Source organism: Reyranella sp., assembly GCF_004297265.1.
In the GTDB taxonomy this organism is placed as follows: Bacteria; Pseudomonadota; Alphaproteobacteria; order Reyranellales; family Reyranellaceae; genus Reyranella.
The window spans coordinates 1-109,346 of sequence record NZ_SCUT01000024.1; the positions used below are offsets into that span (position 1 = coordinate 1).

Genomic DNA, 109,346 nt, shown 5'->3' on the forward strand with positions numbered 1-109,346 from the left:
CCTGGTCACCGGCATCAAGGTCATCGACCTGCTCGCGCCCTACGCCAAGGGCGGCAAGATCGGCCTGTTCGGCGGCGCCGGCGTCGGCAAGACCGTGACGATCATGGAGCTGATCAACAACGTTGCGAAGGCGCACGGCGGCGTGTCGGTGTTCGCCGGCGTCGGCGAGCGTACCCGCGAGGGCAACGACCTCTATCACGAGATGATCGAGGGCGGCGTCATCAAGCTCGACGGTCCGGGCTCGAAGGTGGCGCTGGTGTACGGCCAGATGAACGAGCCGCCGGGCGCCCGCGCCCGCGTGGCCCTCTCGGGCCTCACCGTCGCCGAGTACTTCCGCGACGCCGAAGGCCAGGACGTGCTGTTCTTCGTCGACAACATCTTCCGCTTCACCCAGGCCGGCTCGGAAGTGTCGGCGCTGCTGGGCCGCATCCCCTCGGCGGTGGGTTATCAGCCGACCCTGTCGACCGACATGGGTGCGCTGCAGGAGCGCATCACCTCGACCAAGAAGGGTTCGATCACCTCGGTGCAGGCCATCTACGTGCCCGCCGACGACTTGACCGACCCGGCGCCGGCGACCTCGTTCGCCCATCTGGACGCCACCACCGTGCTCAGCCGCTCGATCGCCGAGCAGGCGATCTTCCCGGCGGTCGATCCGCTCGATTCGACTTCGCGCATGCTCGACCCGCGCGTCGTCGGCGAGGAGCACTACAACGTCGCCCGTTCGGTGCAGCGCGTGCTGCAGCAGTACAAGTCGCTGCAGGACATCATCGCCATTCTGGGCATGGACGAGCTGTCGGAAGAGGACAAGCTGGTCGTGAGCCGCGCCCGCAAGATCCAGCGCTTCCTCAGCCAGCCGTTCCACGTCGCCGAGGTGTTCACGGGCACCCCGGGCGTGTTCGTGAAGCTCGAGGACACGATCAAGGCCTTCAAGGCGATCGTGGCGGGCGAGTACGACGACCTTCCGGAGCCGGCCTTCTACATGGTCGGCACGATCGAGGAAGCTGTCACCAAGGCCAAGAAGCTCGCGGCCGAGGCGGCCTAAGCACATGGCCAAGGTCTCCTTCCGTCTGGTGATGCCCGAGCGCGAGCTGCTCGCGACCGAGGCCGACATGGTGGTCGTCCCGGGCAGCGAAGGCGACTTCGGCGTCCTGCCGGGCCACGCCCCGCTGGTCTCGACGGTTCGCCCCGGCGTCCTCGAGGTCTATCAGGGCAGCAAGGTCGAGCGGCGCTTCCTCGTGGCCGGCGGCTTCGCCGAGGTCACGCCGGAGCGCTGCACGGTGCTGGCCGACGAGGCGGTGCCCTTCGAACAGGTCACCGTTGCGGAGCTCGACGAGCGTGAGCGCTCGGCCCGCAACGACATTACAGACGCCGCAACGCCCGCCGAGAAGGCCGCCGCCGAGAAGAACCTGGGGATTGCCCAGGATCTGAAGCGCGCGCAGGCCTTCTACGCCAGCCGCTGATTTCAGCGCCACTGCGCATTTTTCTGTCGAGAAGTGCACCGGTCTGCCATTGAAAGGCGGACCGGAGGTGGCTTTATTACGCTGGCAAGACAACGCGCCGGGGCACGTTCATGGGTAACTGGACACTCGAGACGATCGCCTGGGATCGCTTCGATGCGTCGAAGGTGGATCCCGAGATCCTCCGCAACATCAAGGCAGCGGCTTTGGTGGAGCGGAACGGCGGCGACTATGGAATCTATCTCGGCCGCGTCTTCGCCGACGACCCCGGGTTCATGAACGCCGTCGAGAACTGGGTGACCGAGGAGGTACAGCACGGAATGGCGCTCGGCCGCTGGGCCCAGCTTGCCGATCCGTCGTGGGATTTCGATGCCGCCTTCGAGCGGTTCCGGACCGGCTACCAGGTGCCGCTCCATGTCAGCGAATCGGTGCGCGGCAGCCAGGCCGGCGAGATGATCGCCCGCTGCATCGTCGAGACCGGCACCAGCTCCTACTACAGCGCCCTCAAGGACGCGACCGAGGAGCCGGTGCTGAAGCAGGTCTGCCAGAAGATCGCGGCCGACGAATTCCGTCACTACAAGCTCTTCTACGAGCACCTCAATCGCTGCCTGGAGCGCGACCGGCTGAACCGCTGGTCCCGCCTGCGCATCGGCTGGGGACGCCTGGCCGAGAGCGAGGACGACGAACTGGCCTACGCCTACTTCGCCGCCAATGAGCCGCCCGACGCCGTCTACGACCGCAAGCGCAATATGCAGGCCTATGCCAGGCGCGCCTATCCGCTGTATCGCCAGACGCATGTGCAGCGCGCCATGGCGATGGTGCTGAAGGCCGTCGGCCTGGAGCCGCAGGGCCGCCTCAACACCCTGATGACCCGTGCGGGACTGTGGTTCCTCCGCCGCAACGCCGCCAAGCTGGCGTCGCAGGGGGCTTGAAGCGTCTCATTGGAGCGCGCCACTCCAGTGGAGCTCATACCTTTCTGACCGACGAAGCTTGAGCGCCACTGGAGTGGCGCGCTCCAATGATCGGTCCTGCACTCAGGAAATCAGGTCGGCAAATTCCTCGAACACCGCGTCGTAGACGGCCTTCTTGAAGGGCACGATGAGGCCCGACAGTTCGGCCGGCGCGATCCAGCGCCAGGCGGCGAATTCCTGGTCGTGCGCGGCGATATCGATGTCGGCATCCGTGCCGGTGAAGGCCAGGGCGAACCATTTCTGTGCCTGGCCGCGCCAGCGGCCCTTCCAGTAGGCGGGGCGCCGGTCTTCCGGCACCTCGTAGGAAATCCAGCCGGCGCTCTCGCGCAGCAGCAGCGCCTTGGTCGTACCGACCTCCTCGTGCAGTTCGCGGCAGGCGGCCTCGACCGGCGTCTCGCCCTTGTCGATGCCGCCCTGGGGCATCTGCCAGGCATCGGGCTGGTTGATGCGGCAGCCGACGAAGACACGGCGGTCCGGAGCGATCAGCATCATGCCGACGTTCCGTCGATATTCCTCGGGTGCGATGGCGGTGGTCATGGAACTCGTCAGGGGCGGAGCTGCGCCGGTTGGGCCCGCAAGCGGGTCATGCAGGCGTCGCGGCACTCGAAATGCCCGATGATCGGCACGAAGGACAAGGTCGTTTTTCCCTCTTGCCCCTTGTACCAGGCGGCAATGGCGGTGATCGCCTCGTCATCCGGCTGCATCACGCCGAAGGCGTGGCGCGGTGCGCGGCCGGGCGCGGTCTCGCTTACCCAGTCGCCGAGCCGGTCGAGATTGCCGGCAACGCCGTCGCCCGCGAGCTTGTAGTCCAGCACGTCGGTGCTGCGGGCATATCCCACGCCCAGCTCCTCGCTCAGGCGCTGGATCGGCGTCGTTCCCGGAGTCGGATTGACCTCGATCAGCGCGAGGCCGCGCTCGGCGATTTCCATGACCAGCGGCCGCATCACGGTCTCCGATTGAGCCGCGCGCCCGGGCGGCGAGATCACGAGGCCGACATAGCCTTCGCCGCGCGCCAGGGTGGCGCGCAGCCGGCGCAGGTTCTCCGGTCCGTCGGCGGTGGCTTCGATCGGCCGGACACCCCGTTCGGCGACGGCGAGATCGTCCATGGGCAGCATCAGGTAGCTCTCGTGGCCGAAGGCGCGGGCCTGCGCCAGCCAGCGCGGCAGGTCGGGCGTGCCGGGCAGGAACGCGAGGCTGGCCTCGGGCGGGAGGTCCTCGATGGCACGACGCATCGCGGCCTCGTTGAGGCCGACATTGATCACGAGCAGGCCGAGGCGTGCCGGCGGTCCGGCCGGATCGAAGCGCCTCGCATGGGCGATCCACGGCATCCAGCCCGAGGGCGTCACGCGCGGCAGGCGAAGCCCGTCGGCGGTCGTCTCGGTCATCGCGGCGAGATCCTCGGCGGGGAGGCTGCGGAATCCCGACGGCTTTGGCGGGCGCCGCGGCAGCGGCAGCGACGGTATTTCAGCCGCCGGCAATGCGGTGGCGACCGCCTCCTCGGCAGCGGGCGGTGGCACCGAGGCCGCCACGGCGCTGTCGACGATCTGCGGACTCCTTCCGTCGAAGTCGCCAAAGGCCACGCCGGCAGAGGCCGCGATCAGCCCGATGACGAGAAGATAGGCCGCGACCAGACCTCTTGGTTCTGGTCGTGTCTTTGCGATTATCGCGACGCGCCGGCCGGGACTGGCCATGGCGTCATCCTCGGAGGCCGGTCAGTTGGCCTTGCCGCTGTAGAGCGAGATGCCGCGGATCAGGTCGGCCGCACGCAAGAGCTGGTAGTCGGAGGCCTGCTCCTTCGGCGGCTCATCCGGGTCGCCGGACGGCGTAGTCTGGGGCGCCGCCTGCGGAGCGGTCTGGCCGGCCGCCTTGTCGTCGGTCTTGTCTGCCGGCTTGCCGGCTTCCGGCTTCGCGGCCGGCGGCGCCACCGGCTTGTCGTTCGGGTTGGTGATCGAGCGGCGCAGGTTCTCCTCGCGGAAGCTCGAGCGCTGCTGGATGTTCTCGATCTTCGCGGGTTCGACCTCGATGTCCGGCTTGATGCCTTCCTTCTGGATCGAACGGCCCGACGGCGTGAAGTAGAGCGCCGTGGTCAGTCGGATCGCGCCGCCGCCCGTGACCTGCATGATGGTCTGGACCGAGCCCTTGCCGAACGAGCGCGTGCCGAGAACGATCGCGCGGCGGTGATCCTGCAGTGCGCCGGCCACGATTTCGGAGGCCGAGGCCGAGCCGCCGTTCATCAGCACGACGATCGGCAGACCGTTGGCGACGTCGCCGGGCTTGGCGTTCCAGCGCTGGACGTCGTCGTTCTTGCGCGCCTTGACCGAGACGATCTCGCCCTTGTCGAGGAAGGCGTCCGACATCGCGATGGCCTGGTCGAGCAGGCCGCCCGGGTTGTTGCGCAGGTCGATGATGTAGCCCTTGAGCTTGTTGCCGGCCTCTTTCTTGAGCTTCTCGACGGCGTCGAGCACGCCGGGCGTGGTCTGCTCGGTGAAGGAGGTGACGCGGATATAGCCGATGTCGCCGCCCTCGAGGCGGAACTTGACCGGCTTCACCTTGATGGTCTCGCGGGTCAGCGAGACATCGAACGGGTCCTTGGTGCCGCGGCGGATCGAGACCTTGATCGGCGTGCCGACCTTGCCGCGCATCTTCTCGACGGCTTCCTGCAGGGTGAGGCCCTGCACCGGCTCGCCGTCCAGCGCGAAGATCAGGTCGCCCGGCTGAATGCCGGCCTTGGAGGCCGGCGTGTCGTCGATCGGGGACACGACCTTGATGACGCCATTGTCCATCGTGACCTCGATGCCGAGGCCGCCGAACTCACCCTTCGTCTGGACCTGCATGTCCTTGTAGGACTTGGGGTTCATGTAGCTCGAATGCGGATCGAGCGCGCTCAGCATGCCGTTGATGGCATTCTCGATGAGCTGCTTCTCCTCGACCGGCTCGACATAGTCGCGGCGGATACGCTCCAGCACGTCACCGAACAGGTTGAGCTGCTGGTAGAGCTCGCTCTTGTCGCCGCCGGCGGCCTTCGGGTCGGCCGCCTTGGTCTGCGCGAGGGCGGGAGCAGCCAGGAATGCCACGGCCGTGGCGAGGGAGGCGAAGCGCAGAAAGGTCATTTGGGTGCCTTCAGGAGGGAGTCGCCAGGGGCTTTGAGGGCCCGGCGATCCGGTGTTTCAGCGTGGGTTGGAAGATACAGGGGCGTCTTTGGCAGGATCAAGGCGCCGGGGGCCGGCGCCGCTTCACAAATCAGGCAGAGGCTGCGGCCGCTGGGCGCGGGGCCGCCAGGACGGTCGGTCGGGAGGCGGCCGAGAGCATCGACGTGCCGGTCATTTCCGCAGGCTGCGGAACGCCCATCAGCGCCAGCATCGTGGGCGCTACGTCGGCCAGCTTGCCGTCGGTCAGCGAATGGACCGAGGCGGGGGCATTGAACAACAGCGCGGGCACGCGGTTCAACGTGTGCTGGGTGTGCTTCTGATGCGACTGCTCATCGTACATCTGCTCGGCATTGCCGTGGTCGGCGGTGACGAACATGACGCCGCCGGCCGCCCGGATCGCCTGCATCAGCCGTCCGAGGCAGCCGTCGACGGCCTCGACCGCCTTGGTCGCCGCCGCGAGGTCGCCGGTATGGCCCACCATGTCGGTGTTGGCGTAGTTGACTACGATCAGGTCGAACTTGCCCGATCCGATCGCCTCGACGAGCTTGTCGGTCACTTCCGGTGCGCTCATCTCCGGCTTCAGATCGTAGGTCTTCACCTTGGGCGACGGCACGAGGATGCGCTCCTCGCCTTCGAACACGCGCTCCTCGCCGCCGTTGAAGAAGAACGTGACGTGCGCGTACTTCTCGGTCTCGGCGATGCGCAGCTGCTTCAGGCCGGCGCGCGATACCGTTTCGCCCAAGCCCATCTTGATGATCTCGGGCGGGAACAGCGTCTTCAGGAACGGGTTGAGCGCGGCGGAATATTCGACCATCCCGACCGTCGCGCCGAAGGTCACGACCCGGTTGCGGTTGAAACCGTCGAAGCGCGGATCGAGCAGCGCGGTCAGGATCTCGCGCGCGCGGTCGGAGCGGTAGTTGAACATCAGGAGGCCATCGCCGTCCGTCATGCCGGTGTAGCCGTCGATCACCGTCGGCAGGACGAACTCGTCGTCGAGGTTGGCGGCATAGGCTTTGTCGACGGCGTCCTTCGGTGTCGTCGCACGCTCGCCCCTGGCGTCGACCATCGCGTCATAGGCCAGCGTCACGCGCTCCCAGCGCTTGTCGCGGTCCATGGGGTAGAAGCGGCCGGCGACGGTGGCGAAGCGGATCGGCAGGCCAGGCTTCAGTCCCGCCTGGATATGGTCGAGGCATTCCAGCGCGCTGCGGGGCGGCATGTCCCGGCCGTCGAGGAACGCGTGGATCCAGACCGGCACGCCCTGGCCCGCGATCAGATTGGCCAGGAACACCAGATGGTCCTGGTGGGCATGCACGCCGCCCGGCGAGGCGAGCCCCATCAGGTGCAGCGAAGCGCCGCTCTGCTTCAGCCGGCCGATCGTCTCGGCGAGGATCGGGTTCTTCGCCAGCGAGCCGTCCTCGATGGCAGTGTCGATGCGCGGCAGGTCGGGCACGGCGACCCGGCCGGCGCCGAGGTTCATGTGGCCGACCTCGGAATTGCCCATCTGGCCCTTGGGAAGACCGACGAAGGTTTCGGAGGCGTCGATCAGCCCCTGCGGGCAGGTCGCGATCAGCCGGTCGTAGTTCGGCGTGCTTGCATCGAGGATCGCATTGTTCGACGGATCGGTGCGATGACCCCAGCCATCGAGGATGCAGAGCAGGACGGGGCGCGGTGCCTGGGCAGCCATCACGAGGCCTTCCGGATCTGGGGCCGGGCGCGCTCGACGGCGTTGAACTTGTTGGGGCAGCTCAGCTCGCGCGGGTCGGTGTTGGGATTCTGGTCCGGCACCTCGATGGCGCAGAACACGAACTCGCCGCGCGGCTCACCGTCGATGCTGACATCGTAGGTGTAGGTACCGGCCGGGTCGCCCGGAATGATGCACCAGGAGCGCTGCAGCACGCCGTCCTGCACTGTCTCGAGCATGCGGGTCGTGGCCTTGGTCTTGTCGGCGCTGACCTCGGTCTCGGGGCCGGCGATCACCTGCTCGGCCGGCTGCGAAGTCGTGAGGACCTCCTTCAGCGACACGACCCGGTTGGGACCGCCGAGATACATGCGCCAGCCGAAGCAGGCGCGATGGAACAGGAGCGGGATGGCATTGGTCTCGTAGTGGCGCTGCTTGCCGTCTTCGCCGGTGATCGAGACATAGGGGATGCTGCGGACGGGCTTTGCGGCCGGCTTCTGGACAGGCGTCGTCGGGTTCGTCGACTGGGCCATGGCGGCGCTCGAAGCGGCTGCCAGGAGGAGGGCGGACGAAGTGGCCAGGAGCCACCGGGGGAATGGGTGCATGGCGCCAATGTAGCCCCGGTTTTTCGTCAGAACAGAGGCAAAATCGCCTTTCAGGCCCTATGATAAGGATGGCCAGCGAGAAGTTGCTGGGCGCGATAGATCTGCTCGGCCAGCATCCCTCGGGCCAGCAGATGGGGCCAAGTCATGGCGCCAAATGACAGGATGAGCGTGGCTTTTTTCAGAATCGCCTCGGTGTGTCCGTCGGCGCCGCCGATCAGGAAGGCCACGTCGGACACGGAACTGTCCCGCCAGCCGCCCAGGCGGGCGGCGAAGGCCTCGCTGTCGAGCACCTTGCCGCGGCGGTCCAGCATCACCAGCGTCGCTCCTGCCGGCGCCGCCTCGAGCAGCAATTCGCCCTCGCGCTGCATCAGCTGCGGCGCGGGCAGCTTCCGCTTCTCCTCGAGCTCGCGCAGCGCGAGCGGCCAGCGGATGCGGCCGGCATAATGCTCGTAAAGGTCCCGCTCCGGCCCGCGCGAGGCGCGCCCGATGGCGGCGATGGTGATCTTCAAGCCGGAAGTTTTCCGCTTCGGGGCGGCCCTCTTCCCTCATCCTGAGGAGGCCGCGCAGCGGCCGTCTCGAAGGATGGGAGACAGGCGTGGTGCTCGTGCCCACCCTTCGAGACGCGGTCCTGCGGACCGCTCCTCAGGGTGAGGGCGTTTTCGGGAAGGCCGAAGTCGTTCGTTGCCGCTCGGAACGACTGCTGGCTCACGAGGCGCGCTTGCGTCGGGCCGCGGGCTTGGCGGCCGCCTTCTTCACGGCCGTCTTCCTGACGGCGGCTTTCTTGACCGGCTTGGCGGCGGCCTCGTCCTCGAGCGCCCACATCTTTTCGAGCCCGTAGAAGGCACGCGCTTCGGGGTGGAAAACGTGGACGATCACGTCACCGGCATCGACCAGCACCCAGTCGCCGGTCTGCTTGCCTTCGACGGGAACGTAGCCGTGGCCCGACTGCTTGAGCTTGTCGGCGAGGTTCTCGGCGATGGCCACCACCTGGCGGGTCGAGCGGCCGGAGGCGATCACCATGTAATCGGCGAAGGCCGACTTGCCCTTGAGGTCGATGACGACGATGTCCTCGGCCTTGTTGTCGTCCAGCGACTGGCGCACCAACTCGAGGAGCGCGTCGGAGACTTTGCTTCGATCGGGAAGCGTGCGGGTCTGGGCGGGGATGGTCTTTCCTTTCGATCTGGTCCGTCGGGGCCGCCCGGCGCGGATGGCCGTCGCGGAATGTTCATCCAACCTGCTCGGGATAAAGCACCAGGCCGGCGGCTCGCAAGTGGCCAGCCGCCGGGCCTCGTGGGCTCCTAGGCGGAATCGCCCGAAAGTCCGCGGCGCCGTCGAGGAGAGCGCGGCATGGCCCCAGCCGGGCCGCGCGAAGGCTGCAATGGGTATGGCCTCGAACAGGTTGCGCCAGCCTGCCCAGTCGACGAGCTGGGGCAGGATGTCGGCGCCCATCAGCCACACGAACTTCGCGTCGCGGTAGACGCGCTTCAGCGCCCGCACCGTGTCGAGCGTATAGCGCGTGCCGAGCACCAGCTCGGGCGCGCCGACGCGGATGCGGGGGTGGCGGGCGACCTGGCGGGCGCGGGCCACGCGGGTGGGCAGCGGCTCCATGCCGTCGCCGCTCTTCAACGGGTTCTGCGGCGAGACCAGCCACCAGACCTCGTCGAGGCCGAGACGCTTCAATGCCTCAAGGCTGATGTGCCGGTGGCCGGCATGCGCGGGATTGAACGAACCGCCCAGCAGGCCGATGCGCCGCGTCGTGGCGCGCGGCACGCCCGGCATCGGGTGCAGGTTCATCAGGCGACCCTCACGGGCGGAGCGTGCCCTTGCCGCGCACGATGTTCTTGTAGGTCGTGAGTTCGACCAGCCCGACCGGACCGCGCGCATGCATGCGGTTCGTCGATATGCCGATCTCGGCGCCCAGGCCGAACTCGCCGCCATCGGCGAACTGCGTGCTGGCATTGTGCATCACGATCGCGCTGTCGACCTCGCCCAGGAAGCGCTGTGCGGTCGCGTCGTTCTCCGTGACGATCGATTCGGTGTGCTGGCTGCCGTAGCGCGCGATGTGCTCGATCGCACCGTCGACGCCGTCGACCGTGGCGACCGAGATGATCGGCTCGAGATATTCCGTGCGCCAGTCCTTCTCGGTGGCGGCCAGCGCCTGAGGATCGCGCTTTCGCACCTCGGCGTCGCCGCGTACCTCGCAGCCCAGCTCGTGCAGCTTCGCGAGCACCGGCTTCAGGTGCGTGTCGAGCGCGGCGCGGTCGATCAGCAGGGTTTCGGCTGCACCGCAGACGCTGACCCGGCGCATCTTGGCGTTGGCCACGAGGTCGCGCGCCATGGCGATGTCGGCGTCGCGGTCGACATAGACGTGGCAGATCCCGTCATAGTGGCGCAGCACCGGCACGCGGCTCTCCTGGGTCACCCTGTCGATCAGCGAACGCCCGCCGCGCGGCACGATGAGGTCGAGCCAGTCCATGGCGCGCAGCATCTCGCCCACCGCGGCGCGATCCGTCGTCGGCACCAGCGCCACGCAATCCTCCGGCAGGCCGGCACCGGCCAGCGCGCGGCGCAGCAGCTCGACGATGGTGCGCGAGGAGTGGAAGCTGTCGGAGCCGCCGCGCAGCACCACGACGTTGCCCGACTTGATGCAGAGCGCACCGGCATCGGCGGTGACGTTGGGCCGCGCCTCGTAGATCACGCCGATGACGCCGATCGGCACGCGCACGCGGCTGAGCGCCAGCCCGTTGGGCCGCCGCCATTCCTCGATGACGGCGCCGACCGGATCGGGCAGGGCGGCGATGTCGTCAAGGCCGCGCGCCATCGCCTCGATGCGCGCGTCGTTCAGCAGCAGCCGGTCCTGCAGGGCGCTGGTCATGCCGGCGGCCTTCGCGGCCTCGATGTCGCGCGCGTTGGCGGCGAGGATGGCGGCCTTCTCGGCGCGGATGAGCCGCGCGGCCTCCAACAGCGCCGCGTTCTTGGCGGTGGTCGAGGCGGTGCGCAGCGAAGCGGCGGCGGCCTTGGCGCGGCGGCCGAGCTCGGCGACGAGGGCCACGACGTCTTCGGCGGGCTTGGTCTGGACGTTCATCGGACGCTCCGTCTGTTCACTCGACCACGAGGTCGTCGCGATGGACGATCTCGTCGCGGCCACGGAAGCCCAGCAGCCGCTCGATCTCGACGCTCTTGCGGCCGGCGATGCGCCGCGCATCCTCCGAAGCATAGGCGACCAGCCCGCGCGCCAGAACCCTGCCGCCGCGATCCTTCACGTCGACCACGTCGCCGCGGCGGAACTCGCCGGCCACCGCGGTGACGCCGGCCGGCAGCAGGCTCTTCCCGCAGGACAGCGCGCGCACCGCGCCGTCGTCCACGACCAGCGTGCCGGCGGTCTTGAGCGAGCCCTTGATCCACTTCTTGCGCGCCGACAGGGGCGAGCCCTCGGGCAGGAACCAGCTGCAGCGCGCGGTGCCGTCGATCAGCGCGCCCAGCGCGCCGACCCTGCGGCCGTCGGCAATGGCCATGCGGCAGCCCGCGGCCATGGCGATGCGGCCGGCCATCAGCTTGGTCACCATGCCGCCGTTGGACATCTCCGAGGCCGCGACGCCCGCCATCGCTTCGATCTCGGGCGTGATCTCGCGGATCTCCGGGATGAACGTTGCCGAGGCGTCGCTGCGCGGGTCGCCGGTATAGAGCCCGTCGATGTCGGACAACAACACGAGCGTATCGGCCGAGATCATCTCGGCGACGCGCGCGCCCAGGCGATCGTTGTCGCCGAAGCGGATCTCGTCGGTGGCGACGGTGTCGTTCTCGTTGATCACCGGGATGGCGCCCAAGCCGAGCAGGGTGGCCATGGTCTGGCGCGCGTTGAGGTAGCGGCGGCGTTCCTCGGAATCGTTCAGGGTCAGCAGGATCTGCGCCACGGTGATGCCATGCCGTGCCAGCGCCTCCTGGTAGGCCTGGGCGAGGCGGATCTGGCCGGTGGCGGCCGCCGCCTGGCTCTCCTCGAGACGCAGCGGCCCCGACGCCAGCTTGAGGTGCGTGCGGCCGAGGCGGATGGCGCCGGACGAGACCAGCACGACCTCGCAGCCGCCTTTGTGGAGGCGCGCCACATCGTTGGTCAGGGCTTCGAGCCAGTCGCGCCGGACCTCGCCCTTCGTCTCGTCCACCAGGATCGAGGAGCCGATCTTGACGACCAGCCGCCGGGCGCCGGCGAGGGGTGTCATGCCGCGTCCTTGGCGGGTGCGCGCTGCTTGTCGACCAGCTTCATCAGCTCGTGCAGCAGGGGCTGGACGCCCTGGCCGGAGACGGCCGAGATCACGTGCACGGTCTTGCGGCTCACCTTCGCGAGCTGCGCGCGCTTGGTTTCGATGTCCTCTTGCGTCATGGCGTCGGTCTTGTTGAGCGCCAGGATTTCCTTCTTGCGCGCGAGGTTGCCGCCATAGGCCTTCAGTTCGCGGCGCACCGTGCGATAGGCGTCGGCCACGTCGTCCTGCGTGCCGTCGACCAGGTGCAGCAGCGCGCGGCAGCGCTCGACATGGCCGAGGAAACGCGTGCCGAGGCCGGCGCCTTCGTGCGCGCCCTCGATGAGGCCCGGAATGTCGGCCATCACGAACTCGCGCTCGCCCACCTTCACCACACCGAGGCCGGGGTGCAGCGTCGTGAACGGGTAGTCGGCGATCTTGGGCTTGGCGTTGGTGTTGGACGACAGGAACGTCGACTTGCCGGCATTGGGCAGCCCGACCAGGCCGATGTCGGCGATCAGCTTGAGCCTGAGCCACAGCGCGCGCTCCTCGCCCGGCCAGCCCTTGTCGGCGCGGCGCGGCGCGCGGTTGGTCGAGGTCTTGTAGTGCAGGTTACCGTAGCCGCCGTCGCCGCCCTTGGCGATGACGACCCTCTGGCCGATCTCCGTCATGTCGGCCAGCAGCGTCTCGTTGTCCTCGGCGAAGACCTGCGTGCCGCGCGGCAGGCGCAGCACGATGTCCTTGCCCTTGGCGCCGGTGCGCTGGCTGCCCATGCCGTGATGACCGGTCTCGGCCTTGAAGTGCTGGGCGTAGCGGTAGTCGATCAGCGTGTTGAGACCGTCGACGCATTCGAGGATGACGTCGCCGCCGCGGCCGCCGTCGCCGCCGTCCGGACCGCCGAATTCGATGAACTTCTCACGGCGAAAGCCCGCGCATCCTGCGCCCCCGTTGCCGGAGCGGATGTAGATCTTGGCCTGGTCGAGGAACTTCATGGGGTAAGGTCCAGAAACGAAAAGGGGGAACGGCGAGCCGCTCCCCCTTCACAAATCCAATGGGATGAACGGCTCTATTCGGCAGCCAGGGCCGGCGCCGGGAGAACGTTCACCTCGACCTTGCCACCCGAGCGGGTGCGGAAGGACACGACGCCGTCCGCGACGGCGAAGAGAGTGTGGTCGCGGCCGATGCCGACATTCTCGCCGGCGCTCATCTTGGTGCCGCGCTGGCGCACCAGGATGTTGCCCGAGACGACCTTCTGGCCGCCGAAGCGCTTCACGCCCAGACGCTTGCCGTCGGAATCGCGGCCGTTACGCGAGGAGCCGCCTGCTTTCTTATGTGCCATCGTACTACTCCGGTCGCTCTGCTCAGGCGACGATCTGTTCGATCTTTACCACCGTCAGGTCCTGACGGTGACCGTTCTTGCGCCGCGAGTTCTGGCGACGGCGCTTCTTGAAGACGATCAGGTGCTCGCCGCGGGCCTGCTTCACGATCGAGCCCACGACCTTGGCGCCGGCAACGGTCGGCGCGCCGACCTTCTCGCCGACCATCAGCACGTCGGTGAATTCGACCTTGGCGCCGGCCTCGCCCTCGATCTTCTCGACCGTGAGCTGGTCGTCGGCGGCGACCGTGTATTGCTTCCCACCCGTGCGGATAACGGCGATCATGATGACACCCGGCTTGAGGTTCCCCGGCCCCAAATGGCCGAAAAACACGAAAGAACGCGGCGGACCCGCAGGGCCCGCCGAAGAAGCGCGGAATATACGCACGCCGGCCCTTGAGTCAATGTCGGAGACGGCGGGCGGAGACGGGCGGGCCGATCCGCCGCCGGCGGCGTCCCGGGAGGCCGAAATGCCAGTCGTTTCAAGGCGCTGGCCCCGGCCCGACCCGCCGCGGCATCGCCGAGGCCGCTTTTCGGGCCGTTTTTTCCGGCATCCCGCGCCGTTCCCCGCGGGAAGCTGTTGCTCCCCCAAAGACGCCCGCCTATAACCCCGCGCGCCCGGAGGGGTGCTAGAGTGGTCGATTAGGACAGTCTCGAAAACTGTTGTGCGTGCAAGCGTACCGTGGGTTCGAATCCCACCCCCTCCGCCATTGCCGCTGGTTGTTCCCGGTAATACTGAGTTCCCCATTCCGCAACAGATGCCCGCCTGCGGCCTGTAAGAACCTTGGTCGGAAGGTCGTGAGCGATCCTGATCGCGCATCCTCAAATGGCCGTAAGTCCTTGGGCCGTCCGTTGAGCGTCAGCAGAAAGAACCTTGCCCTAAAATTTGAGTCCACAAAAGTTGCGGCGCGAGGTGCTCGAGTCAGGAATTCTTGACAGGGAAACTGGATGGCATTCGGGTAGTTCTATCGTACATTTCGCCGATGATCGCTTCGAGGAAACACGGCTTCATTTTCATCAAGACAATGAAGACGGCCGGAACTTCGATTGAATTGGCGTTAAGTACCGTTTGCGGGCCTGATGACATCTTGACCCCAATCGGCGTGGAGCACGATAGGCTCCGGGCCGATGCCGGTATCGAACCTCGAAATTTTTCCGACACCCTGGAGGCGCGGTATCTCAAGGCGTTGCGGAAGCGCAACAATAAGCTGATGCGCCCAGTCCTTCGCGAGCTAGAGGCAAGTGGCCTTTGGGCGCACGCACTTCCCGATGCGATCAAGGCGCGAGTGGGAAGAAAGTTCTGGAAGTCGGCAGTCAAGGTAGCCAGTGAGCGACACCCTTACGAGAAGGCGTTGTCTCGAGCCTATCATTCGTATCGGAAAACGACGCCGTTTGCCGAGCATCTCGATCGGGTCGTGTTCGAGGAACGGTTTTATATTGGTCACCGTTATTACATTCAAGGCGGCAAGGTCATTGCAGGATTCTTCGTGCGCCATAACCTGCTAAACGAGGATTTTGCTAGGCTCTGCAACCGGCTCGCGCTGCCAAGCTTGAAACTCCCTATGGCCCGTTACAATGCGGAGCGTGATCGGACACCGGCCAGAGATGTATTGTCACCGTCACAACGCGATTTCATTTACGAACAATGCGCACCGGAGTTCGAGTTGTTCGGATGGGAGCGTTGAAGATCGTCCGGATTGCCGTCGGTGGTACAGTCGAAGCCATAACGGGATGGGCGTGAGGTGACCGAGGTGACCGTGCGTTTCACCGGTCAGCCACCGGTCACATCCGCCCTCATTTTCGAATGAGCGCCTGGAGATGTTGTTTCGGAAGCCACATCAGCGTGTCGATGATGGACAAATCCGGTTCGAATCGGAACGATCCCGTCTCGTATTTCAAGTCTATCGGCTCGTAGAATTCGAGGCTCACGCCGGCGGCGTTGAACTTCGCTGGGTCGTACAAGTGGCGCCCGCCCGCGGCGTTGATATAGGATTGTGCGCCCACGGCCTTGCAGATATGTAACGGCCACTCGCCGCGGGCAGCCTTGTGGGGCAGCGGCAGTCCCATCTTGCTGAGATCGTGGAATGCCGTCTCGATCCCGAGGTAACGACAAAAAAGCCTGATGCACGAGGAGTTCAACTCTCCGATGCTGGCGGCCTCGGTGGCGATCCCCTCCGCGACAATCCCTCGTATCTCTTCGTATTGGGGCGCCTCATGTTCATAGACGCGCAGCCTGTCCATCACCTGCTTGCGCCAATTTCCTTTCGCCAACCGAGCCTCCGAGATCGACCCGGCGGTCGCCCCCTTGGTCACAGGGACAGACAGCCATGTCCATCCCTTCTCCCGGTTGATTATTCGGTTCCGGCTGATCCACGCCTGTCGGCTGTACTTAACGGTATCGAATGCGATCCAGGCGTCACACTGGGCAATCATCCGGAACTGCTGAAAGTACGGGAAGAAATACGGCTGCATGACGCCGAGTTTCATCTCAAGAATGCCTCCAGCGGGGTGCCTGCGAGGTCTCGTTCAATCTCTGCCAGGATGTCTGCAGGAAAGTCTCGTTTCCATGCATCGCGGACGGTCGGCCTCTTGAATACGGCGTAGGGCCGTTCGTCGTGCAGCGACTGACTGTAACGCACGAACTCTTCAATCGCCGGCGACATCGGAACCTCGGCGAACTGGAACAGTTGCTCCGCTTCCCTCAGCGCCTGGCTGACGAAATTCTCGTATCGGACAATCAGATAGCGGTGGGGATGACGGCTTGCAAGCTCGCAGTAGAGTTGGGTCAGGGACTTCCAGTCATCGAAGCCCCAGTATTCACTAGGTCCTTCTCGCTTGCGGCATTCGCCGGTCCGCCACTCGCGTCGAAAGTCCGCTCCTTCAGGAAACTCCTTGCAGCTGCGCCAACTCCACAATGCCGCGGCCGGGTGGCGAACGATGTAGACGGTCCTGGCCGCCGGAAACACCGTCATGCCTTCGAGGTAGAGGTCGTGAAACCGTGTGTCCTTCAGTACGAGACGCTTCAGGTCGTGCACGGACTTGGACGGAAACAAAGGAAGTTCGCCGCTCTTCCGTCGCCAGTTCTGCGTCATGAACTCATCATGTGTGGCGACGGTCTCCTCGACCACGGCGGCCCAGTCCGCCGCCGTCGAGGAAGTCGTCAGTCTGTTCTTGAGGGCGTGAGAGTAGTTCGGCGAAAGACGAACGACGCAATGAGGCGAGCTCTCGAGGATCTGCGACAGCCATGTCGTGCCCGATCGTGGCATCCCGAGTAGAAACAGCGGTGCCGTTTGAAGATGATTCACGGCTGCCGCTCGATCAGGACGTCGAATCTGTAGTGGGAGGTGTAGAAGGTCTCAGGCGGTTCCACGAAGCGCATACGTCCACCTGCTTTGCCGACGATCTCCATCAGCTCATCGCGATGCCACCAGTGCCCAATCTGCTCCTGCCCCAAGTATAGATTGCGTTCGTAGAGCGCCCACCGCTCGGGAGAGTTGTAGAAGGATCGCAGTTTCGCCTGATCTGGAATGCCACACGCCAGGACAAGGCCGCCCGCGGGCAAGCCCGCCAGCAACTCTCGCAGCATTCCAAGTGCTTCATCGGAGGACAAGTGTTGGAGGACTTCACAACACCAAGCCTTGTTGAACTCCGTCAGGCTAAAATCTCGGCAACCAATATTGCGCAGATCAGCGACCTCGTACCGGATGGTTTTTCGTGGAAAGTGTCGTCTGGCAACCTCTATGAGGGGCACCGAATAGTCCAAGGCGAGGACGCTTCGCACGTAAGGCGCCAGAAGAGAGGTCAGGAGACCATTGCCGCACCCGAGATCAACCGCGTTGTCGCTCGGCTCAAGCGAAAGCGTGTCGGCAATATGGTCAGCAAGTATCTGGAGTTGCCCAGCCTCGATTGGGTTTCCGAGTACCGTCTTGCCGACCTGCCGCAGCGCTGCTGACGTATCGATGTCGGGATCGACAGTGCGTTGATTCCAGTAAGCATGCCAATCCCTGCCAGTCATGGGCTAGCTCGCCACAAGCGCGCCAAGCGTGGTCAGCAACACATTGGTCTCCACACACTTCATGTCTGGATGGGATGGGATATTGACAATCCGCTGGTAAACATCGGTCGCGGTGGGCAGCGGAGCCAGAGGCTTGTAATATTTACCAATTGTAAAAAAATCATTCTCCAACGCGGTGGTAGGGACTGGGCGCGGGAGAAGAAACGGCAAGCTCGTGGCGGCGGTCTGGCCGGGTATCGGCATTAGGGGCTTGAGACCGGCCCGGTGAGCAATGGCCTGAATACGCCTGCTTTGCATGAAGTAGAAGGGCGCCCATTCCGGGGACGACTCAAGCCGCTGAAGCAGCACGGCGCAGGAAAGCTCCGACAGCTTACCGTTGCCGACCCAGTAGGGCAGATCTTCCGCCTCGACAGGTGAGTATTCCATGAGAGCCAATAGTTTGTCGGCTTCCTCTGCCGGCACGACGGCGAGGCCACCTTCCCCAAACCCATAGGGCTTGGTGTGATGGAGGCTGAGAGCTTGGTAGGGAATGGCAGGCAGGAAGGGTCCGATGCCAGCTGCATTGTCGAGCATCAGAATCTTTCGATGTCTGCGAGCATGCTCGGCGTATTGGGTGAAGTCGCGTGCCAGGCCGAACACGTTTGTGACGATGATTCCATCATAGGAGTTCGGGTCCAGGTCCTGCAGCGCTTGAATGCGCAGAAGCCCTTCGTCGTCACAGTCGACAATCTGAGCGTCAAAGAAGGGCCCTCTGGTGGTATTGTAAAATCCGAAGGCTGACACCACCCATCGCAACCTCCGTTGTGCCTTGGACGCATGCAGAGCGGCCAGAGCCATCAAGGCCAACCCTCCGTTCGCGCAAGGGACTATCCGAAATTCTTTCGGTACTCTCAGATGCCGATGATATGCGTCGCCGAGAATGTGCCAAAGCGGCCCGCGGTTGGCCCATCTGTTTTGCAACTCGGCCGGTCTTAGAAAGGCTTCCAGTCGAGCGGTGTCGATGCTCTTGCGTTCAACGAATGCCACTTTGCGGGCGTTCTGTGTCTCTTGCAGAGCCCGTTGAACGCCTTCCCCGATCTCGCCGATGAGATTGCGCACCGGCAGAGATCTGCTACCCTGGAGCTGCCTGTAGGTCGAAAGGATTTCCTTGCGATAGACTTGGCCCCAATGCCGCTCAAGCAAGTCCTCTGGGCTGGCGATGCTGAATGCAAGTCCACCGTCTATCCAACGAGTCCGGGGATAGAGATCACGAAGCCGAAGGATCCAGTAAGGCGCGAGTGTTCCCGCTTGAAGCAGGACGCATGTCGCACGCTCGCACGGTTGATCAAGCAGAGATCTAAGCTGAGTCTCTGTATGCAAACGGGTCTTCCGCGCGTTCTTGGGATGTATGGGGAGGAACTCGAAGTGCTCCCACCCAGCTGCTTGTCCCAATGGCTCGATATACTGGGGGCCAACCAAGATCACTCGCATCGAGCGCAGCGTATCGAACAGTTTGAGAATCTCTCCATCCATGACGGCACGCTTCAGCAACAGACCGTCAACGTCGGCCGTATTCGCCGTCCTGAACTCTTTAACTACCGGATTAGATCGCTCCGGACGGACCGGCGTGCCGACCAAAGCTTCATCGCCGGGCCACGCGCTCAGCTCGAGGCCGATGAAGAGAGCGCGATCCGGCGACCGAACCGCCTTTCGCAGCAGTTGAAGCAGCTCATCAACGAATCCGCCTTCGAAAAAGAATGGGCGCCGAGCGACGCGGTCTGCGGCCACGTGATGCTTGGCTGCGATAGGCTCGCCATACGCGGCATAGGCGTCGGCTATGCCCTCCCAAAATCCGTGATTGATCTTGATGAACGAGAAATTTTCGCAGCGCGCGAAGCTGGCGAGAAATGTCGGCATGTCACGCATGGTTCGCGAAATCATTTCTCTCATCCAAACGGTTCGTGCATGGCTAGTCCACCCGATGAACATAATCTTATGGAGGGGCGGCAGCCAGCGTCGTGGCCTGCTTTGAGAGGGCGCCGGTGTAAGCGCAGCGAACCCTATATGGACGGCGCAGAAGCTGGCTGCCTCCATTTGTCTTTGGACCATTGAATGGTCCGTTGCGGCGACTCTGCCTGTCCATCACCGCTCTTTCTTGCGCCAGCAGAACGTCGGTTCCGCCTATACTCCCTGCAAGTCGGGATGCGGCGAGGTCCAGTATGGCACGAAAGGCAAAGACGAAGCGAAAGGGCGCCGGCCGCCGGGCCAAGGGCGCCGCCCGCGCTCTGCCGGTTTCGGAGTCCGACCTGGACGCGCTGCTGTCCTCGTTCTTGCGGATGCTGGAAGAGGACGATGAGGGCGACGAAGCCCTCGATCTCGCCCAGGAGAAGGCCTTCGAGGCCATGGAGGCGCCGCGGGCTGAAGAGCGGATCGCGCTGGCGCGGGAGGCGCTGGCGTTGTCCCCGCTCTGTTCGGACGCCTATCTCGTCCTGGCGCGGGAAACGGCCGATGCCAACGAGGCGCTCGAACTCTACCGGCGAGCCGTCGCCGTCGGCGCAGAAGCGTTGGGCGAGAACGCCTTCCAGGACGATGCCGGTTCGTTCTGGGGCTTGCTCCAGACCCGGCCCTACATGCGTGCGCGCCATGAGCTGGCCCTGGCCCTCTGGCGCCTCGGTCATCGTGACGAAGCCGTCGCACATTACTATGAGATGCTGCGCCTCAATCCCGATGACAACCAGGGCATCCGCTACCTGTTGATCGATGCCTTGCTCGAACTTGGCCGCGAGGCAGACGCCGACGCGCTCTTGGAGCGCTACGAGGACGATGCCTCGGCTCACTGGGCCTGGTCGGCAGCCCTTCTCGCGTTCCGACGCAGCGGAAACAGCGCAGCCGCCAACAAGGCGCTGGCCCGGGCCGTCGAGGCCAACCGTCACGTGGCGGCCTATCTGCTGGGCGCAAAGCCGCTTCCGCCGACATTGCCGGGATTCATCGGCATGGGCGACGAGAGCGAGGGCGTCTCCTATGCCCATTCTGCTGCCGGCGCGTGGGAAGCCGCGCCGGAGGCGAAGGCTTGGCTGGCCGGCGCTCCAGCGATTGCCCTCGGGAAGCAGGACGATCCCCAGGACGCCGAACACGACTACGAAACGGATCCCGATCGCGTCGACGAGGCCGTTCTCGCCCTGCTCGTGCAGGGACTGCATGACGGGAGCCGCGCCTGGAAGACTTTCGATTGGGACGCGCTCGACCGCCTGCATGCCAAGGGCCTCATCTCCAACCCGGCGAGCCGCGCGAAATCGGTCGTCTTCACCGAGGCCGGCCTCGAGGCGGCGCTGCGATCGCATCGCCTGCTTTTCGCAAAGAGGCGGCTATAATCGAAATGAACGAAATAAACGGAACAGTCGAAACGGAAAAAGCCCCCGGCGCGATGCCGGGGCGTCAACCCTTAGCGTCGTATGCGCAGCGAAACCCTATATAGAGGGCGTAGAAGCCGGCGGCCTTCCACTGTGCCCCGTCGGCGCGGGCCTGGGCCGGGCCGTACCACCAGGGCCCGCCGGCGGTGAGGGCCTCGTCCCCGCGCTGGGTGGTCGCGACCGCGACATGCGCCCGGCGGTTGTTGTTCATGCCGTCGGGGTCGTCGCCCACCGGATACTGGTAGGTCTGTCCCGGACATAGCCGTCGGCCGGCCGGTCGCTCTGGCTGAGCGTAGCCCTTGCGGCCGGACGCTGGAATGGGGGTGCACGGAGGCCGGAGCGGGGGATGCAGCCTCTGCCGTTCTCACTCGTTGACGCCGATGGACGAACCTCGCCCGCATCCCGAGCCGGAAGCCGCGAAGCCTACGCCGCACGAGCGGGTGCAGAAGCTGCGGCTGGGCGTGCGCATCGTGTGGTGGAACGCAGTGGCCCTCGCCATCGTCTTCGCGGCCCGCGCCCTGTGGCTGGGCTTCGTGAAGAACGACCTCTTCGGCTTGTTCTATCTCGCGCTGGCGGTCTGTTGCGCGGTCGCGGGCTACGGCACGCTCCTCGTCGTGCGGCGGCCTTCGGCCTCCTGAGCGAGGCTGGTGATCAGCAGATAGACGCTGATCAGAAAAGCCCAGAGCGGGAAGACGAGGAAGCTCCAGTTGACCCACGGGCTGGCGAACAGCAGGAACAGCCCCATCGCGAAGCCGGGCGCGGCCATCCAGCGTGCGATGAAGGCGGTGCGCAACGCGATCGTCGAGGTGATCAGCATGAACATGCCCGCCATGCGGATCGCATAGACGTTCACAAGCGTATAGGCGAAGGCGCGTGCCAAGGCGTAGGCGGACGAGTCGCGCAGCGCTTCCGGATGGGCGGCATGGACGAGGACGATGGCCCCGAACACCGCGGTTGCCACGAACATCATGGCCAGGAAGAGAAGCCCGCTGCCCAGGAAGACCGTCGCGAACAGGCGGTCCTCCGCCTCGGCCAGGCGGTCGCGCACCACGCCGATGAACCAGAGGAAGGCGACACCCGCGAACGGGATCAGGTTGATCGCCAGCACGATCCGGTCCAGCCCGGTGGTCAGCCACGCGCCGTGCTCCAGCGAGTCCCGCGGAACCGCCGACAGGAACAGCACGAACGCGAGAGCCAGCAGCCCGGAGAACAGGATGCCCGCAACGGCGGCCGCCCGTGGCGTGCGCAACCTGCCCCGCGTGAGGGATTCGGGTCGGGTCATGGCACGGCGGCGGGGAAGGCGTCGATCGTGGCGGCCTCGGTCACGGCGCCGTCGCGCCGGGCTTCAAAGCGTGACAGGGCCATCGAGGAAGTGAACCCGATAATGAGCGCCAGCAGGGAGTGGTTGTCGATGTCGAACGTCATCGCCGGCGCCCGCGCTTCTACCGGTCCTCTTCGAGATGGACCTTGATCCGGCCGGCGGCGACGGCCGCTTTCAGCAGGGCGTGGTCGCGCTCGGTCTGGTCGGCATAGGCCACCGCGAACGTCGCCATGGCCTCGTCGAACGCCTCGCTCCGGCCGAGATAGCCCGCGATCAGCCACGGATGGCTGGCCCTTCCGTGCGCCCGCGCCAGGGCCCAGCCACAGGCCTTGGCGAACAGCACCAGCATCTTCCGGTCGAAGGTCTCGACCAGCGGCTTGATCTTCGCGTCACGAAGCTGGCGAACGTAGAGGTCGTTGCCCCGTAGGCCGGTCGTCCAGCCCAGGAAGATGTCCGACGACGACTGCATCAGGCGCTGGCCCTGGACCACGCGTTGCCCGGCGTGGCCGTAGCCGCTCTTGCCGACATGGGGCTCCAGCACCGAGGGCACGGCCTCCTTGAACTGGAGGAACAGCGGCTGGTTCGAGGACGACATCAGCAGGCCGATCGAGCAGTAACGGCCGACGCTGCCGATGCCGACCACCTTCATGGCGACGTCGACCAGGCGATAGCGGTCGAGCAGCGCCTTGCGATCGTCGGACAGCGTGTCGCGGTAGCCGGCAAAGGCCTTGTCCACCGCCTCCCGGAAGCCTTCCGCGCGCGCGAACTCGGGGTGGAAGATCAGGGGAGGCTGGTCCTTGATCTGGACCTGGCCGCCGACCATTTCCGCCAGCTTGGGAAAATCGATGTCGGCGGAGTGCTCGTCCTTCGCCGCCTCGATCCGGCGCTGCACGCGCTTCCGGATCTGCGGGTCGTCCGTCAGGCTGAACAGTTCTTCCGGTCCGATTTTCGTGTACCAGGCCTCCAGCGGGCTCATCTCGGCGACTTCGCGCAGGCGCTCGCGGTAGCTCCCGGCTGCGGCCTGGGCCGCGTCGCGCCCCGCCGCTTCCGACAGGCCGTTCGACCGCGCCGCCAGCACGAACGAGGCGACCAGGCGCTTCAGGTCCCATTCCCAGGGCGCCGGCAGCGTCTCGTCGAAATCGTTGATGTCGAAGTTGATGCTGCGCTCGGGCGTGGCGAAGCCGCCGAAGTTCAGCAGGTGGCAGTCGCCGCAGGCCTGTACGTGAACGCCCGTCGCGGGCGTGCCCGCGAGGTCGGCGGCCATCACGGCGGCCGACCCCCGATAGAAAGTGAACGGCGACTGCAGCATGCGGCCGTAGCGGATCGGCAGGAGATCGATCTGACGGCCCTCGTCGGAGGCCTGGAGAATCTCCAGCGGATCGCGACGGTCCTTCGGGCGCTTCCATTCGCCCTGGCTGGCGCGCGGAACCGTGTCGCGCAGGCGCTTGCCGGCGGCGACGAGGTCGTCGGCCGGCACCGAGTGCACGGGACGGGCGAGTTCGGGAACGGCGGGCTTGGCGCGCAGCTTCGTTACGTTGGTCATCGAGGGCATCCTCCCACACGAGAAGAATAGGGATGCGCGGCGCCGCAGTACTTGAGTTAAGTCAAGCCTGCGGGGTCTCGTCTGCCTGCATCCGCGCCGGGGTGAGCGCGTTCAACGGGCCTGAACCCATCTGCCGAGGGAGAATCACATGGCCCGTACGCCCAGAAAGCCCGACCCGAACGAGGCTTCAGCCAGTTACAGCGGCACCGAACAGGCGAAGGACGCCCGCCGCGAGGAGCAGCGGGAGAAAGGCGTCTACGGCGCCGATGCGGAGGAGGGGCCGGGCTACGAACGCGAGGACGAGGAGAAGGGCGGCCGTTATGGCCTGGAGCCCACGGTGGAACGGCCGTACGACCAGGGCAGCTCGGAAGCCGTGGTGCCCCCCGCCGCCCGGAAAGGCGGTAAGGTGAGGGCCCGCAAGTGATGCCGGTTTCCGGCAGGAGAGTTCATGGGCCAGTCGATTTCCGAAGCCAAGAAGGCGATTTTCCTGCAGCGGGCCGAGGCCCGGCTGAACTTCGCCCGCAACCTGCCGGCGGAGGACCCCAACCGGGAGGCCAAGCTCCGGGAGGCGGAGAAGGCGCTGCAGACCGCGCTCGCCTCCAAGACCGGCCCCGTCAGGACGGGCACCGGGCGCAAGGCGGGCAAGGCGAGGAAGAAGCGTGCCCGATGAAAAGGCGAGTGCCTTCAAAACGGCGCGATTTCGACATCGAATATGGCTACTATTCACACAGTGATTGAGTGTTCGTTACCACCTTCCGGTGAGGGAATGTCGATGCTGAAAAAAGCTGCCGTGGCCGCGCTGGTCGCCCTTCTTCCTCTCGCGCCCGCCCTTGCCGAACCGGCCGTGTGGACCTGGACGGGCTATGGGCTGAACGTCCCTGGCAGCGGCAAGTGTCCGATCTACAAGATGACGATCAAGGTCACCGTCGTCGGCACGGATGTGGATGGCTGGTTCCAGCAGGAAGGCCGCCCCGAGCGCGGCTTCAAGGCGACGCTGGGTCCGGACATGAAGTTCAAGACGACCACCATCGTCGGCAACGGCAACAAGATGGACGTCGTCGGCTCGGTCAAGCCGGGTGACGCCAAGATCATGCTCGACGGCTACTGCCTGTTCGAGGGGCCGCTCAAGCCGCAGTGACGGCCCTCACGATCGCTCTGCCTTAACGGATCTGGATCGCTATCCGGCGATCCAGAACGTGTCGGGCTCGTAGAGGCCGATATATCCGCCCGGATCCCAGGCCCAGTAGCCCTTCTCCGGGACGTTGCGCACCTTCTTGCCGACCGTCACCGGCTGGCGCACCTCGTTGACCGTGCCGATCGAGAACACCTCCTCGGCATTGACCGCGAGGATCTCCTCCCAGGCCTTGCGCTTCTCCGCGGCGTCGACCGACTGCTCCCACTTCTGCAGCAGCCCGAGCAGCGTCTTGCCGACCTCCATGTCGCAGGGTTCACCCTGCTTGCCCTTCGATTCGACGTAGAGGCCCCACTTCGGCCACTGCAGCCCGCCCTGCATCACCGGCGTGAACTCGCGCGGGCTGGTGTCGACGGTCGGCGCCGCCGTGGTCACGCCGGCATAGGCCGTCATGATCGCCTCGCCGGAGGTGGTGCGCAGACGGAAGTTGTCCGTGGTCTGCGGCTTCAGCAGCGCCTTGATGCCGATTTTCTTCCATTGGTCGGTGACCAGGGTCATGGTGTCGACCTCGTCGGCTTTCTCGCTGGAATGCTCGATCACGAACATCGCCGGCTGGCCGTTGGGCAGCAGGCGGATGCCGTCGCCGCCCTTCTTGGTGAGCCCGATCTCGTCCAGCAGCTTGTTGGCCGCCTTGACGTCGTAGGTCGCCCATTTGGTGGCGTACTCTGGCTTGAACAGGGGCGAGCGCGGCATGATCGTGTTGGCGGAAGGCTTGGCTAGGCCGCTGTAGACGACGTCGCTCAGCTCCTCACGGTTGATCGCCAGCGACAGCGCACGGCGGAAGCGGACGTCGCGGTTGAGCTTGCGCCAGGTCTCGTCGTTGGCGTTCATGTTGGGATAGAAGGCGACCTCCGAGCCCGAGCCCTTCTCCCACAGGAGCGCCTTGATGCCAGAGGTCTTGGCGGCGTCGCGCAGGAAGGTGAAGTCGCGCAGGCCGAGATAGCGCGGCTGCAGGTCCGATTCGCCGAGTCCGGCCTTGGCGGGGATCAGGTTGGCCGCGACCACTGTCATGATCACGTCGTTGATGTAGGGCAGCTGCTGGCCCTTGCTGTCGATGCGGTGGAAGTAGGGGTTGCGCACGAACACGAAGCGCTGGGCCGGCGGCACCGTAGTGAGGACCCACGGGTTGAGCGTCGGCAGGTCGACGTTGCTGTTGCCGTACATCGCGTCCTGGCGCTTGAAGACGTTCGACCAGCGGCTGCCCTTGTAGCGCTTGAGGATCTCCTCCTCTTCAGCGTATTTGCCGTGCAGCGTCTTCAGATAATGGGCCGGGCGGAACAGGAAGAGCGGCGCGGCGCGCGCCTGGCTCTCGATGAAGTCCGGGTTGGGCTTGTGCCAAGTGTAACGGATCGTGACCTCGTCGAGGATTTCGACCTTGGGCGGCTTGCCTTCGACCAGCAACTCGACGGACGGCCCGTTGGGCGACAGGTCCTTGTTGTTGGCAATGTCCTCCCAGAAGAAGCGGAAGTCCTCGGTCGTGAAGGGATGGCCGTCGGACCATTTGTGGCCGGCGCGCAGCTTAAACGTGAACTCGCGCCCCTCCTTGACCTCGTAGCTCTCGAGGATGTCGGGATGCAGCTTGAACTTGTCATCGTAGACGATCAGCCGGGTGTAGCTGTAGACGGTCATCAGGCGGGTATCGCGCGTGGCCGCGACCAGCATGTTGAGCTGGCCGCCCTGCCGGCCTATGCCGTCGGCGCCCGAGAAACTCTCGATGACGCGGGGTTGCCGCGGCAGCCGCTTGTCGACTGGCGGCAGCGCCCCCGACTTCACCTTGTCCAGCAGGCCCGGCGTCTCCTGCAGAGCCGGCAGCGGATTCGCCGCGAAGGCCGGAAAACTTCGCGCCACCAGACCCATCAACAGCGCCTGCGTCAGAACTCGTCTCTTCATCGCCAGCCCCATTATTGCCCCAGTCCCCAAGTGTGCGGGAAGTATGATGCAGAACTAAGGCAGAAATCGTCGATTTTCGGAAGTCGGGGCCGGGAATAATGGACGCAGCGGCCCAGGGAACGGAGTCTCACGAATGCCGAAGAAGAGCTGGAAAACCGCGATGATCGAGCTGCAGGCGGCCCAGGAGGCCTTCATGGACGGCGACGCCGGTCCGCTGCAGGCACTCTTTTCCCATGCCGGCGACGTGACGGTGATGGGCGGCTTCGGCGGTGTCGAGCGCGGCTGGGCGGAGGTTGGCCCGCGGCTGGCCTGGGCGGCCTCGCATTTCCACGGTGGTGCTTACAGCCAGCAGGTCATCGGTGTGACCGTGGGGAAGGACGTGGCCTCCCTGATCAGCCTGGAACGATGGGCGCGGAAGGCGCCGGACGGCCAGCCCCTGCCTGTCCTGGACCTGCGGGTGACCCAGACGTTCCGATTGGAACGCGAGCGCTGGCGCCTGGTCCACCGGCACGCCGATGAGCTCGTGCAGAAGCAGGAGCCGCTGTCTTCACGAACGAAGTGAGGGACCTTCAGGTCACATATGGTAGCCCCGCTGGTCTGTTCAGTGGGACACTGGGAACCGGAGCCGATCGTGGCCGCCTCACGATGCAATCTGGAGACTTGGAAACCCCTGATGACGACCATCAAGAAAGGCCCCTGGACCATCCACTCCCAGACGGACGTGTACGAGAATCCGTGGATCCGGCTCACCCATCACGAGGTGCTGACGCCGGCTGGGACGCCGGGCATCTATGGGTTGGTGCACTACAAGAACCTGGCCATCGGGGTCGTGCCGGTGGATGCCGAATTCCATACCTACCTGGTCGGCCAATACCGCTTCCCGCTCGACGCCTACAGTTGGGAAATCCCCGAGGGCGGCGGGGCGCACGGCGTCGATCCCCTCCACTCGGCGGCCCGTGAGCTACGCGAGGAGACGGGGCTCACAGCGCGCCACTGGCGCAAGATTCTGGAGGCCGATCTTTCGAACTCCGTCTCGGACGAGCGCGCGGTCGCCTATCTGGCCTGGGGGCTGACACCGGGTGAGTCGGAGCCGGAAGCCACGGAGGAGCTGGCGGTAAGGCGCGTTCCGCTCGCCGAGGCGTTCCGGATGGTCGAGGCGGGGGAGATCCGGGATGCCCTGAGCGTGCTCTCGCTGCAGGCCGTCCGGATCCTCCGGATGGAGGGAAAGCTCGACCTGTCCGAGTAGCCTACCCGGACGCACTCAGCCGGGTTGCAGCCTTCGCTTCAGCTTCCTGGTTTCACGGCGCATCTGCCTGATCTTTGCGTTCCCCGCCTTGTGCCCCCTGAAGTTGTCACGGATGCCAAGGGCCATGAACCTTTCGCGGCGCAGCCAGGGGGCTTTCTGGATCAGTGTCTCCAGCCGCGCGGCGTTCGGCGGCGCGGAGTCGATCCGCGAGAGAAGCTGCTCGATATACGGCTCCATCCGGTAGCGCCGAAGGAGGCCGGGAGGCAAGCCGGCGAGGAAGCGGCAAGCCGCCGGGAATCCCTCGACGATTTCCTCCGCAATCTGTTGCGCATCGATCTTTCGAAAGCAGCAGCGTCCGGAGAAATTGGCGCTGGCGGCCCGCTCGAAGTTCTCGACGGTCAGATAGCCCGGTCCTCCCCACCGATCATAGACATAAGGGGGAATGCCTCTGGCGACGGCATACTGGACGCTCTTGCCGACGGAGACGACGGCGCCGTCGGCGCCGAGCATCTCGGGCGTGACCCTGACGTACGTGCCCGCCTGTCCGATGTGAGCTGTATCGATGCCGCGCTGGCTGCACAGAGCGAGAGCGTCGATGATTTCCGGTGGTGCGTGATTCGAGATCAGTTGCACCGTCGTCGGCGTTTGCGCCGGTTCCGCGGCCGGGTCGATGCGCCAGAATCCTGCGGGTGCCGGGTTGGGATACACGACGATGCCGTCGGGTGGAACGTCGAGTTGCGTCAGGTGCCGTTTGAGGTTCTCGGAGTTGGCGATGGTCACATCGGCCAGCAGCGGCTCGAAGACCAGACCGGGATTCTCGTGAAACGTCAGCCCCGACAGATGCGCGAACACGAAGAGCGTGCGCTCGCGCGATCCATCGACGGGTTCGTAGCGCAACAGCGGTGCTGTGTGATTCTGGAGCCAGACGAGATCGAAATCGAACGCATTCAAAGCCGGGATTTCGTCGGTTACGACAATGCCCTGCCGGGCCACCAGGGGCGCAAGCGGCTCGTCGACATGATTTGCCGCAATGGTGCAGTCATGTCCCATCCCGTGGAGATATTCCGCGACCTCAACCGGCACGAGGGAGCCGCCGACGAATTCGGAGAGCTGGTTGATGGCAAAGAGGATCTTCACGCGTCTCGCTTCCGGGGTGACGGCTTACTGTACACCGGCTTCGCCGGGCGCAGGACGAGCGAGTCGCCGCTCGGGGGAAAGCTCGACCTGCGGGATTGAGGGCGCGGTCCGGGCTGGTCCGCTCGCCGCAAATCGGAAAGACTGCGAGCGACGGCATCCCGGAGGTTCGCGCGCCATGCCCCAGCTTCTCTACGAAGAACTCCATCCCGAGCTCGGCGTCCGCATCCGCGGCGTCGACGTGAGCAAGCCGCTCGCGCCCGACCTCGTGGCGGAAATCAACGTGGCGGTCGATCGCTACTCGTTCGTCTGCTTCCCTGACCAGGCGATGGATGACGATCGCCAGCTCGCTCTCACGCGCCAGCTCGGCAATCCGGAGCCCAGCCATACCAGCGTCGGCAAGATCGAGTATTTCGGCACCATCGGGAACGTCCAGCAGGACGGCACGGCGCTGGGCAGCTCGCACAAGAAGACGATCTTCCTGACCGGCAACAACATGTGGCACTCCGATGCCTCCTTCAAACCGGTGCCGGCGTTCCTCTCGATCATGTGCGCCTACGAGACGCCGTCCGAGGGCGGCATCACGATGTTCGTCTCCCTGCGTGCCGCCTACGCTCGCCTCTCGCCGGAGCGCAAGGCCGAGTTCGATCCGCTGATCGCGATCCACGACTACGTCTATTCGCGATCGAAGGTCGCCCCTGATGCCGTGTCGCCCGAGCTGGCGGCCTCGCTGCCGCCGGTGCGCCAGCGGCTCGTGCGGACCAACCCGGCGACCGGCGCAAAGAACCTGTTCCTCGGCAGCCATGTCCGCGAGATCGAGGGCATGGATCCCGCCGCGGGCCGCGCGCTGATCGACGCGCTGATAGACGAGGCCATCCAGCCCGAGCACGTTTACCACCACGCCTGGCAGCCGGGCGAAGTCGTCCTCTGGGACAATCGCTGCCTGCTCCACGCCGGCAGCGGCTACGACGCCGACCGCCACCGCCGCTACATGCGCCAGACCCGCGTCAGCGGCGCCTGCTCATCGCTGCAAGAAGCGGCCTAGCCGCACGCCTCCGACCTGCGCTCTTCGAAGTCGAGGGCGCGATCGGGAACGGGCACTGCGAAACTGCAGCCATGACGGTGGCCTCGGGCCGACCGATACTCTGCCTCCGCCCGATATCAGTGGAGGAACAAGCATGGCGCCGAAGCTCGTCGACTACCTGTCCTATGAACCCGAGGACAACGGAATCCTCTGGATCAGGTTCAACCGTCCGGATCGGCTGAACGCGCTCGTCGGAACGGCGGAGGAGAACGGCACGGTCGCCAAGGTCGGCGAGTACATGCGTGCCGGAGACGACGATCCGAAGATCCGCGTGATCGTGCTCACCGGCGTCGGCCGCGTCTTCTGCGCCGGTGCCGACCTGCGTTCGAAGATGCCACCGGAGGTGACGGGCGAGGAGTTCCCCGGTAACCGAGGTTCACACGAGGGGCCCGACGCTGCGCGCCAGCACTTCTATCACGGCTTTACCAAGCTCCACCGCGACCTCTCGCTGATCCGCAAGCCGACCATCGCCATGATCAACGGACCCGCGGTCGGTTCGGGCATGGACATGGCGCTTCACTGCGACATCCGCATCGGCTGCGAGAAAACGCGCTTCATCGGCTACCACAATGCCGGCCAGATCATCGAGAACGGCGGCTCGTACTATCTGCCGAAGATGGTCGGCCTCGGCCGCGCGCTGGAATTCGCGTACACCGGCGAACTCGACGCCCAGCGCGCCTACGACTGGGGCATGCTCAACCACCTCGTCGCGTCGGACAAGCTCGAGGAGACGACGCGGGCTCTGTGCGACCGCATCATCAAGGTGCCGCCGCTCGTGCAGTGGGTCGGCAAGCGCATCATGCGCGCGGCCCTCGACAGCACCTTGGAGACCACTATGGTTCTCACCTCGAATGCCGGCGGCATCCTGAACGGCTCCGAAGACGCCAAGGAAGCGCGCCGCGCCTTCGCCGAAAGGCGTCCGCCGGTTTTCAAGGGCCAGTGATCGAGGTCGCTCCTGCGGATCGGAGGCGCTAGACTGCGGCATCATCCAGAATCGGAGGATGGCCATGACATCAAACACGATCAACCTGTCTCGCCGTGGCTTCGTTCAATCCGCCGTGGCTTTCAGTATCGCCGGCGGCGCGGCATCGCCCGTCCTTGCCGCCGACTCGGTCAAGCCGGGCGCCAACAGCGCTCTCATCGTCATCGACGTCCAGAACTGCTTCATTGACGGCGGCACCCTGCCCGTGAAGGGCGGCGCCGAGGTCGTGCCGATCATCAACAAACTTGCGGGCTCCTTCCAGAACATCGTCGTAACGCAGGACTGGCACACGCCGGGCCATGCCTCGTTCGCCAGCGCGCATACCGCCAAGAAGCCGTTCGAGACGATTGGCCTCTCCTACGGCACGCAGGTCCTGTGGCCCGACCATTGCGTGCAGGGCTCCGACGATGCGGCCCTTCACAAGGACCTCAAGCTGCCGACGGCGCAGCTCATCATCCGCAAGGGATTCAACAAGGGCGTGGACAGCTACTCCGCCTTCGAGGAGGCTGATCGCAAGACGGCGACCGGCCTCGCGGCCTATCTCAAGGCCCGCAGCATCGACACGGTCTTCCTGGTGGGGCTTGCCACCGATTTCTGCGTCGCCTGGTCGGCGCTGGATGCGCGCAAGCTCGGCTTCACGACCTACGTCGTCGAGGACGCGACGCGCGCCATCGACCTCAACGGCTCGCTGGCCGCGGCCTGGAAACAGATGGCGGAAGCCGGCGTGAAGCGCATCCAGGCGAGTGACATCTCCTGAGGAAGGACAGCATGACCACGACCAACGCCTCCGTCCGTTCGCTCGGCAGGAGCGGCATCGATGTCTTCCCGATCGGCCTCGGCTGCATGTCTCTGTCCGGCGCCTATGGAAAGAGCGACGATGCCGCCGCGATCCGGCTGATCCATCACGCGATCGAGCGCGGGGTCACCTTGCTCGACAGCTCCGACATGTATGGTTGGGGGCACAACGAGACGCTGCTCGGGCAGGCGCTGGCGGGTGGCCGACGCGACAAGGTCGTGCTGGCGACCAAGTTCGGCCAGATCCAGCGACCGGGCGGGTTGAACGGCGTCGACGGCAGTCCGTCCCATGTGAAGGCGGCCTGCGACGCCAGCCTGAAGCGGCTGGGGGTCGAGGTGATCGACCTCTACTACCAGCACAGGGTCGATCCCTCGGTGCCGATCGAGGACACGGTCGGTGCCATGGCCGAGCTGGTGAAAGCCGGCAAGGTGCGCGCGCTGGGCCTCAGCGAAGCCGGCCCCGCGACGATCCGGCGGGCGCACAAGGTGCACCCGATCGCCGCTGTGCAGAGCGAATACTCGCTGCTCTATCGCCGCGACGCCGAGGAGACGCTCGAGACGACGCGCGCGCTCGGCATCTCGTTTGTGGCCTACTCGCCGCTCGGCCGCAGCCTGCTGACCGGCGCGGTGCGCCAACCCTCCGACATTCCCGAAGGCGACAATCGCGGCCGCCATCCGCGCTTCGCGGCGGACAATCTCGCCCGCAATCTCGAGCTCGTGTCGGAGATCGAAGCGGTGGCCAGGGTGAAGAACTGCACGCCGGGCCAGGTGGCGCTGGCCTGGCTGCTGGCGCAGGGACCGGACATCGTGCCAATCCCCGGCACCAAGCAGGCCGCGCGCGTCGATGAGAATGTCGGTGCGGTGGCGGTAACCCTGTCGGTGGGAGAGGTGGCACGGCTTTCGTCGGCGCTGCCGCCCGGCGGTCCCGCCGGCACGCGCTATCCCGAAGCGCAGATGAAGGCGGTCTACGTCTAGCCGCTACTGCGGCCAGCCGAGTTCGATCTCGATGACGACCGGCTTGGTTTGTCGCACGGCGCTGTCGGTCGACAGGAATTCGACGTCGCCGTTCACCTTGTCGAGCGCATCGCCGGGCGCGTCGCTCGCCGGGTCGAAGCGCACCGAGAGATTGCAGCCGCCGACCGGCTTGTCGAGGCGGCCGCCGTCCCAGCCATTGGTGTAGCCGCCGAGATCCCATCCGAAGCCCGTCAGGGTGAAGGGTTTGCCGTTCATCGTCTCGACCTCGGCCAAGGTGGTACCGTTCACGATGGGCTTGTCGAGCCCCGTAACGGCGACCGGCCAGGCGGAGCCGTTGCGGATGATCACCACGTTGGGACGCGCATAGGCGTCGTGCCAGAGGATTTCGATCCGCTTTCCCGGGTCCTTTGCGAAGATGACGGTCCCGGGTTCGGTCATGCCTTCGCCGACGGGGATGTCGGCCCGCTCGACATTGGCCGCGCCAAAAATCCGGGCAACCGTGCGTTCGTCGGCGTCGCGGGCGAACGGGCCAGTGCAATCGAGAACCGTCGGGGCTTGCGCCTGCGCGAACGCGGGCGCCACAGTCGTGACGCAAAGTAGGGCTGCAAATCGCAGGGACAAGCGCATCTCGCTCTCGAACCGTTCTGGCGGTAGGTAACGCCCGCGCGCCATAGTGGGAGCCACCGCAGGGAACCTGCAGCATGACCGACGAAGCCGTCTTCTATCACAACTCGCGCTGACTAGAGACCGATGACGTCCCCCATTACCAACCGCAGGCTGGCGACCATCCTGTTCGCCGACGTTTCCGGCTACAGCCGCATGATGCGCGCTGACGAGGAACGTACCCTGGTCGACCTGCGCGCGCATCTGGCCGAGCTGGTCGCGCCGGTGATCGAACGGTTCGGTGGCCGCATCGTGAAGACGGTGGGCGACGGCGTGATGGTCGAGTTCGGCAGCGCGGTCGAGGCGGTAAGGTCCGCCGTCGACCTGCAGCGGGGCATGGCGGAGCGCAATGAGGGCGTGCCGGCGGAGCGGCGGCAGACCTTCCGCATCGGCGTCCATCTCGGCGACGTCATCGCGTCCGACGACGATGTGTTCGGCGACACGGTCAATGTCGCCGCGCGTCTGCAGGGCGTGGCCGAGCCGGGCGCCATCGTGCTGTCGGCCGCCGTTTACGAGCAGGTGCGCGACAAGCTCGCCTTGCCGTTCCGCGACCTCGGCAACCGCACGGTGAAGAACATCGACCGGCCGGTCCGCGTCTACTCGCTCGACCTGGCGGCGCTGGCCGGCGGCGCGGTCGCGCCGCCCCGGCCGCTGCGACGCAAGCCGATGGTGCAGCTCGCCGTCGTGTCCGTGGCGGCTGCCCTGCTGGCAGGCGCCGGCACCCTCGCGTATTTCTCCGGCCATTTCCGGCCTGCGGAGGAGGCGGTGGCCGCCGCACCGGCGCCGGTCGAGACCGGCCTGTCGGTGGCGGTGCTGATCTTCGCCAACCAGAGCGGCGATCCCGGCCAGGATTATTTCTCCGACGGGCTGACCGAGGACATCACCCGGGCGCTCGGGCGCTTCAAGCAGCTCACCGTGCTATCCTACGGCGCGGTGCTGCCGTTCCGCGGGAAGAACCTGCCGCCGCAGGAAATCGGGCGTGCGCTGCGGGCGCGTTACATCGTCGGTGGCACGGTGCGTCGCATGGGGCCCCGGGTACGCGTCACCGTGCAGCTGAGCGACGCGATGACCGGCACGCAGCTGTGGTCCGAGCATTACGACGACGACCTCGGCGACATCTTCGCGGTGCAGGACCGCATCGCCCGTCGGATCGCCGGCACACTGGCCACCAACCTGCAGCAACTCGCCGTGCAGCAGAGCCTGCGCAAGCCGACCGACAATCTCGACGCCTACGACATGCTGCTGCGCGGCCGCACCCGCGCGGCGGAGACGACGCCGTCGGGCAACCGGGCGGCACGCGAGATGCTGGAGAAAGCGATGGTGATGGCGCCGAACTATGCCGACGCCTATGCCGAACTGTCCGGCGTCCATTTCGAGCGCGCCACCTTCGGCTGGTCGGAGTTTCCGCAGCAGGACATCGACACCGCGATCCGCTACGCCCAGAAAGCGATCGATCTCGACGAGGAGAACGTGCTGGCGCATGGCGTCCTCGCGCGCGCCTACGCCGCGACCCACAAGTACGATCTGGCGATGGCGGAATCCGAACGTGCGCTCGAGATCAACCCGAGCGACGCGGAGGTACTGCGGGCCCGGGCCGCGGTGCTGCTGTGGACCGGGCGCATCGAGGAGGCGATCGCAACCGCCGAGATCGCGAACCGTCTCAACCCCAACATTGGTCCCGAGGCGGCGCTCAACCTCGGCATCGCCTATCTGCTGAGCGGCCGCTACGCCGATGCGGTGCGGCTGCTCGAAACGGTGCGGGCTCGCTTCCCGGCCTATCCGCTCCTGGACCTGCCGCTGGCCGGCGCCTATGCCGAAATGAACCGCGCGGCCGATGCGAAGGAGGCGATGGAGGAGGGGCGTCGCAAGAACCCTCATCTCGACGCCGCGAGCTTCGGCACCCGTTTCCAGGATCCGGCGCTGCAGCAGCGGCTTGCGGCGAGCCTGCGCAAGGCAGGCCTGAACTAAGGTCGCCGACTTACCGGTTCGTGCTGTTCTTCAGGTTCTGCCAGTTGCCGTTGGCGCGGGTCGCGTTCGCGCCCGCATCTTCGCGAAACCGCTCCGAGCCGGCGGCGCTGGCAAAGACGTAGAGACGACCGTTCGAGATGGTCCAGATCGTCGGGTCGGATTCGCGCAGGTTGCCGTTGGCCATGTTCATGGCGCACTGCCCACCGAACTGGGGTGCGTACTTGTCGGGATCGGCTCTGAACAGGTCGCGATGGCGGGCGCTGACAAAGCGATAGCGCACGCCATCCCAGACGAGTTCGTAATCGGTGCTGCCGGGAGTCGGCGCGCCCAGCGTGAAATAGGCGACCGGATCGTAACCCTTGAGCCCGAGGCGCACGGCGCCGGCGGGGTTCGGCTGCGCCTCCGCCGCACCGGCCACGCTGCCGACAAGGGCAGTAATTGTTATCCCCCAGAGGAACGCACGACGCGTAGACATTTCAGTCTCCAGTGTGCCGGCGAATGAGCCGGCTTCCTGCGAGGTGGGCCTCGATTGGGGCTAAAGGGGGGCATCCTGCGAACGACCGTTCGAGCCGGTCAGGCCGAGCGTGGGGACGTGTCGGCGCGGCCGCGCTCCAGCATGCGGTGGGCGATCTCCGTTTCCCCCAGGACGATGAGATTGGCGCCCAGCTTTTCGAAGTGTTCCACCGTCGCACTCGAATGGGCCCGCGCGAGGATGTCGAGCTTGGGATTTGTCCCGCGGGCCTGCTCGATGATCTGACCGGCCTCGAAGGCTTCGGGAATGGTGACGTAGAGCCGGCGGGCGCCGGCGAGGTTGATCGCGGCGATGATCGCGGGTTCTGCCGCGTTGCCCGCGAATACCTCCGCTCCGTCTCGCCGCGCCCGGTCGACGCCTGCGTCGCTGGCTTCGACGACGATCATCTTGCCGCCATCGCGCGTCAGTCCCGCGCCGACCAGCGAGCCGACGCGACCGTAGCCGATCACGATGTCATGGTCGGTCAGGGTCGTCGGGGTGAGGCCGGTCTCGGGTCCGGCGGCGGGCTTGTCCTTGGGGGCGGCCTCCTTGTCGGCGCCCATGCGTTCGAGCAGCGTGAAGACGAACGGATTCACCATGATCGACACGATGGCCCCGGCCAGGATGAGGTCGCGCGACTCCTTCGGCACCATGTTCAGGCCGATGCCGATACCGATCAGGATGAAGGAGAATTCGCCGATCTGCGCGAGACTTGCCGAGACCGTGAAGGCGGTCGACCGGCTGTGGCCGAAGGCGCGGACGATCAGGTAGGCGGCGGCCGACTTGCCGACGATGATGATCGCGATGGTGGCGATCACGGCCAGCGGCGCGTCCACGAACACGTTCGGATTGAGCAACATGCCGACCGAGACGAAGAACAGCACCGCGAAGGCGTCGCGCAGCGGGATGGCCTCTTCCGCCGCCCGCTGGCTGAGGTCGCTCTCTCCCAGCACCATACCGGCGAAGAAGGCGCCGAGGGCGAAGGAGACGTCGAAGAAGTAGTGCGCGCCGTAGGCGACGCCGAGCGCGATGGCGTAGACGGCGAGCCGGAACAACTCGCGCGAGCCGGTGTGCGCGGTGTGGTGCATCAGCCATGGAATGAGCCGGCGCCCGATGATCAGCATGATCGCCACGAAGATCGAGACCTTGGCCAATACGACGAGGAGGGAGAACAGGATGCGGGTAGCGGGCACGCCATTGTCCGCCGTTGCCAGGGCCAGCGCCGGCAGGAGGACGAGGGCCAGGACCATGGCGAGATCCTCGACCACCAGCCAGCCCACGGCGATGCGGCCGCGATGGGTCTCGAGGATGTGGCGGTCCTGCAGGGCGCGGATGAGGACGACGGTACTGGCCACTGAAAGGGCAAGGCCGAAGACGAAGCCGGCCAGCGGCGGCCAGCCGAGCGCCCAGGAGAGGCCGGCGCCCATGAGGGTCGCGACGGCGATCTGGCCGATCGCACCGGGGATCGCGATGCGCGCCACCGAGAGCAGATCCTTCAGCGAGAAGTGCAGGCCGACGCCGAACATCAGAAGGATGACGCCGATTTCGGCGAGTTCGGTGGCGAGGGCGGGATCGGCCGTGAAGCCCGGCGTATAGGGGCCGACCATGACGCCGGCCATGAGGTAGCCGACGAGGGGCTGAATCCGCAGCCTCTGGGCGATCAATCCGAAAACGAAAGCGAGCATCAGACCCGCAGCAATGGTGGCGATGAGCGGGGTGTGCTGCTCCGGCATCCGTAATTTCTCTCCGCGATTGAAAGGGGTCACTCCGATGTGGCGCGCGTTGTCGGAAATTGCAATCTGTCTGAGGGGATTGGGGAGGATCTTGAAAAATGATTTCGCGACGTAACATGCTGGGGACCGGCCTTGCCCTGACGGCAACGGCCGCCACGAACGCGCCGGCGTGGGCGCAGAATTTTCCCAGCAAGCCGATCCGCTGGATCGCGCCCTTCGCGGCCGGCGGCAACTATGACCTGACGTCCCGCCTCGTCGGCGAAGGCATGAGCCGCAGTCTCGGCCAGCAGGTCATCGTCGACAACCGGCCGGGCGCCGGTGGTCTCGTCGGGGCGGAGGCGGCGGCGAATGCGCCGGCCGACGGATATACCGTCGTCATGGGCAGCTTCAGCGTGCTGTTCGTCTCGCCCTATCTTGCCGGCAAGCCGTCGCTCGTCCCGATGTTCGCGCCGATCAGTCTGCTGTCGACCGTGCCGATGATCCTGGTCGGCAAGCCTGGCGGGCGCTTCGCCGACATCCGCGCCGTCCTCGCCGAAGCCAAGGCCCGACCCGGCACGGTCAGCATCGGGCACGCGGGCAACGGCACGACCAACCACATCGCCATCCTGCGTCTCGAAGTGAACGAGGGCGTGAAGTTCAACATCATTCCGTACAAGGGCTCGGGCCCCGGCCTCGCCGACCTGATGGCAGGGCAGATCGATCTCTACATGGACCAGCTCACGACATCGCTGCCGCACATCAAGTCGGGCAAGCTCATGGGCATGCTGGCGATGAGCCCCGGTCGCGTGGCGCAGCTTCCCGACGTGCCGTCGCTCACGGACATCGGCAGCAAGCCCTTCGACGGCGGCACGACGGCCGGCGTGCTGGCCCGGGTCGAGACGCCCCAGCCGATCCTCGCGACGTTGAACGGCGCCGTCGTCGCAGCGCTGAAAGATCCCGCCATCGCCGCGAAACTCGGCGAACTCGGGGCCGTGCCGCGGCCATCGACGATGGAGGAGTTCGCGGCCTACATGAAGGATCAGGAAGCGGGCGTTAGCGCACTTGTGAAGTCTGGTTTGTTGAAACCCGAATGAGCGGGTGCCATGTCAACGGCATGACATCTCTCATCAGAACGTTCATGCTGGTTCTGGCTGTCGCCATGGCCGGGGCCGTCGCGGGATGCAGCGGCATCCCACAGGACGATCGCTATCAGGACCACCGCAATCCCAGTTGGGTCGGCTTTCGCGCCTGACAAAGCATAGGGGAGGGGATCATGAATCTTGGCAGACGCGGCCTTCTAGGGGCCGGCGTCGCCGGCTTGGCAATGGCCGGCCCGATGAGCGGTCTCGGACGACAGGCTGCGGCGCAGTCCTTTCCCAACAAGCAGATCCGCTGGGTCATCCCCTTCGCTCCCGGCGGCAACTACGACGTCACGGCCCGCATCGTCTCGGATCCGATGGGCCGCCATCTCGGCCAGGGCATCCTGATCGACAACAAGCCGGGCGCCGGCGGTGTCGTCGGCCTCGAAGCGGCCCTAAACACGCCGGCAGACGGCTACACGATTTCGATGGCGAGCTTCACGGTGGCCTACGTGGCGCCGATCTTCGCAGGCAAGCAGCCGCTGCTGCCGCAGATGGCGCCGGTCAGCATCCTGACCACGGTGCCGACCGTCGTGGTCGCGCGGGCCGACAGCCGCTTCAAGGACATGAAGAGCGTGATGGCGGAGGCCAAGGCCAAGCCCGGCGCGATCTCGGTTGGCCACTCCGGCAACGGCACGACCAACCATGTCGGCATTCTGCGCCTGCAGCTGAACGAAGACATCAAGCTCAACATCATTCCCTATCGCGGCGCCGGTCCCGGCATCGCCGATCTTCTGGCGGGCAATCTCGACCTGTTCGTCGACCAGCTCACCAGCTCGATGCCGCATATCCAGTCCGGCAAGCTGCGTCCGCTCGCGACCTTCAGCCTTCAGAAGGTGCCGGACTTGCCCACCGTGCCGACGCTGGGCGACCTTGGCCTCAAGCCGTTCGACGGCAACACGACGGCCGGCGTATTCACCAATCCCGATACGCCCAAGCCCGTGATCGCCCGTCTGAACGAGGGCGTGGTCGCCGGCCTCAAGGACGAGGCCGCGAACAGGAAGTTGCGCGAACTTGGGGCCATCGTGCGCCCCTCGACGCCCGAGGAATTCACCGCAGCCCTCAAGGCCGACGAAGCCAATGTCGGGGAGCTGCTGAAGCTCGGCCTGCTGAAGCCTGAAGGCTGAGCGCAGCTCAGCCTGCGAAGCGGCAGGACATTGCCTCTGGCAATGTCCGGGAGCGCCGAAGGAAGAACGACCTAAGCAATCTCCTTCATCACCGACCACAGGTCGGCCTTGCGTTCGAAGCCGATGCCCGGCGCGTCGGGCATCGACACGCGGCCGTCGACGACGGCGCAGTCGTCTGCGAAGCCGCCGAACGGCGCGAAGACCTGCGGATAGGATTCGTTACCGCCGCACTGCAGGCCGACGGCGATGTTCAGCGCGAACTGGTGGCCGCCGTGCGGCACGCAGCGGCGCGGCGACCAGCCGTGCGACTTCAGCATCTCGATCGTGCGCAGGTACTCGACCAGACCGTAGGAGAGGGCCGGGTCGTACTGAAGGATGTCGCGGTCGGGCCGCAGCCCGCCGTGGCGGATCAGGTTCCGTGCGTCCTGCATCGAGAACAGGTTTTCACCGGTGGCGAGTGGCGGGGCGTACTCGGTGGCGAGCGCCGCATGCGCGAGATAATCGAGCGGGTCGAGCGGCTCCTCGTACCAGCGCAGGCCGAAGTCCTTGATGGCGCGGCCGAACTCGATCGCCGTCGTGAGGTCGAACTTGCCGTTGACGTCCACGGCCAGTCGCTCGCCGGCACCGACGATCTCGAGCACCGCCTCGATGCGCTCGAGGTCCTCGGCCAGCGGCACGCCGCCCACCTTCATCTTCACGCAGGAATAGCCCAAGCCGAGATAGTGCTTCATCTCGTCCTGCAGTCCTTCCAGCCCCTTGCCGGGATAATAGTAGCCGCCAGCGGCATAGACCCACGCCTTCTCGTCGGCCTGGCCGCCATTGTAGCGGTCGGCCAGCAGCTTCCAGAGCGGCACGCGCTGGGCCTTGGCGACGGCATCCCAGATCGCCATGTCGAGCACGCCGACGGCGACGGAGCGCTCGCCGTGCCCGCCGGGCTTCTCGTTGGCCATCATCGCCGCCCAGCATTTCGCGGGATCGATCAGCCCTCCGGCATCGAGGAGGGAGTCGGGCTTGGCCTGGCTGAGGCGCGGAATGAAGCGCTCGCTCAGCAGCCCGTGCTGCGCATAGCGGCCGTTCGAATTAAAGCCGAACCCGACCACCGGTTTGCCGTCGACCATCACGTCGGTCACCACGGCCACGACCGAAGCAGTCATCTGGCTGAAGTCGATATAGGCGTTGGCGATGTTGGAGCGGATGGGCGAGACAATGTCGCGAATGGCGACGATGCGCATGAGGGCGTCCGTATCTGGAGGGCCAAAGGCCGGATCCAGAGGTTCTACAGGTGCTGGCGAGCAGCGGCCAGTAGGCGGGGCGCCGCCACTGGTTTGCGCAGGAACGGCATCTCCGAAAGGTCGCGCGGGACCTTGGCAGGATCGCTCGCGGACACGAAAACAAAGGGCACGCCCCGCGCCCGCAGGAGCTTGGCCAGCGCGAACGTCATCCCGTCCGAGAGCTTGATGTCGAGGAAGCTGAAATCCACCCGTTCGGCGGCCAGGGTCATGGCTTCACCGGCGGTACCGGCGACGATGGGCACGCAACCCAACTGATCGCGGACCAGCGCCGCCAAGTGGTCGGCCACCAGCTCGTCGTCTTCCACGATGAGAACGTGCTTGCTCATGGCGAGGGCGACAACGCCCGTCAGACGACCAGGTTCCGCAAAAATATTGAAATCCGATCATCGAACATTCGGTCACCCTCTGCGTATTATCCAGCAGATGCGGCCAGCGCTTCATATCGCTGCGCCCGGACGAACTTCCGCCCGCCAGATGCTGCGTGCAGCGACAGCGGCTCTTCATGCAGAAGTCGACGCGCGCTTTTCCGGTCCCTTCGACACGGATAAGGATGCCTATGCGGCGTTCCTGACGGCACTTGCCCGCGTCGTGTGCCCTTTGGAAAGAGCCCTGGAGCGAGGGGGCGTGGAACGTGTGCTTCCGGATTGGCCGGCGCGTCGCCGCTCACGGGCTCTCGAGCGCGACCTCGACGTACTGGGAATCCCCGTACCGGCTCCGGTGCCTGTCACGGTGACCTCCGACAAGGCGCGACTTTTCGGTCGGCTGTATGTGCTGGAGGGCTCGCGCCTTGGTGGCAGGCTGCTGGCGAAGCGCGCGTTCGGGAATGCCAATCCGCAGGTCCGGGCGGCGACCAGCTACCTGGGACACGGTGCGGGAGCTGACTTCTGGCGCGCCTTCCTGCAGCGACTGGAGGAATCGGACGCCGTTGCCGCGGCGCCGGAACGGACGATGCTGGGCGCGCGGGAGGCATTCGGCCTTTTCCTGGCGGAGCCGGCGGATGTCTGAAGCGGACCCCACCGTTGTCGATCTCACGAATTGCGACCGCGAGCCGATCCATCTGCTCGGCGCCATCCAGCCGTTTGGGTTCCTCCTCGGCCTCGACAGCACGCAGTGGACGATCACCCGGGCGTCGGGCAATGCCGTGGAGTGGCTTGGCATCGGACCGGCCGAGCTGATCGGCCGTCCGATCGAGGATGTGTTCACGGCCGATTCGATCCACCTGATCCGCGGCCATCTCCAGACGGCGGCGTTCACAAATACCGTGGCGCGTGCCTTCTCCGTCGCGCTGTTTGCCGACGGCTCGCGGTTTGACCTCGCCGTACATGTGGTCGACGATTCGATCGTCATCGAGTCCGAGCCGTGCGTCGACGAGCAGGGCGTGAATTCCGGCGCGCTGGTCCGCGCCATGATTGCCCGGCTGCAGCAGACCTCCGAACTGCGAACTTTCTATAGGGTGGCGGCGCGCGAGATGCGCGGCCTCACCGGCTTCGATCGCGTGATGGTCTATCGCTTCGACCATGACGGGTCGGGCGAGGTGATCGCGGAATCGGCGCGCGGTGGGCTCGAAAGCTATCTCGGCCTGCACTACCCGGCCTCGGACATCCCCAAGCAGGCGCGCATCCTCTACGAGCGCAACTGGCTTCGCATCATTCCCGACATCTCGGCAAAGCCTGTAGCCATTGAGCCCGGACTCATCGCCGGACGGCCACTCGACCTGTCGATGAGCGTGTTGCGCAGCGTCTCTCCGATCCACATCGAGTATCTGCAGAACATGGGGGTCGGCGCCTCCATGTCGGTGTCGATCCTGCGCGACGGGAAACTGTGGGGCCTGTTCGCCTGCCATCATTACGGCCCACACGGAATCCCCTTCGAGAGGCGTACGGCGGCGGAACTGTTCGGCCAGATGTTCTCGCTGCTGATGGAGAGCCGGGAACGGGACAGCGAAGCGGCCTACGAGGCTCGTGCGCGCAAGCTGCACAATCAACTCGTGACCGTGATGGCATCGGAAGCGACCCGTTTCGACAGCATCGTCGCCCATCTCGACGAGATTGCCGATCTCCTGTCCTGTGACGGAATCGGCGTATGGACCGGCGGCAGCGCGACCCTGCAAGGCATGGCGCCGACGCAGGAGCAGTTTGCCCGCCTGATCGACAATCTGGCGCGCCGCGACCTGAGCGACGTGCTGGCGTGTCACGAGATCGCGGCGGAATACCCGCCGGGCCGCGACTTCGCCGACCGTGCGGCCGGCATGCTGGTTGTGCCGTTGTCACGTCCGGCACGAGATTTCCTCATCTTCTTCCGAAAGGAAGCGGCGCGTTCGGTGAACTGGGCCGGCGATCCCAGCAAGCCGGTCGTCGTTGGCCCGCTCGGCGCGCGCCTGACACCGCGCAAGAGCTTCGAGCTGTGGCGCGAGACGGTGAGCGGCCAGTCTGTTCCGTGGCAGGCTGTCGACGTCCGGATCGCCGAGAGCCTGCGGGTGAGTCTGCTCGAAGTCATCCTTCGTCTTTCCGACATCACCGAGGTTGAGCGCAGGCGGGCGCAGGAGCGGCAGGAGCTGCTTATCGCCGAGCTCAACCATCGGGTTCGCAACATTCTGGGCTTGATTCGCGGCGTCATCTCGCAGAGCCGCGATCCGTCGCTTTCGGTCGATGCCTTCACCGATGTGGTCGGTGGGCGCATCCAGGCGCTGGCGCGCGCCCACGACCAGATCACAGCCGACAACTGGGGACCGGCTTCGTTCCGCGGACTTGTCGCTGCGGAGGCGGGCGCCTACCTCGGCGGCAAGGCCACCCGCGTGCGCCTTTCCGGGCCGGAAATGCTGCTGGAGCCGCAGGGCTTCACCACCCTGGCGTTGGTCGTGCACGAGCTGATGACGAACTCTGCCAAGTACGGCGCGCTGAGCGACAGTACCGGCGGGATCGACATCGAGACCCGGCTCGATGCCCAGCGCAACCTGCTCATCGTCTGGATCGAGCATGGCGGGCCGCCGGTTGTGCCCCCAACCCGCCGCGGTTTCGGTTCAACGGTGATCGAGCGCTCGATTCCCTACGACCTCAAGGGAGAGGCCGCCATCGACTACGAAGCGACGGGCGTGCGTGCACGGTTCGTCGTGCCTGCCGCCTATGTTCGGCCGGCGCCGGGGGCTCTGGCGGAAGCGCCTGCCGAGGTTTCGCCCGATGTAGGTGCCCCCGACCTCCCGAAGGATATACTGGTCGTCGAGGACAACATGATCATCGCGCTCGACGCCGAGAGTTCTCTCCTGCGGGCGGGCATCGAGACGGTGCGCGTCGCCTCGAGCGTTGCGCAGGCAATGAGGGCGATCGCCACCCGTCCGCCGGATTTCGCCCTGCTCGACATCAATCTGGGCCGGGAGACGAGTTTTGCGGTCGCCGAGCATCTTGATTCACTCAGGATACCCTTTGTGTTCACGACCGGCTACGGCGAGGACATCGCCTTCCCGCCCAAGCTGCTCGGCGTGCCGCGCATCCGCAAACCCTATACCGGCGACGCGCTGCTGATGGCGATGCGGCGTTAACCCGCCGCGAAGACGTTGCGGCGGTTCTGGCGGAACAGCAGCCACCAGGCCACCGCTCCATTCAGCAGGTTCCAGGCGATGCCGTTGACGAAGGCCGCGCGATAGGAGCCGGTCATGTCGAACAGCACCCCGCCCATCCAGCCGCCCAGCGCCATGCCGACCAAGGTGGAGGAGATGGCGAGGCCGACCCGGAAGCCCGCTTCCCTGGGTGGGAAATATTCACGCACGATGATGGCGTAGGACGGCACGATGCCGCCCTGGAAAAGGCCGAACAGGGCCGAGGCGAGGTAGAGTGAGTTGACCGAGTCGTCGACGAGATAGAAGACCAGCGCCACGCACTGCAAGGTCGAGCCCAGCAGCAGGGTCTTCACGCCGCCGACCCGGTCGGCGATCCAGCCCGAGGCGATGCGGCTCACGATGCCGAAGCCCAGCATCAGAGACAGCATCTCCGCGCCGCGCGCCACGCCGTAGCCCAGATCGGCGCAGTAGGCGACGATATGGACCTGCGGCATCGACATGGCGACGCAGCAGCCGATGCCCGCGACGACCAGCACCGCCTGCAGCGCGTTCGGCGACAGGCCGAGCGAACGCGGCGAATGGGCAGCGGCACCGGGCGTTCCAGCGACGCCCGTCATCTGCTCCTGCGGCGGCTTGCGGCGGAGCGTCAGGGCCAGCGGGATCATCGCCACGAAGCACAGCGCACCGGCGACCCAGTAGGTGACCCGCCAACCATGATCGTGGATCAGCATCTGGATGATCGTCGGCCAGATCGCGCCCGCGAGATAGTTGCCCGAGGCGGCGATGGCGACGGCGATGCCGCGCCGCCGGTCGAACCAGTGCGAGATGTCCGCCACCAGGGGGGCGAAAGTCGCGGCAGAGCTGAAACCGATCAGCACCTGGACCGCCGCGAACAGGGGCAGGGCGGTCGCCAGCGGCGCCAGCGCGAAGCCCAGGGCGAGACCGGTTGCGCTGAGTACCGCCGTGAGGACGATGCCGCGCCTGTCGACCAGCTTGCCCCAGGTAACGCCGCCCGCGAAGAAGCCCAGCGTGTTCATCGTGTAGGCCAAGGAGATGTCGGCGCGGGTGATGCCGAGATCCTGCTGGATCGACGGCAGCGCCACGACAAGGCACCACATGCCGATGCCGCCGACCGTGCTCAGCGTCACGCTGGCAGCCAGGCGCCACCAGGCATAGGTCGACTCGACTCCAGACATGATCAGCCGCCGATCGCGCCTTGCGTGTTGACGTAGAGGGCGTAGAGCGAGTGGCTGGCCGCCATGAACAGGCGGTTGCGGTAGCGTCCGCCGAAGCAGACGTTGGCGCAGCGCTCCGGCAGGTCGATATGGCCGATCGGCTTGCCTGCGGGATTGAAGACGCGCACGCCGTCGAGATCGGCCGAGCCCATGCCCCAGCCGCACCACAGGTTGCCGTCGATGTCGACGCGGAACCCGTCGGGCGATCCGCCGGGACCGGCGTCGATCAGCACCGAGCCCTTGCCCAGCGACGTGCCGTCGGTCGACACCTCGTAGGACAGGATCGTGCGATGCGGTTCGGCGCGCGAGGCCACGACGTAGAGCTTCTTCTCGTCGGGCGAGAAGGCGAGGCCGTTGGGGCCCGGAATGTCGTCCGCCATCACCGTGAGCTTGCCGGTCGTCGGGTCGAGGCGATAGACGGCGGGCTCGTTCTGGCTCTCTTCTTTGTGGCCCTCGTAGTAGCCCAGGATGCCGAAGGTCGGATCGGTGAACCAGATCGAGCCGTCGGACTTCACCACCACGTCGTTGGGTGAGTTGAGCGGCTTGCCGTTGTAGGAATCGGCCAGCACGGTGATGGCGCCGTCATACTCGAAGCGCACGACGCGGCGGGCGTCGTGCTCGCAGGCGATCAGCCGGCCGCGGCGGTCGCGCGTGTGGCCGTTGGCGTTGTTCGAGGGCTTGCGGAAGATCGAGACGTTGCCGGTCTCCTCGTCCCAGCGCAGCACGCGGTTGTTGGGGATGTCGCTCCACAGGAGATAGCGCCCGTCGCCGAACCAGACGGGCCCCTCGGACCAGCGGCAGCCCGTGTAGAGGCGCTCGACCGAGGCCAGCATCAGCCGGTACTGGTTGAACGACGGGTCGAGCACGCGCACCGCCGGATCGGGGTAGCGCTCGTTAGGCTGCCACATCTTGGTTCCTCAATCTTTGCTTTGGCGCAAAGCTCGCACCGAATTTCGCGCGAGAATGCCCGCCCGGCGGTCGGGAGCCAAGGGCCGAACGTGATCCGAGAGAGTTCCGAAGGGCGGCTTTATCTATGCCAACCCCATTGAAGAAATCGTGGGATTGGCCAAGCGGGCCTGTGATATACCGCCAGACCCGCTCGCCCTCGAAGGCGGGCCAATGCTTGCAAGTCCTATGGGATGGTTGTGATGAAGCCGAAGTTTGTGACCATTGACCGGCACCCGGGCCGCTCGGCCCAGACCATCGGTGTGGCGCGCGCGCTCGGCACCGATCCGGACCTGATTCACGAGCCGTCGGTCGGCGTCGTCGGCACCAAGGGCGACAGCCAGTGCTACCTCGGCGTCATGTCCAAGGTCGAGGCGATCCACGCCGAGCTCAAGGCCCGCATCGGCACGGGGCCGAACCAGCTCAAGATGCGGCTGGTGCAGCCCGAGTACACGATCGCCACGTCGGACGGCATCCGCAACGGAACGCGCGAGATGCGCTACTCGCTGATCGGCCGCGAGGTGACGCAGGATGCGCTGTGCGAGCATCTAAGCGCCACCGGCCTCGCCGGCACGATCGCAGTCGTCGCCTGCGACAAGCCGCCGGTCGGGACGTTGTCCGCGCTGCTCGAGCACAATCTGCCGTCGATCATCATGTCTGATGGTGCGATCCATCCCGGCAAGGAGCCAAACACGGGCGAGCCGCTCGACATTGTGAGTGCCTACCAGGTCGCCGGCCATCCCGACGCCGACTACCGGCACCTCATCGCCTGCCACGCCTGTCCCGGCATCGGCAGCTGCGGCGGCATGTTCACCTACAACACCATGCAGACCTTCATCGGCGTGGTCGGCATGCAGCCGCTGCAGATGGTGGCGCCGCCGTCCGACGATCCGCGCCGCACCAACGAGTTCGCCGCCGAGCTGGTCGATCATCTGGCCAACCTGATGAAGAACGACCTGAAGCCGCGCGACATCGTCGTGCGCGATTCGATCCGCAATGCGGTGATCGTGGCGATGGCGGTCGGCGGCTCGACCAACGTCGTGCTGCACGCGCCGGAGATCGCCCGTGCCGCCGGCTACGGCGACTTCTGGAAGGACGTGATGACGCCGGAGGAGTTCAACTACCTCTCGCAGAACATCGTCCCGGTCCTGACCGACGCGCGGCCCTACGGCAAGTATTCGATGGTCGACATAGACAAGGTGGGCGGCGTGCAGGTGATCGTGCGCGAGCTGCTGGAGGCCGGTCTGCTGAACGGCGACGTGCTGACCTGCACCGGCGAGACGCTCGCCAGGCAGGTCGAGCGTCTGGGCGCCCGCAAGGCGGATGGCAAGGTCGTCTATCCGGTCGAGAAGCCCTACAAGCCGACTGGCGGCCTGCGCATGCTGGGCGGCAATCTGTCGCCGGACTTCTCGGCCATCCTCAAGCTTGCGGGCGTCGAGGGCGGCCTCGAGGACAATCTGTTCCGTGGTCGCGCCCGTGTGTTCGAGGGCGAGGCGGGACTGCTCAAGGCGCTCGACGAGACGCCGGAGACCTTCCAGAACCACGACATGATCATCGTGCGCTACGAGGGACCGAGCGGAGCGCCCGGCATGCCGGAGATGCTGGATCCGACCTCGCGCATCACGACGCTGTGCCGCGAGCGCAACATCGTCGTGGCCCTGATGACCGACGCGCGCTTCTCGGGCGGCTCGGTCGGCCTCGTGATCGGCCATGTCGGACCCGAAGCGGCCATCGGCGGCCCGATCGGGCTGGTCGAGGAGGGCGACGAGATTGTGGCCGACCTCAACATCAACGAGCTGAACTGCACCCAGCTCGCCGACCCCGCCATCTACGCGAAGCGCAAGGCGGCGTGGGACAAGATTGTCGCCGACAATGGCGGCATCCATCCCAATTGCGGCATCGCTGATACGCGCCTGCTCCATCGCGCGCGGACCAGCGCGGTTCCGGCGACGCGTGGCGGCGGCCTGCATCCCAATCGCGAGGTCTGGGTCCGCGCGCCGCGCAAGGCCGAGCGCCAGAACTTCAAGCTGCGCAACAAGCACCGCCCGGAGTTCGACAAGAGCTTCTGACGTCATTGGAGCGCGCCACTCCAGTGGCGCTCGGAAAAGGAAGAGCGCCACTGGAGTGGCGCGCTCCAATGATATGACTTGCTCGGTTAATCGCCCTCGACGCCGTAGCTGGCCTTCGCGGCCTCCTTGCTGACCAAGCCGAGCCGCACATCGCGTTTCACGGCCGCGGGATCGCGCTCCGCAGGCGCGCCGTATCCGCCGCCGCCGGGCATCTCGACCACCAGGCGCTCGCCGGCCGGGATGGTCTGGAAGCCCTTGGCCTTCAGCTCCTGGCCGGAGGCCAGCGACAGGCGGCCGTTGGCGCCGGGCTTGCCGCCGTCCCGGCCGCGCGCCGGATACCTGACCCGTTCGAAGGTCGCGAAGATGCCGAACGGCGCACCTTCGCGATGCTCGACTTCCATCACCTGGCCGAGGCCGCCGCGCTGCGCGCCGGCTCCGCCCGAATCCTGGCGATACTCCTTCTTCCAGACGACGACGGGCGCGATGGTCTCGGTGATCTCGACCGGCACGTTGCGCACGCCGGACGGGAAGGGCGTCGCCGACAACCCGTCGAGTGTCGGGCGCGCGCCCGCGCCGCCGGAGTGGAAGGTCGTCACCATGAAGGGACGGCTGTTGCCGATCGTTCCGGTCATGCCGTGTCCGGCGCCGAGCTTCAGGTTCCAGAGGTTGGACGTGCCTTCGGCGGGAACCTGTCCCGGGATCACCTGATGCAGCGCGTCGAAGCAGACGTCGGGCAGCATGTGGCCGATCGTGCTGCGTGCATTCACGGCCGCCGGGTAAAGCGCGTTGACGATGGTGTTCTCGGGCGCCGTGACGAGGATCGAGTCGAGCGTGCCGGCATTGTTCGGGATGGTCGGCGCCACGACGCACTTGATGCCGAAGGCGGTGTACGCCTCGGTGTAGCACATCGGCGAATTGATGCCGTAGATCGACGAGCCCGAGGTCCCGGCATAATCAACCGAGATGTGGTCGGCATGGATCGTGACGGCGGCATGCAGGTCGATCGGCGCGTCATAGCCGTCGATCCGCATATGGCCCTTCCAGGTGCCGCGCGGCAGCTTGGCAATCGCGGCGATCATGCCGGCGCGGCTCTTGTCGATGATGTGCGCGCCCAGCTCGTCGAGAGAGTCGATTCCGTGTTCGGCCATCATGTCGGACAGCCGCTTCTCGCCGATACCGTTGCAGCCGATCAGGGCGTGGATGTCGCCCTCGACCTGCACCGGCTCGCGCACGTTGGCGCGCACGATGCGCATCACGCTCTCGTCGATCACGCCCTCGCGCATCAGCGGCAGCAGCGGCAGGAACAGGCCCTCATGGAAGACCTGCCGCCCGTCGGGCGACTGGCCGAGACCGCCGATGTCGACCACATGTGTGGTGCAGGAGAACAGCGCCACCAGCTTGCCGTTGTGGAAGGCGGGCGAGGTGACGACGATGTCGTAGAGATGGCCGGTGCCCTTCCACGGATCGTTGGTCACGTAGGCGTCGCCCGGCTTCATCGTCTCGACGGGAAACTCGCGGATGAAGTGGATGACGCTGCGCGCCATCGAATTCACATGGCCCGGCGTGCCGGTGACGGCCTGCGCGAGCATGCGGCCTTCGAGATCGAACACGCCGGCCGAGATGTCGCCGGCCTCGCGCGCGCTGGTCGAAAAGGCGGTCCGCACCAGCGCCCGCGCCTGCTCCTCGACGACCGAGAGAAGGCGGTTCCACATGACCTGTAGACGGATGTCGTTGATCGGCGACCTGGGCGCCGACGGGGCGGTCGTGCTCATGCGCGGTCCTCCAGGACGATCTGGCCCACCTCGTTGATATGGGCGATGAAGCCGTTGGGAACGACGGTGGTGGTGCCGTCTTCGACGATGAGCGCCGGACCGTCGAACGCCATGCCGGATTCCAGCAGCCTGCGTTCATGAAGGGCCGCGCGCTCCAGCAGGCCGCTTGCGGGATCGAACACGTCGCGATGGCTTGTCGGTGTGGGGGCGGCCCGCTTGGTGACCGGCTTTGCCGGCGATGGCAGCGGCCGGTCGGTGCCGATCGATAGGGTCCAGGTCAGCGCCTCGACCTCGAGCTTGGGAATGGCACGGCCGAACACCTGCTCGTAGGTCGCCTCGAAGCGGCGGCGCAAGTCGCCCGCGGCGTCCGCGCTGAACGGCTGGTTGGGCAGCGGCACGGCGATCTCATGGCCCTGGCCGCGATAGCGCATGAACGCCTGGCGCGATTCCACCAGCGTCTCGCCCGGCGCCGCAGGCCGCACCACGGCCTCGGCCTCCGCCCGCATGGCGGCGAACAGTTCGTTCAGCATCTTCGCGTCGAACATGTCGAGCCTGACATGGCGCGTCCTCACCACCTCGTAGGCGATCGAGGCGCGCAGGAAGCCGAAGGCCGAGCCGACGCCGGCGCCCACCGGCACGATGACCCGCTTCATGCCGAGCTTGCGGGCGAGTCGTGCGGCATGCAGCGGCGCCGCACCGCCGAAGGCGATCAGCGTGCGGTCGGCGGTGTCCTTGCCGTTCTCGACAGCATGGACGCGCGCCGCGCTCGCCATGGTTTCGTCGACGATCTCGGCCACGCCGGCGGCCGCGCCCTGGGCGTCCGTCCCGAGCGGACCGGCCAGCGACTGCAGGGCGGCTTCGGCCTTGTCGCGGTGAAGCGGAATGGCGCCGCCGGCGAAGCGGGTCGGGTCGAGGCGCCCCAGCGCCGTATCGGCGTCGGTCACGGTAGGTTCGGTACCGCCACGGCCGTAGCACGCGGGACCAGGGACGCTGCCGGCGGAATCGGGGCCGACCTGGATTCGGCCCAGGGTGTCGAGACGGGCGATCGAGCCGCCGCCGGCGCCGATCTCGACCAGTTCGATGACGGGAATGCGCACCGGCAGGCCGGAGCCCTGTACGAAGCGATAGGCGCGCGCGACCTCGAACTGGCGCGAGCGCTGCAGATCGAGATCGTCGAGCAAGGTGAGCTTGGCGGTGGTGCCGCCCATGTCGAAGGCGACGGCCTTACGCGCGTCGTTCTCGGCCGCCACCGCGCGCGCCAGGATGGCCCCGCCCGCCGGCCCGGATTCGACCAGACGCACGGGGTAGCGGCGTGCCGTGTCGACTGTGGTGATGCCGCCCGACGACATCATCAGCAACAGCGGCGCCGCGATACCTTCCGCCCTGAGGTCGGTCTCGAGCTGGCCAAGATATCCCTCCATGCGCGGCAGGACATAGGCGTTGGCGATGGTCGTCGACGTGCGCTCGTATTCGCGGATCTCTGGGCAGACCTCACAGGAGAGCGACACGGCCACGCCCGGCAGTTCCTCGGCCAGGATCGCGCCGGCACGTCGCTCATGGGCCTCGTTGGTGAAACTGTGCAGGAAGCAGACGGCAACCGCCTCGATCTTCTCCGCCTTCAGTTGTGCCGCGACGCGGCGCACGGCGGCCTCGTCGAGCGCCAGCAACACCGTCCCATCGGACGCCACGCGCTCCGGGATCCCGAAGCGCAGGTCGCGCGACACCAGCGGCTGCGGCCGCTCCATGTAGATGTCGTATTGCTCGAAGCGGTGCTCCCACGCCATCTCGACGGAATCGCGGAAGCCTTCCGTCGTGATCAGCGCGGTGCGGGCGCCCTTGCGCTCGATCAGCGCATTGGTGGCCAGCGTCGTGCCGTGAACGACGAGCGACACGTCCTGCGGCCGGCATTTCGCCTCGGCGAGGATGGAGCGCACGCCCTCCAGCACGGCGCGCTCGGGCGCGTCGGGCGTGGTCAGGACCTTGATGGCATGGGATTTCGTGCCGGTTTCGAGCACGACGTCGGTGAACGTGCCGCCGATGTCGACGGCCAGACGGGAGGACATTACTACTCGTCGATCTTGATGTTGCCCTTGCGTACCACGTCGCCCCAGGTAACTGAATCGCGCTTGAGGAAGGCCACGTATTCCGCCGGCGGCAGGAGGGCAGGCGTAAGACCGCTTTCGTCGTACTTCTTCTTCACGTCCGGTTCGGCGAGGACCTTGGAGATGGCCGCGTACAGCCGGTCGACGATCGGCTTCGGCGTGCCGGCAGGGGCGGCGAGTCCGTACCAGTTTTCCGCTTCGTACCCCTTCACCGCTTCGGCGAGCGCGGGCGTGTCCGGCAGGACGGACCAGCGCTCCGGCGACGTGACGGCCATGGCGCGCGCCTTTCCGCTGCGGATCAGGCCGAGCGTCGCGGGATCGCCGAAATAGGCGTCGACGATGCCTGCCGCCAGATCGTTCAGGGCCGGGCCGGTGCCGCGATAGGGAACGTGGATCATCTTCAGGCCGGACATCTGGGTGAAGAGCTCGCCGGCGAGATGCTGGCTGGTGCCGATGCCGCCCGAAGCCCAGCGCAACTCCTGCTTCTTCGCCAGCTCCATGAACTCCGGCAGGGTCTTCGCCGGCAGGTCGTTGCGCACCGCGAGGATGAAGGGCATGCGGACCAGCCGCGTGACCTGCGTCAGCGCCATCGGATCGTACGGCATCTTGCTGCGCAGATGCGGACCGGCGGTCAGCGTGCCGGCACCGGTGAGCGACAGCGTGTAGCCATCGGGCGCGGCATGCGACATCGCTTCGACGCCGATGATTCCTCCAGCGCCACCCTTGTTCTCGATGATGATGGTCTGGCCAAGCTCCTTGGATAGCGGCTCCATCATAAGTCGCGCCGTCAGGTCGACACCGCCTCCCGGCGGGAAGGGTACGATCATCTTGACCGGCCGCTCGGGATACTTGCCCTGCGCCGAGGCAGCGCGGGAGATGAACGGTGAGGCGAGTGCCGTGACGAGAAGCTGCCTCAGGATGTGTCGACGAGTGTTACGCAAGTGCCGGTCCCTCTGTTACGCGTGCCGGCAACATTTCGTCGGGCCAGCGCCGCTCATCCGAATGCAATCACGATGCCATCGACGATCCGTGCTGCGCGAATACGCAGCGCGAGGCGATCCTACAGCGCGACCTTCCTGAACACTTCGACGAAGCGATCGACGTCCTGCTCGTCGTTGTAGACGTGCGGGCTGATGCGCAGCCGGCCGAGACGCGGCGCGGCATAGACGTTCTCGGCGGCGAGCTTCTGCGGCAGGTCGTCCTGCATGCCCTTGGGGAACTGCAGGCAGAGGAGGTGCGGCGCGCGCAGCTTGCGATCGATCACGCGAACGCCGGAGTTCGCGAGCCCGTCGGCCAGCCGGTCCGTGAGCATGGAAAGCCGCGCGACGATGGGATCGTTGCCCCAGCCCGCCATCATCTCCATGCCGACGGCGGCCATCTCGAGCGTGATGAAATGGTCACGCTCGCCCATGTCGTAACGGCGGGCGCCGTCGACATAGGAGAGATCGCGAAAATAGATCTTCTGTTCCGCGGCCACGCCCTTGCGCGCCGGCGCGGTCTGCTCCAGCGGAATGCCGTCCTGACGACGCTTGGCGACATACATGAACGCGCGGCCATAGGGACCCAGCACCCACTTGTAGGTCGGGAAGATCAGGAAGTCGGGATCGAGCGTCTTCACATCGATGCGGCGGACGCCGGCATCGTGCGTTGCATCGACCAGGAACGCCGCGCCCGCCTGGCGCGCCGCATCGGCGATGCGCGGCAGGTCGATGGCGCCGCCATCCGACCAATGCACGGACGAGATCGAGACCAGCGACAGGGGCGCCGCGCCCGTGCGCGTCATCGCTTCCAGAACCGCCGAGGTCCAGTCACCGTCGCTTGGCTGTCTCACCTGCTCGACCGCAAAGCCGCCCTCTTCGGCGCGGCTCATCCACTCGAGCACCGGCGAGGTATGGTCGTCCTGCAGCACAAGCACACGGCTGCCGCGCGGCAGGTTCATCACCTTGCCGGCGGTCGAGACGCCGTAGCCCACGGACGGGATCAAGGCGATGTCGGCCGGATCGGCGCCGATCAACGCCGCCGCCGCACGACGCGCGCGCTCGTACTGCTTCGGCATGAAGTCGGCTTCGAGCTTCCAGGGCTGCCCTTTTCGCGCCACGCCGATGCGGCCCGCTTCCTGGACGGCAAGGGGGAGAGGGCTCCAGGCGGCGGCATTGAGGAAGCACACGTCGCGCGGGATGTCGAAGAGTTCACGTTGGGAAGGAAGCATAGGGACCGCCATCGAACAGATGCTGGTACCCTAGGCCAAACGCCGAGCAAGAAAAAGGACGCCCGTCTTTCGACGAGCGTCCTGCGGTTTGCCGGGCAGGGATCGCGGCGTCAGCCGTCGATCGCCTTCTTCAGCGCGTCCTTCGTCTTGCCGACAGCCTGCTGAGCCTCGCCCTTGGCTTCCTGCAGCGCGCCTTCGACCCGTAGCTTGTCGCTGTCGACGGCCTTGCCGATGCCCTGCTTGGCGTTACCGATCGCCTCGTTGGTGACGCCCTTGATCTTGTCGGTGGTGCTGCTCATGACGGTCTCCTCTGTTGATTGGCTTCACGACTTCCCAACGTCCTCGCCGGGAAGACGTTGCTGCGTTCCGACATGCCTCATTGTCGCCATGACACTGCGTCTTTTTGACGAAACCATCGCTGCCCTGCAGCGTTACACGTGCACGCGCCAGGCGCGGCCGCTTCACTCGGGACGGCCCCCGAATCGCGGCGTGTTGTGGTCGACGGCCCCTTCGCGCCCCAGGCAACCGAGGCGCAGAGGGGACGAGATGGCAGCAACGGATTTCGACTACGGCTCGGCACTCTTTCTCGATCTCGACGGCACGTTGCTGGAGATTGCGGCGACTCCGGAACTCGTGGTCGTGCCTCCGGCATTGCCCGATCTTCTTGCCCACCTGCATGCGATCCTTGGAGGCGCGTTGGCGATTGTGAGCGGGCGCTCGCTCAAGACGATAGACCAGCTCCTCAAGCCGTTCACCTCCGCCGCGGCCGGCGAGCATGGCGTTACCCTGCGGTTCAGTGACGGAACGGTCGAGGAAATGCCGGCGGGTCTTGCGGTCACTCAGGCGTGGCGGGACTCGCTGGTGGCGGCGACCGAGCGATGGCCGGGCGTCCTTATCGAACCCAAACCGCATGGCTGTGCCATTCACTATCGCCTGGCGCCGGAACGCCATGACGACGTGTGGCGGATTGCGCGCGCTCTCGTGCCCGACGATCACCCCTGGTTCCGTCTGATCCCGGCGCGTGAAGCGGTGGAGATCGGCCCGCGCTCCACGTCCAAAGGCCATGCCGTCGAGCGCTTCATGAAGGACAGTGCCTTCAAGGGCCGCCGTCCGATTTTCGTCGGCGACGATTTCACCGACGAGGCCGGCATGAGCGCCGCGCGTCGCCATGGTGGCAAGGGGCTGCGCGTCCAGGAGGTCTTCGAAGGCGATCCGGCGCAGGTACGCGCCTGGCTCTCGCGCAATGCCGAACGGCTGGCGGGGCCGCCGGCAGCGCAACCGGCGGCGACGGGAGCTTCGGCATGAGCAACCTCGATCTCGGCGTCATCGGCAACTGTTCCATCGCGAGCCTGATTGATCGCAACGGCCGCCATGTGTGGCACGGTCTGGGTCGCCTGGATGGCGATCCGGTCTTCAATGCCCTGCTGGGCGGCAACGATCCGCAGTCGGGTTTCATGGATGTCGTCGTCGACGACATGAAGGACAGCCGCCAGCGCTATGTTCCCAATACGGCTATTCTCGAAACGACCATCGACGGCGCGGGAGGCACGGCACGCATCTGGGATTTCGCACCGCGTTTCCGCCGCTTCGGGCGCATGTTCCGTCCTCCCATGCTGATGCGCCGGCTCGAGCCCGTGGCCGGCCGGCCGCGCATCACCCTGCGACTGCGTCCTACCTTCGATTACGGCGCTCGCAAGTCGCAGGTCACGGTAGGCAGCAATCACATACGCTATTACGGCGATGCCTCGGTGCTGCGGCTCACCACGGATGCCTCGCTGAACTACGTGCTCCACGAGACCGCGTTCTCGCTCGACCGGCCGCTCACCCTGATCGTGGGTGCTGACGAGAGCGTCACCGACAATGTCGATCAGCTGTCCCGCTCCTTCCTCAGCGAGACCGAGATCTACTGGCAGGGTTGGGTGCGCGATCTCAACATTCCGTTCGATTGGCAAGTCGCCGTCATTCGCGCCGCCATCACGCTCAAGCTTTGCAGCTACGAGGACACCGGCGCGGTGCTGGCCGCGCTCACGACATCGGTCCCCGAGGCGGCGGGCACGGTTCGCAACTGGGATTACCGCTTCACCTGGCTGCGTGACGCCTTCTTCACCGTGACGGCGCTCAACCGGCTGTCGGCGACGCGCACGATGGAAAGCTACGTGCGCTTCATCATCGACGTGGTCGAAGCCGGCAGCGCGCGCGGCGAGGTCCATAACGTGGCCCCGCTGTTCCCGATCGCGCCAGGCGCCGATACGGTGGAGCGCCTGATCGATACCCTGCCGGGCTATCGCGGCTACGGGCCGGTACGCATCGGCAATGCGGCGGTCGGTCAGCGCCAGAACGACGTGTACGGCTCGATGGTGCTGACGGCCGCACAGATGTTCTGGGACGAGCGGCTGCCCCGCCAGGGCGACATCGAGCTCTATCGCCAGCTCTGCGCCGTCGGCAACGAGGCGCATCGAGCCGCCCTCACGCCCGATGCCGGCCTCTGGGAATATCGTGAGCGCGAGGAGGTCCATACCTTCTCCGCCGCCATGTGCTGGGCCGCCCAACACCGGCTCGGCCTGATCGCGCGTCGGGTCGGCCTCGCGGGTGAATCGCGCGAATGGCTCGCCAAGGCGGGCGTGCTGCGCCAGGAAATCCTCCAGCGAGGGACCACAGCGGAAGGATGGTTGTCGGGCGTGCTCGACCGCGAAATGGCCGATGCCTCGAGCCTGGTGTTTCCCGAGATCGGCCTGCTGCGCTCCGACGACCCGCGCTTCCACGCCACGCTCGACATGGTCTCACGCAAGCTCATGAAGAACGGATTCATCATGCGTTACATCGAGGCCGACGATTTTGGCGCGCCCTCCAACGCCTTCCTGCTCTGCACCTTCTGGTACATCGACGCGCTTGCCAGCGTCGGCCGCCGCGAGGAGGCACTCGAACTGTTCAACAACGTGCTGGCGCGGCGCAACCATGTCGGCCTGCTCTCGGAGGACCTCGATCCGCGCACCGGCGAGCTGTGGGGCAACTTCCCCCAGACCTACAGCCAGGTCGGTCTCATCCTGTCGGCCATGCGGCTCTCGCGGAGTTGGGAGGAGGGTCTGTGGCACGCCTCGTGATCGTCTCCAACCGTGTGCCGGTGCCGAAGGCGCGGGGCGCATCCGCTGGCGGCCTCGCCGTGGCGCTGCGCGACCTGATGACTCCCGGAGCGATGTGGTTCGGCTGGAGCGGCCGGCTCACCTCCGAGCCGTCGACGCAACCCGCCCTCGTCGAGGCCCGTGGCGTCACCTACGCGACGGTCGATCTCACGCCCGAGGCCTATCGCGGCTTCTACGTCGGCTTCGCAAATGGTGCGTTGTGGCCGCTGCTGCACTTCCGGCTGGGCCTGATGCATTTTCGCCGCGAGGATTACGAGGGCTACCTCTCGGTCAACCGCTCCTTCGCCTCGGCCTTGACCCCGCTGCTGCAGGGTGACGACACGGTGTGGGCGCACGACTATCACCTGATCCCGTTCGCCCGCCTGCTGCGCAAGCAGGGCTTCGAGGGGCGACTGGGCTTCTTCCTGCACGTGCCTTTCGTGCCGCCGTCCATGCTCGAGGCCATGCCGGTGGCGCGCGAGCTGGTCGCCGATCTCTGTGCCTACGATCTGGTGGGTTTCCAGACGGAGGAGCATGCCCGGGATTTCCGCGACTGCGCGCAGCGCATGCTGGGCGCAACGGTCGATGGCGAGTGGATACGCATCGCCGGCCGCCGGATGCGGGCCTTTGCAGATCCGATCGGAATCGACGCCGAGGGCTTCGCGGCAGAGGCCGAGCGGGCAGAGGCCGACAAGCTCGTGCAAAGGGTTGCCGGCAGCCTGCTGAATCGCGCGCTCGCCATCGGCGTCGACCGCCTGGATTACTCCAAGGGCCTGCCGCACCGCTTCGAAGCGTTCGGCCGCCTGCTCGAGAAGCATCCCGAGCACAAGAGGCGGATCCACTTCCTGCAGATCTGTCCACGCTCGCGTGAGGAGGTCGACGAGTATCGCAAGCTCCGCACCGAGCTCGACCGGCTGGCAGGACGCATCAACGGCCGCTTCTCGGAGTTCGACTGGACGCCACTCAGGTATTCCACCCGGGCTGCGCCGCGCTCGACGCTGGCGGGACTTTACCGGCTCGGTCGGATCGGCGTGGTGACGCCGCTGCGCGACGGCATGAACCTGGTTGCCAAGGAGTTCGTGGCGGCCCAGTCGGACGAGGATCCCGGCGTGCTGGTCCTGTCGCAGTTCGCGGGCGCTGCGCAGGATCTCACCGAGGCGCTGATCGTGAATCCGTTCGATCCCGATGCTATCGCCGATGCGATGCATGTGGCGCTCACCATGCCCTTGTCGGAGCGGCGGGAACGTCACAGCGTTCTGAAGGAGAAGGTCCTGCGCACGACGGCGGAAGCCTATTGCCGGCGCTTCATCGACGCCCTCGAAGCGCCTTCGGATGCGCGCGCCGCGGCCTAGGAAACCAGGCCGAAGGCCGCCGGATAGACGATCAGCCCGTCGTCTCCGTCGAGTGCGCCCGGCACGAGTTCCAGCGCCATGAATGAATCGCCTTCGAAGGGGGCGTCGAGGCCGCTCGCCAGCTCGGCCGAGAAGCCGAAGCGCGGATAGTAGTCGGGATGGCCGAGCACCACGACGGCCTGCCATTCGCGGCGGCGCGCCAGGTCGAGCCCGGTTTCGACGAGGGCGGTGCCGATTCCCGATCTCTGTCGCCCCGGATGGACGCACATCGGTGCCAGCGACAGGGTCGGCACGGCGTCGTCGTCGACCATCGTCGTCAGCGCGCTGAACAGGATATGGCCGACGATGGCGCCGTCCTCGACCGCCACCAGCTCGACCGCATCGATGAAGGCCTCGCGCAGCTCCTCGATCAGCTTGCCCTCGAACGGGCCGCCGAAGGCCTGATCATTCAGGCGGCGGATCGCCTCGTCGTCCGCCGGTTCGCGCTCGCGGATCACCACATCGTGGCCGCTGCCCGGCCCGGCCATTCACGGTCGTAGGTTTCGCCGCCGACCCGTTCGTTGCTCAATGCGGCCAGGATCTGGCCGGCGCTGGGCAAAGACTTCGGATCGACATGTCGGGTGGGGTTCCAGAGTTCCGAACGCACGAGCGCGCGGGCGCACTGGAAGTAGACCGCATCGACCTCGATCACGGCCACGGAGCGCGGCGCCTTTTCCTCGACGGCGAAGGATTCCAGAAGATCGGCGGCGATGCTGAGATGGGCGCGGCCGTTCACGCGCAGCGTGTTGCCGACGCCCGGGATCATGAACAGCAACGCCACCCGCGGGTCGCGCACGATGTTGCGCAGCGAATCGATGCGGTTGTTGCCGCGGCGGTCGGGCAACATCAGCGTCTTCTCGTCGTGCACCCGCACGAAGCCCGCCCGGTCTCCGCGCGGCGAGCAGTCGAGGCCTTCCGGACCGGACGTCGCCAGCGCCGCATAGGGCGACGCCTCGATGTAGGCGCGATAGTGCGGCGTGATCCAGTTCACTTCCTTGACCGTCGCCGCCTCGACCGGCCGTCCATAGATCGCCTCGAGCTCGGCTTCCGTTCTCAGGATGTCGGACATGCTGTCTCCGCTACTTCAGCGAGGCTTGAAACGTCAGGGGTTCGAGCTGCAATACTGCGTCGAGTGGCGGCGTCAAAGTAAAGAGTCCAGGCTGCCGAGAAAAGTCATGCAGCCGATACAATCGGAATGCGTCGGGCCGCTCTTTGGCAACTTCATTTTCGTTGCGGGTCATATAGAAGGGCGTCGTGCTGCCGCCCCGGGTCGTTTTGACCTCGATCCATCGTTCGGAGCCCGATGGATCGTAGGAGCGGATATCGTACCCTGCACCGTCGCCGTCCTCCTTCGAAAGCCACCGTACCTTTCTCGCGAGGTCTCTGCGGTCTGCCAATACGAGCAATTCGCGCTCGCGCTCGTAGATCAGCTCTTCGCCTGCCTCTCCGAGGGCGCGGTTCATTTGATCGCGCAACGCCGGGTCGAATTTCCGTGCCACGCGCTCGAACGCCTTCCTCGCCCTGGCGCCGATAGGAGGTCTTGTCGGCGGCGGCCCGACAAAAAGGGATGGCATGTCGGAGAGGCCGGTCGAATGCTTGATTGCCAATGGTACCGGATCGGGCTGTACGTCCAGGTAGCGGCCGATGGCGGCTGCGATTGCGCCCTGAAAGTTCCAGGCAGGGACGTAGCCACGGATTCGCGGAAGGCCGAGTTGTGTCAGAACTGCCGAAATATTCTGGTGCTTGAACTCGATCGAACCGTCAGTCCGGTGGATGTGCGCTTTCAAGGCGCGGCGATGCTCCGTTTTGCGGATGGTGAGACCAGCTTGTTCCTCTTTCAGCATGGCGAAGTAGTCGGCAACGATGAGGTCGAGTTCGGTACTCGACCAGTCGTTTCCAGCTACTTCGGAGTCGGCCATGCTCGGTTCAACTTATGCCCACTGTGCGGGCGAAGTGCCGAGAGGTTCGGCGGGCCTTGCATAATAGGCCGGCGTCTCACCGAGCTGCACCACCGGCTTCAGGTGGCGCAGCCGGCCGAGCGGGCCGACGCTTTCGGTGAGGAGCGGCAGCAGCTCGGCCTCGGGCAGTTCGGCGGCGCCCTTGCTGGCGTCGACGGTGCCAAGGCTGGCGAGCCAGTGCGCGACCTGGACCAGCGAGACACGAACCTGCCAGGAGCCGCCCTGTTCGACCCGGCGGGCCAGCGCCACCAGGGCGCCCAGCGCGCCGAGATAGCCCGCGATATAGTCGAGCGCCTGTACCGGTAGGTTGCGTGGCTTCTCAAGCGAGCCCTGCGTCGCGGCAAGGCCTGTCACGTTCTGGACGATCGAGTCGAAGCCGCGGCGCGACGACCAGGGACCTTCATGGCAGTAGGCGCAGAGGCTGACGCAGACGATGCCGGGCCGCAGCGCCGCCACCTGTTCGGGCGAGAAGCCGCGCGTCGCCAGCGTGCCGGGGCGATAGCCCTGGGTGAAGATGTCGGCCTCCTTCAGGAGCGACTTCATGGTCTCGACGCCGGAAGGCTCGCGCAGGTCGATCCAGGCACAGCGCTTGCCGTGGCCGGTGTCCATCAGCAGCTCGGCCTGGTAGGGCAGGTGAGGGGCGGCGACATGCAGCACGTCGGCGCCGTTCTCTGCCAGCACGCGGCCGCTCGTCGGACCGGCCAGTACGCGGGTGAGATCGAAGGCCCGCACGCCGGACAGCGGGCGGTCTCCCTTTGGCAGCGGCTCGGCCAGAGCCTCGCCGATCTTCACGATGTCGATCAGCGGCAGCTTCGCCACCGCGACGCCGTGCGGGTGGGCATTCCATTCGTCGCGGCTGCGTGTCAGGCCGCCGACGCAGCCACCGTCGGCGATCGCCTGCTCGATCGCGTGCCCGTCCCACCTGGCGACGGCGGCGGCCAGCGCCTCGCGCGTGTCGCCCTCGGCGCCGGCAATGCGCAGCGCGCCCGCGCGATGATGCGGATGGTTGGTGTGGATGAACATGTGCCGGCCGTCGCGCGTCGGATAGTGGCCGGACAGGGGATCCCACGACACCGGGCGCTCGCCGTTGCGCAGGACGTAGGTGTTCGAACGCAGCGACGCGGTCGCAGCCGCGACGTCGACCGAGACCGGCTGGGGCCGGCCGGTCTTCAGCCGCCACAGGTCGGAAACGGCGAGGCCGACGGCCCCCAGCGCGGCGGCGCCGGCCGTGCCGACGCGCCATGGGGTCTGGAATACCGGATCGTCGCCCCCGGTGATTGTAAGCCGGTCGTCGGCGCGGGGGCTGCGTCCGAGTTGGCCCAGGATCGAATAGGCCAGGTCGGTGTTCACTTGCTGCCCGCCATGATCTTGGTCAGGAGCGCCATGAACTCGTTCGGGCAGGTGATGTGCGGGTTGTGGCTGGTGTCGAGTTCGTGGCAGGTCCAGCCGGCTTCGCCGCGCGCCCGGTCGGCGAACTGGCGGAACGGGTCGCCGGGGCCGTTGCGGGTCGCATAAATGTAATCGCGGGGCGGCAGAGGTTCTTTGGATTCGAGCTTGATCTTCTGCTCGAAGGTCTTGATCGGCTGCGGCCGGCGGCGCGGGCTGGCCCAGGTCACGTCCTCCGGGGAGGTATCGGGCGGCATCGGGTTGACCGGCATCTTCCAGCCGTCGCCGTCCCGCTCCGCGCCCTTGCGCATGTTGCCCTCGGCTTTCGGTCCGACCAGGTCGAACAGGCTCTGTCCGTCCCTGGGCGCAAAGGCGTCGATGTACACGATGCGTGCAAGACGATGGGGGATCCTGTCGGCAACGCCGGTGGCGACCATGCCGCCATAGGAATGTCCCAGCAGGACGACGTCGTTCAGGTCCTCGAACTCGATCTCGGACACGATGTCCTGGATGTGGGTCGAGAGGTCGATGTCGGGCGTGGCGAGGTGGGCGCGGGCGCCGAGGCCGGTATAGGTCGGGGCATAGAACTGGTGACCGGCCGCCTGCAGCAGCGGACGCATCTTCTTCCACGCCCAGGCCGCCGACCAGGCGCCGTGCGCCAGAACGATATTCGCCATTTCATTACCTCCCGCTGGCACGCCAACTTTATCGATGCTACTACGACTTACTCTCAATGAGCAGCGAACCAACAATAGCACTTGGCGTCGCCCCCGTGGGGTTTCGTGGGCGCATACAGGCCATCGCCGCGGGGCGTGTCGCCGCAGGCATGCCCGCGCCCGAACTCGAGCGCCGCCTGATCGAACTGGGCTTCGTCGAGGGCGCCGACGTCGAAATCCTGCACCAGGGCCTGTTCGGCCGCGATCCCATCGCGGTGCGCGTTGCCCACACCACCATCGGCCTGCGCCGTCGCGAGGCCATGGCCATCCTCGTGAGCGTCGGAGCCGAGCCGTGAGCGTCACCGCACCCACCGCCGCTCCGGTCGTCGCCCTGGTCGGCAATCCCAATTGCGGCAAGACGGCCCTGTTCAATGCGCTGACCGGCAGCCGGCAGAAGGTCGCCAACTATCCCGGCGTCACCGTCGAGAAGAAGGTCGGTCCGCTGACGACGCCCGCCGGCCGCACCGTGCGCATCGTCGACCTGCCCGGCACCTATTCGCTGCGCGCGCGCTCGCCCGACGAGGAGGTGACGCGCGACATCGTGCTGGGCCGGACCCAGACCGACGTGATTCCGGACCTGATCGTCTGTGTGGCCGACGCCTCCAATCTTCGGTTGGCGCTGCGCCTCGTGCTCGAATTGAAGCAGGTCGGCCGGCCGGTGATGCTGTCGCTCAACATGATGGACATCGCGCGCAAGCGCGGCATCGAGATCGATACCGAGAAGCTCGGCCGGGAACTGGGACTGCCGGTCGTGAGTTCGGTCGCTGTGCGCCGCGGCGGCACGGACGCACTGCTGGCCGAGATCGACCGGCGGCTGGCAGCCGCGCAGGGCGCGACCGGAACCGTCTGGATGACGCCGGATGCCTCGGCTCTGCGACGCGCCCAGAAGGAGGCGGACCGCATCCTCGCCTCGGTGGTGAAGGGACAGGGCAGGCCTGACAGCCTGACGACGCGTCTCGACGCGGTGCTGCTGCATCCGGTGGCGGGCCTGGTCGTGCTGCTGGCCATCCTGTTCGTGATGTTCCAGGCGGTCTTCGCCTGGGCCGAACCCGGCATGGATGCGATCGAGGCCGGTTTCCACTTCCTCGGCGACCTCGTCGCCGGACTGCCGCTGCCCGACCTGCTGAAGAGTTTCCTGAAGGACGGGCTGATCGGCGGGGTCGGCAGCGTGATCGTGTTCCTGCCGCAGATCGTGATCCTGTTCTTCTTCATCCTCGTCCTCGAGGATCTGGGGTACATGGCGCGCGCGGCCTTCCTGATGGACCGCATCATGGGCGGCGCCGGCCTGCACGGGCGCGCCTTCATCCCGCTCCTGTCGTCCTTTGCCTGCGCCATTCCCGGCATCATGTCGACGCGCGTGATCGACGACCGGCGCGACCGCCTCACCACCATCCTGGTGGCGCCGCTGATGACCTGCTCGGCGCGCATCCCGGTCTATACGCTGATCATCGGGGCGTTCATTCCCGACCGCGAGGTCTGGGGCTTCGTCGGCCTGCAAGGGCTGGTGATGTTCGGCCTCTACACGGTGGGCATCGCGAGCGCGCTCGCCGTGTCGTTCGTGGTCAAGCGGCTGATCTGGCGCGGCAAGCCCGGTGAGCCGTTTATGCTCGAACTGCCGGACTACAAGGTGCCGCAGGCCAGGAGCGTCGCCATCGGCCTGTGGACCCGCGCCACGATCTTCCTGAAGCGTGCAGGCACCACGATCCTGTCGATGATGATCCTGATCTGGGTGCTGGCCTCGTTCCCGCAGCCGCCCGAGGGCGCCACCGAACCCGCCATCAACTACAGCCTGGCCGCCCGGATCGGTACGGCGATCCAGCCGCTGACCGAGCCGCTGGGCTTCAACTGGCAGATCAACGTCGCGCTGATCCCGGGCATGGCCGCGCGCGAAGTCGCGGTCGGGTCGCTCGGCACCATCTATGCGATCAGCGGCGGCGAGGAGGCCACCGACAAGATCGCCTCCGCGCTCAGCTCGCAATGGAGCCTGGCCACGGCGCTGGCCTTCCTCGCCTGGTATGTATTCGCGCCGCAATGCGCCTCGACGCTGGCGGTCATCCGGCGCGAGACCGGCGGCTGGCGTTGGCTGTGGGTGACGTTCTTCTACATGCTGGCGCTGGCGTACGTGGCGGCCTTCCTCACGTATCGCATCGCCGTCGCATTGGGCGGAGGGTGACGATGGCGCAGGGGCCGAAGCCGCGGCGGCGCACGTTTCGCTACTGGCTGCAGCAGATCCATCTTTGGATCGGGCTCATCCTGCTGCTGCCGCTGGTGATGATGGGTATCACCGGCGCGGTGCTGGTCTATGCTCACGATATCGAGCACCTGCTGGGCCAGGGCGAGCCCGAAGTGAAGACGGCGGGCGAATGGCAGTCGGCGGGGCGGCTGATCGAAGCCGCCAGGGCCGCGAACAGCGAACCCGGCCGCATACCCATCGCGGTGCGCTGGCCCGTCGAGGTCGGCGAGCCCGCGGCGGTACGCCTGTCGCGACCTGGCATGGCGGGTGAGCGGCCGCAGTTCCGGGGCGGGCAACAAGGGGCAGGCCAGCAATCGGGCCACCAGGCGCAGGGCCGCGTGCCGACGCAGAGCCCGTTTGCCGGCAGCCTGCAGATCATGATCGATCCGGTGTCCCTGCAGGTCCTCGAGACGCAGCAGGCCATGACCGGGTGGGTACGCTTCTTCCACGACCTGCACGGCCATATATTCATCCCCGGCGGGCTCGGCCGCGAGATCGTGGGCTGGCTCGGCGTGGCGATGCTCGTGCTGGGTTGTTCCGGCCTCTATCTGTGGTGGCCCAAGCCCGGGCAGTGGAAGGCGGCCTTCATGGTCCGCCGCAAGGCCAAGGGCCTGCGGCTGAACCGCGAGCTGCATGGCGCGGTCGGTATCTGGTCGCTGGTGCTCTTCATGCTGGTGAACTTCACCGGCGTCTATCTCGCCTTCCCGCAGCAGATCTCGGCGGCGATCAATCTCGTGTCGCCGGGCCGCGACATGCGCGCGGCCATGTTCCAGGCCCGGGTCGAGCCGATGCGCGGCACACCGGCGATGGGCGTCGACGAGGCGGTCGAACTCGCGAAGGCGCGCGTGCCCGGCACACGCTTCCTCAACGCCTTCCTGCCGACCCGGCCCGACCAGGCGCTGCGCGTCGGCCTGGTGCGGCCCGATCATCGGGAGGGCGCCCCCATCGTCACGGTGATCGTCGATCCCTACCGCAAGACCGTGGTCGATGTGTTCGATCCGCAGGCCATGTCGACCGGCGAGAAGATCGTCGCCTGGCAGCGGGCGCTGCACTACGGCATCGGACTGGGCGGCGTCTACAAGTTCTTGGTGTTCGTGTCGGGCGTCATCATCCCCATCTTCGCCGTCACCGGCTTCCTGATGTGGTGGATCAAGCGCCGCAATCGCCGCGCCGGCGAAAAAGCCCGGCAGGCCATACTGCGGGCCGCCGGCCAGGCGGCAGAATAGGCGAGCGGCCCTCCCTCACCAGGACGGCAGCGGCCCCTTGAAGATGAAGAAGGCGCCGCCGCAGATCAGGGCGAAGCCCACCAAGTGGTTGGAGGTGATTCGTTCGCCGAGATAGAGGACAGAGAAGGCGGCGAACACGGTGAGGGTGATCACCTCCTGCATCGTCTTGAGTTCGGCCGCCGAGTAGACCTCGTGGCCGTACCGGTTGGCCGGAACGGCGAAGCAGTATTCGACGAAGGCGATGCCCCAGCTTGCCACCACCACCAGCCACAGCGGCTTGTCGGTGAACTTGAGGTGCCCGTACCAGGCGAACGTCATGAAGACGTTGGACACCAGCAACAGGACGATGGGCGTGATGGTGGCGGGCAAGAAGGACATCGAGCTGACTACTCCGGTTTGATCTGAAGCTTCTTGATGAGCGGCACGACCATCTTGTCCTCAGCGTCGAACATCGCCGCGGTCTCCTGCGGCGTGGTCGGATAGGCCTCGGCCGTGAGGTCGGCGAAACGCTGGACGACGGCGGGATCCTTCAGGACCTTGACCATTGCCTCGTTGATCTTCGCCACTACTTCCGGCGGCATCTTTGCCGGTCCGAACAGGCCGGTGAAGGTCGCGAAGGTGAAGTTCTCGAGGCCCTTCACGCCGCTTTCCTTCATGGTCGGCACGTCGGGAAGCTGCGGCACGCGCTTGTCGGAAGATACTGCGATGGCGCGCAGCTTTCCCGACTTGATGTTGCGGATGGCGGCGTTGAGCTGATCGACCTGGGCCGGCACCTGGCCCGCCATCACGTCGATCATGGCAGCGCCCGATCCCTTGTAGTGGACCAGCGTGTACTTGGTGCCGGTGGCCTCGCCGATCAGCTCGATGGCGAGGTGGTTGGTGGTGCCGACGCCGGAATCGGCCACCGCGAACTTGCCGTCCTTGCCCAGGGCAATGAAGTCGGCCAGCGTCTTGATCGGCGAGCTGGGCGGCACGACGAGCACGGCCGGCACGCGTTGGATGTGAGTGATCGGCGTGAAGGCGGTGCGCCAGTCATAGGGCGCGTTGCCGTAGATGGCGGGCACGGCAACCAGCGAATTGGCGGAGACGAGCAGGCTGGTCCCGTCCGGCGCTGAGCGGGCGACGATGTCGCTGCCGATCATGCCGCTGGCGCCGGCCTTGTTCTCGACGATGACGGTGGTCCCCGTCACCTCGCGCAGCTTGTCGGCGATGATGCGCGCGGTGACGTCGATGTTCCCGCCCGGCGCATAGGGCGCCATGATCTTGATGGGCTTGTCGAAAGTCTGCGCCAAGGCCGTTCCCGACCCCAGCGCGAGCCCGGCAAGGGCTCCTGCGATGGCAACCAGACGCATTGATTCCTCCTGTTCATGTTTGGGAGGAGCCTAGAAGAACGTCCGGGGCCGCGCAAAGCTCCCAGCCCGCGCTGCGGAGGCTCAGAGCGCCGGCGGCCGGTGCTGCGCCCAGGGCCTTGCGGCTTCGAGCAGGGCGCCCATCCGCAGCACGTCGGTCTCGGCGCCCCACTTGCCCACGACCTGGACGGAGGTCGGCAGGCCGTCGGTGCCGAAGCCCGACGGATAGGCGCAGGCGGGATGGCCGGTCAGGTTGAACGGGTATTGGTAGGAGGTCCAGCCCTGTCGGGTGATGCCGCACTTCACGCCGTCGATCACGACCTCGTCGTTGGCGGCGTCGTGCGTCACGTCGAGGGCGGTGCGCGCATTGGTCGGCATGACCAGGAAGTCGTAGCGCTCGAACAGCGTTTGGATCTTGCGGAACAGCGCGGTGCGCGCGAACTGCGCGTTGCGGAAGTCCGCCAGGGTGAACTTGGCGCCGCGCTCCATGAAGGCGAGCGTCACCGGATCCATCTGGTTCTGCCACTTCGGCAGGTACTGCGCGCAAAAGACGGCGAAGTTCGCCTGGTACAGCACCCGGCCTTCGTATTCGATCCAGTCGATCTTGTCGGTGACCTCCTCGACCTCGGCGCCCATCGCTTCCCAGGCGGCGAGCGCGGCAAGGGTATTGGTGCGCACGTCGGCGGCCACGCGGGGATTGGCGGTGCGCTCGATGTAGCCGATGCGCACGGCGGCGAGGTCGTTGCCCGAGAGTTTCGGCGACAGCGGCTTCTGCGCGCTACCGGACAGGGTCCACGGATCCTTGTCGCTGGGGCCGACCAGCACGGAATGCATGATTGCGGCATCGGTGACGGAGCGCGCCAGCGGCCCGGCATAGACGTTGTTGCCGTAGGCATCGCGCGTCGTGTCGTAGGGCACGGCGCCCAGGGTGGGCTTGAGGCCGACCAGTCCCGAGCACGAGGCGGGACCGCGCACGGAGCCCGCGCCATCGGTGCCGAGCGACAGCGGGCCGAGGCCGGCCGCCACTGCCGCCGCGCCGCCGCCGCTCGAGCCGCCCGGCGTGCGTTCGAGATTCCACGGATTGCGGGTGACGCCGAACGGGCCGTCGGTCAGGCCCTTCACGCCGAACTCGGGCGTCGTTGCCTTGGCGAAGATGACGGCGCCGGCCTTGCGCAGGCGCTGCACCAGCAGATCGTCTGCAGCCGCCGGGCCGTTGCCCTCGAAGATCGCCGAGCCGTGCCGAGTCGGCACGCCCTCGACATCGACCAGATCCTTAACGCTGATCGGCACACCGTGCAGCGGTCCCAGCGCTTCACCGCGGGTGACGGCTTCCTCGGCTTTTTTCGCCTCGCGCTTCGCTTGGTCGACCATGACCTCGCGGAAGCAGTTGATCCTGGGGTTGGCCCGCTCGGCGGCCTTCAGCACCGTGTCGAGATACTCGACAGGCGAAAGCTTCTTCGCGCGGATGAGGGCGGCTGCCTGCACGGCAGGGGTGAAGAGAAGATCTGTGTCGGTCATGGCACGCACACTAGCTCATCCTCGACACGGTCTGCACGCTGCGCTACGCCCGCTGCCGATGTTTTCGCTTCCCGTAATGGCGGCGCTCGCGGTCGTGGCCGTCGTGACGTCGTTCGTCTCCGGCATCTTCGGCATGGCGGGCGGGATGCTGCTGATCGGCTTCCTGCTGCTGTTGCTGCCGGTGCCGGTCGCCATGGTGTTCCACGGCGTCATCCAGATCGCGGCCAACGGGTGGCGCGCCTGGCTGTGGCGACGTCACGTGAACTGGAACGTCGTGCTGCAGTTCGGCGCCGGCGCCGCCTCCTCGCTGGTGGTCTTCTCCTTCTTCGACTTCGTGCCGGACAAGGCGCTGGTGCTGATGGCCGTCGGGCTGACGCCGTTCATCGCCCTCGCGGTGCCGCAGCGCATCGCGCCCAACATCGAGCGCGGCGGGCAGGCCTTCCTGGCGGGCGCGATCGGCGGCGCCATCCAGCTCGTCTCGGGCGTGACCGGCCCGCTGCTCGACATCTTCTATGTCCGCACGGGCATGACGCGGCAGGTCAACGTGGCGACCAAGGCGGCGGCGCAGGTGCTGGGGCACCTGACCAAGGTGCTCTACTTCGCGATGGTGATCGAGGGCCCGGCCGGGCGCGACCTCGAACAGTGGCTGGTCATGGGCTACGCCGCGGTCTTCGCTGTGGTCGGGACGACCCTGTCGCGCAGCTTCCTCGACCGCATGTCCGACAAGCAATTCTATCACTGGACGCGCCGCGTGATCCTGGCGCTCGGCGCGGTGTACATAGGGCAGGGACTCTGGCTGATGGTGACGCGATGAGCGACGTGAAGGATCAGGTTCGGGCGCTGCTCGACCGGCTGCCGGACGACTGCACCTTTGCCGACGTGCAGCGCGGCATTGCGGTCATGATGTGGCCCAAGCGCGCGGATGGCAGCCTGGAGCCGCCCAAGCGCGTGGATCCGGAGGAAGTGAAGCGCCGCCTGCGCGACTGGATGAAATCGGAGGGAGAGAAATGAAGGACCGCGTCTCGATCGACTTCAAGGACGGCGTCGCCGACGTCCGCTTGATCCGCGCCGACAAGATGAACGCGCTCGATCCGGCGATGTTCGAGGGCATCATCGAGGCGGGCGCCAGGCTCGCCACCATGCCGGGCCTGCGCTGCGTCGTCCTGTCGGGCGAGGGCAAGGCCTTCTGCGCCGGCCTCGACATGGGCAGCTTCGCCGCGATGAAGGCGGCCGAAGACCAGGGGGGCGACGCGGTTCCGGGCGTGCGCGACCTCACCAAGCGCACCCATGGCATCGCCAACCGGCCCCAGCAATGCGCCTGGCTGTGGCGCGAGCTGCCGGTGCCGGTGATCGCCGCCGTCCACGGCGTGGCGTTCGGCGGCGGGTTCCAGATCGCGCTGGGCCCGGACATCCGCTACGCTACTGCAGATGCCCGCTTCTCGGTGATGGAGATCAAGTGGGGCCTCGTGCCCGACCTCGCCGGCACGCAGCTCATGCGCCATCTGGCGCGCGAGGACGTCGTGCGCGAGCTCACCTATACCGGCCGCATCTTCAACGGCGTCGAGGCCCGCGAGATGGGCTTCGTGACCCGCGTGGTCGAGGACCCGCGCGCGGCGGCGCTGGAGACGGCGCGCGAGATCGCCTCCAAGAGCCCCGACGCGATCCGCGCCAACAAGCGGCTGCTCAACGCCGCAGTGGCGACCGATGCGGCTTCGGGCCTGATGATGGAGTCGGTGGAACAGCAGAAACTGATCGGCTCGCCCAACCAGCTCGAAGCCATCATGTCCAACCTGCAGAAGCGCGCCGCGAACTACAGGGATTGAGTTCCTCATTGGAGCGCGCCACTCCAGTGGCGCTCATGCCTTCATCGACGAAGAGCGCCACTGGAGTGGCGCGCTCCAATGAGAGTCTCTTCAGCGCCCCGTAAACACCGGCTTGCGCTTCTCGACGAAGGACGCCACCGCCTCCTTGTGGTCGGCGGTGCGCGAGGACTGGACCAGGCGCTCGGCCTCGCGATAGTGCGCGTCCGAGTAATTGATGTGCAGGGCCTCGTCGAGATTGTCCTTCATGTGACGCAGCGCGACCCTCGGCCCTTCGGCCAGCGACTTGGCGAAGGCGAAGGCCTCGTCCTGCAACTTGGCGTCGTCGACGACGCGATTGACGAGCCCGATCTGCTCGCAGCGCTCGGCACCGACCTTCTCGGAGGTGAACATCAGCTCGCGCGCCCGCATTGGGCCAACGGTGCGCGTCAGCAGCCAGGAGATGCCGTAATCGCCGGACAGGCCGATCTTGGCGTAGCCGGTGGTGCAAAAGGCGGACTTCGCGGCGATGCGGATGTCGCAGGCGAGCGCAATGGCGAGGCCCGCGCCGGCCGCGGCGCCGGGCAGCGCGGCAATGGTCGGCTTGCGCACGGCGACCAGCGCACCCGTCAAATGCGTCTGGCGCCAGCGCAGGTCGGCGAGCCGTTCCTCGTAGCTCATCTGGCCGCGCGGGCCGCGGCCGCCCATGCCCTTCACGTCGCCGCCGCTGCAGAAGGCGGTGCCGGCGCCGGTGATCAGCAACGCACCCACCGCATCGTCGTCGCCACGCGCCCTGATCTGGTTGCGCAGCGCCTCCGTGAGGCCGGGCGACATCGCGTTGCGCGCCTCGGGGCGGTTCAGCGTGATCAGCGCGACGCCGTCGCGGACGCTGCACAAGAGTTCGGTTGTGCCGGTATCGATTTCCATGTGACCTTCTCCTTGCCATGACATTCCCGGTCACCGAACACACCGTCAAGACCGCCCGCCATACGACGGGCTATCTCGCCTGCGGAGCGAAAGACGCCCCGCTGCTGATCTTCGTCCACGGCTGGCCCGAACTGTCGCTGTCATGGCGGCACCAGCTTCCGGCGTTTGCAGCCTTGGGGTTCCGCTGCATCGCGCCGGACATGCGCGGCTACGGCCGTTCGAGCACCTATGCGCGGCACGAGGATTTCGCTCAGGAAGAGATCGTGGCCGACATGGTCGAGCTTCTCGCGGCACTCGGCCGCGACAGAGCGGTGTGGATCGGCCACGACTGGGGCAGCCCGGTCGTCTGGAACATGGCGGCGCATCATCCAGAGAAGACAGTGGGCGTGGCGAGCCTGTGCGTGCCCTATCTGCCGACTGGCTTCACGCTCGACACCGTCGTGCCGCTGGTCGACCGCGCGCTCTATCCCGAAGCGCAGTTCCCGGCCGGACAATGGGACTATCAGTTCTTCTACGAGGAGAGTTTCGACAAGGCCTGTGCAGGATTCGATGCGAACCCGCTCAACGTGGTGAAGGCGCTGTTCCGCAAGGGTGACCCGACGCGGGTCGGCAAGCCGGCGCCGACCTCGATGGTGCGCCGCGCCGGCGGCTGGTTCGGCGGCAGCGCCTGCCCCGACATACCGCGCGATCCCGACGTACTGACCGAGCAGGACATGGAGGCTTATGCGGCCGCGCTGACCAGGAACGGCTTCTTCGGACCTGACTCCTGGTACATGAACCACAAGGCCAATCGCGCCTACGCGAAGCGCGCGCCGAATGGCGGCCGGCTGGACATGCCGGTGCTGTTCCTGCACGGCGCCTATGACACGACCTGCGAGACGATGACCTCGAAGCTTCCCGAACCCATGCGGCAAAGCTGCGCCGACCTCACGGAGGTCGTCGTGCCATCAGGCCACTGGATGGCGCAGGAGAAACCTGTCGCGGTGAACGCGGCCCTTGCGAAGTGGCTGGCGACGAAGCTGCTCGACTACTGGGCCTAGGTCAGAGCGCGCTCTTCGCCCTCAATGTCGCAAGCCTTTCGAGGCTCTCTTTCGGCCAGAGTTCGTTGCGGTCGTAGTACTCGTCCACGGCCGGCACGCCGGCGGGAAGCGCCACCCAGGGCTGCTTGCTCATGGTGAAGATGTGGACATCGGGCGGCAGCCGGTCGGGCTCGTCGAGCGTGCCGACTCGAACGAAATGGACGGTCGGTCCGGCGCCGGCATAGTTGCTCCACACCGCGATGCGGCATCTCGGGCAGCGCGCGATCCTCTGGCCCTTGCCGCTCAAGGTCGGTGTGTCGATTACTTCGATCTCGCCGGCCAGCCGCTCGACCCGGTCCGCCTCGATCATCGCGTTCATCGCAAACGCTGTCCCCGAATCGCGCTGGCACCAGCGGCAGTGGCAGCAATGCACGAACAGCGGCTTCGAGGTGAGCCGGTAGCGCACGTGGCGGCAGGTGCAGCCGCCGTCCAACGTCTCCGTCTTGCTGGTCATCGCCTTCGTCTCCCGGCTAAGGTCCGCGCCTGAAATCATCTGGGTGGAGAGTAGACATGGCCGGGCGGCTGCAGGGCAAGGTGGCGGTGGTGACAGGCGCGGCGCCGCGGGGCGAGGGTGTCGGCAACGGCATGGCGACGGCGCTTCTCTTTGCGAAGGAAGGCGCCAAGGTTGTGCTGGTCAACCGCAGTGCCGAGCGCGCGGAGGCGTTGGCCCGGCAGATCAAGGGTGAGGGCGGCGAGGCATCGGTGTTCGCCGGCGACGTGGCACAACTCGACGTGGCCGAGGCGATGGCCGACTTCGCGATGGAGACGTATGGCCGGCTCGACATCCTGCACAACAACGTCGGCATCGGCGGGCCGGGCACGCCCGAGACGGTGACCCTCGAGACCTGGAACAAGGTGCTCGAGGCCAACCTGACGACGACCATGCTCTGCACCAAATCGTGCCTGCCGCGCATGAAGGAAGGCGGCGGCGGGTCGATCATCATGGTCTCGTCGATCGCCGGCGCGGTCGGCCTGATGGGCAGCGCCGGCGCGGTGGCCTATGCGACGGCCAAGGCGGGCCTGCACGGCTTCACCATGTCCGTCGCGGCCGACTATGCGACGCAGAACATCCGGGCGAACTGCATCATCGTGGGGTCGGTGCACACGCCGATGGTGGCGCATCTCGGCGCCGAGGCGCGCGACCGGCGCAAGAAGATGGTGCCGATGCAGGTCGAGGGCACGGCGTGGGACATCGCGCACGGCGCGGTCTATCTCGCCTCCGACGAATCGCGCTGGGTGACGGGCGTGATGCTGCCGATCGACGGCGGCCTGGTGGCGTTGCGGGCGTGGCCACGATGATCCGGGGGCTGATCGCGCTGCTCTTGGTGGTCGTTGCCATGCCGGCCGCCGGCGTCGCGCAAAGCCAGATGGAACTCAATCAGCAAGCGGGTGCGGCCTTGAAGGAAGCCGACCGGCAGTTTAATGCCGTCTACACGAAGCTGCGGGCGCGTCTCGGGCCTGAAAGCCGCGCGCGTCTCCAAACAGCCGAAGAGGCATGGCTCCGCTTCCGCGACAAGGAATGCGAGTTCATCGGCGGTCCGACGACCGGCGGTTCGATCAACGGCATGATCATCGCCTATTGCCAGGAACGCCTCACCCTCGTGCGCGTGAAGGACCTCGAAACCCAGCTCAATTGCCAGGAAGGCAATCTGTCCTGCGTCAGGAACTAGAGGCCGCCCGCCGCTCGTGGTGCCAAGTGTAGAGACCAGAGGCCACGATCACGGCGGCGCCCGCAAGGGTCCAGTGGTCGGGGATGTCGCCGAACACGATGGCCCCCAGGATCGTGACGAAGACGAGCAGCGTGTAGCTGTAGGGCTGGACCGAGCCCGCCTCGGCATAATCCAGCGCCTTGATCAGCGCGTAGTGCGCCAGCGCCCCCAGCGAGGCAATGGCGAGCAGCAGCGCCCAGCCCTTCGCGTCGGGCCAGATCCATTGCCACGGGCCGACCAGGGTCGTGGCGCCGAAGGCCACGAAGGCCGACCAGACGAGGGTCGTGTCCGGCGTATCCGTGCGCGAGCAGAGGCGGATCAGGATCTGGTAGGCGCCCCACAGGATGGCGCCGGCGAGGGGAATCAGAAGTGTCCAGTCGAGTTCGCGGAAGCCGGGGCGCACGATCAGCAGCACGCCGACAAAGCCTGCGCCGACGGCCGCCCAGCGCGCAGGCCCGGCCTTCTCGCCGAGGGACAGCACGCCGAGCGCGATCACGATCAGCGGGGAGGTCGCGGCGATCGCATGGGTGTCGGCGAGCGGCAGGTAGCGGAAGGCCAGCACGAATACTGCGCTCTCGATCACCGCCAGCAGGGCGCGGCCGAGTTGCAGCCACGGCCGGTTCGAGCGTGCGGCCGTGCGCAGGCCGCGGCGGCGCACGACAGCCCAAGCGAAAACGCAGAAGACGGCGTAGCGCACCCACATCATCTGGCCGATCGGGTAATCGGCCACCATCCACTTGGTGATCGTGTCCATGCTGGCGAAGCCCAGCATGGCGAGCATGGTGAAGATCGCGCCGCGTGACGTGTTGCTGCGGCCGATGGGAGCCGCCTGCGGCGTCATTCCGCGGCGGCGACGCGCTGCGCCGGGGGCCGGAAGGCGGGGATCACGCGCTCCGCGAAGAGCTTCAGGCTCTTCATCGTTTTCTCGCGCCCGTAGTAGGGCGGATAGTGCAGCAGCAGCGAGGTCATGCCGGTGCGCGCCTGCATTTCCCGCAGCTTCGCGATGACGGTTTCGGCGGAGCCGTGCAGCAGCGTGGTGTTCAGCAGGTCGTCGTAGCTCAGCTGGTTGCCTTTCTCCGAGACCGATCCGAGATAGCCCGCGGTGCCGGTGCCACCGAAATGCGCGATGTGGCGGACGATCGCCTCCTCGGTCTCGGCGCGCGCCTGCGCATCCGTGTCGGCGATGTAGACCCAGCGCGCGATGTCGATCTGGCCGGCGCCGGGATTTTTGGCGCGCTCGGCCGAGGCGGTCGCGAGCTCGCGCTTGTAGAGCGCGGTCTGCGCCGCCAGCGTCTCGATGCCGGGCAGGGTCGACAGCATCAGGCCGAAGCCGTTGCGGCCGCAATAGCCGATCGAGCGGTCGGTGCCGCCGGCCATGAAGAGGGGCGGATGCGGCATCTGCACGGACTGCGGCAGCATCTCGTAGGGCTCCGCGACGGTGCCACTGAAATACCTGCCCTTGTGGTCGTAGCGATGACGATGGAAGGCATCGAACATCAGGCCGACAGCTTCCTCGACCATGTCGCGGCGGCTCTCGAAATCCTTGCCAAGGCCGACGAACTCATAGGGTCGGTAGCCCGAGCCGATGCCCAGCATGACCCGGCCGTTCGACAGGATGTCGACGAAGTTGGCGTTCTCGACGACGCGGATCGGATCGTAGAGCGGCAGGGTGATCACACCGGACGCCAGCTTGATGCGGCTGGTCTTGGCGGCGAGGTAGGCCATGTAGGCGAAGCAGTCCGGCATGATACCGTAGCCCGTCGAGAAATGATGTTCGGCGATCCAGGCGGTGTCGTAGCCCAGCCGCTCCGCCTCGATGATCTCGTCCGTCGTGCGCGCATGCACGGCACGATGCGGATAGGGCTCTTCCTTCGGATTGGGATGCGAGGTGAAGAGGATGCCGAATTCCATGCCGTTTCCTCCAGATTCATTCGTGTTTGTGGCAGCATTCTTCACCACTTGAGTGCCGTTTTCGACCGTGTGCGCACGCCCTGTATCGCTCTGCACGGTCTTGTCGGGAACCGGAGCCGCGCGCGGCCTCCGGGAGGCGCATCAATCGGCTTGACTTCGCTGCGCTGCAGCATCATATACGCGCCAGCCCGCCGGTATGCGGGCCTACAAAGATTTCTCGCGATCGCGCGACGCGCCCCATTTCCTTTGTGACGGCGCCTCATCCCGAGACAATCCCCCAGGACAAGAGCCGTCCCAGCCGCGCGCGGGAACGGGCCTAACGCCGCCACAGATGCGCGTGCCCGGGATGGCATGCCAGGCGGCAAGTAAGGATTTTCAGTGAGTGAAGTTACGTTTGCGGACCTCGGTCTGGCCGAGCCGCTGCTGCGTGCATTGAACGCGGCGAATTACACGGTGCCGACGCCCATCCAGGCGCGCACGATTCCGGCCCTGCTGCAGGGTCGTGACGTGCTGGGCATCGCCCAGACCGGCACCGGCAAGACGGCGGCGTTCGCGCTGCCCGTGCTGCAGCATCTTTCCGAGTCGAAGGAGCGTGCGCAGCCCAAGAGCCCGCGCGCCCTCGTGCTGGCGCCGACCCGCGAGCTCGCGGTCCAGATCGCCCGCAGCTTCGACACCTACGGCCGCGGCCTCGGCCTGCGCCTCTGCACGGTCGTGGGTGGCCTGGGCTATGGCCGCCAGATCGAGACCCTGTCGCGCGGCGTCGACATCCTGATCGCCACGCCGGGCCGCCTGCTCGACCTGGTCGAGCGTGGCAACGTGAAGCTCGGGCAGGTGACCTTCTTCGTCCTCGACGAAGCCGATCGCATGTTCGACATGGGCTTCGTCCGCGACGTGCGCCGCATCGCGGCGTCGGTTTCCAAGAATCGGCAGACCCTGCTGTTCTCGGCGACCATGCCGAACGACATCGCCAAGCTCGCCTCGGAGATCCTGAAGAACCCCGAGAAGGTCGAGATCGCGCCGCAGGGCCGCACGGTCGAGCGCATCGACCAGCGCGTCTATTTCGTGAACGCCGCCAACAAGCGCACCCTGCTCAGCCATCTCCTGTCCGACGAGAGCCTCGAGCGGGTCATCGTCTTCACGCGCACCAAGCGCGGCGCCAACCGCGTCGCCGAAGCGCTGGAAGATCGCGGTGTGCGCTCGGAGGCGATCCACGGCAACAAGTCCCAGAACGCCCGGCAGAAGGCGCTCGACAACTTCGCCCGCGGCAAGGCGCGCGTGCTGGTCGCGACCGATCTCGCCTCGCGCGGCATCGACGTGCAGGGCGTGACCCACGTCATCAATTTCGAGCTGCCGGCCGACGCCGAGAGCTACGTCCACCGCATCGGCCGCACCGCGCGCGCCGGCACGTCGGGCATCGCGATCTCCTTCTGTGACGGCAGCGAGCGCGGCCAGCTCAAGGGCATCGAGCGTCTGACCAACCAGCGCATTCCGGTCGTGCCGACGCCGGCCAACGAGGACATGCCGCAGTTGCCGCCGCCCAAGGCACGCGCCGAGGGTGACGATCGCGACGACCGTCGTGACGAGCGTCCGCGCGAGGGCCGTGGTGGCCCGCGCGGCGGCGGCCGGAATGGTGGCGGCGGTCGTCCCGGCGGGCATCGCTCGTTCGGCGACCGCCCGAACTACGACCAGTCGCGTGGTGATCGTGCGCCGGCGCAGGCCGACCCGCAGTTCCGCGGCGGCGACTATCGCGATGCCCCGCAAGGCGGGCGTCCGCAGGGTGAGCGTTCTTACGGCGATCGTCCCCACGGCGATCGCCCCCAGCGCGACCGGCCTCATGGCGACCGTCCCTACGGCGACCGCCCGCGCGGCGAGCGTCCTCAGGGTGACCGTCCTCACGGCGACCGCCCCCATGGCGACCGGCCGCACCATGGCCGCCCGCAGGGTGAGCGCTCCTTCGGCGACCGTCCGCGCGGCGACCGCTTCGACCAAGCCCAGCGCGACCGCTCGCACGGCGATCGTCCGCACGGCGACCGCCCACAGGGTGACCGCCCCTATGGCGACCGTCCTCAAGGTGAGCGTCCCTACGGCGATCGTCCGCAGGGCCCGCGTCCCCAGTGGAAGGGCCGTCGCTTTGGCGGCGGAGGCGGTGGTGGCCGCGGCCGGGGCCGCGCCGCCTAGCTGAGAATTCCTTCCTCGCGGAAGATTTCCAGGCACTTCGAAAGAGCGCGCTCGTACCGGGCGCGCTCTTTTGCCATTGAGGCCTCGTCCCAGTCGAAGAACCCGCCCTTCGTCTTGAAGCCGATCCGCCCCTGGTCGACGTTGCGCTGAAGTACGGGTGGCGGTCCGTCGGCGTTGCTGAGATCGGGCCAGATGATCTTGGCGACGGCGCAGGTCGTGTCCCAACCCGAATGCTCCTTCTGCGTGATCGGACCGGCGGCGGCATAGCGAAAGCCGAAGGAGAGACGCACGGTCGCGTCGATATCCTCGGGCGAGGCGACGCCCTCTTCGATCAGCCACAGCGCCTCGCGCATCAGCGCGCCCTGGATGCGGTTGCCCAGGAAGCCGATCACGTCCTTCTTCACCTGGACGGGGCGCTTGCCCAGCGCGCTCATGATAGCGCCGACCTTCTCGGCCAATGCGACGTCCGTGTGCACCGAACGCACGACCTCGACCAGCGGGATGAGGTGGGCCGGCATGAAGAAGTGGAGCCCCATCATGCGGTCCTGGCTCGCCAGGCCCTTGCCGATCTCGCTGATCGGGAAGCTCGACGAGTTGGAGGTGAGCGGCACACCGGGGCGCGACAGCCGCTCCAGGTCGGCGAAGATCTGCCGCTTCAGCGCGAGATCCTCGGTTACCGTTTCGACGACGATGTCGATCTTCGACCAGGGCGGCTCCTCGAGCGTCGCGTAAGCCGCGAGGCCCGAGACATCGTCCGGTTTCCCCATGGCCTTGAGCGCGCGGGATGTCGCCGCAGGCAGGCCGTCGCGGGTCGAGGCGGAGCGCGACACGACGTCCACCTTCCAGCCACCGCCCAGGAACATGGCGATGATTCCGACGCCCATGGTGCCTCCTCCCAGCACCAGCGCGTGTCGTTCGCTTTGCGGCATACCTTTTTCTCCCATATCGACGCGTGACCCCTGCCGGGGCAGTATCCCGGCCAAGTTAGCCGGATTTTCAACGCGGGAGAAAACAGATGAGCGCCACCTTCAAGGACATCGGGATCAGCACCGACGGCGCGGTCGGGATCGTCGAGATTCAGCGGCCGCCGCACAACTTCTTCGACAACTCGCTGATCAACCAGATCGCCGATGCCTTCGAGGCGTTCGACCGCGACGACAAGATCCGCGCCTACGTGCTGTGCGCGCAGGGCAAGTCGTTCTGCGCTGGCGCCGATTTCGCCAACCGCCCGCAGACCGGCGCGGCCGAGAGCGGCAAGCATCTCTACAAGGAAGCGACCCGCCTTTTCCGTTCGAAGAAGCCCAGCGTCGCCGCGGTGCAGGGCCCGGCGATCGGCGGCGGCCTCGGCCTCGCCCTGATGCCGGATTTCCGCGTCGCCTGCGCCGAGGCGCGCTTTGCCGCCAACTTCACGCGTCTGGGCTTCCACCCGGGCTTCTCGCTCACCTTCACGCTGCCGCGCCTGATCGGCCAGCAGAAGGCGAACCTGATGTTCTACACGGGCCGCCGCATCGGCGGTGAGCAGGCCTACGAATGGGGCATGGCCGACGTGCTTGTGCCGCTCGCCGACGTGCGCAAGGAAGCGATCAAGCTCGCGCAGGAGATCGCCGAGTCGGCGCCGCTCGCGGTGATGTCGACCCGCGAGACGATGCGCCGTGGCTTCGCCGATGCGGCGGAGATCGCCACCGAACGCGAGCTCACCGAGCAGGACTGGACGCGCAAGACCGAGGACTTCAAGGAGGGCGTCAAGTCCTACGCCGAGAAGCGCCCCGGCAACTGGAAGAACCGCTAAGGGAGCGTTCCATGGCTCAGGTCTCGGGCAAGGTCGCCATCGTCACGGGCGGTGCTTCCGGCATCGGCGAGGCCTGTGCCGAAACGCTGGCGCGCGAAGGCGCGTCGGTACTCATCACCGACATCGACGACACCCTGGGCAAGGGTGTCGTCGAGCGCATCACCAAGGCGGGCGGCAAGGCCCACTACATGCGCCACGACGTGCGAGACGAAGGCGCGTGGCCGGGCATCGTCGCCGACGCCGAGAAGCGCTACGGCCGCCTCGACATCATGGTGGCCAATGCCGGCATCGGCATCATGTCGCCCATCGCGACCATGACGCTGGCGGACTGGCAGCGTCAGCAGGCCATCAACCTCGACGGCGTGTTCCTCTCGATCAAGCATTCGATCCCGGCGATGAAGCGCGCGGGCGGCGGCTCGATCGTGCTGATGTCGTCGGTGGCGGGCCTGCGCGGCGCGCCGGGCCTCGCGGCCTATTCGGCGACCAAGGGCGGCGTGCGCCTGCTGGCCAAGTCGGTGGCGCTCGAGCACGCGGCCGACAGCATCCGCTGCAATTCGGTGCATCCCGGCATCATCGCCACGCCGATCTGGGAGAAGATCCCGACCGGCGCCGAAGGCAATCGCCGCAATGCGCCGATCGATCCGCGCGAGCGTGCCGCCGCGACGGTGCCGCTGCCGCGGGTCGGCGAGGCGCAGGACATCGCCAACGGCGTGCTGTTCCTGTGCACCGACGCCGCCAACTACATCACCGGCCAGGAGCTGGTGATCGACGGCGGCATGACCGCCGGCGGGCGACCGACCCGGCCGCTGCAATAGTCCTATGGGCGCCGCCGCGCGGTTCTGGATCGTCGTCGCCGCGCTGAGCGGCGCGATCTCGGTCATCATCGGCGCCTTCGCGGCGCACGGCCTCGACCTGCGCACGGAAGCCGGGCTGAAGGCCCGCGACTGGCTGCAGACCGGCAGCCACTATCAGATGGTCCATGCGCTGGCGATGCTGGGCGTCTGCGCCTTGGCCGGTGCCGAGCTCCTGAACGTGCGCCTGGCCGTCGTCGCCCTGTGGCTGTTCCTCGTCGGCAGCGTCCTGTTCCCCGGCGCGCTCTATTCCCTGTCGTTCGGCGGGCCGCGATGGTTCGGCGCCGTCGCGCCGATCGGCGGTCTCGCCTTCATCGCGGGCTGGGTGTTCCTGGCGATCGCCGCTTTCAAGGGGCGTGGTGTCTGACGAGCATCAAGGGAGCGCGCAACTCCAGTTGCGCTCATATCTTGGCTACTGACGAAGCCTGAGCGCCACTGGAGTGGCGCGCTCCAAGGAGACAATTAGGCCTCTCGATCAGGAAAGCTGCTCGTCCAGCAGCTTGAGGGCTTCGGCGGCGAAGGCGCGCATGTTGGCGACGCGGTCGTCGGAGCCGGTGCGCAGGGTGCGCGCCACGCTGCCGTGGGGACCGACGACTGCGACGCAGGTATGGCCGGCGGGATCGCCGTAGGAATTGCCGGTCGGACCGGAGGCGCCTGTCTCGGACAGGCCCCAGGTCGTCTTTAGGCGCTCACGGACATGCTCGGCGGCGAGCAGCGCCCAGGGCTCGGAGGAGGAGCGGACGCCGGCGCGCTTCTCGCGCGGCACCGCGAGGAAGGCGTCGCCAGCCGGTCGCGTGTAGACCACCGCACCACCCATGAAGTAGGCCGAGGCGCCCGGCACGGCGAGCAGCGCAGCGGAGACCAGTCCGCCGGCGGACGATTCGGAGATGCCGACCGTTTCCTTGCGGGCCTTCAGTTTTTCGCCGACTCGCTTGGCGAGCGGGAGCAGGGTGTCCATCGGGTCAATCCTTCTTCGTGAAGATGTCGAGGACCAGCGGCACCTGCTGGCCCATCCAGATCGCGCGGTCGCGATGATCCTCCAGATCGTGCCCGGTGTTGGGATGAATGAACACCGTAAGTTCGCCGCGGTTGAGGGTCAGCCACGACAGGAAGGGCTGGAACTGCTCGTTCTTCAATCCGACCTGGTAGCTGAACCGCGGATGCGGTCCGACCGGCCTCTCGTGAAAGCGGCCCATCTCGATGGGGAAAGTCTTTTCGATGCGTTCACGCAGCGCCCACGCCGCATCGCGCGACGCTTCGTCGAAATAGACGTGGGCATGCCAGTCCTTGATTTGGTCAGCATTCATGACGTTCACCATATCGTTGCACAACCCGCCTGACGGAACCCAGAGCCGTTCCCCGAGCCGAGCTTGCTTGCTAGGGTCGGGCATCATGAACTTCGATTTCTCCGACGACCAGAAGCTGCTCAAGGAGCAGGTTCGCAAATTCCTCGCCGACAAGTGCCCCACCAAAGTGGTGCGGCGCGTGCTCGACGGCAATGAAACCCACGCGGAAGATGTCTGGAAAGGCCTCGTCGATCTCGGCGTGCCGGCCCTCGGCATTCCCGAGGAGTATGGCGGGATGGGCCTGTCGCCGCTCGAAGTCTGCGTCGCCGCCGAGGAGATCGGCCGCGCCGCGGCGCCGGTGCCGTTCGACAGCTCGGTCGTGCTGGCGACCGAAGCGCTGAAGCTCGCGGGCTCCGACGCGCAGAAGAAGAAGTGGCTGCCCGAACTCGCATCGGGCAAGGCGATCGGCACGATGGCCATCGCCGAGGGCGCGCAGCCGCCGAAGCCGCGGAACATCCGCACCACGTTCGGCGGTGGTCGCCTCAATGGCAGGAAACTGCCGGTGACCGACGGCGAAGCCGCAACCTTCGCGATCGTGCTCGCCAACACCGGCGGCTCGGGCGATCGCGCCGTGTCGCTGGTCCTCGTCGACCTCACGCAGAAGGCCGTCGCGAAGAAGCGCATCGAGACGATCGATCCGGCACGCAAGCACGCCGAACTTACCTTCAGCGATGCCTCGGCCGAGTTGCTGGGCGGCGAGGGCGAGGGCTGGCGCCTGCTCGAGCGACTCTACGATGCGGCGGCGGTGTACTTCGCCTTCGCGCAGGTCGGCGGTGCGGAGGCCGCGATGTGGATGGCGCGCGACTATGCGCTGCAGCGCCAGGCGTTCGGCCGGGCCATCGGCTCCTACCAGGCGATCAAGCACAAGCTCGCGGACTGCTACGTGAAGCTCGAGCTGGCGCGTTCCAACGCCTATTACGGCGCGATGATGCTGACCGAAGACGGTGCCGACCTGCCGCTGGCGGCCGCGGCGGCGCGCATCGCGGCGACCGACGCCTACGACTTCGCGGCCAAGGAAAACATCCAGACCCATGGCGGCATCGGCTTCACCTGGGAAGCCGATACGCAGTTCCATTACCGCCGTTCGCGCCTGATGGCGCTGTCGCTCGGCGGACCGATGGCGTGGAAGGACAAGCTGGTGACCCGTCTCGAACAGAAGAACGCGGCCTAGGAGGGAACGATGGATTTCAACGACACTCCCGAAGAAGCCGCCTTCCGTAAGGAAGTGCGCACCTGGCTCGATGCCAACGCCACGCGCAAGAGCGACGACAAGCAGAGCTTCCGCGCGCGCAACGACGATCCGGAACTGCTGAAGAAAGCCAAGGAATGGCAGGACAAGAAGGCGACGGCCGGCTATGCGCGCCTCACCTGGCCGAAGGAATTCGGCGGTCGCGGCGCCTCTCCCATCCTGCAGGTGATCTACCAGCAGGAAGAAGCGAACTATCTGGTGCCGCTGGGATTCTTCGACATCGGCCTTGGCATGTGCATCCCGACCATGATGGCCTATGCCACGCCCGAGCAGCTCAAGCGCTACGTGAAGCCGGCGCTGCACGGAAAGGAAGTCTGGTGCCAGCTCTTCTCCGAGCCGGCGGCCGGTTCCGACGTGGCGGGCATCCGCACCAAGGCCGAGCGTGACGGCGACGACTGGATCATCAACGGCCAGAAGGTCTGGACCTCAGGCGCGCACTATTGCGACTTCGGCATCGTGATCACGCGCACCGATCCGAACGTGCCGAAGCATGCCGGCCTCACCATGTTCTTCCTCGACATGAAGAGCCCTGGAGTCGAGGTCCGTCCGATCAAGCAGATGTCGGGCGGCGCCAACTTCAACGAGGTGTTCTTCACCGACGTCCGCATCCCCGACAGCCAGCGGCTGGGCAAGGTGGGCGAGGGCTGGAAGGCCGCGCTCACGACGCTGATGAACGAGCGTCTCGCCGTCGGTCTGCCGTCGGGCGGCCTCGACATCGACGAGCTGATGGAGCTGGCGCGCGAGACCGAGCTGGATGACGGCGCGGCGATCCGCAACCAGCAGGTTCGCTCGAAGATCGCCGACTGGTACGTCCAGCAGCAGGGGTTGAAACTCACGCGCTACCGCACGTTGACGGCGCTCTCCAAGGGCCAGACGCCGGGGCCCGAATCCTCGATCATCAAGATCGTGGCGGCGCCCAAGATGCAGGATATGGGCGCCTTCGCCATGGAGCTGATGGGCCATGCCGGCATCATGAAGGAGGACGTGCCCTTCGCGGCCGGCTTCCAGGCGCAATGGATCGGCGGCGCCGGCTTCCGCATCGCCGGCGGTACCGACGAGATCCTGCGGAATATCGTGGCCGAGCGCGTGCTGGGATTGCCGGCCGACATCCGGGTCGACAAGGATATACCGTTCAACAAGCTGACGCGCTCATAGCGCGTCTGCTTGTTGAACGGGGCGAGCGTCAGCGCTTGTAATCAAGCGCGGGTGCTCGCGCGGTGCAGAATAGATAAGGACGATGATCCATATTCATTCTGCGCCGTGTGGGCTCTCGCGCCTATGAAGGCGCTGCCGCCCACCACTCTCAAACAACGTTAACGTTGTTTGAGAGCCCATTCCGTATACTTCTTCGCCTGTGCCTGCGTGTCGGCGTAGTACTTCGCATATTCCGCGCCGACCATCGGCTTCAACGCAAGCCCGACCGCGTCCATCTTCTGCAGCATCTCGGGCGACTTGATCGCCTTCAGGAAGGCGGTCTCGATCACCTTCACGACGTCGGCCGACGTGCCCTTGGGCGCGCCGACGCCGCGCGTCGAGGAGGAGATGACCGTGGGCATGCCCAGCTCCTTGGTGCAGGGCACGTTGGGCAGGAACTTCGAGCGCTCGACGTCGGTGACCGCGAGGCCGCGCACCTCGCCGGACTGGACCCGCTTGAAGACGCCGCCGACATTGTCGAAGGCGCAGTCGACATGGCCGCCGAGCACGCCGGTGATCTGCTGCGCCCCGCCGTCGAAATGGACGATGCGGAACTCGCACTTGGCGGCCTCCTGGACCATCAGGATGGCGAGGTGATCGTCGCTGAGAATGCCGGTGGTGCAGGCGCTGATCTTGCCGGGCGCCTTGCGGGCAGCCTCCGTCAGGTCGGCCAGCGTCTTGTAGGGGCTGTCGCCTTTCACCCAGATCAGGCCGGGATCGAGAACCTGATTGATGATCGGAATGAAGCTGTCGACGTTGAATGCGGCCTTGCGCTCGGGATCGAGCATGATGGTGTTGACCCCCGGCAGGTTGAGGAAACCGAGCGTGTAGCCGTCGGGGCGGGCACGGGCGACCTCCGTGAAGCCGATCTGGCCGCCGGCGCCGGCCTTGTTGACCACGGTGATCGTCTGGCCGAGGTCCTTTTCGGCGGCCGCCGCGAGGATGCGGGCGCCGACATCGGTACTGCCGCCCGCGGGAAAGGCGACGATCAGCTGGACGGCGCGGCGCGGATAGTTCTGTGCGAGGGCGGGGCCGGCCACCGCGGTGGCGGCCGTGGCGGCGAGCAGGGTGCGGCGACGAATGAGCATTTTGTCCTCCCTTTGTTTGACGACTGGAACGGGCGTTACTCGATGTCGCTCTCCCTGAGGGGCGCCAGCGAGCGCGGCTTGAACAGCAGGAAGGCGATCACGATCACCGGAATGGCGAGCAGGGCGAGGGCGACCGGACGGTCGAGGAAGATGGCGAAGCTGCCGCCCGAGATCTCGAGCGTCGTTCGCAGCGACTTCTCCATCATCGGGCCCAGGATCAGCGCCAGGATCGCCGGTGCGATCGGGAAGTCGAGCTTGCGCAGCAGGTAGCCCAGGATGCCGAAGCCCAGCATGACCCAGACGTCGAACAGGCTTTGCTTGAGACCGTAGGCGCCGATCACGCAGAAGATCAGCACGCCCGCGCACATGTAGCTGAACGGGATCTTCAGCAGCTTGGCCCACAGGCCGACCAGCGGCAGGTTGAGGATCAGCAGCAGCGCGTTGCCGACGAAGAAGCTGGCAATCACCGTCCACACCAGCGCCGGCTGCTCCTTGAACAGGAAGGGCCCCGGCGTGATGCCGTTCACGATGAAGGCGCCCATCAGCACCGCGATGGTGGGCGAGCTGGGAATGCCGAGCGCCAGCAGCGGCACCATGGAGGCGTTGGCATAGGCATTGTTGGCGGTCTCCGCCGAGGCCACGCCCTCGATCGCGCCCTTGCCAAAGCGCTCGGGCGTCTTGGAGACCCGCTTCTCCAGGACATAGGCCATGAAGGTCGGCACGATCGCGCCGACGCCGGGGATGAGGCCCAGCACGAAACCCACGACCGTGCCGCGGCCGATCGCGCCCACCGACTGGCGGCACTCCGCTCCTGTTGGCATCCAGCTCTTGAGTTCGGCCTCGACCATGTGGGTCTGGCGTTTCTCGGCGGCCAGCAGCAGCTCGGCGACGCCGAACAGGCCCATGACGACCGGCACGAAGCCGATGCCGTCGTAGAGTTCCTCGACGCCGAAGGTGAAGCGCGGGGCGCCGCGCACCGGATCGACGCCGATCATCGCGAACAGGAGCCCGATCACCGTCATGAGAAGGGCGGCCAGCATGTTGTTGCCGGCCAGGCCGACGACCAGGCAGAGCCCGGCCACCATGAGCGCGAAGAACTCCGCCGGCCCGAACTTCAGCGCCAGCGAGGCGAGCGGCATGGCGACGGCGACCAGCGCCACGGTGGCCAGGGTGCCGCCGACGAAGGAGCCGATCGCGGCGATGCCGAGCGCGGAGCCGGCACGGCCCTGCTTCGCCATCTGGTGGCCGTCGATACAGGTCACGACCGAGGCGGCCTCGCCCGGCACGTTGATCAGCACGGAGGTGATGGTGCCGCCGTACATGGCGCCATAGTAGATGGCGCACAGCATGATGATGGCGCCGGTGGCGTCGAGGCTGAAGGTGAGCGGAATCAGGATCGCCGTGCCCGCCGCCGGCCCTAGGCCGGGCAGCACGCCGATCAAGGTGCCCAGCATGCAGCCGACGAAGGCGTAGAGGAGATAGCCCGGTGTCAGCGCCGCCGCGAAGCCCTGGAGCAGGTGGCCGAGGGCTTCCATGCATCTATACCCCGAACTGGCCGGTCGGCAGGAGAACGTCCAGCCACGTGGTGAAGACGTAATAGACGCCGAAGCTGCCGAGCGCGGCGAAGAGGGCGATGAGCCACCAGCGGCGCTCGCCCAGCGCGATCACCAGGGCGGCGTTGAAGACCAGCATGGCGAGGCGAAAGCCCGCGAGTTCCATGGCGATCGTGACGGCTGCCAGCAATCCTATGATCGCAAAGCAGCGTAATGCGCCCCAGCCATGGGGAAGGATGCGGACCTCTTCGGTCGATGAATCGGTGGCCGGTCGCGGCTCGCGCCAGATCGACACGAGCAGGGCAAGCGAAAGGACGATGCCGATCAGCGCCAGCCAGAACGGAAAGAAGCCCGGGCCGGGGCCCAGGCGATCGGTCAGCGACAGCAACAATGATTGCCAGAGCGCGAACAGGCAAAAGGCCAGCATCGCACCCGTCGCGACAAGCCGTCCCTGGCGCATGCCTGGCGGCCCTCCCTAGTAGTTTTCTTTCCTTGTTCTGACAGGCAGCATAGCTGCAAACAGCACGGGCGCAACACGCGACCCATGAGGAGGAAACGAATGAACAGGCTTGACGGCAAGGTGGCATTTCTCTCCGGCGCCGCGCGCGGCATTGGCGGAGAGGCGGCAAAGTTGATGGCGAGCGTCGGGGCCAAGGTGGCGATCGGCGACGTGCTCGAGGAACGCGGGCGGCAGACGGCGAAGGAGATCGAGGCCGCGGGCGGCCGGGCGCTGTTCGTGCCGCTCGACGTGACGCAGGAGGCGAGCTGGGCCGCCGCCCTCGACGCGACGGTGAAGAAGTTCGGCGGCCTCGACATCCTGGTGAACAACGCCGGCATCTTCGTCGGCAAGGGCGTCGAGGAAGCCTCGATGGACGAATGGCACAAGCTCGTCGCCGTCAATCTGACCGGCGTGGTGCTGGGGACGAAGATTGCGCTCCCGCACCTCAAGGAACGCGGCGCTGCGAGCGCGCACGGATCGGCGATCGTCAACCTTGCTTCCGTCGCTGGACTCGTCGGCTCTCAACTCGATCCGCTCTATTCGCTGACCAAGGGAGGCGTGACGCTCTTCACCAAGTCCACGGCGCTGGAGTTCGGCCGCAAGGGCTATCGCATCCGCGTCAACTCGATCCATCCCGGGGTCATCGACACCGACATGGGCCAGCAGACCTTCGCGATGCGGGCCCGGGCGCTCGGCTCCAACGACACCGAGGCCACGCGCAAGACCTCGCTCGGCATGCATCCGATCGGCCGGCTGGGCGTCGCCGAGGACATCGCCAAGGGCATCGTGTTCCTGGCGTCGGACGATGCGGGCTTCATGACCGGCTCCGGCCTCGTCGTCGACGGCGGCTACACGGCGCAGTGATTCGGTGCCAGTAGGTCAGAAGATTCCGGCGGCCAGGCCGGCCGCCATGGCGGCACCCAGCTCCTCGCACTGGTCGACGAAGGCGGGTTGCCAGGGGCCCTTGCAAATCAGGGGCTCCTGGACGGCCCGCCAGCGCAGGCCGGTCAGGATCGTCTCGACGCCACGGCGCGTGCCGGTGCCGTCGCTGCCGGCCCGGATGTAAAGGGCGCAGGGCATCCCCTGGGTCTTCTCCAGGCAGGCATTGTAGCTGCGGTCGAAGAAATCCTTCAGGGCGCCGCTCATGTAACCCAGATTCTCGGTGGTGCCGAGGATCACGGCCTGGGCGGCCAGCACGTCGTCCGGGCCGGCCTGTAGCGGCGCGATCACCCGGACGTCGATCCCCGTTTCGCTGCGCGCGCCGCGTTCCACGGCCTCGCGCAGGGAGAGAGTGTTCTCCGACGGGGCGTGCGCCACAATGAGCAGCCTTTTCGACATGGAGGGGGTTCTACCCCACGCTGACATGCTCAAGAAACTCCTGATCGCCAACCGCGGCGAGATCGCCATCCGCATCGCCCAAGCCGCCGCCGAACTCGGCATCGCAACCGTGGGCGTCCATTCGGAGGACGACGCGACGTCGCTGCATGTCCGCCGCGTCGACGAAGTGCGATCGCTCAAGGGGCGCGGCGCTGCCGCCTATCTCGACATCGACGGCGTGATCGCGGCTGCCAGGGACGCGGGCTGCGACGCCGTGCATCCGGGCTACGGCTTTCTCTCCGAGAACGCGGCCTTCGCGAAAGCCTGTAGCGAAGCCGGGCTGGTCTTCGTCGGCCCGACGCCCGAGCAGCTCGACCTGTTCGGCGACAAGGCGCGTGCCCGCGCCCAGGCGATCAAGTGCACCGTGCCGGTCCTGCCGGGGACCGACGGTGCGGTCGACGTGGCGGGCGTGAAGGCCTTCTTCGACGAGCATCGCGGCAGCGGTATCGTCATCAAGGCGATCGCGGGCGGTGGCGGGCGCGGCATGCGCATCGTGACGCAGGAAAGCGAAATCGACGAAGCTTTCGCGCGCGCGTCGGCAGAAGCGAAGGCCGCATTCGGCAATGGCGCGCTCTATGCGGAGCGGCTGATCGCCCGGGCGCGACACATCGAGGTCCAGATCGTCGGCGACGGCAACGGAGGCATCGCCTCGCTCGGCGAACGCGAATGCACGATCCAGCGCCGCAGCCAGAAGATCGTGGAACTGGCGCCCAGCCCCAATCTGCCGGAGGCGATGCGCCGCAAGATCGTCGACGCGGCGGTGACGATGGCCCGCGACGTGGCCTATCGCAGCCTCGGTACTTTCGAGTTCCTGGTCGACGATGCGTCGCCGGACTTCTTCTGCTTCATCGAGGCCAATCCGCGCCTTCAGGTCGAGCATACCGTCACCGAGGAAGTGTGGGGCGTCGATCTGGTGAAGACGCAGCTGCGTCTGGCGGGCGGAACATCACTCGACGACACGGGCATCAAGAAGGCCTCGCCGCGGGGCTATGCCATCCAGCTCCGCGTGAACATGGAAACCATGACAGCCGACGGCTCGGCCAGGCCGGGCGGCGGCACGCTCTCATCCTTTGAGCCGCCGTCAGGGCCGGGCATTCGTGTCGATACCTATGGCTATGCGGGCTATCGCACCAATCCGAACTTCGATTCGCTGCTGGCCAAGGTGATCGTGCAGTCGGCCGATTTCGCCGGCGCGTTGCAACGGGCCGAGCGGGCGCTGGCGGCGTTCCGGCTGGAGGGCGCTCCGTCGAACATCGCGTTCCTGCGCGCCCTGATCGCGCATCCGGAATTCCGCGCCGACAAGGTCCATACGCGTTTCGTCGACGAGCAGGCCGCCTCGTTGATCGAGGCGGCAGGCAAGCTGAAAACCGGTCTCTATTTCGAGGCGGCGGCGGCTCCGGCTGGCTCCTCGGCACGGCAGGCCGGTGCGCGGGTCGACAGCGTCGATCCGCTTGCGGTCCTGGCCTTCGGCAAGGCGAAGTCCGAGACGGCTTCACCCGGCATGACGACCGACGCGCCGGAAGGGACGGCGGCCGTACCGGCGCCGATGCAGGGCACCATCGTGAGCCTGTCGGTGACGGAAGGCGAAGCGGTGGCAGCAGGCCAGGCGCTGCTGGTCATGGACGCGATGAAGATGCAGCACGAGATCCGCAGTCCCGTGCGCGGCTATGTGCGGCGCATCGCGGTCGAGGCCGGCGAGACAGTCTATGAGGGCCATTCGCTGCTGTTCGTCGAAGAGGCCGATGTCGAAGTGAAGGGAACGGCGGTCGAGGAGGCGATCGACCTCGACCATATCCGGCCCGATCTCGCGGAGTATTTCGAACGCCGCGCCCTGACGCTCGACGAGAAACGGCCTGAATCCGTGGCGCGGCGGCGCAGGACCAACCAGCGGACGGCCCGCGAGAATCTCGAAGATCTCGTCGATCCCAACAGCTTCGTCGAGTATGGCGCCTTCGCGATCGCCAGCCAGCGCACGCGCCGCACGGTCGAGGACCTGATCGAGAAGACGCCGGCCGACGGGCTGATCACCGGCATCGGCCGGGTCAACGGTTCGCTGTTCGGACCGGAGCGCAGCCGGGTCGCGGTCGCGCATTACGACTACACGGTGCTGGCCGGCACCCAGGGCAAGAACAATCACCACAAGAAGGATCGGCTTTTCGAGATCGTGGAGAAGCAGCGCATACCGCTCGTCTTCTTCACCGAGGGTGGCGGCGGCCGGCCGGGCGACATCGACGTGCAGTCGGTGGCCGGCCTCAACACCATGGCCTTCCATATCTTCGGACGTCTGAGCGGCGTGGCGCCGCTGATTGGCATCAACTCCGGCCGCTGTTTTGCCGGCAATGCCGCGATCCTGGGCTGCTGCGACGTCGTGATCGCGACGAAGAACTCGTCGATCGGCATGGGCGGGCCAGCGATGATCGAAGGCGGCAATCTCGGCGTCTTCTCGCCCGAGGAAGTCGGGCCGATGAACGTGCAGGTGCCCAACGGCGTGGTCGACATCGCGGTCGAGGACGAAGCGGAAGCGGTCACCGTCGCCAAGAAATATCTCTCCTACTTCCAGGGCGCGCTGCCGGAGTGGCGCGCGGCCGACCAGCGCCTGCTGCGGCGGGCTATCCCGGAGAATCGGCTGCGCGTCTACGACGTGCGCGACGTGATCGCCACGCTCTGTGACGAGGATTCCGTGCTGGAAGTTCGTCGCGCCTTCGGGCCGGGCATGGTGACGGCGTTCGGCCGCATCGAGGGCAAGTCGCTCGGTATCGTTGCGAACAATCCGGTCCATCTGGCGGGCGCCATCGACAGCGACGGCTCGGACAAGGCCGCGCGCTTCCTGCAGCTCTGCGACGCCTTCGACATCCCGATCCTGTTCCTGTGCGACACGCCGGGCATGATGGTCGGGCCGGAGATCGAGAAGACCGCGCTGGTGCGCCATTGCTCGCGGCTGTTCGTGACCGGTGCCAACCTCACCGTGCCGTTCGGCACCATCGTGCTGCGCAAGGCCTATGGGCTGGGGGCGCAGGCGATGGCGGGCGGTTCCTTCCACGCACCGGTCTTCGCGCTCTCCTGGCCGACCGGCGAGTTCGGCGGCATGGGTCTCGAAGGCGCCGTGAAGCTCGGTTTCCGCAAGGAGCTCGAGGCGGTGAGCGATCCGAACGAACGCCGCGCGCTGTTCGACAAGATGGTCTCGGCCGCCTACGCGCGCGGCAAGGCACTGAGCACCGCCACCTACTTCGAGGTAGATGAGGTGATCGATCCCGCAGATTCGCGGCGCTGGATCGCGACGGCTCTGCTGGAAGCCAGACCGCGGCCACCGCACAGCCACAAGAAGCGGCCGAACATCGATACGTGGTAGCAAGATTAAGGCCCCTCCGAAGAGGGGCCTTTCGTTTCGGGAATGATCGCTACTGCGCGATCCAGAAGGTGTCCGGCTGGTAGAGGCCGATATAACCGCCCGGATCCCAGGCGTAGTAGCCTTCCTTCGGGACGTTGCGGACCTTCGGGCCGACCACGATCGGCTGGCGGACGCCGTTGACCGTGCCAATGGAAAAGACCTCGTCGGCATTGGTGGCGAGAATCTTGTCCCAGGCCTTGCGGCGGTCCTCCTCGGTCACGCCCGTCTCCCATTCCTTCACGTAGTCGAGCAGCTTGCAGGCAGATTCCAGGTCGCACTTCTCGCCCTGCTTGCCCTTGGACTCGACGAACATGCCCCAGCGGGCCCATTGAAGGCCGCCCAGCATGGTCGGCGCGAACTCCTTGGGGCTGGTATTGGGTGTCGGAACCGCCGTCACCGCGCCCGCGAAAGCCGTCATGATGGCTTCACCCGACGAGGTGCGGAGCCGGAAGTTGTCGCGGGTCTGCGGCTTGGTCAGCATCTTGATGCCGATCTTCTTCCAGTTGTCCGCGATCAGCGCGAGCGCGTCGTTGTCCTCGGTCTCCTCGCTCGCATGCTCGACGACGATCGTTGCTGGACGGCCGTCGGGCAGCAGGCGGATGCCTTGGCTGTCCTTCTTCGTGAGGCCGATTTCGTCCAGCAGCTTGTTGGCGAGCTTGGGATCGTACTGTGCCCACTTGGTTGCGTACTCGGGCTTGAACAGCTCCGAGCGCTCCATGATCGTGTTGTTCGACGGCTTGGCCAGCCCGATATAGACGACCTGGTTCAGTTCCTCGCGGTCGATCGCCAGCGAGAGCGCCCGACGGAAGCGCACGTCGCGCATGAGTTTGCGCCATTCCGCGTCGTTGGCGTTGAGGTTGGGATAGAGAGCGAGCTGCGAGCCCGAGCCCGCCTCCCACAAGCGCACGTTCATGCCCGAGGTCTGCGCGCTCTTCTGCAGGAAGGTGTAGTCGCGCATGTTGAGATAGCGCGGCTGCAGGTCGGCCTCGCCGAGGCCAGCCTTGGCCGGCACCAGGTTGGCGGCCGCCACCGTGAAGATCACCCTGTCGACGTAAGGGAGTTGCTGCCCCTTCTCGTCGATGCGGTGATAGTAGGGATTGCGCAGGTAGACGAAGCGCTGGGCCGGTGACGCGGTCGTGCCGACCCAAGGGTTCAGCGTCGGCAGGTCGATGTTGTCGTTGGCATACATCACGTCCAGGCGGCGATAGATCGACACCCAGCTCTGCTGACCGCCCCGGGCGGATTTCAGGATCTCGGCTTCCGGCGTGTACTTGGCGTGGAATTTCTTCAGGTAGTGCGCGGGCCGGAAGAGGAAGAGGGGGGCGGCGCGCGCCTGGCTCTCGATGAAGTAAGGGTTGGGCTTGTCCCAGGTGTATTTGATGGTGAGCGGGTCGATGATCTCGACCTTGGGCAGCTGTCCGTCGACCAGCAGCTCGACATTCGGGCCGCCTGAGGAGAGATCCTTGTTGTTGGCGACGTCTTCCCAGAAGAAGCGGAAATCCTCGGTCGTGAAGGGATGGCCGTCGGACCATTTGTGTCCGGCGCGCAGCTTGAACGTGAACTCGCGGCCCTCCTTCTCCTCGTAGCTCTCGAGGATGTCGGGGTGCAGCTTGAACTTGTCGTCGTAGACGATGAGGCGGGTGTAGCTGAAGATCGTCATCAGGCGCGTATCGCGCGCACTGGCCACCAGCATGTTGAGCTGGCCGCCCTGCTGGCCGGGACCGTCGCCGCCGGCGAAATGCTTCACGACCCAGGGCTGCTCGGGCACGCGCTTGCCTACGGGCGGCAGGGTGCCGGACTTCACCTGGTCGCCGAACATCGGCGTTTCCTTGAGGGCGGGCACGGGGTCGGCGGCGAAGGCGGGCCCCGCTATCCATCCCAAGACCAGTGCAGCCGTCAGAACGCGTCTCTTCATCTCAAGTCCTTCACCGATTGCCGACGGAAAATAAGTCGTTCCTGCAGGTTCCGCCGGGCGAATGCCCGATGGCGATAAAATCGTCCAGAAGTGCCACCGTCAATGCTGGCTGCTCCCTGTGACGCCACGTTGACGTGACGCAGGAGACGCGCAAGAAAACCATCGAAATTGAACGATTCGAGGGAACGATGACGAGCGGCCTTGAGAGCGACTTCGTAACGCTACACGAGATCGTAAAAGCGGCGAAAATCAGGCTCAATCCGAATATCTGGGATTATTTGATCGGCGGCACCGAGACTGAAACCACGCTGCGCCGCAACAGGCTGGCGCTCGACATGATCGCCTTCAAGCCTCGCGTGCTGCGTGATGTGTCGAAGATCGATCCGTCCTCCGAAATCCTAGGCCGCAAGATCCGCCTGCCGGTGATGCTGGCACCCGTGGGATCGCTGGAATCCTTCGAGCCCGGCGGCGGCATCACCGTCGCGCAGGGTGCGGGCGCGGGTAACGTGGCGATGCTGATCAGTTCGGTGACCACGCTCAAGCTCGAGGACATCGTGAAGGGCGGCGCGGGCCCGAAGATCTACCAGCTCTATGTGCGTGGCGACGATGCCTGGGTCGCGGATCGGGTGAAGCAGGCGATGGATGCGGGCTACGATGCCTTCTGCATCACCGTCGATACCCAGGTGTACAGCCGGCGCGAACGCGACATCGCCAAGCGCTTCGTGAAGTCGTGGCGGTCATCGGCGACCGGACAGGACCATCAGGCGGCTTTCTCCTGGAAGAACTTCATCGCCGTGCGCGAGAAGTTCCCCAACGTGAAGTTCATGCTGAAGGGAATCGGCACCGGCGAGGATGCCGAGCTGGCCTGCCAGAACGGAGTCTGGGCGGTCTACTGCTCCAACCATGGCGGCCGTCAGCTCGACCATGGGCGCGGCTCGGCCGAGGTGCTGCCGGAGATCGTCGAGGCGGTTGCCGGTCGCGCCAAGGTGGCCGTCGACGGCAGCTTCAGCCGCGGCAGCGACATCGTGAAGGCGATCTGCATGGGCGCCGACTGGGTCGGCCTCGGCCGTCTCTATTGCTACGGCCTCGCCGCTGCCGGCGCGGCCGGCATCGAGCGCGTGATCGAGTTGCTCGAGGAAGAGATGAAGGAGGTGATGGGCCTCCTGGGCGTGACCTCGCTGTCGCAGCTGGACAAGAGCTACATCGCGAAGAGCATGCCGACCAACCTGACCGGCGTGCACAGCGCCTTCCCGCTGCTCAACCTCCAGGACGAAGGGTACTGAGGCTAGCGCGCGGACGCGCTAACCTCTCCCCACAAACGGCATCTTCGTCGCCATCACGGTCATGAACTGCACGTTGGCGTCGAGCGGCAGGCTGTCCATGTAGAGGATGGCGTTGGCCACGGCCGATACGTCCATGCGCGGCTCGGCCATGGTCGTGCCGTTGGGCTGCAGTACGCCCTTGGTCATGCGGTCGGTCATCGGCGACACGGCGTTGCCGATGTCGATCTGGCCGCAGGCGATGTCATAGGCGCGGCCGTCGAGCGACGTCGACTTGGTGAGGCCGGTGATCGCGTGCTTGGTCGAGGTGTAGGCCACCGAGAAGGGCCGCGGCGCGTGCGCCGAGATCGAGCCATTGTTGATGATGCGGCCGCCGCGCGGCGTCTGGTCCTTCATGATCTTGATGGCTTCCTGCGTGCACAGGAACGGACCGGTCAGGTTCGCCGCCACGACGTTCAGCCAGGTCTCGTAGGGCAGTTCCTCCAGCGGCACGGGCGGGGCCCCGCCGCCGGCATTGTTGAACACCAGGTCGAGCCGGCCCCAGGTCGCCTTCACCTTGGCGAACAGCGCGACGATGTCGTCGCGCTTCGTGACGTCGGTCGGCACGGCCAGCGCATTCGGCGCATTGTTGCCGGCCATCGAAGCCGTTTCGTCCAGCGCGGCCTTGCGGCGGCCCGCCAGCGCGACCTTGTAGCCGTTTTTCAGCAGGGCCAGCGCCGAGGCGCGGCCGATGCCGCTGCCAGCGCCGGTGACGACGGCGATCTTTCCACTCATGGGTTCGTTTCCTCCTCGAAGGAGCGGACCCTAGCAGACCGACGCCCCGCAGTTGAAGGGCCGCAGGCTAGGACAGGGTCTTCAGATAGGCCCGCCAGCCGCCCAGCGCAGTGATGTCCTTCGCGCCCTCGGCGGCATGTGCCTCGCAAAGGAAGCCCGGTACCGAAGCTCCATTCGCCAGGCTCACACTGCCGAGGCCGAGCGGCGCGGGAATCTGGCGCAGCAGGGCGCCGATCTTCTCGGCGGGCAGACTCCACACTTCCAGCTCGATCGCGCCGCCGCCCTCGGCCACACGCACGATGCCCGGCCGGTGAGGCGGGCCGCCGGGCAGGGCGTAGAAGCGGTAGGCCGGCGCGGTCTTTCCGGTGCTCTCCAGCCGGCCTCCCAGTTCGACGAGCTGGCCGTTCAGTGGAAGGCCGCTCATATGTGCGCCGACCACGGCGACGGAGATACGATCCTCCACCACGACGGGATCGCATTCCGGTTGCGGCAGCCGGCTCATCGTCTTGCCCAGCGGCAAAGGCACTGCGCGTTGCCAGCGCGCGCCGAAGGCCAACAGGACGCGCTCGGCGTTGGCGCGGCCGATCAGGGTGATGCCGAACGGCATGCCGTCGGGCCGGAAGCTGGCCGGTACGGCAAGCGCCGAAAGGCCGAAGAAGTTCACGAAGTTCGTGTAGTGACCCAGGTGCGAGTTGTAGAGCACCGGCTCGCGCTCGAGATCGGCCAGCCTGTAGATCGTGCCGGCGGTCGGCACGGCCAGAAAATCGAGACCCTTCATTTCGGCGAAGGCACGGGCCTTCAGTTCGGCGAGCCGATACTGGCCCTCGAAGGCATCGACAGCGCTGTATTCGAGGCCGCTCAGGACGATCTGCCGAGTGGTCGGCCAGACGCCCGCCGTGTCGTCGGCGCCCTCCATGAAGGCGCCGACCGCCGCGGTGCGCTCGGCGACCCAGGGACCGTTGTAGAGAAGCTGCGCGGCGTCGCGGAACGGCGCGTAGTCGATCTCGACTGGCGTGCCGCCCAATCCCTTCAGCCGCTCGATCGACTGCGCATAGAGCGTGGCATAGGCCGTATCGCCGAAGAACTCGGCATCCTTCGCGCCCACGATGCCGAACCGGAAGGTCCTGCCGATAGAAGGCGTGGCGTGCGGCGTGGCGACGACGGCGAGGATCGCGTCGGCATCGGCGCAGGAGAGGGTAAACACCGACGTGCAGTCGAGCGAGCGGCAGGCGGGTACCATGCCTTCGTTGCTGAGCAGGCCGGGCGTCGGCTTGAGGCCGACGATGTTGTTGAAGCCGGCCGGCACGCGGCCCGATCCCGCCGTGTCGGTGCCCAGCGAGAAGCTGACGAGCCCCGACGAGACCGCCACCGCCGATCCCGAGCTCGACCCGCCGGGAACGTACGACGCATCGAACGGATTGCGCGGCACGCCGTAGGGTGACCGCACGCCCACGAGACCGGTGGCGAACTGGTCGAGATTCGTCTTGCCGACCATGATCGCGCCGGCATCGATGAGCCGCTGCACGACTTCGGCGGACGATTTGGCCTCGTAGGCGAAGCCCGGGCAGGCCGCGGTCGTCACCAGGCCGGCGACGTCGAGATTGTCCTTCACCGCGAAGGGCACGCCGTAAAGCGGCAGCCGGTCGATCTCATTGCGCCGCGCATCGAGCGCGGCCGCTTGCGCGCGAAGGTCCGCGTCGGACGCGCGCGAGATCCAGACCTTGTCGTCCCCTGCAAGGCCGATGCGTTTCAGCACCTCGTCGATCGTCTGCCGCACGTCGAGCGTGCCGGCGCGATAGGCGCGGTGCAACGCATGAACACCGAGGTCGAGAAAGGCTGTCATGTGCTGGTTGTAGACAAGCGCCACACCGATTGCAGCTCCCAGATGCGCGCAGTGATTGGCACGGTCCTTGCCTTCTCGGCCGAACGGGGAAGCAGGAAGCGAGGATGTGCCATGAAGCGTCGCGCGCACGAAACGGCGGCCGGGCTGGCAATCCTGCGACTTCTTCGGCAGCTTGGACGAGAACTGGGCGCGAGCTACCGGCTCGTATGCCGCGATCTCCATAGTGTCTGAAGACCGCCACCTCGATGGAATGAAAGAAGGAAGCGCATGGCCGAAGAGAAGCGTGACGTGGCGCGCATGGTCGAGGAGGGCGCGAAGACCGCGGGCCTCGCGATCGCGCCCGAATATCTCCCCAACGTGATCCTGAACGTCGAGCGTTCGCTCCTGATCGCGCGACCTTTGCTCGAACTCGAACTCGAGGAAGATCTGATGTCCGCCCCGGTGTTCCGGCCATGAGCGATCCCACCTCGAAGGAAGCGACCGCGACGGAAATCGCGGGCGCGGTGATGAGCGGCAAGGTGAAGGCAGCCGCCGTGATCGACGCCACCCTCAAGCGAATCGAAGCGGCCGAGCCGACGGTGAACGCGTTCACCGATATCGTGGCCGAACGTGCCCGCAAGCGCGCGGCGGAAGTCGATGCGGGCCTGCATCGCGGGCCGCTGCTGGGCGTGCCCTTCGCGGTGAAGAACCTGTTCGACATCGCCGGCCTGCCCACGCGCGCGGGCTCGAAGATCAACGTCGACGGACCCAGGGCCGAGCGCGACGGCGCGCTGGTGCGCAAGCTCGAGGCGGCCGGCGCCATCCTGGTCGGCGGCCTCAACATGGGCGAATACGCCTACGACTTCACGGGCGAGAACGCCCATTACGGGCCGTCGCGCAATCCGCACGATCCCACGCGCATGTCGGGCGGCTCCTCCGGCGGCTCGGGTGCCGCGGTGGCGGCGGGGGAGGTGCCCCTGGCGCTGGGCTCCGACACCAACGGCTCGATCCGCGTGCCGTCCTCGCTCTGCGGCCTGTTCGGCCTGAAGCCGACCTATGGACGGCTGAGCCGCGCAGGCTCGTTCCCCTTCGTGGATTCCTTCGACCATCTCGGCCCGATCGCCCGTTCGGTGGAAGACCTTGCGCTCTCCTTTGATGCCATGCAGGGCTGGGATTCCGACGACCCGGTCTGCACCGACCGGCCGGTCGATCCGACGCTGCCGCGGCTGGTCGAAGGCGTCGACGGGCTGCGCATCGCCATTGCCGGCGACTATTTCGCCAGGGGCGGCGAGCCCGAGGCCTTCGAGGCCGTGGCGACCGTGGCCAAGGCGCTGGGGGCCACGAAGACCGTCGTGCTGCCGCAGGCGGCTGCGGCGCGAGCGGCCGCCTATGTCATCACCGCGATCGAGGGCGCGCAGCTCCACCTGCCGCGGCTGCGCACGCGGCCGCAGGATTTCGATCCCGACACGCGCGAGCGCTTCATGGCGGGCGCCCTGCTACCCGGCGCCTGGTACGTGAAGGCGCAGCGTTTCCGCCGTCAGTATCGCGCCCACGTGCTGAAGCTGTTCGAGGAGGTCGACGTGATCCTGGCGCCGGCCACGCCCTGCTCCGCGCCGAAGGTCGGCCAGACGATGATGACGCTGGGCGGTGTCGAACTGCCGGTACGGGCCAATCTCGGCCTGTTCACCCAGCCGATCTCCTTCATCGGCCTGCCGGTCGCCGTGGCGCCGTTGCAGCGGCCCGGCGGGCTGCCGATCGGCGTGCAGCTCATCGCCAAGCCTTACAACGAACAGGCGGCGCTGCGCGTGGCCGCCCATCTGCAGAAGCTCGGCGTGGCCGCCGCGCCGCCCGCCTGAGGAGCCGACATGGAAATCAACATCCCGGAAATCGTCGCCGAGGTTACGGCGGCCTTCAATCGCTACGAGGCGGCGCTCAACAGCAACGACGTCGCGGTGCTGGACGAACTCTTCTGGAAGAGCCCGCACACGCTGCGCTACGGCGTCGGCGAGCAGCTCTACGGCTACGACCAGATCGCGGCCTTCCGTTCGGGCCGCAATCCGCAGTTCGTGCCGAACCGCGACCTGCTGAAGCTCTGGATCGCCACCTACGGCCGCGACTTCGGCACGGCGAACTGCGAGTTCCTGCGGCACGGCTCGACCAAGACCGGCCGGCAGAGCCACACATGGATGCGCACCACCGACGGTTGGCGCATCGTCGCCGCCCACGTCTCCCTGCTGGGCGAGGCGACGCCGATGAAGAGCTGACGCTTTTGCGGCAGCCCTCCGCGCGCCGCCGTCGTAAGCTCGGCGGCGCAGCAGGAGGCATCCATGGCAAAGCCGTTCCAAGTTTCGCTGGCACCTGAAAAGCTCTGGCAGGCGATCAATCCGCTCAGCCTCTACCAGCCGGGCGCCCAGTTCGGTTTCTTCAACATCAATCTCGGCCAGACGCCGCGCCCCGATGTCGAGCAGGAGATCCTCGAACGGGTGGGAAGCTACGGGCGACAACTCGGCCGCATCGGCGACGTGCTCGACGTGCTCATGGATCATCTCGATCAGGGCAAGCTCACCGAGAGCGAGCGTGACACCCTGACCATCCTGCGCGGCCAGCTCGCCGAGGTGCGGAAGATCAAGAAGAGCGCGGCCAGGACATGAAGAAGCTTCTGCTGACGCACGTACCGCTGGCCCGGCGGCAATATTACGGTGTCCGCGCGCTCTCACGGCTGCAGGAGCTGGTCGAGGTGGTCTTGCATGAGGGCGAAGCTCCACTGGATGCCCATGGCGTGATCGGCATGGCGCGCGGCGTCGATTTCATCGTCGCCGATCGTGCGACTGCGATACCCGCCCTCGTCTTCGAGAGCCTGCCGGGGCTTCGCGTGGTAATGCGAAGCGCCATCGACATCCGCAACATCGATGTCACCGCCGCGACCAAGGCGGGCGTGCTGGTGACCCACGCCGAGGCCGGCTTCGTCCAGTCGGTGGTCGAACTCACGCTGGGTTTCCTGGTCGATCTTTCGCGTGGCATCACACGGGCAGCGACCGCCTATCACGGAGGGGCGAAGCCCGAGATCAGGGTTGGACGGCAGCTCGGTGGATCGACGGTCGGCATCATCGGCTACGGCCGTATCGCGCGCGCACTGGCGCCCGTCCTGGCGCAGCTCGGCATGACCGTGCTGGTGGCCGATCCCTACGCACAGGTCGACGATCCGCGCTTCGTGAAGCTGCCGCTGGAGGCGCTGCTGGCGAAGGCCGACTATGTGATCTGCCTCGCCATCGCCAACGAGGAGACGGAGAACCTGCTCGACGCAGCGGCTTTCGCACGCTTGAAGCCGGACGCCTTCTTCATCAACATGTCGCGCGGCAATCTGGTCGACGAAGCCGCGCTTGCGGAGGTCCTGGCCGAGGGACGCATTGCTGGCGCCGCCATGGATGTCGGCCGCGCACCCGACCAGATGCCCTCGCTCGAGCTGGCGCGCCTATACAACGTCATTGCCACGCCGCACATCGGCGGTCTCACGCCGCCCGCCAGCGAGAGCCAGGCGATGGATACGGTCCGCCAGGTCGAGGCGCTGGTGAAGGGCGAGGTGCCTCCGGGTGCGGTCAATCTTCCGGGCTGGACGCGCCGTACCTGAGGGCGGGGTTGAAATGACCTGCCGGTGGGCGCATGTGCAGTCCATGCTCACCCCGAAGGATCTGATCGCCGTCCATGTCCCGAGCGAGGACTTGGGCGACTACAACCTCACCCAGACCGGCTGGTATGCGATGGATGACGGAGGCCACGTCATCCTTGGGCCCTTCGAAAGCCTCGCCCAATGCGACCGCGCGATCCGCGACCGGTTGCAGCAACAAAAGTTGTGAGTCGCCGCGGGTGAGCGCGCCCCGGCTCAGTTACCGGGGCCGCGTTCCATCGAAAAGGGCTGCCAGCGCTGCAGCTTCGACTTCTCCAGCACCATCGGATTGACGCAGGCTCGCGGCCACTTGCCGCCCAGGACCAACGCCAGTTCGGCTCCGACGCGGCGCTTGCGGGCGGGATCGAAGCGGCTCGAGGCCGAGGCGACGTGCGCGGTAAGGATCACATTGTCCATGCCGAGCAACGGATTGTTGTGGCCCACGGGCTCGGTCTCCAGCACGTCGAGGCCGGCGCCGGCGATCCATCCTTCCTGCAATGCCTTGATCATCGCCGGCTCGTCGACCGTCGAGCCACGGCCGGTGTTCACGAACAGCGCCGTCTTCTTCATCTGGCGGAAGTGCTGTTCCTTCATCAGGTGATGGGCATCCTTGGTGCCGGGCGCATGCATGCTCACGATGTCGGAGCGCTGCAGCAGCTCCTCGTAGCCGACCGGCTGGACACCGTAGTCGGACATGACCAGTTCCTCGATATAGGGATCGTAGGCCAGCATCTGGAAGCCGAACGGCGCGGCGCGCTTGGCGACGGCGCGGGCGACATGGCCGAACGAGATGAAGCCCAGGGTCATGCCCATGAGACGCGGGAACTGGTAGAGATGCGGCCGGCCCTTGGCCCACTCGCCCTTGCGCACCATCTGGTCCTGCACGACGAGCCGCCGCCAGCTCGCGAGGATGAGGGTCATGGCATGGTCGGCGACTTCCTCGATGAAGGTGTCGGGCACGTTGGTGACCGGGATGCCGAGCTGGGTGGCGGCCTCAACGTCGACCGAATCGACACCGACGCTGCCCAGCGACACGACCTTCAGCTTCTTGCCGGCCTCGATCACCTTGGCGGTGATGCGCGGACGGCCCTTGCCGTAGATGGCGTCGGCATCGGCGACCGCCTTGATGAGTTCGGACTCATCGCCCGAAACCTCGATGATCTCCGCGCCGACGGAGGCGAGCGCCTCCATTTCCAGCGAATGATCCGTTTTTCCCGGTCCGGTCGTCACGATTTTGAAACGCGCCACGTGTTGTCTCCTCCGTCGCTTTGGCGGCACTCTATCGCAATCCTGCCGCCGTCCAACCTCGGTGAATGAACATGCCTGCGTCCAAGAATGTCCTGTTGATCGTCGTCGACCAATGGCGCGGGGCGATGCTGCCCAAGCTCGGCGCGGATTATTTGAAGCTGCCGAACATCGACCGGCTGTGTGCCGAGGGCGTGACCTTCCGCAATCATTTCACCCAGGCCGTGCCCTGCGGACCGGCGCGCGCCAGCCTCCTGACCGGGCAGTACATGATGAATCACCGCGCGGTGCAGAACACAATTCCGCTCGCCTCACGCTTCACCAATCTGGCGCACGAGCTGCGGCGCGGCGGCTACGACCCCGCCCTGGTCGGCTACACGACGACGACGCCCGATCCGCGCCAGACCGCCCCCAACGATCCGCGCTTCTTCGTGCTGGGCGACATCATGGAAGGCTTCCACCCGGTCGGCGCCTTCGAGAATCGCGACGCTTATTTCGGCTGGGTCGCCAGCCAGGGCTTCGAGCTGCCGAAGACCCGCGAGGACATCTGGCTGCCGAAAGGCGCGCCGGGCGCCGGCGCGACGGGGCGGCCGGCCGTCATTCCCAAGGAGCTGTCGGACACGGCCTGGTTCACCGAGCGCGGGCTCGACTATCTCCGTGGCCGCGGCGACAAGCCTTGGTTCCTGCATCTCGGCTACTACCGCCCGCATCCGCCGTTCATCGCGCCCGAGCCCTACAATTCCCTGTATCGCCCCGAGGACATGCCGAAGCCGGTCCGCGCAGCGTCCGCGACGGAAGAGGGCCGGCAGAATGCGCTGCTCGACTATTATGTGCGCAACATCAAGCAGGCGAGCTTCTTCCAGGACGGGCAGGCGCTCGGTTCGGACATGAGCGAGGCCGAGGTGGCGCAGATGCGCGCCACCTATTGCGGCCTGATGAGCGAGATCGACGATCATCTGGGCCGCGTGTTCGACTATCTGAAGGAGACGGGCCAGTGGGACGACACGCTGATCGTCTTCACCTGTGATCACGGCGAACAGGGCGGTGACCATCACCTGCTGGGTAAGATCGGCTACTTCGACGAGTCCTACCGCATTCCGCTGATCATCCGCGATCCGCGGGTCGAGGCAAATGGTACCCGTGGCACGATCGTCGATCGCTTCACCGAGACCATCGACACCATGCCGACCCTCCTCGAATGGATGGAGCTGCCCGTTCCCCGCCAGTGCGACGGCCGCTCGCTTCTGCCCTTCTGCGAGGGCACGGTGCCGGCCGACTGGCGCACCGAGGTCCACTACGAGTTCGACTTCCGCGACCTGTACTACACCACACCTGAATCGGCGCTGGGCGTGCCGATGGACAAATGCTCGCTGGCCGTCGTGCAGGACGAGAAGTTCAAATACGTGCACTTCGCTGCCCTGCCGCCGCTCCTGTTCGACCTCGCGAAGGACCCCGGCCAGTTCGTCAATTGCGCCGCCGATCCCGCCTATGCCGCGACGGTCGCCGACTATGCCCGCAAGATGCTGGACTGGCGGCTCGGTTATGCCGAGCGCACCCTCACCGGCTATCGCGCGACACCCCGGGGGCTGGAGGTGCGCGCCGCCTGAGCGGGCGCTAAGCTCGGCGGCATGAAAGAGGAAACGTACCGCCGACCTGCTCCGGGGCAGCACCACCCGCCAAACCGCTCGACCGACTACAAGTCCACGGTAAGCCGCTCGCCGTCGAAGCCGGCGATCGTGCTGCCGCACACGCTGTCGGAGATCACCGGACCACTCCTGCGTGAGGAGCGGCTCGATGCCGGCGAGAACGATCTCACGCGCCAGCGCATGGGCGAGCCCCTGGGGGAGCGCATCATCGTTCAAGGCCGCGTGCTCGATGAGGATGGCAGGCCGGTCCCAGAGGCGCTGGTCGAGATCTGGCAGTGCAATGCGGCCGGCCGCTACCACCATCTCGGCGACCAGCACGATGCGCCGCTCGATCCGAATTTCCAGGGCGGCGGCCGGTCCCGCGCCGATGCCGACGGCACCTACAAATTCATCACCATCAAGCCCGGCGCCTATCCGTGGGGCAATCATCACAATGCCTGGCGGCCGGCGCACATCCACTTCTCCCTGTTCGGGCCCGCCTTCGCCACGCGCCTGATCACGCAGATGTATTTCCCGCAGGATCCATTGCTGCCCTTCGACCCCATCTACAATTCGGTGCCCGAAGGCGCACGGGCCCGCCTGCAGGCCGCCTTCGACATGGAGGCGACGCAACCCGGATGGGCGCTGGCCTATCGCTTCGACATCGTGCTGCGCGGCCGCAATGCCACGCCGATGGAGAGCCCATGAGCCGCCTGCTGACGCCCTCGCAGACGATCGGTCCGTTCTACTTCGGCACGGTCACCAACGCCTATCGTCAGGATCTGGCGGCGCCGGGTGTCGCGGGCGAGAGGATCGAGATCGCCCTTACCTTGCACGACGCCGAAGACGCGATCGTGCCCGACGGTCTGCTCGAGATCTGGCAGGCCAACAGCCACGGCCGCTACAATCATCCCGAGGATCGCCGCAACCTGCCGCTCGATGCGGGCTTCGAAGGCTTCGGCCGTGCGTCGACCGATATTTCGGGCTGCGCGCGGTTCGGCACGGTGAAGCCCGGCCGTGTGCCCTGGCCCGCGGGCGGTCTGCAGGCCGCGCACGTCAATATCTCGGTGTTCGCGCGGGGCGTCCTCAATCGTCTCGCGACGCGGCTCTATTTCGACGGCGATCCGGCGTTGGCCGAGGATCCCGTGCTCAAGCTCGTCGAGCCGGCGCGGCGCGGCACGCTGATCGCGACGCGCGATGGTGACGGCGTGTGGCGGCTGCCGATTCATCTCGGCGGTCCGACCGAAACCGTCTTCTTCGACTGCTGACTCCATGGCCGTTCGTCTCGTCTCTGCGCTGGGCTCCTCGGCGGCAACTGCCGATTGTTTCTCCGACATCGCCACCCTGCGCCACATGCTGCGCTTCGAGGCGGCTCTCGCCGAGGCAACCGCGGCAGCCGGCTTGATCCCGAAGCGCGCCGCTTCCGTCATCGTCAAAGCCTGCGATCCGTCCCTCTACGATCCCACCCCGCTCGCCGCCGCCGCACGCCGGACGGCGACGCTGACCGTGCCGGTCGTAAAGGCGCTGACCGAACAGGTCCGTCAACGGGATGCGAACGCGGCCGACTATGTCCATTGGGGTGCCACCAGCCAGGACGTGATCGACACGGCCATGGTGCTGCAGCTCGGCGAGGCGCTGCCGCCGCTCCTGAAGACGCTCGACGGCATCGTCGCGGGTCTTGCGCGTCTGGCGAAGAAACATCGGACGACGCCAATGCTGGGCCGGACGCTGCTGCAGCCGGCGACGCCGCTGGCGCTGGGGCAGAAGATCGCCGGCTGGGCTTCCGACATCGCGCGCGCGAAGCGGAGGCTCGCTGAGAGCTTCGATGAAACGCAGCTTCTCCAGTTCGGCGGCGCGTCGGGAAGCCTGACGGCGCTGGGTCCGGAAGCCGGACAGGTCATGCAGGTGCTGGCGAAGCGGTTGAAGCTTGCGCTGCCGCCGGGACCCTGGTTCACGCAGCGCGTCCGTGTCGCGGCGTTGGCGCAGGATTGCGCCCTGGTCGTCGGGGCGCTCGCCAAGGCGTCGCGCGACATTGCCTTGATGATGCAGATCGAGGTGGGCGAGGCGGCGGAACCGTCGGGTCCCGGTCGCGGCAGCTCCTCGACCATGCCGCACAAGCGCAACCCGGTCAGCGCCGCACTCATCCTGTCGGCGGCGACGCGGGCGCCGATGCTGGCCGCGACGATCGTGTCGGCGATGCCGCAGGAGCATGAGCGCGCGCTGGGCGGATGGCAGGCCGAATGGCCGACCCTCTCCGCGCTGATCGAATGCCTGGGCTCGGCGGTCGAGGCGATGGCGGAAGTCGCGTCGGGTCTCACCATCGATCCCGATGCGCTGCAGGCCAACATGGATGCCGCCGAAGCCGCGGTCCTCGCCGAGCGGGCGACCTTCCTGCTCGCCCGGAAGATGGGCAAGCAGGAGGCCCACGCGCTGGTCGAGAAGGCGCTGGCCAAGGGAGGGTCCTTCGTCGGGGCGCTCGGCCGGCTCCAAAAGGAACTGGCCGACGAAGCCGCACTCCTCGGCTATTCGCCGAAGTTCGTCGATCGTCTGCTGGCGGACCTCAGACGTAAGTGACCTGCAGGATCTCGATCTCTTCCTCGCCGCCGGGCGTATTCATCCGTACGGCGTCGCCCTCGTGGGCGCGCATGACGGCGCGCGCGATGGGCGAGATCCAGCTCACATGGCCGCGGCCGGGATCGACCTCGTCGACGCCCACGATCTTGATCGTGCGTTCCTCGTCCTTCGAATTGACGTAGGTCACGGTGGCGCCGAAGAACACCTGGTCGGTCTTGGGCCGCTTGGCCGGATCGACGACCTCGGAACGTTCCAGACGCTTGCTCAGGAACCGGATGCGG

The 109,346-nt window shown here is 66.5% G+C and carries 110 protein-coding genes, 1 tRNA gene and 2 pseudogenes (1 of these 113 running past the window's edge); 55 read left to right on the forward strand and 58 right to left on the reverse strand.

Annotation, left to right across the window (positions count from 1 at the left end; genetic code table 11):
* From atpD to EPO41_RS08835, 3 genes are all read left to right on the forward strand, one after another.
* The coding region (atpD, locus tag EPO41_RS08825) for a F0F1 ATP synthase subunit beta (protein ID WP_296323419.1) at window positions 1-1,042 on the forward strand (1,042 nt) is incomplete at its 5' end.
* A gap of 4 nt (window positions 1,043-1,046) precedes the next feature.
* A complete protein-coding gene (gene atpC / locus EPO41_RS08830; protein ID WP_296323422.1) occupies window positions 1,047-1,460 on the forward strand; it encodes an ATP synthase F1 subunit epsilon in 414 nt (137 codons plus the stop codon).
* 110 nt (window positions 1,461-1,570) lie between these two features.
* Complete coding sequence (locus tag EPO41_RS08835; protein WP_296323424.1) at window positions 1,571-2,389, forward strand: ferritin-like domain-containing protein; 819 nt, start codon at window positions 1,571-1,573, stop codon at window positions 2,387-2,389.
* 102 nt (window positions 2,390-2,491) lie between these two features.
* On the opposite strand, the gene EPO41_RS08840 is transcribed toward EPO41_RS08835, so the two are convergent.
* The 12 genes and pseudogenes from EPO41_RS08840 to rplU all read right to left on the reverse strand — a co-directional run.
* Entirely contained in the window at window positions 2,492-2,965 is a 474-nt protein-coding gene (locus EPO41_RS08840) for an RNA pyrophosphohydrolase (RefSeq protein WP_296323427.1), read from the reverse strand.
* A gap of 8 nt (window positions 2,966-2,973) precedes the next feature.
* Window positions 2,974-4,119: a divergent polysaccharide deacetylase family protein gene (locus EPO41_RS08845; RefSeq protein WP_296323430.1), complete on the reverse strand. Its 1,146-nt coding sequence runs from the start codon at window positions 4,117-4,119 to the stop codon at window positions 2,974-2,976.
* Between the two features lie 21 nt (window positions 4,120-4,140).
* Entirely contained in the window at window positions 4,141-5,538 is a 1,398-nt protein-coding gene (locus tag EPO41_RS08850; RefSeq protein ID WP_296323432.1) for a S41 family peptidase, read from the reverse strand.
* Window positions 5,539-5,668: 130 nt separating this feature from the next.
* A complete protein-coding gene (gene gpmI, locus EPO41_RS08855; protein WP_296323435.1) occupies window positions 5,669-7,261 on the reverse strand; it encodes a 2,3-bisphosphoglycerate-independent phosphoglycerate mutase in 1,593 nt (530 codons plus the stop codon).
* Window positions 7,261-7,788, reverse strand: coding sequence for a hypothetical protein (locus EPO41_RS08860; RefSeq protein WP_296323438.1), 528 nt, complete (start codon window positions 7,786-7,788; stop codon window positions 7,261-7,263). Before EPO41_RS08860 ends, gpmI begins: the two co-directional genes overlap by 1 nt.
* 122 nt (window positions 7,789-7,910) lie before the next feature.
* On the reverse strand, window positions 7,911-8,369 hold the full coding sequence (gene rlmH, locus EPO41_RS08865; protein WP_296323441.1) for a 23S rRNA (pseudouridine(1915)-N(3))-methyltransferase RlmH: 459 nt from the start codon (window positions 8,367-8,369) through the stop codon (window positions 7,911-7,913).
* A 196-nt stretch (window positions 8,370-8,565) separates the two neighbouring features.
* Window positions 8,566-9,654 (reverse strand): nicotinate-nucleotide adenylyltransferase, encoded by a 1,089-nt coding sequence (locus EPO41_RS08870; protein ID WP_296323444.1) that lies wholly within the window; start codon window positions 9,652-9,654, stop codon window positions 8,566-8,568.
* A gap of 10 nt (window positions 9,655-9,664) precedes the next feature.
* The gene (locus EPO41_RS08875) at window positions 9,665-10,945 is read right to left on the reverse strand and encodes a glutamate-5-semialdehyde dehydrogenase (protein ID WP_296323447.1); all 1,281 of its coding nucleotides are present in this window, start codon (window positions 10,943-10,945) and stop codon (window positions 9,665-9,667) included.
* A gap of 16 nt (window positions 10,946-10,961) precedes the next feature.
* Window positions 10,962-12,077: a glutamate 5-kinase gene (gene proB / locus EPO41_RS08880; protein ID WP_296323450.1), complete on the reverse strand. Its 1,116-nt coding sequence runs from the start codon at window positions 12,075-12,077 to the stop codon at window positions 10,962-10,964.
* Entirely contained in the window at window positions 12,074-13,087 is a 1,014-nt protein-coding gene (gene obgE, locus EPO41_RS08885; protein WP_296323452.1) for a GTPase ObgE, read from the reverse strand. The genes proB and obgE overlap by 4 nt, the downstream gene beginning before the upstream one ends.
* Before the next feature lie 74 nt (window positions 13,088-13,161).
* Window positions 13,162-13,434, reverse strand: coding sequence for a 50S ribosomal protein L27 (rpmA, locus tag EPO41_RS08890; RefSeq protein ID WP_296323456.1), 273 nt, complete (start codon window positions 13,432-13,434; stop codon window positions 13,162-13,164).
* 28 nt (window positions 13,435-13,462) lie between these two features.
* Window positions 13,463-13,756, reverse strand: a pseudogene (gene rplU / locus EPO41_RS08895) (50S ribosomal protein L21); the annotation flags it as partial.
* A 334-nt stretch (window positions 13,757-14,090) separates the two neighbouring features.
* Here rplU and EPO41_RS08900 point away from each other — a divergent pair.
* Both EPO41_RS08900 and EPO41_RS08905 read left to right on the forward strand, forming a co-directional pair.
* Window positions 14,091-14,180, forward strand: a tRNA-Ser gene (locus tag EPO41_RS08900).
* A gap of 273 nt (window positions 14,181-14,453) precedes the next feature.
* Window positions 14,454-15,155 carry a hypothetical protein gene (locus tag EPO41_RS08905; RefSeq protein WP_296323459.1) on the forward strand — a complete coding sequence of 234 codons (702 nt, stop codon included), beginning with the start codon at window positions 14,454-14,456 and terminating at the stop codon, window positions 15,153-15,155.
* Window positions 15,156-15,264: 109 nt separating this feature from the next.
* Here the strand turns inward: EPO41_RS08905 and EPO41_RS08910 are convergent, their stop codons facing one another.
* From EPO41_RS08910 to EPO41_RS08925, 4 genes are read right to left on the reverse strand one after another with little or no spacing between them, the layout of a single operon-like run.
* Entirely contained in the window at window positions 15,265-15,957 is a 693-nt protein-coding gene (locus EPO41_RS08910; RefSeq protein ID WP_296323462.1) for a WbqC family protein, read from the reverse strand.
* Window positions 15,954-16,775: a sulfotransferase gene (locus tag EPO41_RS08915; protein WP_296323465.1), complete on the reverse strand. Its 822-nt coding sequence runs from the start codon at window positions 16,773-16,775 to the stop codon at window positions 15,954-15,956. Before EPO41_RS08915 ends, EPO41_RS08910 begins: the two co-directional genes overlap by 4 nt.
* A complete protein-coding gene (locus tag EPO41_RS08920) occupies window positions 16,772-17,485 on the reverse strand; it encodes a class I SAM-dependent methyltransferase (RefSeq protein WP_296323468.1) in 714 nt (237 codons plus the stop codon). The genes EPO41_RS08915 and EPO41_RS08920 overlap by 4 nt, the downstream gene beginning before the upstream one ends.
* Window positions 17,486-17,488: 3 nt before the next feature.
* On the reverse strand, window positions 17,489-19,381 hold the full coding sequence (locus EPO41_RS08925) for a DegT/DnrJ/EryC1/StrS family aminotransferase (protein ID WP_296323471.1): 1,893 nt from the start codon (window positions 19,379-19,381) through the stop codon (window positions 17,489-17,491).
* A 485-nt stretch (window positions 19,382-19,866) separates the two neighbouring features.
* Here EPO41_RS08925 and EPO41_RS08930 point away from each other — a divergent pair.
* Window positions 19,867-20,502: pseudogene (locus tag EPO41_RS08930) on the forward strand (tetratricopeptide repeat protein); the annotation flags it as partial.
* Window positions 20,503-20,556: 54 nt separating this feature from the next.
* On the forward strand, window positions 20,557-20,835 hold the full coding sequence (locus EPO41_RS08935; RefSeq protein ID WP_296324392.1) for a DUF6429 family protein: 279 nt from the start codon (window positions 20,557-20,559) through the stop codon (window positions 20,833-20,835).
* Window positions 20,836-20,899: 64 nt separating this feature from the next.
* On the opposite strand, the gene EPO41_RS08940 is transcribed toward EPO41_RS08935, so the two are convergent.
* On the reverse strand, window positions 20,900-21,106 hold the full coding sequence (locus EPO41_RS08940; RefSeq protein WP_296323474.1) for a hypothetical protein: 207 nt from the start codon (window positions 21,104-21,106) through the stop codon (window positions 20,900-20,902).
* Between the two features lie 148 nt (window positions 21,107-21,254).
* On the opposite strand from EPO41_RS08940, the gene EPO41_RS08945 reads away from it, so the two are divergent.
* Entirely contained in the window at window positions 21,255-21,512 is a 258-nt protein-coding gene (locus EPO41_RS08945) for a hypothetical protein (protein ID WP_296323477.1), read from the forward strand.
* Here EPO41_RS08945 and EPO41_RS08950 read toward each other — a convergent pair.
* From EPO41_RS08950 to EPO41_RS08960, 3 genes are read right to left on the reverse strand one after another with little or no spacing between them, the layout of a single operon-like run.
* Window positions 21,470-22,156 (reverse strand): hypothetical protein, encoded by a 687-nt coding sequence (locus tag EPO41_RS08950; RefSeq protein WP_296323480.1) that lies wholly within the window; start codon window positions 22,154-22,156, stop codon window positions 21,470-21,472. The genes EPO41_RS08945 and EPO41_RS08950 overlap by 43 nt on opposite strands.
* Window positions 22,153-22,299, reverse strand: a complete 147-nt coding sequence (locus EPO41_RS08955) for a hypothetical protein (RefSeq protein ID WP_296323483.1) — start codon at window positions 22,297-22,299, stop codon at window positions 22,153-22,155. The genes EPO41_RS08950 and EPO41_RS08955 overlap by 4 nt, the downstream gene beginning before the upstream one ends.
* A 17-nt stretch (window positions 22,300-22,316) precedes the next feature.
* Window positions 22,317-23,738, reverse strand: a complete 1,422-nt coding sequence (locus tag EPO41_RS08960) for a DUF2252 domain-containing protein (protein ID WP_296323486.1) — start codon at window positions 23,736-23,738, stop codon at window positions 22,317-22,319.
* Between the two features lie 148 nt (window positions 23,739-23,886).
* Here EPO41_RS08960 and EPO41_RS08965 point away from each other — a divergent pair, with 148 nt between their 5' ends.
* The 3 genes from EPO41_RS08965 to EPO41_RS08975 all read left to right on the forward strand — a co-directional run bounded on the left by EPO41_RS08965 (window position 23,887) and on the right by EPO41_RS08975 (window position 24,876).
* Window positions 23,887-24,162: a hypothetical protein gene (locus EPO41_RS08965; protein ID WP_296323489.1), complete on the forward strand. Its 276-nt coding sequence runs from the start codon at window positions 23,887-23,889 to the stop codon at window positions 24,160-24,162.
* 24 nt (window positions 24,163-24,186) lie between these two features.
* Window positions 24,187-24,408: a hypothetical protein gene (locus tag EPO41_RS08970; protein ID WP_296323492.1), complete on the forward strand. Its 222-nt coding sequence runs from the start codon at window positions 24,187-24,189 to the stop codon at window positions 24,406-24,408.
* A gap of 102 nt (window positions 24,409-24,510) precedes the next feature.
* Complete coding sequence (locus tag EPO41_RS08975; protein ID WP_296323494.1) at window positions 24,511-24,876, forward strand: hypothetical protein; 366 nt, start codon at window positions 24,511-24,513, stop codon at window positions 24,874-24,876.
* 39 nt (window positions 24,877-24,915) lie between these two features.
* On the opposite strand, the gene EPO41_RS08980 is transcribed toward EPO41_RS08975, so the two are convergent.
* The gene (locus EPO41_RS08980; protein WP_296323497.1) at window positions 24,916-26,820 is read right to left on the reverse strand and encodes an ABC transporter substrate-binding protein; all 1,905 of its coding nucleotides are present in this window, start codon (window positions 26,818-26,820) and stop codon (window positions 24,916-24,918) included.
* Window positions 26,821-26,953: 133 nt separating this feature from the next.
* Here EPO41_RS08980 and EPO41_RS08985 point away from each other — a divergent pair, with 133 nt between their 5' ends.
* Both EPO41_RS08985 and EPO41_RS08990 read left to right on the forward strand, forming a co-directional pair.
* Complete coding sequence (locus EPO41_RS08985; protein ID WP_296323500.1) at window positions 26,954-27,382, forward strand: nuclear transport factor 2 family protein; 429 nt, start codon at window positions 26,954-26,956, stop codon at window positions 27,380-27,382.
* A 111-nt stretch (window positions 27,383-27,493) separates the two neighbouring features.
* Complete coding sequence (locus EPO41_RS08990) at window positions 27,494-28,066, forward strand: NUDIX hydrolase (protein WP_296323502.1); 573 nt, start codon at window positions 27,494-27,496, stop codon at window positions 28,064-28,066.
* 15 nt (window positions 28,067-28,081) lie between these two features.
* Here the strand turns inward: EPO41_RS08990 and EPO41_RS08995 are convergent, their stop codons facing one another.
* Window positions 28,082-29,203: a hypothetical protein gene (locus EPO41_RS08995; protein ID WP_296323505.1), complete on the reverse strand. Its 1,122-nt coding sequence runs from the start codon at window positions 29,201-29,203 to the stop codon at window positions 28,082-28,084.
* Window positions 29,204-29,378: 175 nt separating this feature from the next.
* Between EPO41_RS08995 and EPO41_RS09000 the strand changes: the two genes are divergently transcribed.
* The 4 genes from EPO41_RS09000 to EPO41_RS09015 all read left to right on the forward strand — a co-directional run bounded on the left by EPO41_RS09000 (window position 29,379) and on the right by EPO41_RS09015 (window position 33,036).
* Window positions 29,379-30,245 (forward strand): TauD/TfdA family dioxygenase, encoded by an 867-nt coding sequence (locus EPO41_RS09000; RefSeq protein ID WP_296323508.1) that lies wholly within the window; start codon window positions 29,379-29,381, stop codon window positions 30,243-30,245.
* 133 nt (window positions 30,246-30,378) lie between these two features.
* Window positions 30,379-31,227 carry an enoyl-CoA hydratase-related protein gene (locus tag EPO41_RS09005; protein WP_296323511.1) on the forward strand — a complete coding sequence of 283 codons (849 nt, stop codon included), beginning with the start codon at window positions 30,379-30,381 and terminating at the stop codon, window positions 31,225-31,227.
* Between the two features lie 64 nt (window positions 31,228-31,291).
* A complete protein-coding gene (gene pncA, locus EPO41_RS09010) occupies window positions 31,292-32,023 on the forward strand; it encodes a bifunctional nicotinamidase/pyrazinamidase (protein WP_296323513.1) in 732 nt (243 codons plus the stop codon).
* 11 nt (window positions 32,024-32,034) lie between these two features.
* Entirely contained in the window at window positions 32,035-33,036 is a 1,002-nt protein-coding gene (locus tag EPO41_RS09015; RefSeq protein WP_296323516.1) for an aldo/keto reductase, read from the forward strand.
* Between the two features lie 3 nt (window positions 33,037-33,039).
* Here the strand turns inward: EPO41_RS09015 and EPO41_RS09020 are convergent, their stop codons facing one another.
* The gene (locus EPO41_RS09020; protein WP_296323519.1) at window positions 33,040-33,618 is read right to left on the reverse strand and encodes a hypothetical protein; all 579 of its coding nucleotides are present in this window, start codon (window positions 33,616-33,618) and stop codon (window positions 33,040-33,042) included.
* Between the two features lie 168 nt (window positions 33,619-33,786).
* Here EPO41_RS09020 and EPO41_RS09025 point away from each other — a divergent pair, with 168 nt between their 5' ends.
* Window positions 33,787-35,667, forward strand: a complete 1,881-nt coding sequence (locus tag EPO41_RS09025; RefSeq protein WP_296323523.1) for an adenylate/guanylate cyclase domain-containing protein — start codon at window positions 33,787-33,789, stop codon at window positions 35,665-35,667.
* A gap of 10 nt (window positions 35,668-35,677) precedes the next feature.
* Here the strand turns inward: EPO41_RS09025 and EPO41_RS09030 are convergent, their stop codons facing one another.
* Together EPO41_RS09030 and ybaL are read right to left on the reverse strand one after the other, a co-directional pair.
* Entirely contained in the window at window positions 35,678-36,142 is a 465-nt protein-coding gene (locus EPO41_RS09030) for a YHS domain-containing (seleno)protein (protein WP_296323526.1), read from the reverse strand.
* A 98-nt stretch (window positions 36,143-36,240) separates the two neighbouring features.
* A complete protein-coding gene (gene ybaL, locus EPO41_RS09035) occupies window positions 36,241-37,911 on the reverse strand; it encodes a YbaL family putative K(+) efflux transporter (protein WP_296323529.1) in 1,671 nt (556 codons plus the stop codon).
* 98 nt (window positions 37,912-38,009) lie between these two features.
* Here ybaL and EPO41_RS09040 point away from each other — a divergent pair, with 98 nt between their 5' ends.
* Genes EPO41_RS09040 through EPO41_RS09050 form a run of 3 tightly spaced genes read left to right on the forward strand, consistent with a single transcriptional unit; the run spans window position 38,010 to window position 40,156 of the window.
* Window positions 38,010-38,984 carry a tripartite tricarboxylate transporter substrate binding protein gene (locus EPO41_RS09040; RefSeq protein WP_296323532.1) on the forward strand — a complete coding sequence of 325 codons (975 nt, stop codon included), beginning with the start codon at window positions 38,010-38,012 and terminating at the stop codon, window positions 38,982-38,984.
* 20 nt (window positions 38,985-39,004) lie between these two features.
* On the forward strand, window positions 39,005-39,142 hold the full coding sequence (locus EPO41_RS09045) for a hypothetical protein (protein WP_296323535.1): 138 nt from the start codon (window positions 39,005-39,007) through the stop codon (window positions 39,140-39,142).
* Between the two features lie 21 nt (window positions 39,143-39,163).
* Complete coding sequence (locus tag EPO41_RS09050) at window positions 39,164-40,156, forward strand: tripartite tricarboxylate transporter substrate binding protein (protein ID WP_296323537.1); 993 nt, start codon at window positions 39,164-39,166, stop codon at window positions 40,154-40,156.
* Between the two features lie 71 nt (window positions 40,157-40,227).
* Here EPO41_RS09050 and EPO41_RS09055 read toward each other — a convergent pair whose 3' ends face one another.
* Window positions 40,228-41,388, reverse strand: a complete 1,161-nt coding sequence (locus EPO41_RS09055; protein WP_296323540.1) for a mandelate racemase/muconate lactonizing enzyme family protein — start codon at window positions 41,386-41,388, stop codon at window positions 40,228-40,230.
* A 44-nt stretch (window positions 41,389-41,432) separates the two neighbouring features.
* Entirely contained in the window at window positions 41,433-41,774 is a 342-nt protein-coding gene (locus EPO41_RS09060) for a response regulator (protein WP_296323543.1), read from the reverse strand.
* A 298-nt stretch (window positions 41,775-42,072) separates the two neighbouring features.
* Between EPO41_RS09060 and EPO41_RS09065 the strand changes: the two genes are divergently transcribed.
* Together EPO41_RS09065 and EPO41_RS09070 are read left to right on the forward strand one after the other, a co-directional pair.
* Window positions 42,073-42,453, forward strand: coding sequence for a biliverdin-producing heme oxygenase (locus EPO41_RS09065; RefSeq protein WP_296323548.1), 381 nt, complete (start codon window positions 42,073-42,075; stop codon window positions 42,451-42,453).
* Window positions 42,446-44,983, forward strand: coding sequence for an HWE histidine kinase domain-containing protein (locus EPO41_RS09070; RefSeq protein WP_296323552.1), 2,538 nt, complete (start codon window positions 42,446-42,448; stop codon window positions 44,981-44,983). Before EPO41_RS09065 ends, EPO41_RS09070 begins: the two co-directional genes overlap by 8 nt.
* Here EPO41_RS09070 and EPO41_RS09075 read toward each other — a convergent pair.
* Both EPO41_RS09075 and EPO41_RS09080 read right to left on the reverse strand, forming a co-directional pair.
* Window positions 44,980-46,197 (reverse strand): MFS transporter, encoded by a 1,218-nt coding sequence (locus EPO41_RS09075; protein WP_296323558.1) that lies wholly within the window; start codon window positions 46,195-46,197, stop codon window positions 44,980-44,982. The two genes, EPO41_RS09070 and EPO41_RS09075, sit on opposite strands and share 4 nt — an antisense overlap.
* A gap of 2 nt (window positions 46,198-46,199) precedes the next feature.
* Window positions 46,200-47,144, reverse strand: coding sequence for an SMP-30/gluconolactonase/LRE family protein (locus tag EPO41_RS09080; RefSeq protein ID WP_296323560.1), 945 nt, complete (start codon window positions 47,142-47,144; stop codon window positions 46,200-46,202).
* Window positions 47,145-47,384: 240 nt separating this feature from the next.
* On the opposite strand from EPO41_RS09080, the gene EPO41_RS09085 reads away from it, so the two are divergent.
* Window positions 47,385-49,250 carry a dihydroxy-acid dehydratase gene (locus tag EPO41_RS09085; RefSeq protein WP_296323563.1) on the forward strand — a complete coding sequence of 622 codons (1,866 nt, stop codon included), beginning with the start codon at window positions 47,385-47,387 and terminating at the stop codon, window positions 49,248-49,250.
* An 86-nt stretch (window positions 49,251-49,336) separates the two neighbouring features.
* Here EPO41_RS09085 and EPO41_RS09090 read toward each other — a convergent pair whose 3' ends face one another.
* The 5 genes from EPO41_RS09090 to EPO41_RS09110 form a co-directional block, all read right to left on the reverse strand.
* A complete protein-coding gene (locus EPO41_RS09090; RefSeq protein ID WP_296323566.1) occupies window positions 49,337-51,022 on the reverse strand; it encodes a hydantoinase B/oxoprolinase family protein in 1,686 nt (561 codons plus the stop codon).
* The gene (locus EPO41_RS09095; protein ID WP_296323569.1) at window positions 51,019-53,085 is read right to left on the reverse strand and encodes a hydantoinase/oxoprolinase family protein; all 2,067 of its coding nucleotides are present in this window, start codon (window positions 53,083-53,085) and stop codon (window positions 51,019-51,021) included. Before EPO41_RS09095 ends, EPO41_RS09090 begins: the two co-directional genes overlap by 4 nt.
* 2 nt (window positions 53,086-53,087) lie before the next feature.
* Window positions 53,088-54,065 carry a tripartite tricarboxylate transporter substrate binding protein gene (locus tag EPO41_RS09100; protein WP_296323572.1) on the reverse strand — a complete coding sequence of 326 codons (978 nt, stop codon included), beginning with the start codon at window positions 54,063-54,065 and terminating at the stop codon, window positions 53,088-53,090.
* Between the two features lie 119 nt (window positions 54,066-54,184).
* Window positions 54,185-55,333, reverse strand: coding sequence for an aminotransferase class V-fold PLP-dependent enzyme (locus tag EPO41_RS09105; protein WP_296323574.1), 1,149 nt, complete (start codon window positions 55,331-55,333; stop codon window positions 54,185-54,187).
* A 110-nt stretch (window positions 55,334-55,443) separates the two neighbouring features.
* Entirely contained in the window at window positions 55,444-55,632 is a 189-nt protein-coding gene (locus EPO41_RS09110; protein WP_296323576.1) for a CsbD family protein, read from the reverse strand.
* A gap of 88 nt (window positions 55,633-55,720) precedes the next feature.
* On the opposite strand from EPO41_RS09110, the gene otsB reads away from it, so the two are divergent.
* From otsB to EPO41_RS09125, 3 genes are read left to right on the forward strand one after another with little or no spacing between them, the layout of a single operon-like run.
* Window positions 55,721-56,638 (forward strand): trehalose-phosphatase, encoded by a 918-nt coding sequence (gene otsB / locus EPO41_RS09115; RefSeq protein WP_296323579.1) that lies wholly within the window; start codon window positions 55,721-55,723, stop codon window positions 56,636-56,638.
* Entirely contained in the window at window positions 56,635-58,434 is a 1,800-nt protein-coding gene (locus tag EPO41_RS09120) for a glycoside hydrolase family 15 protein (protein ID WP_296323582.1), read from the forward strand. Before otsB ends, EPO41_RS09120 begins: the two co-directional genes overlap by 4 nt.
* The gene (locus tag EPO41_RS09125; RefSeq protein ID WP_296323584.1) at window positions 58,419-59,804 is read left to right on the forward strand and encodes a trehalose-6-phosphate synthase; all 1,386 of its coding nucleotides are present in this window, start codon (window positions 58,419-58,421) and stop codon (window positions 59,802-59,804) included. Before EPO41_RS09120 ends, EPO41_RS09125 begins: the two co-directional genes overlap by 16 nt.
* Here EPO41_RS09125 and EPO41_RS09130 read toward each other — a convergent pair.
* The 5 genes from EPO41_RS09130 to EPO41_RS09150 are packed head-to-tail and all read right to left on the reverse strand — an operon-like array spanning window position 59,801 to window position 63,864.
* Complete coding sequence (locus EPO41_RS09130; RefSeq protein WP_296323586.1) at window positions 59,801-60,331, reverse strand: N-acetyltransferase; 531 nt, start codon at window positions 60,329-60,331, stop codon at window positions 59,801-59,803. The genes EPO41_RS09125 and EPO41_RS09130 overlap by 4 nt on opposite strands.
* Window positions 60,298-60,912, reverse strand: a complete 615-nt coding sequence (locus EPO41_RS09135) for a pyridoxamine 5'-phosphate oxidase family protein (RefSeq protein ID WP_296323588.1) — start codon at window positions 60,910-60,912, stop codon at window positions 60,298-60,300. The genes EPO41_RS09130 and EPO41_RS09135 overlap by 34 nt, the downstream gene beginning before the upstream one ends.
* Before the next feature lie 10 nt (window positions 60,913-60,922).
* The gene (locus EPO41_RS09140) at window positions 60,923-61,762 is read right to left on the reverse strand and encodes a DUF3883 domain-containing protein (RefSeq protein WP_296323591.1); all 840 of its coding nucleotides are present in this window, start codon (window positions 61,760-61,762) and stop codon (window positions 60,923-60,925) included.
* Window positions 61,763-61,774: 12 nt separating this feature from the next.
* Window positions 61,775-63,151: a CoA transferase gene (locus tag EPO41_RS09145; RefSeq protein ID WP_296323592.1), complete on the reverse strand. Its 1,377-nt coding sequence runs from the start codon at window positions 63,149-63,151 to the stop codon at window positions 61,775-61,777.
* Complete coding sequence (locus tag EPO41_RS09150) at window positions 63,148-63,864, reverse strand: alpha/beta hydrolase (RefSeq protein WP_296323595.1); 717 nt, start codon at window positions 63,862-63,864, stop codon at window positions 63,148-63,150. Before EPO41_RS09150 ends, EPO41_RS09145 begins: the two co-directional genes overlap by 4 nt.
* A 56-nt stretch (window positions 63,865-63,920) precedes the next feature.
* Here EPO41_RS09150 and EPO41_RS09155 point away from each other — a divergent pair, with 56 nt between their 5' ends.
* The 3 genes from EPO41_RS09155 to EPO41_RS09165 are packed head-to-tail and all read left to right on the forward strand — an operon-like array spanning window position 63,921 to window position 67,362.
* Window positions 63,921-64,199 carry a FeoA family protein gene (locus EPO41_RS09155; protein ID WP_296323598.1) on the forward strand — a complete coding sequence of 93 codons (279 nt, stop codon included), beginning with the start codon at window positions 63,921-63,923 and terminating at the stop codon, window positions 64,197-64,199.
* On the forward strand, window positions 64,196-66,076 hold the full coding sequence (feoB, locus tag EPO41_RS09160) for a ferrous iron transport protein B (protein ID WP_296323601.1): 1,881 nt from the start codon (window positions 64,196-64,198) through the stop codon (window positions 66,074-66,076). The genes EPO41_RS09155 and feoB overlap by 4 nt, the downstream gene beginning before the upstream one ends.
* A gap of 2 nt (window positions 66,077-66,078) precedes the next feature.
* Window positions 66,079-67,362 carry a PepSY-associated TM helix domain-containing protein gene (locus EPO41_RS09165; protein WP_296323606.1) on the forward strand — a complete coding sequence of 428 codons (1,284 nt, stop codon included), beginning with the start codon at window positions 66,079-66,081 and terminating at the stop codon, window positions 67,360-67,362.
* A gap of 15 nt (window positions 67,363-67,377) precedes the next feature.
* On the opposite strand, the gene EPO41_RS09170 is transcribed toward EPO41_RS09165, so the two are convergent.
* From EPO41_RS09170 to EPO41_RS09180, 3 genes are all read right to left on the reverse strand, one after another.
* Window positions 67,378-67,740, reverse strand: coding sequence for a DMT family protein (locus EPO41_RS09170; protein ID WP_296323608.1), 363 nt, complete (start codon window positions 67,738-67,740; stop codon window positions 67,378-67,380).
* Window positions 67,741-67,748: 8 nt separating this feature from the next.
* Window positions 67,749-68,714 carry a tripartite tricarboxylate transporter substrate binding protein gene (locus tag EPO41_RS09175; RefSeq protein ID WP_296323613.1) on the reverse strand — a complete coding sequence of 322 codons (966 nt, stop codon included), beginning with the start codon at window positions 68,712-68,714 and terminating at the stop codon, window positions 67,749-67,751.
* Between the two features lie 81 nt (window positions 68,715-68,795).
* Entirely contained in the window at window positions 68,796-70,229 is a 1,434-nt protein-coding gene (locus tag EPO41_RS09180; protein WP_296323618.1) for an amidase, read from the reverse strand.
* 76 nt (window positions 70,230-70,305) lie between these two features.
* Here EPO41_RS09180 and EPO41_RS09185 point away from each other — a divergent pair, with 76 nt between their 5' ends.
* Genes EPO41_RS09185 through EPO41_RS09195 form a run of 3 tightly spaced genes read left to right on the forward strand, consistent with a single transcriptional unit; the run spans window position 70,306 to window position 72,052 of the window.
* Window positions 70,306-71,043 carry a TSUP family transporter gene (locus tag EPO41_RS09185; RefSeq protein ID WP_296323621.1) on the forward strand — a complete coding sequence of 246 codons (738 nt, stop codon included), beginning with the start codon at window positions 70,306-70,308 and terminating at the stop codon, window positions 71,041-71,043.
* Window positions 71,040-71,240 carry a hypothetical protein gene (locus EPO41_RS09190; RefSeq protein WP_296323624.1) on the forward strand — a complete coding sequence of 67 codons (201 nt, stop codon included), beginning with the start codon at window positions 71,040-71,042 and terminating at the stop codon, window positions 71,238-71,240. Before EPO41_RS09185 ends, EPO41_RS09190 begins: the two co-directional genes overlap by 4 nt.
* A complete protein-coding gene (locus EPO41_RS09195) occupies window positions 71,237-72,052 on the forward strand; it encodes a crotonase/enoyl-CoA hydratase family protein (RefSeq protein ID WP_296323626.1) in 816 nt (271 codons plus the stop codon). The genes EPO41_RS09190 and EPO41_RS09195 overlap by 4 nt, the downstream gene beginning before the upstream one ends.
* A gap of 90 nt (window positions 72,053-72,142) precedes the next feature.
* Here the strand turns inward: EPO41_RS09195 and EPO41_RS09200 are convergent, their stop codons facing one another.
* On the reverse strand, window positions 72,143-72,955 hold the full coding sequence (locus EPO41_RS09200) for an enoyl-CoA hydratase-related protein (RefSeq protein ID WP_296323629.1): 813 nt from the start codon (window positions 72,953-72,955) through the stop codon (window positions 72,143-72,145).
* A gap of 17 nt (window positions 72,956-72,972) precedes the next feature.
* On the opposite strand from EPO41_RS09200, the gene EPO41_RS09205 reads away from it, so the two are divergent.
* A complete protein-coding gene (locus EPO41_RS09205; RefSeq protein ID WP_296323632.1) occupies window positions 72,973-73,995 on the forward strand; it encodes an alpha/beta hydrolase in 1,023 nt (340 codons plus the stop codon).
* Window position 73,996: 1 nt separating this feature from the next.
* Here the strand turns inward: EPO41_RS09205 and EPO41_RS09210 are convergent, their stop codons facing one another.
* Window positions 73,997-74,488, reverse strand: coding sequence for a GFA family protein (locus EPO41_RS09210; protein ID WP_296323635.1), 492 nt, complete (start codon window positions 74,486-74,488; stop codon window positions 73,997-73,999).
* Between the two features lie 56 nt (window positions 74,489-74,544).
* Here EPO41_RS09210 and EPO41_RS09215 point away from each other — a divergent pair, with 56 nt between their 5' ends.
* The gene (locus EPO41_RS09215) at window positions 74,545-75,333 is read left to right on the forward strand and encodes an SDR family NAD(P)-dependent oxidoreductase (RefSeq protein WP_296323637.1); all 789 of its coding nucleotides are present in this window, start codon (window positions 74,545-74,547) and stop codon (window positions 75,331-75,333) included.
* On the forward strand, window positions 75,330-75,704 hold the full coding sequence (locus EPO41_RS09220; protein WP_296324397.1) for a lysozyme inhibitor LprI family protein: 375 nt from the start codon (window positions 75,330-75,332) through the stop codon (window positions 75,702-75,704). The genes EPO41_RS09215 and EPO41_RS09220 overlap by 4 nt, the downstream gene beginning before the upstream one ends.
* On the opposite strand, the gene EPO41_RS09225 is transcribed toward EPO41_RS09220, so the two are convergent.
* On the reverse strand, window positions 75,694-76,584 hold the full coding sequence (locus tag EPO41_RS09225) for a DMT family transporter (protein WP_296323641.1): 891 nt from the start codon (window positions 76,582-76,584) through the stop codon (window positions 75,694-75,696). The genes EPO41_RS09220 and EPO41_RS09225 overlap by 11 nt on opposite strands.
* The gene (locus EPO41_RS09230) at window positions 76,581-77,654 is read right to left on the reverse strand and encodes an LLM class flavin-dependent oxidoreductase (protein WP_296323643.1); all 1,074 of its coding nucleotides are present in this window, start codon (window positions 77,652-77,654) and stop codon (window positions 76,581-76,583) included. Before EPO41_RS09230 ends, EPO41_RS09225 begins: the two co-directional genes overlap by 4 nt.
* A gap of 378 nt (window positions 77,655-78,032) precedes the next feature.
* Here EPO41_RS09230 and EPO41_RS09235 point away from each other — a divergent pair, with 378 nt between their 5' ends.
* The gene (locus EPO41_RS09235; RefSeq protein WP_296323646.1) at window positions 78,033-79,832 is read left to right on the forward strand and encodes a DEAD/DEAH box helicase; all 1,800 of its coding nucleotides are present in this window, start codon (window positions 78,033-78,035) and stop codon (window positions 79,830-79,832) included.
* Here the strand turns inward: EPO41_RS09235 and EPO41_RS09240 are convergent.
* On the reverse strand, window positions 79,829-80,761 hold the full coding sequence (locus EPO41_RS09240) for a 3-hydroxyacyl-CoA dehydrogenase NAD-binding domain-containing protein (RefSeq protein ID WP_296323649.1): 933 nt from the start codon (window positions 80,759-80,761) through the stop codon (window positions 79,829-79,831). The two genes, EPO41_RS09235 and EPO41_RS09240, sit on opposite strands and share 4 nt — an antisense overlap.
* Before the next feature lie 86 nt (window positions 80,762-80,847).
* Here EPO41_RS09240 and EPO41_RS09245 point away from each other — a divergent pair, with 86 nt between their 5' ends.
* Genes EPO41_RS09245 through EPO41_RS09255 form a run of 3 tightly spaced genes read left to right on the forward strand, consistent with a single transcriptional unit; the run spans window position 80,848 to window position 82,839 of the window.
* The gene (locus EPO41_RS09245; RefSeq protein ID WP_295139559.1) at window positions 80,848-81,621 is read left to right on the forward strand and encodes an enoyl-CoA hydratase-related protein; all 774 of its coding nucleotides are present in this window, start codon (window positions 80,848-80,850) and stop codon (window positions 81,619-81,621) included.
* 11 nt (window positions 81,622-81,632) lie between these two features.
* Complete coding sequence (locus tag EPO41_RS09250; RefSeq protein WP_296323653.1) at window positions 81,633-82,436, forward strand: glucose 1-dehydrogenase; 804 nt, start codon at window positions 81,633-81,635, stop codon at window positions 82,434-82,436.
* Window positions 82,437-82,440: 4 nt separating this feature from the next.
* The gene (locus EPO41_RS09255; protein WP_296323656.1) at window positions 82,441-82,839 is read left to right on the forward strand and encodes a DUF423 domain-containing protein; all 399 of its coding nucleotides are present in this window, start codon (window positions 82,441-82,443) and stop codon (window positions 82,837-82,839) included.
* A gap of 108 nt (window positions 82,840-82,947) precedes the next feature.
* Here EPO41_RS09255 and EPO41_RS09260 read toward each other — a convergent pair whose 3' ends face one another.
* The gene (locus EPO41_RS09260) at window positions 82,948-83,430 is read right to left on the reverse strand and encodes a CinA family protein (protein ID WP_296323660.1); all 483 of its coding nucleotides are present in this window, start codon (window positions 83,428-83,430) and stop codon (window positions 82,948-82,950) included.
* A gap of 4 nt (window positions 83,431-83,434) precedes the next feature.
* On the reverse strand, window positions 83,435-83,779 hold the full coding sequence (locus EPO41_RS09265; RefSeq protein WP_296323663.1) for a DOPA 4,5-dioxygenase family protein: 345 nt from the start codon (window positions 83,777-83,779) through the stop codon (window positions 83,435-83,437).
* Between the two features lie 85 nt (window positions 83,780-83,864).
* On the opposite strand from EPO41_RS09265, the gene EPO41_RS09270 reads away from it, so the two are divergent.
* Complete coding sequence (locus EPO41_RS09270) at window positions 83,865-84,989, forward strand: acyl-CoA dehydrogenase family protein (protein WP_296323666.1); 1,125 nt, start codon at window positions 83,865-83,867, stop codon at window positions 84,987-84,989.
* Between the two features lie 9 nt (window positions 84,990-84,998).
* Complete coding sequence (locus tag EPO41_RS09275) at window positions 84,999-86,222, forward strand: acyl-CoA dehydrogenase family protein (protein ID WP_296323669.1); 1,224 nt, start codon at window positions 84,999-85,001, stop codon at window positions 86,220-86,222.
* 158 nt (window positions 86,223-86,380) lie between these two features.
* Here EPO41_RS09275 and EPO41_RS09280 read toward each other — a convergent pair whose 3' ends face one another.
* The 3 genes from EPO41_RS09280 to EPO41_RS09290 are packed head-to-tail and all read right to left on the reverse strand — an operon-like array spanning window position 86,381 to window position 89,362.
* Window positions 86,381-87,349, reverse strand: coding sequence for a tripartite tricarboxylate transporter substrate binding protein (locus EPO41_RS09280; RefSeq protein ID WP_296323671.1), 969 nt, complete (start codon window positions 87,347-87,349; stop codon window positions 86,381-86,383).
* A 35-nt stretch (window positions 87,350-87,384) separates the two neighbouring features.
* Window positions 87,385-88,884, reverse strand: coding sequence for a tripartite tricarboxylate transporter permease (locus tag EPO41_RS09285; protein ID WP_296323674.1), 1,500 nt, complete (start codon window positions 88,882-88,884; stop codon window positions 87,385-87,387).
* 4 nt (window positions 88,885-88,888) lie between these two features.
* Window positions 88,889-89,362 carry a tripartite tricarboxylate transporter TctB family protein gene (locus EPO41_RS09290; protein WP_296323677.1) on the reverse strand — a complete coding sequence of 158 codons (474 nt, stop codon included), beginning with the start codon at window positions 89,360-89,362 and terminating at the stop codon, window positions 88,889-88,891.
* 99 nt (window positions 89,363-89,461) lie between these two features.
* Between EPO41_RS09290 and EPO41_RS09295 the strand changes: the two genes are divergently transcribed.
* Entirely contained in the window at window positions 89,462-90,265 is an 804-nt protein-coding gene (locus EPO41_RS09295; RefSeq protein ID WP_296323680.1) for a glucose 1-dehydrogenase, read from the forward strand.
* A 15-nt stretch (window positions 90,266-90,280) separates the two neighbouring features.
* Here EPO41_RS09295 and EPO41_RS09300 read toward each other — a convergent pair whose 3' ends face one another.
* On the reverse strand, window positions 90,281-90,739 hold the full coding sequence (locus EPO41_RS09300; RefSeq protein ID WP_296323683.1) for a flavodoxin family protein: 459 nt from the start codon (window positions 90,737-90,739) through the stop codon (window positions 90,281-90,283).
* 25 nt (window positions 90,740-90,764) lie between these two features.
* Here EPO41_RS09300 and EPO41_RS09305 point away from each other — a divergent pair, with 25 nt between their 5' ends.
* Window positions 90,765-94,127, forward strand: a complete 3,363-nt coding sequence (locus tag EPO41_RS09305) for a carboxyl transferase domain-containing protein (protein WP_296323684.1) — start codon at window positions 90,765-90,767, stop codon at window positions 94,125-94,127.
* 49 nt (window positions 94,128-94,176) lie between these two features.
* Here EPO41_RS09305 and EPO41_RS09310 read toward each other — a convergent pair whose 3' ends face one another.
* Complete coding sequence (locus EPO41_RS09310) at window positions 94,177-96,081, reverse strand: ABC transporter substrate-binding protein (RefSeq protein ID WP_296323687.1); 1,905 nt, start codon at window positions 96,079-96,081, stop codon at window positions 94,177-94,179.
* A gap of 188 nt (window positions 96,082-96,269) precedes the next feature.
* Between EPO41_RS09310 and EPO41_RS09315 the strand changes: the two genes are divergently transcribed.
* Window positions 96,270-97,364, forward strand: a complete 1,095-nt coding sequence (locus tag EPO41_RS09315) for an alpha-hydroxy acid oxidase (RefSeq protein ID WP_296323690.1) — start codon at window positions 96,270-96,272, stop codon at window positions 97,362-97,364.
* A gap of 18 nt (window positions 97,365-97,382) precedes the next feature.
* On the opposite strand, the gene EPO41_RS09320 is transcribed toward EPO41_RS09315, so the two are convergent.
* Both EPO41_RS09320 and atzF read right to left on the reverse strand, forming a co-directional pair.
* Window positions 97,383-98,135 carry an SDR family oxidoreductase gene (locus EPO41_RS09320; RefSeq protein ID WP_296323693.1) on the reverse strand — a complete coding sequence of 251 codons (753 nt, stop codon included), beginning with the start codon at window positions 98,133-98,135 and terminating at the stop codon, window positions 97,383-97,385.
* A gap of 67 nt (window positions 98,136-98,202) precedes the next feature.
* Window positions 98,203-99,978: an allophanate hydrolase gene (atzF, locus tag EPO41_RS09325; RefSeq protein WP_296323696.1), complete on the reverse strand. Its 1,776-nt coding sequence runs from the start codon at window positions 99,976-99,978 to the stop codon at window positions 98,203-98,205.
* A 267-nt stretch (window positions 99,979-100,245) separates the two neighbouring features.
* Here atzF and EPO41_RS09330 point away from each other — a divergent pair, with 267 nt between their 5' ends.
* From EPO41_RS09330 to EPO41_RS09355, 6 genes are all read left to right on the forward strand, one after another.
* The gene (locus EPO41_RS09330; protein WP_296323699.1) at window positions 100,246-100,434 is read left to right on the forward strand and encodes an AtzG-like protein; all 189 of its coding nucleotides are present in this window, start codon (window positions 100,246-100,248) and stop codon (window positions 100,432-100,434) included.
* Complete coding sequence (locus tag EPO41_RS09335; RefSeq protein ID WP_296323702.1) at window positions 100,431-101,813, forward strand: AtzE family amidohydrolase; 1,383 nt, start codon at window positions 100,431-100,433, stop codon at window positions 101,811-101,813. The genes EPO41_RS09330 and EPO41_RS09335 overlap by 4 nt, the downstream gene beginning before the upstream one ends.
* A 9-nt stretch (window positions 101,814-101,822) precedes the next feature.
* Window positions 101,823-102,221 (forward strand): oxalurate catabolism protein HpxZ, encoded by a 399-nt coding sequence (gene hpxZ / locus EPO41_RS09340; protein ID WP_296323705.1) that lies wholly within the window; start codon window positions 101,823-101,825, stop codon window positions 102,219-102,221.
* A 63-nt stretch (window positions 102,222-102,284) separates the two neighbouring features.
* Window positions 102,285-102,608, forward strand: coding sequence for a hypothetical protein (locus EPO41_RS09345; protein ID WP_296323708.1), 324 nt, complete (start codon window positions 102,285-102,287; stop codon window positions 102,606-102,608).
* The gene (locus EPO41_RS09350) at window positions 102,605-103,585 is read left to right on the forward strand and encodes an NAD(P)-dependent oxidoreductase (protein ID WP_296323711.1); all 981 of its coding nucleotides are present in this window, start codon (window positions 102,605-102,607) and stop codon (window positions 103,583-103,585) included. Before EPO41_RS09345 ends, EPO41_RS09350 begins: the two co-directional genes overlap by 4 nt.
* Before the next feature lie 43 nt (window positions 103,586-103,628).
* On the forward strand, window positions 103,629-103,811 hold the full coding sequence (locus EPO41_RS09355) for a hypothetical protein (RefSeq protein WP_296323714.1): 183 nt from the start codon (window positions 103,629-103,631) through the stop codon (window positions 103,809-103,811).
* Window positions 103,812-103,837: 26 nt separating this feature from the next.
* Here the strand turns inward: EPO41_RS09355 and EPO41_RS09360 are convergent, their stop codons facing one another.
* Entirely contained in the window at window positions 103,838-104,869 is a 1,032-nt protein-coding gene (locus tag EPO41_RS09360; protein WP_296323716.1) for a C-terminal binding protein, read from the reverse strand.
* Between the two features lie 71 nt (window positions 104,870-104,940).
* Between EPO41_RS09360 and EPO41_RS09365 the strand changes: the two genes are divergently transcribed.
* From EPO41_RS09365 to pcaB, 4 genes are read left to right on the forward strand one after another with little or no spacing between them, the layout of a single operon-like run.
* The gene (locus EPO41_RS09365; protein WP_296323719.1) at window positions 104,941-106,473 is read left to right on the forward strand and encodes an alkaline phosphatase family protein; all 1,533 of its coding nucleotides are present in this window, start codon (window positions 104,941-104,943) and stop codon (window positions 106,471-106,473) included.
* 21 nt (window positions 106,474-106,494) lie between these two features.
* Window positions 106,495-107,199 (forward strand): protocatechuate 3,4-dioxygenase subunit beta, encoded by a 705-nt coding sequence (gene pcaH, locus EPO41_RS09370; protein ID WP_296323722.1) that lies wholly within the window; start codon window positions 106,495-106,497, stop codon window positions 107,197-107,199.
* A complete protein-coding gene (gene pcaG, locus EPO41_RS09375) occupies window positions 107,196-107,759 on the forward strand; it encodes a protocatechuate 3,4-dioxygenase subunit alpha (RefSeq protein ID WP_296323726.1) in 564 nt (187 codons plus the stop codon). Before pcaH ends, pcaG begins: the two co-directional genes overlap by 4 nt.
* A 4-nt stretch (window positions 107,760-107,763) precedes the next feature.
* On the forward strand, window positions 107,764-109,065 hold the full coding sequence (gene pcaB / locus EPO41_RS09380) for a 3-carboxy-cis,cis-muconate cycloisomerase (RefSeq protein WP_296323728.1): 1,302 nt from the start codon (window positions 107,764-107,766) through the stop codon (window positions 109,063-109,065).
* On the opposite strand, the gene greB is transcribed toward pcaB, so the two are convergent.
* A protein-coding gene (gene greB, locus EPO41_RS09385) for a transcription elongation factor GreB (protein WP_296323730.1) crosses the window boundary here: on the reverse strand, window positions 109,052-109,346 show its 3' portion. Its footprint extends 257 nt past the window's final position; the window shows 295 of its 552 coding nt (coding positions 258-552); its start codon lies off the right edge, out of view — the gene reads right to left on this strand; it ends in the stop codon at window positions 109,052-109,054. The genes pcaB and greB overlap by 14 nt on opposite strands.

Bases quoted from the DNA above. Each gene is read 5' to 3' on its own strand.
- EPO41_RS08985 (WP_296323500.1), top strand. From the start codon at position 26,954: ATGCCGAAGAAGAGCTGGAAAACCGCGATGATCGAGCTGCAGGCGGCC.
- EPO41_RS09080 (WP_296323560.1), bottom strand. From the start codon at position 47,144: ATGTGGCAGCCTAACGAGCGCTACCCCGATCCGGCGGTGCGCGTGCTC.
- EPO41_RS08970 (WP_296323492.1), top strand. From the start codon at position 24,187: ATGGGCCAGTCGATTTCCGAAGCCAAGAAGGCGATTTTCCTGCAGCGG.
- EPO41_RS08840 (WP_296323427.1), bottom strand. From the start codon at position 2,965: ATGACCACCGCCATCGCACCCGAGGAATATCGACGGAACGTCGGCATG.
- EPO41_RS08860 (WP_296323438.1), bottom strand. From the start codon at position 7,788: ATGGCCCAGTCGACGAACCCGACGACGCCTGTCCAGAAGCCGGCCGCA.
- EPO41_RS09320 (WP_296323693.1), bottom strand. From the start codon at position 98,135: ATGAGTGGAAAGATCGCCGTCGTCACCGGCGCTGGCAGCGGCATCGGC.
- EPO41_RS09155 (WP_296323598.1), top strand. From the start codon at position 63,921: ATGAGCAGCGAACCAACAATAGCACTTGGCGTCGCCCCCGTGGGGTTT.
- EPO41_RS08955 (WP_296323483.1), bottom strand. From the start codon at position 22,299: ATGACGTTCGACATCGACAACCACTCCCTGCTGGCGCTCATTATCGGG.
- EPO41_RS09330 (WP_296323699.1), top strand. From the start codon at position 100,246: ATGGCCGAAGAGAAGCGTGACGTGGCGCGCATGGTCGAGGAGGGCGCG.
- EPO41_RS09180 (WP_296323618.1), bottom strand. From the start codon at position 70,229: ATGACCGACACAGATCTTCTCTTCACCCCTGCCGTGCAGGCAGCCGCC.
- EPO41_RS09345 (WP_296323708.1), top strand. From the start codon at position 102,285: ATGGCAAAGCCGTTCCAAGTTTCGCTGGCACCTGAAAAGCTCTGGCAG.
- EPO41_RS09030 (WP_296323526.1), bottom strand. From the start codon at position 36,142: ATGTCTACGCGTCGTGCGTTCCTCTGGGGGATAACAATTACTGCCCTT.
- EPO41_RS09240 (WP_296323649.1), bottom strand. From the start codon at position 80,761: ATGCCGCAAAGCGAACGACACGCGCTGGTGCTGGGAGGAGGCACCATG.
- EPO41_RS08870 (WP_296323444.1), bottom strand. From the start codon at position 9,654: ATGAACCTGCACCCGATGCCGGGCGTGCCGCGCGCCACGACGCGGCGC.
- EPO41_RS09250 (WP_296323653.1), top strand. From the start codon at position 81,633: ATGGCTCAGGTCTCGGGCAAGGTCGCCATCGTCACGGGCGGTGCTTCC.
- EPO41_RS09355 (WP_296323714.1), top strand. From the start codon at position 103,629: ATGCTCACCCCGAAGGATCTGATCGCCGTCCATGTCCCGAGCGAGGAC.
- EPO41_RS08975 (WP_296323494.1), top strand. From the start codon at position 24,511: ATGCTGAAAAAAGCTGCCGTGGCCGCGCTGGTCGCCCTTCTTCCTCTC.
- EPO41_RS09175 (WP_296323613.1), bottom strand. From the start codon at position 68,714: ATGCGTCTGGTTGCCATCGCAGGAGCCCTTGCCGGGCTCGCGCTGGGG.
- EPO41_RS08910 (WP_296323462.1), bottom strand. From the start codon at position 15,957: ATGAAACTCGGCGTCATGCAGCCGTATTTCTTCCCGTACTTTCAGCAG.
- EPO41_RS09190 (WP_296323624.1), top strand. From the start codon at position 71,040: ATGAGCGACGTGAAGGATCAGGTTCGGGCGCTGCTCGACCGGCTGCCG.
- EPO41_RS08945 (WP_296323477.1), top strand. From the start codon at position 21,255: ATGGACGAACCTCGCCCGCATCCCGAGCCGGAAGCCGCGAAGCCTACG.
- EPO41_RS09365 (WP_296323719.1), top strand. From the start codon at position 104,941: ATGCCTGCGTCCAAGAATGTCCTGTTGATCGTCGTCGACCAATGGCGC.
- EPO41_RS08920 (WP_296323468.1), bottom strand. From the start codon at position 17,485: ATGACTGGCAGGGATTGGCATGCTTACTGGAATCAACGCACTGTCGAT.
- EPO41_RS09310 (WP_296323687.1), bottom strand. From the start codon at position 96,081: ATGAAGAGACGCGTTCTGACGGCTGCACTGGTCTTGGGATGGATAGCG.
- EPO41_RS09285 (WP_296323674.1), bottom strand. From the start codon at position 88,884: ATGGAAGCCCTCGGCCACCTGCTCCAGGGCTTCGCGGCGGCGCTGACA.
- EPO41_RS09025 (WP_296323523.1), top strand. From the start codon at position 33,787: ATGACGTCCCCCATTACCAACCGCAGGCTGGCGACCATCCTGTTCGCC.
- EPO41_RS09135 (WP_296323588.1), bottom strand. From the start codon at position 60,912: ATGTCCGACATCCTGAGAACGGAAGCCGAGCTCGAGGCGATCTATGGA.
- EPO41_RS08965 (WP_296323489.1), top strand. From the start codon at position 23,887: ATGGCCCGTACGCCCAGAAAGCCCGACCCGAACGAGGCTTCAGCCAGT.
- EPO41_RS09290 (WP_296323677.1), bottom strand. From the start codon at position 89,362: ATGCGCCAGGGACGGCTTGTCGCGACGGGTGCGATGCTGGCCTTTTGC.
- pcaH (WP_296323722.1), top strand. From the start codon at position 106,495: ATGAAAGAGGAAACGTACCGCCGACCTGCTCCGGGGCAGCACCACCCG.
- EPO41_RS08980 (WP_296323497.1), bottom strand. From the start codon at position 26,820: ATGAAGAGACGAGTTCTGACGCAGGCGCTGTTGATGGGTCTGGTGGCG.
- pncA (WP_296323513.1), top strand. From the start codon at position 31,292: ATGACATCAAACACGATCAACCTGTCTCGCCGTGGCTTCGTTCAATCC.
- EPO41_RS09015 (WP_296323516.1), top strand. From the start codon at position 32,035: ATGACCACGACCAACGCCTCCGTCCGTTCGCTCGGCAGGAGCGGCATC.
- EPO41_RS09295 (WP_296323680.1), top strand. From the start codon at position 89,462: ATGAACAGGCTTGACGGCAAGGTGGCATTTCTCTCCGGCGCCGCGCGC.
- EPO41_RS09050 (WP_296323537.1), top strand. From the start codon at position 39,164: ATGAATCTTGGCAGACGCGGCCTTCTAGGGGCCGGCGTCGCCGGCTTG.
- EPO41_RS09280 (WP_296323671.1), bottom strand. From the start codon at position 87,349: ATGCTCATTCGTCGCCGCACCCTGCTCGCCGCCACGGCCGCCACCGCG.
- pcaG (WP_296323726.1), top strand. From the start codon at position 107,196: ATGAGCCGCCTGCTGACGCCCTCGCAGACGATCGGTCCGTTCTACTTC.
- EPO41_RS09040 (WP_296323532.1), top strand. From the start codon at position 38,010: ATGATTTCGCGACGTAACATGCTGGGGACCGGCCTTGCCCTGACGGCA.
- EPO41_RS09140 (WP_296323591.1), bottom strand. From the start codon at position 61,762: ATGGCCGACTCCGAAGTAGCTGGAAACGACTGGTCGAGTACCGAACTC.
- EPO41_RS08845 (WP_296323430.1), bottom strand. From the start codon at position 4,119: ATGGCCAGTCCCGGCCGGCGCGTCGCGATAATCGCAAAGACACGACCA.
- EPO41_RS09220 (WP_296324397.1), top strand. From the start codon at position 75,330: ATGATCCGGGGGCTGATCGCGCTGCTCTTGGTGGTCGTTGCCATGCCG.
- EPO41_RS08850 (WP_296323432.1), bottom strand. From the start codon at position 5,538: ATGACCTTTCTGCGCTTCGCCTCCCTCGCCACGGCCGTGGCATTCCTG.
- otsB (WP_296323579.1), top strand. From the start codon at position 55,721: ATGACACTGCGTCTTTTTGACGAAACCATCGCTGCCCTGCAGCGTTAC.
- EPO41_RS09275 (WP_296323669.1), top strand. From the start codon at position 84,999: ATGGATTTCAACGACACTCCCGAAGAAGCCGCCTTCCGTAAGGAAGTG.
- EPO41_RS09255 (WP_296323656.1), top strand. From the start codon at position 82,441: ATGGGCGCCGCCGCGCGGTTCTGGATCGTCGTCGCCGCGCTGAGCGGC.
- EPO41_RS09270 (WP_296323666.1), top strand. From the start codon at position 83,865: ATGAACTTCGATTTCTCCGACGACCAGAAGCTGCTCAAGGAGCAGGTT.
- EPO41_RS08960 (WP_296323486.1), bottom strand. From the start codon at position 23,738: ATGACCAACGTAACGAAGCTGCGCGCCAAGCCCGCCGTTCCCGAACTC.
- pcaB (WP_296323728.1), top strand. From the start codon at position 107,764: ATGGCCGTTCGTCTCGTCTCTGCGCTGGGCTCCTCGGCGGCAACTGCC.
- ybaL (WP_296323529.1), bottom strand. From the start codon at position 37,911: ATGCCGGAGCAGCACACCCCGCTCATCGCCACCATTGCTGCGGGTCTG.
- EPO41_RS08905 (WP_296323459.1), top strand. From the start codon at position 14,454: ATGATCGCTTCGAGGAAACACGGCTTCATTTTCATCAAGACAATGAAG.
- EPO41_RS08990 (WP_296323502.1), top strand. From the start codon at position 27,494: ATGACGACCATCAAGAAAGGCCCCTGGACCATCCACTCCCAGACGGAC.
- EPO41_RS09085 (WP_296323563.1), top strand. From the start codon at position 47,385: ATGAAGCCGAAGTTTGTGACCATTGACCGGCACCCGGGCCGCTCGGCC.
- obgE (WP_296323452.1), bottom strand. From the start codon at position 13,087: ATGAAGTTCCTCGACCAGGCCAAGATCTACATCCGCTCCGGCAACGGG.
- EPO41_RS09045 (WP_296323535.1), top strand. From the start codon at position 39,005: ATGACATCTCTCATCAGAACGTTCATGCTGGTTCTGGCTGTCGCCATG.
- EPO41_RS09230 (WP_296323643.1), bottom strand. From the start codon at position 77,654: ATGGAATTCGGCATCCTCTTCACCTCGCATCCCAATCCGAAGGAAGAG.
- EPO41_RS09110 (WP_296323576.1), bottom strand. From the start codon at position 55,632: ATGAGCAGCACCACCGACAAGATCAAGGGCGTCACCAACGAGGCGATC.
- EPO41_RS08925 (WP_296323471.1), bottom strand. From the start codon at position 19,381: ATGCCGACATTTCTCGCCAGCTTCGCGCGCTGCGAAAATTTCTCGTTC.
- EPO41_RS09075 (WP_296323558.1), bottom strand. From the start codon at position 46,197: ATGTCTGGAGTCGAGTCGACCTATGCCTGGTGGCGCCTGGCTGCCAGC.
- EPO41_RS09000 (WP_296323508.1), top strand. From the start codon at position 29,379: ATGCCCCAGCTTCTCTACGAAGAACTCCATCCCGAGCTCGGCGTCCGC.
- EPO41_RS08835 (WP_296323424.1), top strand. From the start codon at position 1,571: ATGGGTAACTGGACACTCGAGACGATCGCCTGGGATCGCTTCGATGCG.
- atpC (WP_296323422.1), top strand. From the start codon at position 1,047: ATGGCCAAGGTCTCCTTCCGTCTGGTGATGCCCGAGCGCGAGCTGCTC.
- proB (WP_296323450.1), bottom strand. From the start codon at position 12,077: ATGACACCCCTCGCCGGCGCCCGGCGGCTGGTCGTCAAGATCGGCTCC.
- EPO41_RS09055 (WP_296323540.1), bottom strand. From the start codon at position 41,388: ATGCGCATCGTCGCCATTCGCGACATTGTCTCGCCCATCCGCTCCAAC.
- EPO41_RS08875 (WP_296323447.1), bottom strand. From the start codon at position 10,945: ATGAACGTCCAGACCAAGCCCGCCGAAGACGTCGTGGCCCTCGTCGCC.
- EPO41_RS09300 (WP_296323683.1), bottom strand. From the start codon at position 90,739: ATGTCGAAAAGGCTGCTCATTGTGGCGCACGCCCCGTCGGAGAACACT.
- EPO41_RS09165 (WP_296323606.1), top strand. From the start codon at position 66,079: ATGGCGCAGGGGCCGAAGCCGCGGCGGCGCACGTTTCGCTACTGGCTG.
- EPO41_RS09200 (WP_296323629.1), bottom strand. From the start codon at position 72,955: ATGGAAATCGATACCGGCACAACCGAACTCTTGTGCAGCGTCCGCGAC.
- EPO41_RS08950 (WP_296323480.1), bottom strand. From the start codon at position 22,156: ATGACCCGACCCGAATCCCTCACGCGGGGCAGGTTGCGCACGCCACGG.
- EPO41_RS09350 (WP_296323711.1), top strand. From the start codon at position 102,605: ATGAAGAAGCTTCTGCTGACGCACGTACCGCTGGCCCGGCGGCAATAT.
- EPO41_RS09225 (WP_296323641.1), bottom strand. From the start codon at position 76,584: ATGACGCCGCAGGCGGCTCCCATCGGCCGCAGCAACACGTCACGCGGC.
- EPO41_RS09105 (WP_296323574.1), bottom strand. From the start codon at position 55,333: ATGCTTCCTTCCCAACGTGAACTCTTCGACATCCCGCGCGACGTGTGC.
- EPO41_RS09120 (WP_296323582.1), top strand. From the start codon at position 56,635: ATGAGCAACCTCGATCTCGGCGTCATCGGCAACTGTTCCATCGCGAGC.
- EPO41_RS09150 (WP_296323595.1), bottom strand. From the start codon at position 63,864: ATGGCGAATATCGTTCTGGCGCACGGCGCCTGGTCGGCGGCCTGGGCG.
- EPO41_RS09090 (WP_296323566.1), bottom strand. From the start codon at position 51,022: ATGAGCACGACCGCCCCGTCGGCGCCCAGGTCGCCGATCAACGACATC.
- EPO41_RS09205 (WP_296323632.1), top strand. From the start codon at position 72,973: ATGACATTCCCGGTCACCGAACACACCGTCAAGACCGCCCGCCATACG.
- EPO41_RS09130 (WP_296323586.1), bottom strand. From the start codon at position 60,331: ATGGCCGGGCCGGGCAGCGGCCACGATGTGGTGATCCGCGAGCGCGAA.
- EPO41_RS09195 (WP_296323626.1), top strand. From the start codon at position 71,237: ATGAAGGACCGCGTCTCGATCGACTTCAAGGACGGCGTCGCCGACGTC.
- EPO41_RS09260 (WP_296323660.1), bottom strand. From the start codon at position 83,430: ATGGACACCCTGCTCCCGCTCGCCAAGCGAGTCGGCGAAAAACTGAAG.
- EPO41_RS09070 (WP_296323552.1), top strand. From the start codon at position 42,446: ATGTCTGAAGCGGACCCCACCGTTGTCGATCTCACGAATTGCGACCGC.
- EPO41_RS09245 (WP_295139559.1), top strand. From the start codon at position 80,848: ATGAGCGCCACCTTCAAGGACATCGGGATCAGCACCGACGGCGCGGTC.
- EPO41_RS09265 (WP_296323663.1), bottom strand. From the start codon at position 83,779: ATGAATGCTGACCAAATCAAGGACTGGCATGCCCACGTCTATTTCGAC.
- EPO41_RS09005 (WP_296323511.1), top strand. From the start codon at position 30,379: ATGGCGCCGAAGCTCGTCGACTACCTGTCCTATGAACCCGAGGACAAC.
- EPO41_RS09170 (WP_296323608.1), bottom strand. From the start codon at position 67,740: ATGTCCTTCTTGCCCGCCACCATCACGCCCATCGTCCTGTTGCTGGTG.
- EPO41_RS09060 (WP_296323543.1), bottom strand. From the start codon at position 41,774: ATGAGCAAGCACGTTCTCATCGTGGAAGACGACGAGCTGGTGGCCGAC.
- EPO41_RS09185 (WP_296323621.1), top strand. From the start codon at position 70,306: ATGGCGGCGCTCGCGGTCGTGGCCGTCGTGACGTCGTTCGTCTCCGGC.
- EPO41_RS09305 (WP_296323684.1), top strand. From the start codon at position 90,765: ATGCTCAAGAAACTCCTGATCGCCAACCGCGGCGAGATCGCCATCCGC.
- atzF (WP_296323696.1), bottom strand. From the start codon at position 99,978: ATGACAGCCTTTCTCGACCTCGGTGTTCATGCGTTGCACCGCGCCTAT.
- EPO41_RS09210 (WP_296323635.1), bottom strand. From the start codon at position 74,488: ATGACCAGCAAGACGGAGACGTTGGACGGCGGCTGCACCTGCCGCCAC.
- gpmI (WP_296323435.1), bottom strand. From the start codon at position 7,261: ATGGCTGCCCAGGCACCGCGCCCCGTCCTGCTCTGCATCCTCGATGGC.
- EPO41_RS09095 (WP_296323569.1), bottom strand. From the start codon at position 53,085: ATGTCCTCCCGTCTGGCCGTCGACATCGGCGGCACGTTCACCGACGTC.
- hpxZ (WP_296323705.1), top strand. From the start codon at position 101,823: ATGGAAATCAACATCCCGGAAATCGTCGCCGAGGTTACGGCGGCCTTC.
- rpmA (WP_296323456.1), bottom strand. From the start codon at position 13,434: ATGGCACATAAGAAAGCAGGCGGCTCCTCGCGTAACGGCCGCGATTCC.
- EPO41_RS09335 (WP_296323702.1), top strand. From the start codon at position 100,431: ATGAGCGATCCCACCTCGAAGGAAGCGACCGCGACGGAAATCGCGGGC.
- EPO41_RS09315 (WP_296323690.1), top strand. From the start codon at position 96,270: ATGACGAGCGGCCTTGAGAGCGACTTCGTAACGCTACACGAGATCGTA.
- EPO41_RS09215 (WP_296323637.1), top strand. From the start codon at position 74,545: ATGGCCGGGCGGCTGCAGGGCAAGGTGGCGGTGGTGACAGGCGCGGCG.